This is a genomic window from Pantoea sp. SGAir0175 (genome assembly GCF_043547855.1).
This window is the reverse complement of record NZ_CP028081.1, coordinates 2,863,794-2,976,883: the sequence shown is the minus strand read 5'-3', so window position 1 is coordinate 2,976,883 and position 113,090 is coordinate 2,863,794. Positions and strand designations below refer to the sequence as shown.

The 113,090-nt window shown below is 57.7% G+C and carries 109 protein-coding genes and 10 tRNA genes (2 of these 119 cut by a window edge); 58 read left to right on the top strand and 61 right to left on the bottom strand.

What is annotated here, in order from left to right:
* The 4 genes from C1N56_RS13950 to C1N56_RS13935 all read right to left on the bottom strand — a co-directional run.
* Nucleotides 1-145 carry the 5' portion of a hypothetical protein gene (locus C1N56_RS13950; RefSeq protein WP_058769420.1) on the bottom strand. 116 nt of this gene lie to the left of the window's left edge, so the window shows 145 of its 261 coding nt (coding positions 1-145); its start codon is at nt 143-145; its stop codon lies beyond the left edge, outside the window.
* 180 nt (nt 146-325) lie between these two features.
* Nucleotides 326-607: a hypothetical protein gene (locus tag C1N56_RS13945; protein WP_021508608.1), complete on the bottom strand. Its 282-nt coding sequence runs from the start codon at nt 605-607 to the stop codon at nt 326-328.
* A 66-nt stretch (nt 608-673) separates the two neighbouring features.
* The gene (locus C1N56_RS13940) at nt 674-1,834 is read right to left on the bottom strand and encodes a diguanylate phosphodiesterase (protein WP_394516772.1); all 1,161 of its coding nucleotides are present in this window, start codon (nt 1,832-1,834) and stop codon (nt 674-676) included.
* A 270-nt stretch (nt 1,835-2,104) separates the two neighbouring features.
* Nucleotides 2,105-3,208, bottom strand: coding sequence for an AI-2E family transporter (locus C1N56_RS13935; protein WP_058769423.1), 1,104 nt, complete (start codon nt 3,206-3,208; stop codon nt 2,105-2,107).
* Between the two features lie 192 nt (nt 3,209-3,400).
* On the opposite strand from C1N56_RS13935, the gene C1N56_RS13930 reads away from it, so the two are divergent.
* The 3 genes from C1N56_RS13930 (at nt 3,401) to C1N56_RS13920 (ending at nt 5,818) form a co-directional block, all read left to right on the top strand.
* Nucleotides 3,401-3,640 (top strand): DUF1272 domain-containing protein, encoded by a 240-nt coding sequence (locus tag C1N56_RS13930; protein ID WP_010615634.1) that lies wholly within the window; start codon nt 3,401-3,403, stop codon nt 3,638-3,640.
* Between the two features lie 779 nt (nt 3,641-4,419).
* Nucleotides 4,420-4,881, top strand: a complete 462-nt coding sequence (locus tag C1N56_RS13925; RefSeq protein ID WP_211726317.1) for an RcnB family protein — start codon at nt 4,420-4,422, stop codon at nt 4,879-4,881.
* A gap of 109 nt (nt 4,882-4,990) precedes the next feature.
* Nucleotides 4,991-5,818, top strand: coding sequence for a Cof-type HAD-IIB family hydrolase (locus C1N56_RS13920; protein ID WP_211726401.1), 828 nt, complete (start codon nt 4,991-4,993; stop codon nt 5,816-5,818).
* 34 nt (nt 5,819-5,852) lie between these two features.
* Here the strand turns inward: C1N56_RS13920 and C1N56_RS13915 are convergent, their stop codons facing one another.
* On the bottom strand, nt 5,853-6,998 hold the full coding sequence (locus C1N56_RS13915; protein WP_346345267.1) for an iron-containing alcohol dehydrogenase: 1,146 nt from the start codon (nt 6,996-6,998) through the stop codon (nt 5,853-5,855).
* Between the two features lie 277 nt (nt 6,999-7,275).
* On the opposite strand from C1N56_RS13915, the gene gntT reads away from it, so the two are divergent.
* Nucleotides 7,276-8,592 (top strand): gluconate transporter, encoded by a 1,317-nt coding sequence (gene gntT / locus C1N56_RS13910; protein ID WP_021508602.1) that lies wholly within the window; start codon nt 7,276-7,278, stop codon nt 8,590-8,592.
* 33 nt (nt 8,593-8,625) lie between these two features.
* On the opposite strand, the gene C1N56_RS13905 is transcribed toward gntT, so the two are convergent.
* From C1N56_RS13905 to C1N56_RS13895, 3 genes are all read right to left on the bottom strand, one after another.
* A complete protein-coding gene (locus tag C1N56_RS13905) occupies nt 8,626-9,708 on the bottom strand; it encodes a malate/lactate/ureidoglycolate dehydrogenase (protein ID WP_394516771.1) in 1,083 nt (360 codons plus the stop codon).
* 101 nt (nt 9,709-9,809) lie between these two features.
* On the bottom strand, nt 9,810-10,055 hold the full coding sequence (locus tag C1N56_RS13900) for a hypothetical protein (protein ID WP_021508600.1): 246 nt from the start codon (nt 10,053-10,055) through the stop codon (nt 9,810-9,812).
* Nucleotides 10,056-10,428: 373 nt separating this feature from the next.
* The gene (locus C1N56_RS13895; RefSeq protein WP_058775268.1) at nt 10,429-10,614 is read right to left on the bottom strand and encodes a hypothetical protein; all 186 of its coding nucleotides are present in this window, start codon (nt 10,612-10,614) and stop codon (nt 10,429-10,431) included.
* Nucleotides 10,615-11,012: 398 nt separating this feature from the next.
* On the opposite strand from C1N56_RS13895, the gene pagP reads away from it, so the two are divergent.
* The 3 genes from pagP to C1N56_RS13880 all read left to right on the top strand — a co-directional run bounded on the left by pagP (nt 11,013) and on the right by C1N56_RS13880 (nt 12,729).
* Entirely contained in the window at nt 11,013-11,585 is a 573-nt protein-coding gene (gene pagP, locus C1N56_RS13890) for a lipid IV(A) palmitoyltransferase PagP (protein ID WP_141497093.1), read from the top strand.
* A 150-nt stretch (nt 11,586-11,735) separates the two neighbouring features.
* The gene (gene cspE, locus C1N56_RS13885) at nt 11,736-11,945 is read left to right on the top strand and encodes a transcription antiterminator/RNA stability regulator CspE (RefSeq protein WP_010615627.1); all 210 of its coding nucleotides are present in this window, start codon (nt 11,736-11,738) and stop codon (nt 11,943-11,945) included.
* 358 nt (nt 11,946-12,303) lie between these two features.
* Complete coding sequence (locus tag C1N56_RS13880; protein ID WP_021508597.1) at nt 12,304-12,729, top strand: GNAT family N-acetyltransferase; 426 nt, start codon at nt 12,304-12,306, stop codon at nt 12,727-12,729.
* Here the strand turns inward: C1N56_RS13880 and C1N56_RS13875 are convergent.
* Nucleotides 12,713-14,068, bottom strand: coding sequence for an aminotransferase class I/II-fold pyridoxal phosphate-dependent enzyme (locus C1N56_RS13875; RefSeq protein WP_394516770.1), 1,356 nt, complete (start codon nt 14,066-14,068; stop codon nt 12,713-12,715). The genes C1N56_RS13880 and C1N56_RS13875 overlap by 17 nt on opposite strands.
* A gap of 136 nt (nt 14,069-14,204) precedes the next feature.
* On the opposite strand from C1N56_RS13875, the gene C1N56_RS13870 reads away from it, so the two are divergent.
* The 6 genes from C1N56_RS13870 (at nt 14,205) to tatE (ending at nt 18,896) form a co-directional block, all read left to right on the top strand.
* The gene (locus C1N56_RS13870) at nt 14,205-15,164 is read left to right on the top strand and encodes a type 2 periplasmic-binding domain-containing protein (protein ID WP_150360913.1); all 960 of its coding nucleotides are present in this window, start codon (nt 14,205-14,207) and stop codon (nt 15,162-15,164) included.
* A 2-nt stretch (nt 15,165-15,166) separates the two neighbouring features.
* Complete coding sequence (locus C1N56_RS13865; RefSeq protein ID WP_058781249.1) at nt 15,167-15,961, top strand: deaminated glutathione amidase; 795 nt, start codon at nt 15,167-15,169, stop codon at nt 15,959-15,961.
* Nucleotides 15,962-15,983: 22 nt separating this feature from the next.
* Entirely contained in the window at nt 15,984-16,871 is an 888-nt protein-coding gene (locus tag C1N56_RS13860; protein WP_058769431.1) for an ABC transporter substrate-binding protein, read from the top strand.
* Nucleotides 16,868-17,827, top strand: a complete 960-nt coding sequence (locus C1N56_RS13855) for an amino acid ABC transporter permease (protein ID WP_262256318.1) — start codon at nt 16,868-16,870, stop codon at nt 17,825-17,827. The genes C1N56_RS13860 and C1N56_RS13855 overlap by 4 nt, the downstream gene beginning before the upstream one ends.
* The gene (locus C1N56_RS13850; RefSeq protein WP_058757904.1) at nt 17,824-18,594 is read left to right on the top strand and encodes an amino acid ABC transporter ATP-binding protein; all 771 of its coding nucleotides are present in this window, start codon (nt 17,824-17,826) and stop codon (nt 18,592-18,594) included. The genes C1N56_RS13855 and C1N56_RS13850 overlap by 4 nt, the downstream gene beginning before the upstream one ends.
* A gap of 98 nt (nt 18,595-18,692) precedes the next feature.
* Nucleotides 18,693-18,896, top strand: coding sequence for a twin-arginine translocase subunit TatE (tatE, locus tag C1N56_RS13845; protein WP_010618871.1), 204 nt, complete (start codon nt 18,693-18,695; stop codon nt 18,894-18,896).
* Between the two features lie 77 nt (nt 18,897-18,973).
* Here tatE and C1N56_RS13840 read toward each other — a convergent pair whose 3' ends face one another.
* The 14 genes from C1N56_RS13840 to leuS form a co-directional block, all read right to left on the bottom strand.
* Nucleotides 18,974-20,017, bottom strand: coding sequence for a hypothetical protein (locus C1N56_RS13840; RefSeq protein ID WP_394516769.1), 1,044 nt, complete (start codon nt 20,015-20,017; stop codon nt 18,974-18,976).
* Between the two features lie 157 nt (nt 20,018-20,174).
* Nucleotides 20,175-21,140 carry a lipoyl synthase gene (gene lipA / locus C1N56_RS13835; RefSeq protein ID WP_394516768.1) on the bottom strand — a complete coding sequence of 322 codons (966 nt, stop codon included), beginning with the start codon at nt 21,138-21,140 and terminating at the stop codon, nt 20,175-20,177.
* Nucleotides 21,141-21,316: 176 nt separating this feature from the next.
* Nucleotides 21,317-21,967: a lipoyl(octanoyl) transferase LipB gene (lipB, locus tag C1N56_RS13830; protein ID WP_394516767.1), complete on the bottom strand. Its 651-nt coding sequence runs from the start codon at nt 21,965-21,967 to the stop codon at nt 21,317-21,319.
* A 69-nt stretch (nt 21,968-22,036) separates the two neighbouring features.
* Nucleotides 22,037-22,300, bottom strand: coding sequence for a DUF493 family protein YbeD (gene ybeD, locus C1N56_RS13825; protein WP_010618866.1), 264 nt, complete (start codon nt 22,298-22,300; stop codon nt 22,037-22,039).
* 93 nt (nt 22,301-22,393) lie between these two features.
* Nucleotides 22,394-23,605 (bottom strand): D-alanyl-D-alanine carboxypeptidase DacA, encoded by a 1,212-nt coding sequence (gene dacA, locus C1N56_RS13820; RefSeq protein WP_021508587.1) that lies wholly within the window; start codon nt 23,603-23,605, stop codon nt 22,394-22,396.
* Nucleotides 23,606-23,723: 118 nt separating this feature from the next.
* The gene (rlpA, locus tag C1N56_RS13815) at nt 23,724-24,824 is read right to left on the bottom strand and encodes an endolytic peptidoglycan transglycosylase RlpA (protein WP_211725129.1); all 1,101 of its coding nucleotides are present in this window, start codon (nt 24,822-24,824) and stop codon (nt 23,724-23,726) included.
* 10 nt (nt 24,825-24,834) lie between these two features.
* Nucleotides 24,835-25,947, bottom strand: coding sequence for a peptidoglycan glycosyltransferase MrdB (gene mrdB, locus C1N56_RS13810; RefSeq protein ID WP_031279886.1), 1,113 nt, complete (start codon nt 25,945-25,947; stop codon nt 24,835-24,837).
* A gap of 8 nt (nt 25,948-25,955) precedes the next feature.
* A complete protein-coding gene (gene mrdA / locus C1N56_RS13805) occupies nt 25,956-27,860 on the bottom strand; it encodes a peptidoglycan DD-transpeptidase MrdA (protein WP_021508584.1) in 1,905 nt (634 codons plus the stop codon).
* Between the two features lie 34 nt (nt 27,861-27,894).
* Nucleotides 27,895-28,365, bottom strand: a complete 471-nt coding sequence (gene rlmH / locus C1N56_RS13800; protein WP_058757899.1) for a 23S rRNA (pseudouridine(1915)-N(3))-methyltransferase RlmH — start codon at nt 28,363-28,365, stop codon at nt 27,895-27,897.
* A 3-nt stretch (nt 28,366-28,368) separates the two neighbouring features.
* The gene (gene rsfS / locus C1N56_RS13795) at nt 28,369-28,686 is read right to left on the bottom strand and encodes a ribosome silencing factor (protein ID WP_021508582.1); all 318 of its coding nucleotides are present in this window, start codon (nt 28,684-28,686) and stop codon (nt 28,369-28,371) included.
* Between the two features lie 92 nt (nt 28,687-28,778).
* Nucleotides 28,779-29,423: a nicotinate-nucleotide adenylyltransferase gene (nadD, locus tag C1N56_RS13790; protein ID WP_058769435.1), complete on the bottom strand. Its 645-nt coding sequence runs from the start codon at nt 29,421-29,423 to the stop codon at nt 28,779-28,781.
* Nucleotides 29,416-30,447, bottom strand: a complete 1,032-nt coding sequence (gene holA, locus C1N56_RS13785; RefSeq protein ID WP_394516766.1) for a DNA polymerase III subunit delta — start codon at nt 30,445-30,447, stop codon at nt 29,416-29,418. The genes nadD and holA overlap by 8 nt, the downstream gene beginning before the upstream one ends.
* The gene (gene lptE / locus C1N56_RS13780; protein WP_021508579.1) at nt 30,444-31,043 is read right to left on the bottom strand and encodes an LPS assembly lipoprotein LptE; all 600 of its coding nucleotides are present in this window, start codon (nt 31,041-31,043) and stop codon (nt 30,444-30,446) included. Before lptE ends, holA begins: the two co-directional genes overlap by 4 nt.
* Nucleotides 31,044-31,057: 14 nt before the next feature.
* Complete coding sequence (gene leuS / locus C1N56_RS13775) at nt 31,058-33,640, bottom strand: leucine--tRNA ligase (RefSeq protein WP_058769436.1); 2,583 nt, start codon at nt 33,638-33,640, stop codon at nt 31,058-31,060.
* A 221-nt stretch (nt 33,641-33,861) separates the two neighbouring features.
* Between leuS and C1N56_RS13770 the strand changes: the two genes are divergently transcribed.
* Nucleotides 33,862-34,344 (top strand): zinc ribbon-containing protein, encoded by a 483-nt coding sequence (locus C1N56_RS13770; RefSeq protein ID WP_021508577.1) that lies wholly within the window; start codon nt 33,862-33,864, stop codon nt 34,342-34,344.
* Between the two features lie 435 nt (nt 34,345-34,779).
* On the opposite strand, the gene C1N56_RS13765 is transcribed toward C1N56_RS13770, so the two are convergent.
* From C1N56_RS13765 to miaB, 9 genes are all read right to left on the bottom strand, one after another.
* Nucleotides 34,780-35,505, bottom strand: a complete 726-nt coding sequence (locus tag C1N56_RS13765) for an amino acid ABC transporter ATP-binding protein (RefSeq protein ID WP_058757895.1) — start codon at nt 35,503-35,505, stop codon at nt 34,780-34,782.
* Complete coding sequence (gene gltK / locus C1N56_RS13760; protein ID WP_152391251.1) at nt 35,506-36,183, bottom strand: glutamate/aspartate ABC transporter permease GltK; 678 nt, start codon at nt 36,181-36,183, stop codon at nt 35,506-35,508.
* On the bottom strand, nt 36,183-36,923 hold the full coding sequence (locus C1N56_RS13755) for an amino acid ABC transporter permease (RefSeq protein WP_021508574.1): 741 nt from the start codon (nt 36,921-36,923) through the stop codon (nt 36,183-36,185). The genes gltK and C1N56_RS13755 overlap by 1 nt, the downstream gene beginning before the upstream one ends.
* Nucleotides 36,924-37,084: 161 nt before the next feature.
* A complete protein-coding gene (locus C1N56_RS13750; protein WP_104092691.1) occupies nt 37,085-37,978 on the bottom strand; it encodes an amino acid ABC transporter substrate-binding protein in 894 nt (297 codons plus the stop codon).
* Between the two features lie 436 nt (nt 37,979-38,414).
* Nucleotides 38,415-39,941: an apolipoprotein N-acyltransferase gene (lnt, locus tag C1N56_RS13745; RefSeq protein ID WP_152391250.1), complete on the bottom strand. Its 1,527-nt coding sequence runs from the start codon at nt 39,939-39,941 to the stop codon at nt 38,415-38,417.
* Nucleotides 39,942-39,945: 4 nt separating this feature from the next.
* Nucleotides 39,946-40,827: a CNNM family magnesium/cobalt transport protein CorC gene (corC, locus tag C1N56_RS13740; RefSeq protein WP_021508571.1), complete on the bottom strand. Its 882-nt coding sequence runs from the start codon at nt 40,825-40,827 to the stop codon at nt 39,946-39,948.
* A gap of 82 nt (nt 40,828-40,909) precedes the next feature.
* Entirely contained in the window at nt 40,910-41,383 is a 474-nt protein-coding gene (ybeY, locus tag C1N56_RS13735; RefSeq protein ID WP_010616134.1) for an rRNA maturation RNase YbeY, read from the bottom strand.
* The gene (locus C1N56_RS13730) at nt 41,380-42,453 is read right to left on the bottom strand and encodes a PhoH family protein (protein WP_058769440.1); all 1,074 of its coding nucleotides are present in this window, start codon (nt 42,451-42,453) and stop codon (nt 41,380-41,382) included. Before C1N56_RS13730 ends, ybeY begins: the two co-directional genes overlap by 4 nt.
* Nucleotides 42,454-42,658: 205 nt before the next feature.
* On the bottom strand, nt 42,659-44,083 hold the full coding sequence (gene miaB, locus C1N56_RS13725; protein WP_394516765.1) for a tRNA (N6-isopentenyl adenosine(37)-C2)-methylthiotransferase MiaB: 1,425 nt from the start codon (nt 44,081-44,083) through the stop codon (nt 42,659-42,661).
* A 609-nt stretch (nt 44,084-44,692) separates the two neighbouring features.
* On the opposite strand from miaB, the gene ubiF reads away from it, so the two are divergent.
* Nucleotides 44,693-45,865, top strand: coding sequence for a 3-demethoxyubiquinol 3-hydroxylase (gene ubiF, locus C1N56_RS13720; RefSeq protein WP_136545583.1), 1,173 nt, complete (start codon nt 44,693-44,695; stop codon nt 45,863-45,865).
* Nucleotides 45,866-45,971: 106 nt separating this feature from the next.
* Here the strand turns inward: ubiF and C1N56_RS13715 are convergent.
* The 12 genes from C1N56_RS13715 to nagB all read right to left on the bottom strand — a co-directional run bounded on the left by C1N56_RS13715 (nt 45,972) and on the right by nagB (nt 52,889).
* Nucleotides 45,972-46,046, bottom strand: a tRNA-Gln gene (locus C1N56_RS13715).
* 28 nt (nt 46,047-46,074) lie between these two features.
* Nucleotides 46,075-46,149: transfer RNA gene (locus tag C1N56_RS13710), tRNA-Gln, on the bottom strand.
* 7 nt (nt 46,150-46,156) lie between these two features.
* Nucleotides 46,157-46,233: transfer RNA gene (locus C1N56_RS13705), tRNA-Met, on the bottom strand.
* A gap of 29 nt (nt 46,234-46,262) precedes the next feature.
* Nucleotides 46,263-46,337, bottom strand: a tRNA-Gln gene (locus C1N56_RS13700).
* Nucleotides 46,338-46,371: 34 nt separating this feature from the next.
* A tRNA-Gln gene (locus tag C1N56_RS13695) sits at nt 46,372-46,446 on the bottom strand.
* A 21-nt stretch (nt 46,447-46,467) separates the two neighbouring features.
* Nucleotides 46,468-46,552, bottom strand: a tRNA-Leu gene (locus C1N56_RS13690).
* A gap of 7 nt (nt 46,553-46,559) precedes the next feature.
* Nucleotides 46,560-46,636: transfer RNA gene (locus C1N56_RS13685), tRNA-Met, on the bottom strand.
* 216 nt (nt 46,637-46,852) lie between these two features.
* Nucleotides 46,853-48,520: an asparagine synthase B gene (asnB, locus tag C1N56_RS13680; protein ID WP_021508566.1), complete on the bottom strand. Its 1,668-nt coding sequence runs from the start codon at nt 48,518-48,520 to the stop codon at nt 46,853-46,855.
* 339 nt (nt 48,521-48,859) lie between these two features.
* Nucleotides 48,860-49,612 carry an HAD-IIA family hydrolase gene (locus C1N56_RS13675; protein WP_021508565.1) on the bottom strand — a complete coding sequence of 251 codons (753 nt, stop codon included), beginning with the start codon at nt 49,610-49,612 and terminating at the stop codon, nt 48,860-48,862.
* A gap of 41 nt (nt 49,613-49,653) precedes the next feature.
* On the bottom strand, nt 49,654-50,874 hold the full coding sequence (locus tag C1N56_RS13670; protein WP_058757890.1) for a DNA-binding transcriptional regulator NagC: 1,221 nt from the start codon (nt 50,872-50,874) through the stop codon (nt 49,654-49,656).
* Nucleotides 50,875-50,881: 7 nt separating this feature from the next.
* Entirely contained in the window at nt 50,882-52,030 is a 1,149-nt protein-coding gene (gene nagA, locus C1N56_RS13665; RefSeq protein ID WP_394517477.1) for an N-acetylglucosamine-6-phosphate deacetylase, read from the bottom strand.
* A 58-nt stretch (nt 52,031-52,088) separates the two neighbouring features.
* Nucleotides 52,089-52,889: a glucosamine-6-phosphate deaminase gene (gene nagB, locus C1N56_RS13660; RefSeq protein ID WP_394516764.1), complete on the bottom strand. Its 801-nt coding sequence runs from the start codon at nt 52,887-52,889 to the stop codon at nt 52,089-52,091.
* 343 nt (nt 52,890-53,232) lie between these two features.
* Between nagB and nagE the strand changes: the two genes are divergently transcribed.
* From nagE to C1N56_RS13645, 3 genes are all read left to right on the top strand, one after another.
* A complete protein-coding gene (gene nagE, locus C1N56_RS13655; protein WP_058758041.1) occupies nt 53,233-55,266 on the top strand; it encodes an N-acetylglucosamine-specific PTS transporter subunit IIBC in 2,034 nt (677 codons plus the stop codon).
* A 151-nt stretch (nt 55,267-55,417) separates the two neighbouring features.
* Nucleotides 55,418-57,085, top strand: a complete 1,668-nt coding sequence (gene glnS, locus C1N56_RS13650) for a glutamine--tRNA ligase (RefSeq protein ID WP_058757889.1) — start codon at nt 55,418-55,420, stop codon at nt 57,083-57,085.
* 236 nt (nt 57,086-57,321) lie between these two features.
* Nucleotides 57,322-57,717 carry a hypothetical protein gene (locus C1N56_RS13645; protein ID WP_021508559.1) on the top strand — a complete coding sequence of 132 codons (396 nt, stop codon included), beginning with the start codon at nt 57,322-57,324 and terminating at the stop codon, nt 57,715-57,717.
* A 61-nt stretch (nt 57,718-57,778) separates the two neighbouring features.
* Here the strand turns inward: C1N56_RS13645 and fur are convergent, their stop codons facing one another.
* From fur to ybfF, 4 genes are all read right to left on the bottom strand, one after another.
* Nucleotides 57,779-58,228: a ferric iron uptake transcriptional regulator gene (fur, locus tag C1N56_RS13640; RefSeq protein ID WP_021508558.1), complete on the bottom strand. Its 450-nt coding sequence runs from the start codon at nt 58,226-58,228 to the stop codon at nt 57,779-57,781.
* Nucleotides 58,229-58,580: 352 nt separating this feature from the next.
* Nucleotides 58,581-59,111 (bottom strand): flavodoxin FldA, encoded by a 531-nt coding sequence (gene fldA / locus C1N56_RS13635; RefSeq protein WP_021508557.1) that lies wholly within the window; start codon nt 59,109-59,111, stop codon nt 58,581-58,583.
* 137 nt (nt 59,112-59,248) lie between these two features.
* On the bottom strand, nt 59,249-59,524 hold the full coding sequence (gene ybfE / locus C1N56_RS13630) for a LexA regulated protein (protein WP_010616122.1): 276 nt from the start codon (nt 59,522-59,524) through the stop codon (nt 59,249-59,251).
* Between the two features lie 169 nt (nt 59,525-59,693).
* Nucleotides 59,694-60,458 (bottom strand): esterase, encoded by a 765-nt coding sequence (gene ybfF / locus C1N56_RS13625; protein ID WP_059010775.1) that lies wholly within the window; start codon nt 60,456-60,458, stop codon nt 59,694-59,696.
* Nucleotides 60,459-60,706: 248 nt separating this feature from the next.
* On the opposite strand from ybfF, the gene seqA reads away from it, so the two are divergent.
* Both seqA and pgm read left to right on the top strand, forming a co-directional pair.
* A complete protein-coding gene (gene seqA, locus C1N56_RS13620; RefSeq protein WP_059010772.1) occupies nt 60,707-61,246 on the top strand; it encodes a replication initiation negative regulator SeqA in 540 nt (179 codons plus the stop codon).
* 25 nt (nt 61,247-61,271) lie between these two features.
* A complete protein-coding gene (gene pgm, locus C1N56_RS13615) occupies nt 61,272-62,912 on the top strand; it encodes a phosphoglucomutase (alpha-D-glucose-1,6-bisphosphate-dependent) (protein WP_021508555.1) in 1,641 nt (546 codons plus the stop codon).
* Between the two features lie 44 nt (nt 62,913-62,956).
* Here pgm and kdpE read toward each other — a convergent pair whose 3' ends face one another.
* The gene (kdpE, locus tag C1N56_RS13610; RefSeq protein ID WP_058775281.1) at nt 62,957-63,631 is read right to left on the bottom strand and encodes a two-component system response regulator KdpE; all 675 of its coding nucleotides are present in this window, start codon (nt 63,629-63,631) and stop codon (nt 62,957-62,959) included.
* A gap of 246 nt (nt 63,632-63,877) precedes the next feature.
* Between kdpE and C1N56_RS13605 the strand changes: the two genes are divergently transcribed.
* From C1N56_RS13605 to nei, 11 genes are all read left to right on the top strand, one after another.
* Entirely contained in the window at nt 63,878-64,078 is a 201-nt protein-coding gene (locus C1N56_RS13605) for a YbfA family protein (protein ID WP_031279882.1), read from the top strand.
* A 151-nt stretch (nt 64,079-64,229) separates the two neighbouring features.
* Nucleotides 64,230-65,186 carry a YbgA family protein gene (locus tag C1N56_RS13600; protein ID WP_058775282.1) on the top strand — a complete coding sequence of 319 codons (957 nt, stop codon included), beginning with the start codon at nt 64,230-64,232 and terminating at the stop codon, nt 65,184-65,186.
* 12 nt (nt 65,187-65,198) lie between these two features.
* Entirely contained in the window at nt 65,199-66,626 is a 1,428-nt protein-coding gene (gene phrB, locus C1N56_RS13595) for a deoxyribodipyrimidine photo-lyase (RefSeq protein WP_394516763.1), read from the top strand.
* A gap of 18 nt (nt 66,627-66,644) precedes the next feature.
* Nucleotides 66,645-67,388 (top strand): type 2 GTP cyclohydrolase I, encoded by a 744-nt coding sequence (locus tag C1N56_RS13590; RefSeq protein ID WP_394516762.1) that lies wholly within the window; start codon nt 66,645-66,647, stop codon nt 67,386-67,388.
* A 161-nt stretch (nt 67,389-67,549) separates the two neighbouring features.
* Nucleotides 67,550-68,206 (top strand): 5-oxoprolinase subunit PxpB, encoded by a 657-nt coding sequence (gene pxpB, locus C1N56_RS13585; RefSeq protein ID WP_021508549.1) that lies wholly within the window; start codon nt 67,550-67,552, stop codon nt 68,204-68,206.
* Nucleotides 68,200-69,138: a 5-oxoprolinase subunit PxpC gene (pxpC, locus tag C1N56_RS13580; protein WP_394516761.1), complete on the top strand. Its 939-nt coding sequence runs from the start codon at nt 68,200-68,202 to the stop codon at nt 69,136-69,138. Before pxpB ends, pxpC begins: the two co-directional genes overlap by 7 nt.
* Complete coding sequence (gene pxpA, locus C1N56_RS13575; protein ID WP_058769446.1) at nt 69,122-69,859, top strand: 5-oxoprolinase subunit PxpA; 738 nt, start codon at nt 69,122-69,124, stop codon at nt 69,857-69,859. Before pxpC ends, pxpA begins: the two co-directional genes overlap by 17 nt.
* Nucleotides 69,860-69,916: 57 nt before the next feature.
* Nucleotides 69,917-70,645 carry a DUF969 domain-containing protein gene (locus C1N56_RS13570; protein WP_021508546.1) on the top strand — a complete coding sequence of 243 codons (729 nt, stop codon included), beginning with the start codon at nt 69,917-69,919 and terminating at the stop codon, nt 70,643-70,645.
* Nucleotides 70,645-71,661, top strand: coding sequence for a DUF979 domain-containing protein (locus tag C1N56_RS13565; RefSeq protein WP_021508545.1), 1,017 nt, complete (start codon nt 70,645-70,647; stop codon nt 71,659-71,661). The genes C1N56_RS13570 and C1N56_RS13565 overlap by 1 nt, the downstream gene beginning before the upstream one ends.
* A gap of 7 nt (nt 71,662-71,668) precedes the next feature.
* Nucleotides 71,669-72,316 (top strand): pyroglutamyl-peptidase I, encoded by a 648-nt coding sequence (gene pcp, locus C1N56_RS13560; protein ID WP_394516760.1) that lies wholly within the window; start codon nt 71,669-71,671, stop codon nt 72,314-72,316.
* 12 nt (nt 72,317-72,328) lie between these two features.
* Nucleotides 72,329-73,117: an endonuclease VIII gene (gene nei, locus C1N56_RS13555; RefSeq protein WP_394516759.1), complete on the top strand. Its 789-nt coding sequence runs from the start codon at nt 72,329-72,331 to the stop codon at nt 73,115-73,117.
* 345 nt (nt 73,118-73,462) lie between these two features.
* On the opposite strand, the gene C1N56_RS13550 is transcribed toward nei, so the two are convergent.
* Entirely contained in the window at nt 73,463-74,746 is a 1,284-nt protein-coding gene (locus tag C1N56_RS13550; RefSeq protein ID WP_021508542.1) for a citrate synthase, read from the bottom strand.
* 755 nt (nt 74,747-75,501) lie between these two features.
* On the opposite strand from C1N56_RS13550, the gene sdhC reads away from it, so the two are divergent.
* The 22 genes from sdhC to C1N56_RS13440 all read left to right on the top strand — a co-directional run bounded on the left by sdhC (nt 75,502) and on the right by C1N56_RS13440 (nt 95,189).
* The gene (sdhC, locus tag C1N56_RS13545) at nt 75,502-75,891 is read left to right on the top strand and encodes a succinate dehydrogenase cytochrome b556 subunit (protein ID WP_021508541.1); all 390 of its coding nucleotides are present in this window, start codon (nt 75,502-75,504) and stop codon (nt 75,889-75,891) included.
* On the top strand, nt 75,885-76,232 hold the full coding sequence (sdhD, locus tag C1N56_RS13540) for a succinate dehydrogenase membrane anchor subunit (RefSeq protein WP_021508540.1): 348 nt from the start codon (nt 75,885-75,887) through the stop codon (nt 76,230-76,232). Before sdhC ends, sdhD begins: the two co-directional genes overlap by 7 nt.
* Nucleotides 76,233-77,999 (top strand): succinate dehydrogenase flavoprotein subunit, encoded by a 1,767-nt coding sequence (sdhA, locus tag C1N56_RS13535; protein WP_021508539.1) that lies wholly within the window; start codon nt 76,233-76,235, stop codon nt 77,997-77,999.
* 14 nt (nt 78,000-78,013) lie between these two features.
* Nucleotides 78,014-78,730 (top strand): succinate dehydrogenase iron-sulfur subunit, encoded by a 717-nt coding sequence (locus tag C1N56_RS13530; protein ID WP_021508538.1) that lies wholly within the window; start codon nt 78,014-78,016, stop codon nt 78,728-78,730.
* Nucleotides 78,731-78,936: 206 nt separating this feature from the next.
* Complete coding sequence (gene sucA / locus C1N56_RS13525) at nt 78,937-81,744, top strand: 2-oxoglutarate dehydrogenase E1 component (RefSeq protein ID WP_394516758.1); 2,808 nt, start codon at nt 78,937-78,939, stop codon at nt 81,742-81,744.
* A gap of 15 nt (nt 81,745-81,759) precedes the next feature.
* Nucleotides 81,760-82,974 (top strand): 2-oxoglutarate dehydrogenase complex dihydrolipoyllysine-residue succinyltransferase, encoded by a 1,215-nt coding sequence (gene odhB, locus C1N56_RS13520; RefSeq protein WP_021508536.1) that lies wholly within the window; start codon nt 81,760-81,762, stop codon nt 82,972-82,974.
* 70 nt (nt 82,975-83,044) lie between these two features.
* Nucleotides 83,045-84,211 carry an ADP-forming succinate--CoA ligase subunit beta gene (gene sucC / locus C1N56_RS13515; protein ID WP_006118458.1) on the top strand — a complete coding sequence of 389 codons (1,167 nt, stop codon included), beginning with the start codon at nt 83,045-83,047 and terminating at the stop codon, nt 84,209-84,211.
* Nucleotides 84,211-85,086 (top strand): succinate--CoA ligase subunit alpha, encoded by an 876-nt coding sequence (gene sucD, locus C1N56_RS13510; RefSeq protein WP_021508535.1) that lies wholly within the window; start codon nt 84,211-84,213, stop codon nt 85,084-85,086. Before sucC ends, sucD begins: the two co-directional genes overlap by 1 nt.
* A gap of 676 nt (nt 85,087-85,762) precedes the next feature.
* Nucleotides 85,763-87,334, top strand: a complete 1,572-nt coding sequence (gene cydA / locus C1N56_RS13505; RefSeq protein WP_058757874.1) for a cytochrome ubiquinol oxidase subunit I — start codon at nt 85,763-85,765, stop codon at nt 87,332-87,334.
* 11 nt (nt 87,335-87,345) lie between these two features.
* On the top strand, nt 87,346-88,485 hold the full coding sequence (gene cydB / locus C1N56_RS13500) for a cytochrome d ubiquinol oxidase subunit II (protein ID WP_021508533.1): 1,140 nt from the start codon (nt 87,346-87,348) through the stop codon (nt 88,483-88,485).
* Between the two features lie 15 nt (nt 88,486-88,500).
* A complete protein-coding gene (cydX, locus tag C1N56_RS13495; protein WP_010615998.1) occupies nt 88,501-88,614 on the top strand; it encodes a cytochrome bd-I oxidase subunit CydX in 114 nt (37 codons plus the stop codon).
* Nucleotides 88,614-88,907: a cyd operon protein YbgE gene (ybgE, locus tag C1N56_RS13490; RefSeq protein WP_058775290.1), complete on the top strand. Its 294-nt coding sequence runs from the start codon at nt 88,614-88,616 to the stop codon at nt 88,905-88,907. The genes cydX and ybgE overlap by 1 nt, the downstream gene beginning before the upstream one ends.
* 177 nt (nt 88,908-89,084) lie before the next feature.
* On the top strand, nt 89,085-89,507 hold the full coding sequence (ybgC, locus tag C1N56_RS13485; RefSeq protein WP_168714917.1) for a tol-pal system-associated acyl-CoA thioesterase: 423 nt from the start codon (nt 89,085-89,087) through the stop codon (nt 89,505-89,507).
* Entirely contained in the window at nt 89,504-90,190 is a 687-nt protein-coding gene (tolQ, locus tag C1N56_RS13480) for a Tol-Pal system protein TolQ (protein ID WP_010616001.1), read from the top strand. The genes ybgC and tolQ overlap by 4 nt, the downstream gene beginning before the upstream one ends.
* A 13-nt stretch (nt 90,191-90,203) precedes the next feature.
* Nucleotides 90,204-90,632, top strand: coding sequence for a colicin uptake protein TolR (gene tolR / locus C1N56_RS13475; protein WP_021508530.1), 429 nt, complete (start codon nt 90,204-90,206; stop codon nt 90,630-90,632).
* A 25-nt stretch (nt 90,633-90,657) separates the two neighbouring features.
* Nucleotides 90,658-91,917 (top strand): cell envelope integrity protein TolA, encoded by a 1,260-nt coding sequence (tolA, locus tag C1N56_RS13470; RefSeq protein WP_021508529.1) that lies wholly within the window; start codon nt 90,658-90,660, stop codon nt 91,915-91,917.
* 116 nt (nt 91,918-92,033) lie between these two features.
* Nucleotides 92,034-93,329 carry a Tol-Pal system beta propeller repeat protein TolB gene (gene tolB, locus C1N56_RS13465; RefSeq protein WP_021508528.1) on the top strand — a complete coding sequence of 432 codons (1,296 nt, stop codon included), beginning with the start codon at nt 92,034-92,036 and terminating at the stop codon, nt 93,327-93,329.
* 64 nt (nt 93,330-93,393) lie between these two features.
* Nucleotides 93,394-93,912 carry a peptidoglycan-associated lipoprotein Pal gene (pal, locus tag C1N56_RS13460; protein ID WP_021508527.1) on the top strand — a complete coding sequence of 173 codons (519 nt, stop codon included), beginning with the start codon at nt 93,394-93,396 and terminating at the stop codon, nt 93,910-93,912.
* 9 nt (nt 93,913-93,921) lie between these two features.
* Nucleotides 93,922-94,713 carry a cell division protein CpoB gene (gene cpoB, locus C1N56_RS13455; protein ID WP_058757869.1) on the top strand — a complete coding sequence of 264 codons (792 nt, stop codon included), beginning with the start codon at nt 93,922-93,924 and terminating at the stop codon, nt 94,711-94,713.
* Between the two features lie 166 nt (nt 94,714-94,879).
* Nucleotides 94,880-94,955, top strand: a tRNA-Lys gene (locus C1N56_RS13450).
* Between the two features lie 50 nt (nt 94,956-95,005).
* Nucleotides 95,006-95,081 (top strand) — tRNA-Lys (locus C1N56_RS13445).
* A gap of 32 nt (nt 95,082-95,113) precedes the next feature.
* Nucleotides 95,114-95,189: transfer RNA gene (locus C1N56_RS13440), tRNA-Lys, on the top strand.
* Between the two features lie 486 nt (nt 95,190-95,675).
* Here C1N56_RS13440 and C1N56_RS13435 read toward each other — a convergent pair.
* A complete protein-coding gene (locus tag C1N56_RS13435; RefSeq protein ID WP_394517476.1) occupies nt 95,676-97,136 on the bottom strand; it encodes an AlkA N-terminal domain-containing protein in 1,461 nt (486 codons plus the stop codon).
* A 158-nt stretch (nt 97,137-97,294) separates the two neighbouring features.
* On the opposite strand from C1N56_RS13435, the gene C1N56_RS13430 reads away from it, so the two are divergent.
* From C1N56_RS13430 to pnuC, 3 genes are all read left to right on the top strand, one after another.
* Nucleotides 97,295-97,810 (top strand): methylated-DNA--[protein]-cysteine S-methyltransferase, encoded by a 516-nt coding sequence (locus tag C1N56_RS13430; protein ID WP_021508524.1) that lies wholly within the window; start codon nt 97,295-97,297, stop codon nt 97,808-97,810.
* A 126-nt stretch (nt 97,811-97,936) separates the two neighbouring features.
* On the top strand, nt 97,937-98,998 hold the full coding sequence (gene nadA, locus C1N56_RS13425) for a quinolinate synthase NadA (RefSeq protein WP_394516757.1): 1,062 nt from the start codon (nt 97,937-97,939) through the stop codon (nt 98,996-98,998).
* 25 nt (nt 98,999-99,023) lie between these two features.
* Entirely contained in the window at nt 99,024-99,743 is a 720-nt protein-coding gene (pnuC, locus tag C1N56_RS13420; protein WP_021508522.1) for a nicotinamide riboside transporter PnuC, read from the top strand.
* Here pnuC and zitB read toward each other — a convergent pair.
* The 4 genes from zitB to C1N56_RS13400 all read right to left on the bottom strand — a co-directional run bounded on the left by zitB (nt 99,740) and on the right by C1N56_RS13400 (nt 104,777).
* On the bottom strand, nt 99,740-100,696 hold the full coding sequence (zitB, locus tag C1N56_RS13415) for a CDF family zinc transporter ZitB (RefSeq protein WP_394516756.1): 957 nt from the start codon (nt 100,694-100,696) through the stop codon (nt 99,740-99,742). The two genes, pnuC and zitB, sit on opposite strands and share 4 nt — an antisense overlap.
* The gene (locus C1N56_RS13410; protein ID WP_394516755.1) at nt 100,671-103,751 is read right to left on the bottom strand and encodes an ATP-binding protein; all 3,081 of its coding nucleotides are present in this window, start codon (nt 103,749-103,751) and stop codon (nt 100,671-100,673) included. The genes zitB and C1N56_RS13410 overlap by 26 nt, the downstream gene beginning before the upstream one ends.
* A complete protein-coding gene (locus tag C1N56_RS13405) occupies nt 103,733-104,317 on the bottom strand; it encodes a response regulator (RefSeq protein ID WP_394516754.1) in 585 nt (194 codons plus the stop codon). Before C1N56_RS13405 ends, C1N56_RS13410 begins: the two co-directional genes overlap by 19 nt.
* 103 nt (nt 104,318-104,420) lie before the next feature.
* Nucleotides 104,421-104,777: a YbgS-like family protein gene (locus tag C1N56_RS13400; RefSeq protein WP_088516301.1), complete on the bottom strand. Its 357-nt coding sequence runs from the start codon at nt 104,775-104,777 to the stop codon at nt 104,421-104,423.
* A 297-nt stretch (nt 104,778-105,074) separates the two neighbouring features.
* Here C1N56_RS13400 and aroG point away from each other — a divergent pair, with 297 nt between their 5' ends.
* Complete coding sequence (aroG, locus tag C1N56_RS13395; protein WP_021508517.1) at nt 105,075-106,127, top strand: 3-deoxy-7-phosphoheptulonate synthase AroG; 1,053 nt, start codon at nt 105,075-105,077, stop codon at nt 106,125-106,127.
* Nucleotides 106,128-106,189: 62 nt separating this feature from the next.
* Here aroG and gpmA read toward each other — a convergent pair whose 3' ends face one another.
* From gpmA to modE, 6 genes are all read right to left on the bottom strand, one after another.
* Nucleotides 106,190-106,942 (bottom strand): 2,3-diphosphoglycerate-dependent phosphoglycerate mutase, encoded by a 753-nt coding sequence (gene gpmA / locus C1N56_RS13390; protein WP_010616013.1) that lies wholly within the window; start codon nt 106,940-106,942, stop codon nt 106,190-106,192.
* 152 nt (nt 106,943-107,094) lie between these two features.
* Complete coding sequence (gene galM, locus C1N56_RS13385) at nt 107,095-108,129, bottom strand: galactose-1-epimerase (RefSeq protein ID WP_058757860.1); 1,035 nt, start codon at nt 108,127-108,129, stop codon at nt 107,095-107,097.
* A complete protein-coding gene (gene galK, locus C1N56_RS13380) occupies nt 108,123-109,271 on the bottom strand; it encodes a galactokinase (protein ID WP_058775295.1) in 1,149 nt (382 codons plus the stop codon). The genes galM and galK overlap by 7 nt, the downstream gene beginning before the upstream one ends.
* Nucleotides 109,272-110,315: a galactose-1-phosphate uridylyltransferase gene (galT, locus tag C1N56_RS13375; protein ID WP_021508514.1), complete on the bottom strand. Its 1,044-nt coding sequence runs from the start codon at nt 110,313-110,315 to the stop codon at nt 109,272-109,274. It lies immediately after the preceding gene.
* Between the two features lie 262 nt (nt 110,316-110,577).
* Nucleotides 110,578-112,050, bottom strand: a complete 1,473-nt coding sequence (gene modF, locus C1N56_RS13370) for a molybdate ABC transporter ATP-binding protein ModF (RefSeq protein WP_031279876.1) — start codon at nt 112,048-112,050, stop codon at nt 110,578-110,580.
* A gap of 76 nt (nt 112,051-112,126) precedes the next feature.
* Nucleotides 112,127-112,909 (bottom strand): molybdenum-dependent transcriptional regulator, encoded by a 783-nt coding sequence (modE, locus tag C1N56_RS13365; RefSeq protein ID WP_394516753.1) that lies wholly within the window; start codon nt 112,907-112,909, stop codon nt 112,127-112,129.
* A 117-nt stretch (nt 112,910-113,026) separates the two neighbouring features.
* Between modE and C1N56_RS13360 the strand changes: the two genes are divergently transcribed.
* Nucleotides 113,027-113,090, top strand: the start of a protein-coding gene (locus C1N56_RS13360) for an AcrZ family multidrug efflux pump-associated protein (protein WP_021508511.1). Its footprint extends 95 nt past the window's final position; only the first 64 of its 159 coding nucleotides appear in the window; the start codon lies at nt 113,027-113,029; the stop codon falls past the right edge of the window.

Sequence of the window (113,090 nt, the reverse complement as noted above, 5' to 3'; positions counted from 1 at the left end):
GGTCACTGTCTGTTTCGCGGTCAAGCATCGCCTGCAGCCTGTCGTTGAGGGCCGCCCAGCTTATGGCGACGTTATCATCGAGTAACGCCGTTACGGCTTCTCCGATGATGATATCCGCCATTTTATCGTCAAAATTGTTTTTCATCAGTCTGTCCGGCTGCGGTTAGGGCAACGAGCTTACCACAGGAATCTCACCCGGACACATTGAGCACATCAAACTCCGCTAAAAGATGCCGGACGCGGGTTATCGGCGCAATGATCAGCATATTGCGTTGCCGGCGTTGCAAAGAGGATGACATTTGCGTTCGCACCGGCCATCACGGCGCTACTTTCTGACGGGTTCCGCGGCTTCAGCGCGCCCGCTGACCTCTGAAGCCGCCTGATCCAGACGATAAAGTAAGGTGTCGCCGCGTTCGCAGTAACGCGCCGGCCAGATCATCGCCCCGTTACCGTCCTCCACGTACTTCACACCCAGTCCCTCCACCACAGCCCATGGCTGCGCCAGCGCACTGCGGTACCGAAGTAACTCGCGCGCCATGGATACCGCCTCCGGTTCGTTCTCCTCCGGATGGCTGGATATAAACTGCAGTCGGGCATCGCTCAGCATTGTCTTCTCCTGTGAGCCTGACGTTTTATCTCTTCAGAGGTTCTGCGTCGTCAGGCTTAACCGCTTTCAGATCGCCTCGCGGCTCTCAGGCCATGCCACGGCACCGCCCTCAGGCGTAAACAGGCTGCCCTGGAAATCGATGATCCCGGCCGCCTCCAGCCACATCCACTCTTCGGGACGCTCAATGCCGGCCGCAATGACGTTGATTTCCAGCGCCGAACAACAGCGGATGACCGCCTGCATCACCGCCTGCTTCGGGCCGCTACGGTGAATATCACGAACAATATTCGCGCCGATACGTACCCGGTCAGGCTGGACGTGCGCCAGTAAAGAGAGACCGGCCGAGCCGTCGCCGAAGTTATCAATGGAAAGGCTGATGCCAGCCTCTTTCAGCTGTCTGACCGCCGTGGAAAAGTCTTCGAGCCGGGAGATGACTTCCGTTTCGCTCACGCCAAGAATGATTTGCTGCGGCACCAGCTCCGCCTGCGCGATGGCGCTGACCAGCTGACTTACCGCATTGGGAAGACAAACCAGCGTCATCGGCAGGATACTGATATACAGCGTCATGCCATCGGGACAGGCCTGGCCGGCTTTATGCAGTGCGTCTGTCACCACGTTGAGGTCATGAGTGTAACGCTCATGTTCCCCGAGTCCGGCGGGTTGCGCGTGCGGAATTGCCTCAATGGCCGTCACTTCACGGCCAAGGGGATCAACCACTGGGCGGAAAGTGACGCCACTGGCCGGCGCGGGAGATTGCCCTTCCGCGGGGATGAACTCCCAGCAATCAGCCGGCGGCACTTCAAAGTAGTTCTCTTTTTCACGCGCTTCGACAAAGGTTCTGAGGAACTGTAGCCCGCGATCGTCATAGGTCAGCTGATATTTCGACGTGCCGCGATCAAGCACCGCCTGCAGCACACTGCCGCTGTGGTGATTACGCAAATCGAACAGCTCCATGCCGGCATTACCGAAACGCCGCGAAGGCGAGTAGTCGCGCATCAGCTCGACTACATTGTGATGACGCCGGTCGGCACAGATGCGGGCGTAGATTGCCAGAACGCCTTGCTCCGGCCCTTCCAGGATTTGAAAAAAGTGCGTGCCGTTAAACAGCAGGATGCCGGTAACATGATGCTCTGCATTGAGCAGACTCGCTTTTGCCACCACCTCCGGCAGGATATTGACGGGAACATCTTCAGAGATGTGGCTGCGATAAATTATTGTTGTAAGCATTATACGCTCCAGATTGTCGCGATTGTCCTCTGACACCTTAGCAGCATGGGTTTAATTGTGAAACGTCCGGGCTGAGTGCTGACTGAGCCCGGTAAAAGGGTGAAGGCAGGAGGGAAAGGTCAGTAAAGGCGCAGACAGCGTTGCGTGCGAGACAGCCTGGCGGCTGCGCTGAAAAGACAAGCGGCGCTTAAAGCGCCGCTTCGGATGAGCCTGCCTATGAGTGATAGTAGCCCGACAGCAGGTTTTTAACTGTTGTAGCGCTGCTTATCGTTACTCGCGGGTTTTACCCTCTTCGATAAACTCTTCGTCGATCTCTTCGACGTTTTCCCGGTTGTCGCGGCCGGAGAGCAGATTCCAGCAGGCGATGAACAGTGCAGCGATCAAGGGACCAATCACGAAGCCGTTGATGCCGTACACTTCCATGCCGCCCAGCGTGGCAATCAGGATCAGGTAATCCGGCATTTTGGTATCTTTGCCGACCAGCAGCGGGCGCAGGATGTTATCCACCAGCCCGACCACGATGACGAAGAAGCCCACCAGGAACAGGCCTTTCCACAGCGCACCGGTGGCGAAGAAGAAGATGGCCGCTGGCACCCAGACGATGGCCGAGCCGACCGCCGGAATCAGCGACAGGAACGCCATCAGCGCGCCCCACAGCAGGCTGCCGTCGATGTCGGTGATCCAGAAGGCAAATCCACCAAGCACCCCCTGAACCACGGCTACCACCACGGTGCCTTTGACCGTCGCGCGCGATACGGCGGCAAATTTCATCAGCAGATGGTGCTTAACATAGGTGGAGAGCGGCAGCGCTTCGAGAATCAGCCCGACCAGCCAGGCGCCGTCTTTCAACAGGAAAAACAGCAGATAAAGCATCACGCCAAAGCCCACGGTGAAGGTGAAGGTCCCTTTACCGATCAGGAACACGCTGCCCGCCATATATTGTCCGCCCTTCAGCGCAAAGCCGGAGAGTTTTTGCTGAATCTGTGCGGCATTGTTCAGATCGTGATCCGCCAGCCAGGTTTGTGCCCACTCCGGCAGATGCTGCAGCAGCGAGGCAAACACCGTCGGAAACTGCGCGGAATTGGTTTGCAGCTTGGTGTACACCGTATTGATCTCAACCACCAGCGACGAGGTGATGATCGCCAGCGGCGTGAACACGATCAGGCAGATAATCAGTAAGGTCACAAAAGAGGCCAGCCCGTTGCGGTCGCCCATTTTGCGCCGCAGCAGTGACTTCAGTGGCGCAAAGATCACCGCCAGAATCGCCGCCCACAAAATGGCGGAGAAATAGGGCGCCAGCACATCAAAAAAGGCGATCGTGACAATCGCCAGAATCACTATAAAGAAACCGATATTTAACCCTTTAACACGCATGCAAAAGCCTCGCAGATAAACGTAGCGAATGAACTATAGAACGGCTTTTGCGGAATGTAATGTTTTTAGCGCGCAAGGCAAGGCGTGCAGGATGAAAAGCTGTCCCGATCTGTCCGCGCGATGTCCGCTCACAGGCTGGCGCGCCGGGGCGGCGGCGGCGATGATAGCCCTGAACCCTGACAGGAGAGTGCCATGCTGGAATTACGTCCTAACTGTGAATGCTGCGATAAAGATCTGCCGCCGGCCTCGCCTGATGCGCGCATCTGCTCGTTTGAGTGCACGTTTTGCGTTGACTGTGCGGAAGGCGTGCTGGCGCAGCGTTGCCCGAACTGCGCGGGTGAGCTGGTACGGCGACCAATACGTCCGGCGCAGGCGCTGCTGCGCCATCCGGCTGCAACTCAGCGATATCCTGTTTCTGCGCCACCCCGCTAAATTCGCCAGTGCAATTGGATTAACAGCCGGCGCATAATTATTGTGCGCCCGCTTGCTGGTTATTTAACCTTACGCTTCAGCGCAGTGAAAAATTAGCGTTATATTAATCACGCACATCGATTAATTGCCAGGACAGCAATAGGGCTCTCGTGATCAATGAAATGTGCCGGCCAGATAGTTTGCCGGTCGGCTTAAATAGCGGCATAACTAAAAAATAGTATGGATTGATTTTTATCTTTTAAATTCAATTTATTATGATTTTGTGGTGATGTTTTATACGGGCTGACTATATTTCCTGGCGACAGCTGGTCAGAGCACGGACCTTATTTCCTTTCACGTTATGTACCTTTGGCGGTTATTTTCTCTGCCATGAACATTTTTACGGTTTTTTCTGAAAATAGAAGTTTTCTGAAAGTATTTTGCCCTGATGAATGTTATTCTTTCCGGGCAATGCTAGTGATGTGGCGTTGTGTGCTTCAGTTTTACCCTCTTTTTAGCAGGGTTTCCCCGCTTTATGCTTTTTATGGAAATAGCATTGTCCGCCCGATCCCCGCGATCGGGTTTTCTTTATTCCCGCTGAATTAACTGCTTATTTCCCTGCCAGCCTTATCGTGCCACGCCACCATAAATTCTCCACAATCGTTAAGAAAGCGCTAACCTGGCGTAATGTATTGTAAGTCTACGATTTTTAAGACTTTTGGAAATGCTGTTTTAGCTTTGTTTAGGCAATAGTAAGCCTCAACGGCGTGCAGACTGCCGTTATCCCTGGAGGTAACACCATGAAAAAAACAACACTTACGATTATTGCGTCATTTATTGCATGCAGCACACTGTTTTCCAGTGTCTCCTGGGCCGACGGTCCCGGTGACCCTCGCTGGGACCCGCACGGCGGCGACCGCCATCAGGATCGCGGCCCGGGTCCCGATCATCATGACCGTCGTGATTTTGGCCACGACCGTGGACCGCGCCCGGATCGTCACGATCACTATGCCGATCATCGTATGCCGGGGGGACATCGCGGCGGCGATCGCTTTGCCTGGCGCGGTCATGATTTTCGCCGTGGTTATCCGGCACCGCCGGAGTTCCGTGGTCCACACTATCGCGTCGACGACTGGCGGGCTCGCGGTCTGTATGAGCCGCCGCGCGGCGAGCACTGGGCCTTTATCGACGGAAATTATGTGTTAGTGGCGGCCGCGACCGGCATTATCACCGCCATTTTGCTGAATAACGCATTTAACTAATCCTGCCGCACGGATGGCGACGGCCATCCGTGTTTCTCTCCGCTTTCACCGCTCACCAGGTTATTCTCTGGACAACCCGTTTTTCCTTTCAACGCGTTAAGGAGTCATGATGACCATGGTAAAAATGGTGGCGGTGGATATGGACGGCACCTTTCTCGACGATAAAAAACAGTACAACCGGGCACGTTTTCAGGCCTGCTATGAGGAGATGAAGCGGCGCGGCATCAAATTTGTGGTCGCCAGCGGTAATCAGTATTACCAGCTCAAATCCTTCTTTCCCGACATCGCCAGTGAGATCGCCTTTGTCGCCGAAAATGGCGCGTGGATCCTCGATAGGGATGAGGAGCTGTTCTGCGGCGCGTTCTCGCGCGAGGATGTTAATGCCGTGCTCGATACCCTGCAGCGCGGTAACTATCCCAACCTGAAATACATCCTCTGCGGCCGTAACAGCGCTTATCACTTCAACACCATGGATGAGCAGTGGCTGGTCAAAATGCGTCACTACTGCCATCGCCTCAAGGCGATCGATAGCCTCGCGGACGTGGGCGATGACCGGCTGTTCAAGTTTGCGCTGAATCTGTCCGATGATTATGTCGATATTCTGATGGCTGATATTGAGCGTCTGCATCAGGGCGCGGCGGCGGCGACTTCCAGCGGGCACGGCTCGGTGGATTTGATTGTGCCCGGCTTGCACAAAGCCAACGGTCTGCGCCTGCTGCAGCAGCGCTGGGACATCAGCAACGATGAGGTGCTGGCGTTTGGCGACGGCGGCAACGATCTGGAGATGCTGGTGCAGTCGCGCTTCAGCTTTGCCATGCAGAATGCGCCGCAGCGGGTCAAAGACGCTGCGCGCTACGGCGCACCGTCCAATAACCAGGAAGGCGTGCTGCAGGTGATTGAGCAGATGCTGGCGGGGGAAGGGCCGTTTGCTGGCTGAATAAGCAACGGGCAGCCTGCGCTGCCCGAAAGGCTCAGGCGACGCGCCACGCGGCGGTAATCATCTCCGTGAGCGTGGCGGGATCATAATTGACCCAGCCGTTTTTGCTGTTGGCGCGCGCCACAATCCAGTCGACCTCTTCCGCCGCGAGGGTGGGTCCTTCCAGCCAGAACGGCACGATAGCCTGCTGCTGCAGCCAGGCTTTCAGCGCCAGCGCCGGCGGTGCCGTTTCATCGGGCAGCAGGCGTTCAGTCAGCGCCGCCATCAGCCGCTGCTGTTCGGGGTGCGCGCTCTCAGCCAGTACATCCAGGAACGGGAACAGCAAACGACCGCAGACTTCGCCGTGATGGAACGGTTTAATCGCCCCCAGCTCGCCGGCAATACCGTGGATCACCCCCAAACCGGCGCTGCTCAGGCTGACGCCGCCGAGCCATGATGCCATCATCATCGCTTCACGTGCCGCATCGCCGCGGCTGTCGTCCTGATTGAGGTACGGCCACGCCTGCATGAACAGTTGCAGCCCGTTGAGCGCGTTTTGCTGACTGAACAGGTTGCCCTTGCGTGACAGATAAGCCTCGAACAGGTGGGTAAAGGCATCAATGGCGCAGGTGGCCAGCACGCGATCCGGCGCCCCTTTGAGCAGATCGGGATCGAGAATCGCCACCTGCGGCACAAACACCGGATGGCGCAGTGAGGCCTTCACCTTAATGTGCTGCTGATCGGTTACCACCGCATTTTGCGTGACCTCGCTGCCGGTGCCGGCGGTGGTAGGAATGGCGATCAGCGGCAGCGTGACCGCCTGTACCGGCGTATCGCCCACTTTCTCGAGGTAGCGCGCGATATTCAGCGGATGCTGCATCATGGCGCCAAAGGCTTTGGCCGCATCCAGCACGCTGCCGCCGCCGATGGCGACAACGCGATCGACGTGGCCACGCCAGCGCGTCACCCAGCCATCGATCTCGTCTGGCGAGGCTTCATGGCTGACAATTTCATAGCCCAGAATGTGATCGTTCAGCGTCGCGCCCAGGCGTGCCCACGCCGGACTGTTGAGAAATGAGCGGCCGCAGAACAGCAGCGTGGGCTGCGGATTCGCCGCCAGCAGCGGGACCAGGCGGTCGATGCTGCCACGGCCAAACAGGGTTTGTTGATTACTGTACAGCTCAATCAGATTCTCACTCACCTGCAGATCCTTATCGGTTGGCATAAAACAGCTAGTGTAACCAAAAGCCACGCCGCTGCCGGGGCAAACATTCTGATAACCCTCCGACAAAAAGTTGATCACCTTCGCAAAACAGAAATTCACCCGCTGCACCAGGTGCTTTCCCGTCAATGTTACCCTTAACATGATACCGGTAACAGGATGTCGCATTCTGAAACATCTGGCACTGATAACCCCTTTGTCCCATTACAACAAACCGCTGCCGGTAATACGCCGAGCGCAAAAGTGGAGAAAAATTATGCCATTACTCTATGTGGCAATTGGCGTGGCGTTACTGCTGCTGCTGATGATTCGCTTCAAACTTAACGGCTTCATCGCGCTGATTCTGGTGGCACTGGCGGTGGGCATGATGCAGGGCATGCCGGTCAATAAAGTGATTGGATCGATCAAAACCGGCGTCGGCGGTACCCTGGGCAGCCTGGCGCTGATCATGGGCTTTGGCGCGATGCTGGGGAAACTGCTGGCCGACTGCGGCGGTGCGCAGCGTATCGCCACCACGCTGATCGAAAAATTCGGCCAGAAGCACATTCAGTGGGCGCTGGTGCTCACCGGCTTCACCGTGGGCTTTGCGCTGTTTTATGAAGTCGGGTTCGTGCTGATGCTGCCACTGGTGTTCAGCATTGCCGCATCGGCGCGCGTGCCGCTGCTGTATGTCGGCGTGCCAATGGCGGCCGCCTTATCCGTCACGCACGGCTTTCTGCCACCGCATCCGGGCCCGACCGCGATCGCCACGTTATTTAATGCCGACATGGGTAAAACCCTGCTGTACGGTACGCTGCTGGGTATTCCGACGGTGATTCTGGCCGGGCCGGTGTATGCGCGTTTTCTGAAAGGCATTGATAAGCCGATTCCGGAAGGGCTGTGGAACCCGAAAACTTTCAGCGAAGCGGAGATGCCGGGTTTTGGCGTTAGCGTGTGGACGGCGCTGGTGCCGGTGATCCTGATGGCGCTGCGTGCCGTGGCAGAAATGCTGCTGCCGAAAGGCCATGTGCTGCTGCCGTACGCGGAATTTTTTGGCGATCCGATCATGGCGACGCTGATTGCGGTGCTGATTGCCATCTTCACCTTTGGCCTTAACCGTGGCCGCAGCATGGATGAGGTGATGGGCACCATCACTGACTCGATCAAAATCATTGCCATGATGCTGTTGATCATCGGCGGCGGTGGCGCCTTCAAACAGGTGCTGGTGGACAGTGGCGTGGACAAATACATCGCCGGCATGATGCATGAAACCAACGTCTCGCCAATCTTTATGGCGTGGTCAATTGCGGCAGTGCTGCGTATTGCGCTGGGATCTGCCACCGTCGCGGCGATTACCGCCGGCGGCATTGTAGCACCGCTGATTGCCACCAGCGGCGCCAGCCCGGAGCTGATGGTCATTGCCGTCGGTTCCGGCAGTGTCATCTTCTCGCACGTTAACGATCCGGGCTTCTGGCTGTTCAAGGAGTACTTCAACCTGACCATCGGTGAAACTATTCGCTCGTGGTCGGCGCTGGAAACCATCATCTCGGTGTGCGGTCTGCTGGGCTGTTTGCTGCTGTCCGCTGCGCTGTAACCGGCTGAGGCACTGTGCCTCAGCCCCGGCGGCTTACTGCGCTAAGGCGCGGAAGGCCGCCAGTTCGTCCTCCGGCATGCCAGCCTGGCGTGCCGCTGCGCAAATCTGCTGCCAGCTGTTGCTGTCCAGCGGAATGCCCTCGCTTTCACGTGCTGTACTGTTGCGCGTTTCCCATTCGCCCGGCACCAGAATCTCCGCCTCACCACTTTGCGGTGAACGCCTGACCCACGCGAGAAACTCTTCGGCTTCCTGCTGCATCGCCGGTGCGTCAAACGCGTCAGGGTTCAGGATAATGGTGGTCATGCCGTTAAAGATGGCTTCAGTGCCGGTGAGCAGCGTGGCGTCATGCGTAGTGCGACCGCCGGACAGCGCGCCGCCAAGGATTTCGCACATCGTCGCAAGCGCATAGCCTTTGTGCAGGCCGAAGGCGGTCAGCGCGCCATACGGCGACTGATGCATAACGCCCGGATCGGTGGTCGGCTGGCCCTGCGCATCAAGCAAATAGCCCGGCGCGACCGGCTGACCTTTGTTATACGCCACCCGCGTTTTACCATAGGCGATGCCGCTGGTGGCAAAGTCCAGCAGCAGCGGTTCGCCGTCGCGACGCGGAAACACCGCGCAGAACGGATTGGTGCCGAAGCGGCGATCGCTGCCGTTAAACGGCGCCACCATCGGATCGCCCATCACATTAACGAAGTGAAAGGAGACAAAGCCCGCTGCGGCACACTGCTCCGCCCAGTGACCGATACGGCCAATGTGATGCGAATGATGCAGGCCGACCGCCGCGAGTCCAAACCTGTTCGCCCGCTCAATGCCGTGCTGCATGGCCTCGTACGCGGCCACCTGACCAAAGCCTTTCTGGCCATTAAGGGTGAGGACCGCGCCAGCGTCTTTTTCGATGCTGACGTGCTGATTGAGCTGGAGAAAGCCCTGCGTCAGCGAGGCCATATAGCTCGGTATCATACCGACGCCGTGGGAGTCATGGCCCGCGAGGTTAGCAGCAACAAGATGGTCAGCCACCAGGCGCGCTTCTTCGGCACTGCTACCGGCATGCAGCCAGATAGCCTGAACAAACTGATGTAAGCGGGAAGGGGAAACACGATGCAGTTCAGTCACGCGGTTAATCTCCTTATGGGGGGAGAGAGCATCCTGCGCTGAAATGGATAATAACCGCAAGTAAGGGCTGATAAAGGGCCACAACACGTGGCCCAACAAACTCAGTGCGGCTGTTCGAAGCCGGCTTTAACCATCTGTTCACGCAGTGCGCGTGCAATTTCACGGTTCCCACCCGTGATTGGATAAATAACGTTGTTGACGACATCGTCAAGATAATGCTCATCAAACTCTTGCAGGGTGAGCTGCGTACCGCCTTCGTCATTAATCGCAATGCTGCCACGAATGTGACTGCCATGATCCTTTGCCTTGAGGCTGTAACGACCCATGCTGGTATTAATCGTGCTCATATCATCTCCTTGTTACGTAGACATAGCGAACAATTGAGGCCTGCTACAGGCGCTGTAATTTTAGACAATCAGCGCGCTACGCGTGCGGCGGGATAGCAACTTAAGCGATAAGCTGCGACCGGGCTCGCAGAAAAAAAGAGCAGGTAACAGTCTCTGAGGCAAGTGACTGGGATCGCGCTCGCAGCGCCCAGCGAAGCCGGAATAATCATCTATACTGAATGCACGATGCGTTATTTTTCATCCTGAAGGAGCGAACAATGAAAATAATACTGTGGATTATTGCCATCATCTTTATTGTCGGGTTACTGACGATAACTGGCGTGTTTAAACTGATTTTCTGACGCGTTCAGGCACCCGGCGGGTGCCTGAAACATTATTCAACGTGACGGGCGGCAGAAGCCGGGTGCAGGGATGACAGCGGGATCACATCGCGCAGGCTGATCGGCTTGCCGCACGCGGCGCAACAGGCGCCGTGATGATCGGGATCGTCGACCTTTTCCTTGCCGGGTACTGTATAAAAAAATTTGGCGCAACCGCAGCGGCTGCAACGAATTGTCATCTCAGTTCCTCCTCTCTCCGTCCTGGAGTGATGAGATTTATCTCAATCATCGGGTGAGTTCAATTGATAAATTTTATTAATTTATTCATGAAATCAATTTGCATGGATAAGTTGCTGAATATTAAGTAATCACCCTAAGTAATCATCAACTGAGCAGTGCATTTTCTGCACCTTTTACCCTCTGCGTTTTGTTTATTTGCCGTTTCGACTCCGTTCGCGCAGTGAGGTAAAATTAACCAGCTGATTGCCAGCAGAGCCGGGTGCGACTGGCGCCACTGTGGCGCGCGCGCTGTACACGCTCGTGGCATCAGCCATTAACCCACGGCAGCACGGTGCGGCGCGATGTGGCGCTACGCGGTGCCTGCCGGATACAGGATGATTTAACAGGAAGCATTGTTGTGAACTGGCGTATTTCTGCAGCCTTTTGTGGCTGTATTTTGACTTCATCGGTCTCTTTTTCGACACCAGCGGCAACCACAGGCGAAGCGATTAAATCGGGCTGGAATACCTTCTCCGATAACGTGGCGCAAACCTGGACACAACCGCAAAATTACGATCTTTACGTCCCGGCTATCACCTGGCACAACCGCTTTACTTACGATGATGAACACATCAAAAAGTACAACGAGCGGCCGTGGGGCGTGGGCGGTGGCGTTTCGCGCTGGGATGAAAAGGGCAACTGGCACGGGCTGTATGCCATGGCGTTTAAAGACTCGTTTAACAAGTGGGAGCCCATCGCCGGCTACGGCTGGGAAGCGACCTGGCGACCGCTGAACGATCAGAATTTCCATCTGGGCGCCGGTTACACCGCGGGTGTGACGGCCAGAGATAACTGGCGATATATCCCGGTTCCGCTGGTATTGCCGCTGGCTTCGATAGGGTATGGCCCGGCAACCTTCCAAATGACTTACATTCCAGGTACTTATAACAACGGCAACGTCTATTTTGCCTGGTTAAGATTTCAGTTTTAATCGCTGAAGATGCGCAGAAAGTGTGAAGGGCATGGAAAAAATCAATATTTATCACTTTTTCATCAATTCGCGCTGGACAAATGTCACTGCAATTGCTGTACTAGATGCCGACACAGTTTAGTGTCCATTTTTCATGTAAAGGTAATATAGATGTCCAAGATCAAAGGTAACGTTAAGTGGTTTAATGAGTCCAAAGGATTCGGTTTCATTACTCCAGAAGATGGCAGCAAAGATGTATTCGTACACTTCTCTGCTATCCAGAGCAACGGCTTCAAAACTCTGGCTGAAGGTCAGCGTGTAGAGTTTGAAATCACCGACGGCGCTAAAGGCCCATCTGCTGCTAACGTTACCGCTCTGTAAGTTAACAGTCAGAATTTTAAAAACCCGCCTGATGGCGGGTTTTTTTTGTGCTTTTTTCAGCCCTGCCACCAGCTAATGGCCCAGGCGACAATCACCAGCGTACTGAGCGACAGCGCCAGCCATTCATTTAAACAGTGCGGTACCAGATTCTTCATGTGCCATGCCTCGCAACTTCATTTATGCCAGCATGGCAAAGCAAGATTAAGCCAGCCTTAAGCCAGCGTGACAGCGGCATGACAAGGCACATTCTGCGGCGTCGCTCACAGATAATTCCCGTAACATACTCATAACAAAGCTTACTTGCAGATTTTTCAGCGGCAACGCTATATAACAGCAGTCAGGGAACGGAGGAGGCAGGATGAACATACGTGAAGCACAGGCCAAAGACAGCTTTGCCCTGAGTGCACTGTTAACCGAGCTGGGTTATCGCGGCACGGAAAAATTTATCAGCGATCGGCTGGCGCAATTGTGCGCCCATCCCGACGAGACGCTGCTGGTGGCGGAACACGGTAACCAGGTGCTGGGATTTCTTTCGCTGCACTTTATTCCGCAGCTGGCATTAGCGGGCGATTTCGCGCGCATCAGCTATTTCTGTATCGCCGAGGGCGAGCGCAGTAAAGGCAGCGGCCAGCAGTTGCTGAACCACGCCGAGCAACTGGCGCGCGCCCGCGGCTGCGACCGCATGGAAGTGCATTGTCACGCCTCGCGCCTGAAAGCCAACCAGTTTTATGCGCGTGAAGGCTACGTTGAGTCGCCACGCTATCACATCAAAGATCTGGGCTGATATTAAGCTCGCGTCCGCAGGCAATCACTAACGCATCGGCAATGCTGTCGAGCTGATCGGCCGGCAGCCGCGCAATGCTGACGCGAATGAACTGCCCGCTGTTGATGCTGCAGCGTTCGCCTGGCAGCACGGTGATGCCCCGGGCGGCGAGGGTGATCATGGCATACTGCTCTGACGCCACCGGCAGCATCACGCTCAGGCCGTCGCGATCTTCCTGTACCAGCCCGCGCCGCGCCAGTGCGGCCAGCAACTGCTGACGGCGCGCGGCATACGTGGCTTTGGCCTGCTGTATGCGCTGCTGGGTGGGCGCATCGCTCAGCATCCAGGCCACCGCATCCTGCAAAATACGGCTGGTCCAGCTGACCCCGAAGTTACGCCACGACTGCAGCCGTTTCACCAGTTCTGCCGTGCCGGATACCACCGCCAGCCGCAGATCCGGGCCGTAGGCTTTGGAAAAGGAGTGCACATGCAGCGTGCGCTGCGGATAGTGGCGGCCGAGACTCCATACCGGCCAGCGCGACAAATCGCCGATGCCATCATCCTCGACAATCAGGGTGGCACTCTGCGCCAGCACCTGCGCCAGCGCTTCGCTGCGCTGCTGGCTGACGCTGTAGCCGGTCGCTGAGTGGGTGCGTGGCTGATAAATGAACATCGCTGGCGCTTTCTGTAAGTGTGTCGCCAGCACCGCGGGCAGCGGTCCCTGCTCATCACCGGGCAGCGGCAGGATCTCGGCACCGATGTTGTCGAGCATATCCAGCAGACGCGTCGCGGTCGGATCTTCAATCACCACCCGATCGCCGGGTGACAGCAGCGTCTGCACAATCAGGTTCATGGCATCAAAGCCGCCATCGGTCGCCAGCCACGCCTCCGCCGGACAGGGCCAGCGCGGCGCAATGGCCGCCTGCAACTGTGGCGAAATCGCCTCACGCTGATAGCTATTCAGCTGCGGTGACGCCAGCCCGGCCAGCATCGCCGGGCGCAGGTCTGGCAGCAGTGCCGGATCGGGTGCAGCCATCGCCAGCGCGGCTTTGACGTTTTCACCATAGTTGCCAATTTTCTCAAAGCGGACCGGTCGCGGCATCACACTGTTGCCGCACACCCAGATTCCGCTTCGCCCTTTACCCGCCAGCACTTTCTGCTTCTTCAGCTGCGCCCAGGCCGCGGATACCGTGGCCGGACTCACGGCCAGCCGCTCCGCCAAATCGCGCACCGCCGGCATCTGCATGCCTACGGCAATCTGTCCATCGCGTATCAATGTTGACGCGGCGAGGGTAATGCCTTTTACCGAGGCGTCGTTAATCTGCTGGCTGAGCCACTCTGCATCCACAATTTGCGTCATAAGAAAAAGCTTTGTTCAGTAACAAAGAAATGATTGTTCAGATTAGTATTCGCGTTTTAGACTCAAATTCAAGCACAATTTGCAGAAAAAATGCACAGCGCCAGCGTGGCGGCTGAACAAACGGAGAAGCACAACGATGATCACTATCAGACTGGCGGTGCGCGACTGGGATTACTTCACGCCGCTGGCGCTGGGCGATATTCAGCCACAGGGCTTCAGGCTGGTCATTGACCGCGTAGGCACGCTGGTGGATAACCTGGCCAGCAGTGAACACTACGAAGGCGGTGAGGTGTCGTTCAGCCGCTATGCGCAGGCACGGGCGCGCGGCGACGATTCACTGCTCGGCCTGCCGCACTTTCTGATGCGTGGCTTTCGCCAGCGCTGCATCATCACCACCACAACCAGCCCGCTTACCACCCCAGCCCAGCTGAAAGGCAAAAGAATCGGCGTTACCGGCTGGCAGGACTCCGGTAATACCTGGACGCGCACCGTGCTGCGTGAAGCGGGCGTCGATATCAACGACGCCTTCTGGTTTGCCGGACGCCTGACCGCTGATCATCCGATTGTTGACCGGCTGGCGGGATTTGGTCGCCCGGGCCGCATCGAACCGGCGCCGGACGAGCGTCCGCTGATTGAACTGTTGAAAGCCGGCGAGCTGGATGCGGTGTTCACGCCGTTTATGCCTGAGGGTTTTTTCCTGAAAGATTCCGGTCTGCGCCAGCTGCAGGCGGATTTCGTCAGTGCTGAGCGCGACTACTTCAACCGCGTCGGCTATGTGCCCGGTATTCATCTGCTGGCGCTGAAGCCGGCGCTGGCGGCGGCGCATCCGTGGCTGCCGCAGGCGCTGAGCGAGGTGATCGATCGCGCGTATCAGCTGTGGATGCGCAAACGCGAGAAGTACGCGGATACCACGCCGTGGCTGCTGGATGATTTGCGACGCACCGCGCAGGAATTGCCTGCCGACTGGAATCAAAACGGATTTACCGCTAACAAAAGGATGATTGCCGACTTCGCCCGTGAGCTGTTCCAGCAGGGCTTAACCACAACGTTGCTCTCGCCGGAGGAGATTTTCCCGGCGGCGGCCAGAGGGGAGTGAAGATGAAAGTAGCCATGGGGCAGTTCGCCGTTAGCCGCGAATGGCAGGAGAACACCGCCATTTGTCGCGGTCTGATGCAGGATGCGCTGGCGGCGGGCGCCGATCTGCTGGTGCTGCCGGAAGGCGTGCTGGCGCGCGATATCGCCGATCCCGATCTGGTGTTAAAAGCCGCACAGCCGCTGGACGGGCCGTTTGTCAGTCAGCTGCTGGAAACCAGCAAAGGTAACGCGCTGACCACCATGATGAGCGTGCACGTGCCGACGCAGGATAACAAAGCGCACAACGTACTGATTGCCGTGCGTAATGGCGAAATCATCGCGCAGTACGTCAAGCTGCATCTGTACGATGCCTTCGCCATGCAGGAGTCGCAGCGGGTCAATCCGGGTGATGCCGTGCCGCCGCTGGTTGAGGTGGCTGGCATGAAAGTCGGGCTGATGACCTGCTACGACGTGCGTTTTCCCGAACTGGCGCGCCGGCTGGTGCTGGACGGTGCCGACGTGCTGGTGCTGCCTTCCGCCTGGGTAAAAGGACCGTTGAAGGAGATGCACTGGGAACTGCTGACCAGTGCGCGCGCGCTGGAAAACACCTGCTACATGGTGGCGGTAGGCGAGTGCGGGCCGCGCAACATTGGTAACAGTCTGGTGATCGATCCGCTTGGCGTGGTGATTGCTAAGGCACCGGAGTGCGCCGCACTGGTGTTTGCCGAACTGGATCCGGCCCGCATCGCCTACGCCCGCAGCGTGCTGCCGGTACTGGAAAATCGCCGCTTTGCCCGTCCGGAATTGCAATCACTTTGACCTGCCTGGGGGAAACTGACTGATGAAAATGCTTTTAACCGCCATCGCGCTGGCGACCGGCCTGACGGCGAGCGTCGCCCAGGCAGCGGACGCCATTCCGACGCAAAAAATGGATCAGGCGCTGCACGATCGACTGCCCGCGCAGATCAAGCAGGCTGGCAAAATGATCTCGGTAAACAACGGCTCCTTTCCGCCGTATGAGATCGTTAACGGGCCGCACTCAATGGATGGCGCCTCGGCCGATCTTACCGTGGCGCTCGGCCAGCTGTTGGGCGTGAAAATTGAACACGCGACGGTGAGCGGTCTGTCCGGCGTACTGGCCGGCATTAATTCCGGACGCTATCAGATGGCCATCGGGCCGATAGGTGATTATCCGGATCGCCAGCAGAAGGTGGACTTCATCGACTACGTGCAGGAGTTTGTGGTGTTTGGCGTGCAGAAGGGCAATCCGGCGCACATCAACGGTCTGGCAGATACCTGCGGCAAGCGCATTGCGGTGATGGCGGCCGGTTCGGCGGAGCAGGTGATCCGCAAACAGTCAGCCGCCTGTGAGGCTGCGGGCAAACCTGCAGTCGTAGTGCAGTCCTTTACCGATCAGCCTTCGTCGATACTGGCGGTGCGCTCGAAGCGTTCGGATGCCTTCTTCTCCTCGCAGGCGCCGCTGACCTATTTCATTGAGCAGGCGCAGGGGCAGCTTGAACTGTCTGGTCAGGGGCAGAAAAACGGCTTTGGCGATATCTTTCAGGGCACGGTCGTTCCCAAAGGCTCGCCGCTGGGCGAGGTGGTGCTGGATGCCTACAAAGAGCTGTTTGCCAACGGCACCTACGCGGCCATCATGAAAAAGTGGCAGCTGGACGGCAACATGCTGCCGCAGCCGGGACGTAACCTTGCGCAGGAGACGGCAAAATGAGTGCCGTCGGCCCCAACGCGCGCCCCACGGATCAGGCTGACATGCCGCAGCGCGACGTCGCTTTTGCCCGTAGCGCGCCCGCGTATGGACGCTGGGTTAGCTGGATCGTGGTCCTGACGTTGGCAGCGAATGGTCTGTGGCTGGTGGCGACCAATCCCAATTTTGAGTGGCACGTGGTGCTGCAGTGGTTTACCGAAGGCTCGGTGCTGAAAGGGCTGCAGGTGACGCTCGGGCTGACGGTGGTGTCGATGGTGCTGGGCACCCTGCTGGGGCTGCTGCTGGCGGTCTGGCGGCTGTCAGAGAATAAACTGCTGAGCGGCGTGTCGGCGCTCTACATCTGGTTCTTTCGCGGTACGCCGCTGCTGGTGCAGCTGATATTCTGGTACAACCTGTCGACACTGTTTCCCACGCTATCGATCACCGTGCCGTGGACGGACATCACCTTTGCCAGCTGGAATACTAACGATCTGATCACGCCGCTGACTGCCGCCATCGCCGGTCTGGCGCTTAACGAGGCCGCCTATATGGCGGAGATTATCCGTGCCGGCCTGCTGTCGGTCGATCACGGTCAGGTTGAAACCACTCAGGCGTTTGGCATGAGCCGCAGCCGCGCGCTGCGGCGTATCATCATTCCACAGGCGATGCGCGCCATTATTCCCCCGACCGGCAACCAGCTGATTAGCATGATCAAAGCCACGTCGCTGGTGAGCGTCATCGCGATGGGCGATCTGCTCTATTCAGTGCAGGCCGTTTACAACCGTACCTTTGAAATCATTCCGATGCTGATGGTGGCGGTGATCTGGTATCTGCTGATTACCTCGATCCTCAACGTCGGCCAGTCAGCCATTGAGCGCTACTACGCGCGCGGCAGCAAACGTACCGTGGTGGTGAACAAACGACGCGCCAGCAGTGACACGGCGCTAGCCGCGGCCCCGCGTTTAAAGGAGGACGTATGAGCGAGATTCAGCCGCTGGTGCGCGCGCGTAATGTGCAAAAGAGCTTCGGTGATAACGCGGTGCTGAAAGGCATCGACCTTGATGTGTTTCCGGGCGAAGTGGTGGTGATTCTCGGGCCTTCGGGCTCAGGCAAGTCGACCTTTCTGCGCTGCATTAATCATCTGGAAGAGATGAATGCCGGCTCGATTATGGTGGGTGACGAGCAGATTGGTTATGCGCTAAAGCGCGGCCTGCTGCATCGCTTGTCGGCGCGGAAAATTGCCCATCAGCGGCAGAAAATCGGCATGGTGTTTCAGCAGTTCAATCTCTATCCCCATATGACGGTACTGCAAAACATCATGGAAGCGCCGATTGGCGTGCACAAATTCCCACGTGATGAGGTGCTGCAACACGCGCGTGAGCTGCTGGCAACGGTCGGATTGAGCGATAAAGCCGACGCCTGGCCGCGACATTTGTCGGGGGGACAACAGCAGCGCGTGGCGATTGCCCGTGCGCTGGCGATCAAACCGCTGCTGATGCTGTTCGATGAACCGACCTCAGCGCTGGATCCGGAGCTGGTGGGGGAAGTGCTGGCTACCATGCGTACCTTAGCCAATCGCGGCCTGACCATGATTGTGGTAACGCATGAGATTGGCTTTGCGCGTGAAGCCGCCGATCGCGTGGTGTTCATGGATGGTGGCGTGGTGGTGGAACAGGGACCGCCAGAGCAGGTGATTGGCAATCCGCAGCATCCGCGTACCCAGGCGTTTCTCAGCCGCTTTATCTGACGCTGAGATCTCACTCTGTTACAGATTGCAGTTGAGCGTGGTGAATAACTGCGCGTTAATAGTGCTGTCCGTTTTTCGCGAAGGTTGAAAGGTAAAATATGGAAGGTATCAGTATTGCCAAACTGCTGATCATCGGTGCGCTTATCGTACTGCTTTTTGGCACCAACAAGTTACGTTCACTGGGTGGCGATCTGGGTTCCGCAATCAAGGGCTTTAAAAAAGCCATGAAAGATGATGAATCCACCGCAACCAAAAGCAGTGCCGAAGAAACGCCTGCTGAACGCGTCGGCCACAAAGAGTAATCTCTGCGCTGAACGTCAATAAGTGTAAATATTTATTACGTTAAAAAACCAGACTGCCACAGTCTGGTTTTCGTTTTTTAGTGCCAGACAATGTGATGTTCCAGCGGTTCATCCCAGCCTGGCAGGTTGCCACCGTGATCGCCGCTGGCGGTTAGCGTGCTGTCAGCGCTGTGCCACTCATCCAGCCATGCTTCGCTGAAGGTCAGCGGCAGAAGAGCGGGCGCAATATCATCCTGCTGCATCGCCAGTTCCATCAGCGCGCAATCAATCGCGCTGAGATCGCTGTCATCAATCGGTGTAATAATGGCGGCAGGCTGCGGCAGTACGGTAATCAACTTAGTGTAACGGCTGCTGACATGCCCCTGTTCATTGACGAACTCCGCACTGAAAACATGCTGTGCCGCGCTTAAATCGGCGGGCTGAGCGAACTGCCAGTGACCCTGTTCGTCGCCGGTTACCACCTCGATCAGCACATTATCAATATAAATATGCACCTGAGCGCCCGCCGCCAGCGTGCCGCTAAACATTTTCGGCTCACCGCTGTCATCGTAATCCACCGCATAGTCGTGTTGCTGCATGTCGCGCAGCACAGCCACCTCAGGCAGGCTCAACGGCTGCCGGGCTGTGGGCGTGGGGACAGCCGACTGGTGGGGCGTCTGATGTTCAGCGGCATACCATGCCGCAGGCAGCGCGCTGACCAGCGACAGCGCCGGGCTGAGCGCCGGAACCTCAGGCAGGCTATGCCAGACGCTCTCGCCGGCGGCATGCTGCGCTGACTCCAGCGGCGGCAGCGCTGGCAGTAACGGCGTTTCATCCGGCGTTACGCTGCGCAGTTCGGTGAACGGCAGTGCGGGCGCAGACGCAGGCTGCGCGCTTTGCGGCAGGTGCAGATGAATTTCGTCGTAGCGGTGGTCGATGCTGATGGCGGTTGCAAGAAACGCCAGTTCGCACGACGCATGGGGCGTCACGAACGGATTAGTGATATCCATGGGCGTGGTGCGCGCTTTTAGCGCATCCAGGCTTTCGCCCGACGCGCCGCTTCGCGGTCTACCAGAGGATGGACCTGACACATCCGCCGCCCGCATAAAATCGAGCTCATCGATATGAAAGGATGATTGCATAATCTGACCTTTATGAAAAAAACACTGAGAAAATAAAAAATAATAAACAGGCTCTTATGGCCTCAGCGGTTAAAGCGACAGATTTGCGACAGGAATTAAGCGGTTTAAGCAGAATTTTTGCGATTGCGCCGCAGCAGGGCGCAATCGCGGCAGGAGATTACTTCACTTCCAGGCCTTTCGCCTGCATATCAGCGTGATAAGACGAGCGGACGAACGGACCGCAGGCGGCGTGGGTAAAGCCCATCGCCAGCGCTTCTTCTTTAATCTCATCAAATTCAGCCGGGCTGACGTAACGCTGTACCGGCAGGTGGTGACGGCTTGGCTGCAGGTACTGGCCGAGGGTCAGCATGGTGACACCGTGGCGACGCAAATCGCGCATCACCTCGATGATTTCCGCATTGGTTTCCCCGAGACCGACCATCAGACCGGATTTGGTTGGCACGTCCGGATGCGCCTCTTTAAAACGCTCCAGCAGCTTCAGCGACCACTCATAGTTAGCGCCCGGACGCACCTGACGATAGACGCGCGGTACGTTTTCCAGGTTGTGGTTGAACACATCCGGCGGGGTCGCCGTGAGGATCTCCAGCGCGCGATCCATACGGCCGCGGAAGTCCGGCACCAGCGTTTCAATTTTGATGGTCGGGCTTTTCTCGCGGATGGCGCTGATGCAGTCAGCAAAGTGCTGTGCACCGCCGTCACGCAGATCGTCGCGGTCCACTGAGGTGATCACCACATAGCGCAGCGCCATGTCGGCGATGGTTTGTGCCAGCTTCAGCGGCTCGTTGGCGTCCGGCGCGTTTGGCCGACCGTGTGCCACATCGCAGAACGGACAGCGGCGGGTACAGATGGCACCGAGGATCATAAAGGTGGCGGTGCCGTGGTTAAAGCATTCGGCAAGGTTAGGGCAGGAAGCCTCTTCACACACCGAGTGCAGGCCGTTTTTACGCATCGCCGCTTTGATGCCCTGAATGCGGCTGGAATCCGCAGGCAGCTTGATCTTCATCCACTCCGGCTTACGCAGGATTTCCTGGCGTTCGGTGACCACGGTTTTTACCGGAATCAGCGCCATTTTGTCGGCATCGCGATACTTGACGCCACGTTCCATCTGAATTGGTTTACTCATAAATCTGCAGGTTCCGGTCGGGATTGCGATTTGAAAGCTTCCTCACTCAAACTGAGAACCAGGCTTTCAACTTTATTTGAAAAAATTGCAAAAATTATATCATCTCGCCGGGGCAGAAGCAGCCGATAAGCCGTGGCGAAAGTTACAATTTTGTAAATGCGCACGTACGGTCAAGGTCAGCACGCGACCTCATCATGCCATTCCGTATCGCTAAAGCCGGTCAGGCGCGCGAAATGCTGCACCAGGCGCGGCTGCACGTCCGCCGGCGTGACGCCGGGCTGGAAAGCGCTGATCTGCGTCATCTGCATACCGGCATAGCCGCAGGGATTGATGCGCAGGAAGGGCGCCAGATCCATCGCAACATTGAGCGCCAGACCGTGAAACGAGCAGCCTTTACGGATGCGCAGGCCGAGCGAACAGATTTTCGCATCGTCAACGTATACGCCGGGCGCATCCGCACGTGCTCGCGCACTGATGTCGTAATCAGCCAGCGTAGCGATGACCGTCTCTTCCAGTGCGGTGACCAGATCGCGCACGCCCAGCTTGCGGCGTTTAACGTCAATCAGTACATACATCACCTGCTGGCCCGGGCCGTGATAGGTTACCTGGCCGCCACGATCGCTCTGTACCACCGGAATATCGCCCGGCACCAGCACATGTTCGGCTTTGCCCGCCTGGCCCTGAGTAAACACCGCGGGGTGTTCCACCAGCCAGATTTCATCGGCGGTGGCGCTGTCGCGCCGATCGGTAAAGTGATGCATGGCATCGGAGACGGGCTGCCAGTCGCGCTGGCCAAGCTGACGAACAAGAAGCGTATTAGCAGACAAAGCAGAAGTCCGGTAGCGAGTGGAGGGCAGAGTATAACGCTGGCAAAGCGGCCTTTACCAGCGTCAGCATTACAGCACCATGCGCACAATTTCGATGTTGCCCAGCTCTTCGTACAGGGTTTCCACCTGTTCGATGTGGGTGGCGTTAATGGTGATCGACACCGAGTGATAATTGCCTTTGCTGCTGGGCTTCACGTCAGGGCTGTAGTCGCCGGGCGCATGACGCTGCACCACTTCAACCACTTGATCAACCAGCTCCGGTTGCGCCAGGCCCATCACTTTGTAGGTAAAAGGCGTCGGGAATTCGAGCAGTTCATTCAGTTTGGTTTTCATATTAACTCCGGTGCATAAAAAACAGGCTCCCGCCGAAGCGGGAGCAATATAGTAGCTTATCTGGGGACGGATTGGCGATTTTTCAAGCGCGCCTTAGCCGAACCAGTGATGGAACATCAGTTTGATGTAATCGATGATGCGGCTGAAGAAACCGCCTTCCTGCACTTCGTTCAGCACCACCAGTGGACGCTGTTCGATGGTTTTACCATCCAGCTGGAAGTTGATGCTGCCCACGACCTGGTTTTTCTGCAGCGGCGCGTGCAGTTCGGTGTTGTTCAGCACGTAACTGGCCTTGAGGTCTTTCATGCGGCCGCGCGGGATGGTCAGGTAGGCATCTTTTTCCACGCCGAGCTGCACGCGATCGCTGTTGCCAAACCATACCGGCTCAGACGCAAACTCTTTGCCCGCCTTCAGCGGTGCCACGGTTTCGAAGAAGCGGAAGCCCCAGGTCAGCAGCTTTTTACTTTCGGTTTCACGGCCTTTGAAGGTGTGACCGCCCATCACTGCCGAGATCAGACGCATCTGGCCTTCGGTCGCTGACGCCACCAGGTTATAACCGGCAGCTTCGGTGTGGCCGGTTTTGATGCCGTCGACGTTCAGGCTGGTATCCCACAGCAGGCCGTTACGGTTCATCTGGCGGATGTTATTAAAGGTGAACTCTTTCTCTCTGTAGACCGCGTACTCATCCGGCACATCGCGAATCAGCGCCTGGCCAATCAGCGCCATGTCACGCGCCGTACTGTACTGACCATCAGCATCAAGACCGTGCACGGTCTGGAAATGGGTATTTTTCAGGCCCAGCGCGCCCACGTAGTTGTTCATCAGGTTAACGAACGCGTCCTGGCTGCCGGCGACGTAATCGGCCATCGCCACGCAGGCGTCGTTACCGGACTGCAGCACGATACCACGCGTCAGCTGAGAGACCGGTACGCGATCGCCCGGCTTGAGGAACATCAGCGAGGAGCCTTTGAACACCGGATTGCCGGTTGCCCAGGCATCTTTACCGACGGTAACAATGTCATCCTGATGGATTTTGCCCGCTTTGACCGCCTGGCCGATGACGTAGCTGGTCATCATTTTGGTCAGACTGGCCGGGTCGCGGCGCGCGTCCGCGTTCTTTTCCGCCAGCACTTTGCCGGAGTTATAGTCGATCAGCACGTAAGCTTCGGCATCGATGTCCGGCACGCCCGGAATCATGGTTTTCAGATTAACATCATCTGCAAAGGCAACGTGGCTGAGGGAGAGAGCGACCAGTGATCCCACTGTCAGGCGTTTCAGAAAACGAGAAGGTTTCAGCGTATTCATGTTCAGGACTACAGCATCCGTGGGGTTAAGAGTGAAAAAAGTGCCTTACTATAGCAAAGCTGCCATCGTGCGACATCTGGCTTTACGCATCAGTATCAGCAGGTAAGGGCACGGCCCGTCACATTGACGGGCGGGCCGTGGTAATAAAGGAGCTGATCTGCGCTTCATTGCTCAGACGCTGCTGCAGCGCCGCGGCCTGAGCCCGGCTGCTGAAACCGCCAAGCTGCACGCGGTAGACGTTGCCATTGGCTTCCACCGCGCCGGGTACACCAAAGCGCTGGCCAAGGCTGTCCGCCATCTGCCGGGCGCGTGCGGCGTCATTAAGGGCGCCAACCTGTACCACAAAACCGCTGCCGGCATGGGCGCTGGCGTTGTGGCTGGCCGGAGCCGGACTCGCTGCCGCAGCCGCAGCCGGTGCGGCAGGGCTGGTGGCAACCGGTGTGGCCGGCGCGCTGCCTTCCAGTACGCCGCTGGCTAACGGCTGCGGTGCGCCGAGAAAGCCGCTGCTCTGCACCGGTGCACCGATGTTGCCGTTGCTCTGCAGTGAACTGTTATCCACCGCGCGGACATCCTGTGCGGCAGGCGCTGGCGCGCTGCTGGCGCCGGTCATCACCATGCCGCCGCTCAGGTCAGGCCGTGCCGGCAGCGCATAGCTCTGTTTGGCCACGGTGGTGCCGATGGTGCCCGGGCCGGATACTGAACCGTCCGGCGCTACCTTGATGTAATCCACCCGTACGCGGGTGTTATTGGAAATATTCAGGCGATCGCCCGCGGCGCGCGACAGGTCGATAATCCGGCCCGGCGTATAAGGGCCGCGATCGTTGACGCGCACCACAATCTGCCGGCCGTTAGCCAGGTTGGTGACGCGCACGTAGCTTGGCAGCGGCAGGGTAGGGTGTGCGGCGCTTAACGCGTCCGGATCGTAGGTTTCACCCAGCGCGGTGCGGTTGCCCTGTGCTTCTTCACCGTACCACGTTGCCAGACCAACTTCGCTGTAGTTGGACGGATCTTTAATCACCCGGTAGGTTTTGCCGTTGACGCTGTAGTCCTGGCTGGTAGAGGGATTGATCGGCTCATAGCGCGGCTCCACGCCGGGAATCTCCACCACCGGGCCATTGTAGGCCGGCTGCGGCGGGGCCGTGTTCGTCTGCTGTTCCGGTGTGGAACAGGCAGCCAGTACCAGTGATGCCAGAGCAACCCCAAGCCAGTCCTTACGCATGTGCAGCCTCTTAAACGCTTTTAGATAACATTTTTCGATGAGTGTGGATCGACATCACGATGCCAAATCCGGCCATTAACACAATCAGCGCCGATCCGCCGTAGCTCACCAGCGGCAGCGGCACGCCAACCACCGGTAAGATACCACTAACCATGCCAATGTTAACGAAAACATACACAAACAGAATCAGCATCAGGCCGCCGGACATTACGCGACCAAAGGTGGTTTGCGCGCGTGCGGCAATCACCAGCCCGCGCATGATCAGCAGCAGATAAAGTACCAGCAGCAGCAGGACGCCCACCAGGCCGAGCTCTTCCGCCAGCACCGCGAAGATAAAGTCGGTGTGACGTTCGGGCAGAAACTCCAGCTGCGACTGGGTGCCATGCAGCCAGCCTTTGCCGCGCAGGCCGCCGGAGCCGATAGCAATCTTGGACTGAATAATGTGGTAGCCGGCACCGAGCGGATCGCTCTCCGGATCGAGCAGCATCATCACGCGGTCGCGCTGATAATCGTGCATCAGGAAGAACCACAGAATCGGGATGAACGCCGCCACCAGCAGCACGGCCACGCCAATCAGCTTCCAGCTCATGCCCGAGAGGAACAGCACGAACAGGCCGGAGGCGGCGATCAGAATGGAGGTACCGAGGTCCGGCTGCGCCGCTACCAGCAGCGTCGGCATGAAAATCAGCACCAGCGCGATGCCGGTGTTTTTCAGCGTTGGCGGGCAGACATCGCGGTTGATGAAGCGAGCCACCATCAGCGGCACGGCGATTTTAGCGATTTCCGACGGCTGGAAGCGCACAAAACCGAGATCGAGCCAGCGCTGCGCCCCTTTACTGATGTGGCCGAAGGCATCGACCGCCACCAGCAAAATCACGCAGACAATATAGAGGTAGGGCGCCCAGCTTTCATACACGCGCGGCGGCACCTGCGCCATCACCAGCATGATGATGGTGCCCATGGCAATCTGACCAAGCTTGCGCTCCATCATGCCCGGATCCTGGCCGCTGGCGCTCCAGATAACAATGGCGCTGTAGGCCAGCAGGCTGATGATGATCAGCATAAACAGCGGGTCGATATGGATACGCGTCCAGATCGTTCTTTTCTGGGGACTATCGTTCATCGACATCGTTATTCACCTTCGTAGCCGGGCGGCATGGGTGCGGCTTCTGGCAGCACGGTATTGTTGTCGCCCAGCATTATGTGGTCGAGAATCTGGCGCATCACGGTGCCCACCGCCGGGCCGGCACCGCCGTTTTCCAGAATCATGGTGACGGCGACGCGCGGCTTGTCGTACGGCGCGAAGGCGGTCATCAGCTTATGGTCACGCAGTCGTTCGGCAATTTTATGCGCGTTGTAAGTCTCATTCTCTTTCAGGCCAAACACCTGTGCGGTACCGGATTTCGCCGCAATCTTGTACGGTGCATCGGCAAAGCTTTTGTGCGCAGTACCGTTGGCGCGGTTGGCCACGCCATACATGCCGTCTTTGGCGATCTCCCAGTAGCCGGAATGAATGTCGCCAATCGGTGCATCCGGCGGCTGGCGATACGGCACCATGCTGTTGCCTTCACGGGTGGCGCGCAGCAGGTGCGGCACTTTAATCACGCCGTCGTTAATCAGGATCATCAGCGCTTTGTTCATCTGCACCGGCGTCGCCGTCCAGTAGCCCTGGCCGATACCGACCGGAATGGTATCGCCCTGATACCACGGCTTTTTAAAGCGTTTCATCTTCCATTCGCGCGTCGGCATGTTACCGGGGCTCTCCTGCGGCAGGTCGATACCGGTACGGTGGCCGTAGCCGAATTTGGTCATCCACTCCGACAGGCGGTCGATGCCCATGTCATAGGCCACCTGATAGAAGAAGGTATCCGCCGACTCTTCCAGCGATTTGGTGACGTTGAGGCGACCGTGGCCCCACTTTTTCCAGTCGCGGTAGCGTTTTTCCGAGCCCGGCAGCTGCCACCAGCCCGGATCGAACAGGCTGGTATTGCGGTTGATCACGCCGGCGCTGAGCGCTGAGACCGCCACATAAGGTTTAACCGTGGAAGCTGGCGGATACGATGCCTGCAGCGCACGGTTATACAGCGGGCGGTTCTCATCGCCGAGCAGCGCCTTATAATCTTTACTCGAAATACCATCGACAAACAGATTCGGATCGTAACTGGGTGTGGAGACCAGCGCGAGAATCTCACCGGTGCGCGGATCGCTCACCACCACGGCGGCGCGGCTGCCGGTCAGCAGGGTTTCGATGTACTGCTGTAGCTTGAGATCGATGGTTAACCAGATATCGCGTCCGGCCTGCGGTGACTGCTCATGCAGCTGACGGATCACGCGACCGCGGTTGTTGACTTCAACCTCTTCGTAACCGGTTTTGCCGTGCAGCACATCTTCGTAATAGTTTTCGATGCCGAGCTTACCGATGTCGTGGGTGGCGGCGTAGTTCGGCCATTTGCCTTCTTCATCAAGGCGCTTGACGTCACGATCGTTGATTTTCGAGACGTAGCCCACCACGTGCGTCAGCGTCTGGCCGTAAGGGTAGTAGCGGCGCTGGTAGCCTTTTACTTCCACGCCCGGGAAGCGGTACTGGTTCACTGCGAAGCGCGCGACCTGCACTTCATTCAGGCCGGTTTTGACCGGAATGGAGGTAAAGCGGCGCGAGCGCTTGCGCTCTTTTTCAAACGCATCGATGTCATCGTCGGTCAAATCCAGCACCGGCCGCAGATCCTGCAGCGTCTGCTTCAGGTCATCGACTTTTTCCGGCACCAGCTCGGCCTGGTAAATGGTGCGATTGAGCGCCAGCGGCACACCGTTGCGGTCATAGATGATGCCGCGGCTGGGGGCGACCGGCACCAGTTTGATGCGGTTTTCGTTTGAACGGGTGCTGTAGTCGTCGAAGCGCAGGATCTGCAGATGATACAGATTGACCACCAGCACGCTGGAGAGCAGCAGGATGCCGACAAAGGCCACCAGGGCGCGGCGGACAAACAGTTTCTGTTCGGCAGTGTAATCGCGAAAAGCGTTGCTCTGTAATTTCATCCGCTGCGTTTATTGTCTGGAGGTTGTCAGGCGTTTATTCACGGTGATAAGGGTGATTAGTGGTAATACTCCAGGCACGATACAGGCTTTCCGCCACCAGCACACGCACCAGCGGGTGCGGCAGCGTTAACGCGGACAGTGACCAGCTCTGCTCGGCTGCCGCTTTACACGCCGGCGCCAGGCCTTCCGGCCCACCAATCAGCAGGCTGACATCACGCCCGTCCAGCTTCCAGCGCTCTAACTGCTGCGCCAGCTGCGGCGTTTCCCACGGCTGTCCGGGAATATCCAGCGTCACAATGCGGTTGCCTTTGCCCACCGCCGCCAGCATCGCTTCACCCTCTTTTTCCAGAATGCGTTTGATGTCGGCGTTTTTGCCGCGTTTACCGGCCGGCACTTCAGTCAGCTCAAACGGCATATCTTTGGGAAAGCGACGCAGGTACTCCATGAAACCGGTCTGAACCCAGTCGGGCATTTTGGTGCCGACGGCGACAAGCTGCAGTTTCAACGTTTAGCTCCAGAGCTTTTCCAGCTCGTACAGCTGGCGGCTCTCTTCCTGCATCACGTGCACGATCACTTCACCGAGATCGACCACAACCCAGTCAGCAGCCGCTTTGCCGTCGACGCCGAGCGGTTTCAGGCCAGCCGCGCGCGATTCCTGCATCACATGGTCAGCGATGGAGGAGACGTGACGGTTGGAGGTCCCGGTACAGATAATCATGCAATCGGTGATACTGGATTTGCCCTGCACATCAATCGCAACGATGTCCTGGCCTTTGAGATCATCAATCTTATCAATAACGAACTCTTGGAGTGCTTTGCCTTGCAAAAGGTTCCCCTTAAAAACAGGTGATTATGGGCAGGCTGAATGCCCCGGAAAACGCAGCCAAAAATGAAGCGGCGCAGTATAGCACGCGGCGATCAATCGCGATATAAGCCCGCGCGATCGATGTAGTCGATCACCGCCGCCGGCAGCAGATCGGCGCAGTCCTGGCCATGATGGCGGCGCTGGCGAATCTCAGTGGCAGAAATGTCGAACAGCGGCGTATCGGCCAGCCAGATGTGGCCTGCCGGCGCGCGATGCAGCTGCTGCACCTCATGCGCGCGGTGCGCATCCAGCCACTGCTGCATCTCTGGCGTAGCCATCTGCGCGGCGTAGCCTGGACGCTGACAGACCAGCAGGTGACACAGCGACAGCAACTCCTGCCAGCGATGCCATTTTCCTAACGTTAGCAGAGAATCCTGACCGATGATAAACCCGAGGGGCTGTTGTGCGCCGCGCTCGGCGCGCAGGGTTTCCAGCGTGTCCACCGTCCATGACGGCGTGGTGCGCGTCAGCTCGCGCGTGTCGATATCAAACAGCGGACGATCGGCAATGGCGCAGCGCAGCATCGCCACGCGCTGTTGTGCGCTGGCTTCCGGCTGTGGCCGGTGCGGCGGCACGTTGTTTGGCAGCAGCGTCACTTTTTGCAGGCCAACCTGCTGCGCCAGCGCGGTGACCGGACGCAGATGGCCGTAATGAATGGGATCGAAGGTGCCGCCAAACAGCGCGTAAAGGTCAGACATCAGTTAAACCCAGCGGAAAATCACGATGGCACAGCAGCAACGACAGCGTCTCCAGCTGCGGCCACAGATTCTGACCGTAGTCCTGCTTCATGGTCAGTTCGAGTTGAGCCAGCAGATGCACCGCTTGCTGCAGCCGTTGCGCATCCAGTCGCTGCAGCGCTTCAGTGAACAGGGCACGGCGGTTCTGCCAGATACGCTGTTGATCCATCAGCGTGCGCAGCGGCTGCTTCGACTGCTGGCGTTGTAGCTGCAGTAGCGTCAGCAGATCGCGCTGCAGCGTGCGCAGCAGAATCACCACTTCGCTGTCCTCTTTTTGCAGCTGACGCAAAATGTGCAGCGCGCGTTTGCTCTTGCCGGCCAGCAGCGCATCAACCCAGTGAAACGGCGTGAAATGCGCGGCATCGTTCACCGCTTCTTCCACGCGGGGCAGCGTCAGTTTGCCGTCCGGCCACAGCAGCGACAGCCGCTCCAGCGCCTGGGCCAGCGCCAGCAGATTACCTTCATAACAGTAGCAGAGCAGCTGAATCGCCGCGTCATCAATACTCAGCTGCAGGGCTTTCGCGCGGGCGGCCACCCAGCGCGGCAGCTGCGCCTGTTCCGGCGTCTGGCACGGCACCAGCACCGCACTGGCGCTGAGCGCTTTAAACCAGGCGCTGTTTTCCTGCGCTTTAGTCAGCTTCGCCATCCGCAGCACCAGCATGATGTCGCTGTGCAGCAGCGCCGCCAGTTTCACCAGCTGTTCGGCGATGGCGGCGTTGGGGCCGTTTTCCGGCAGCTGCAGCGTCAGCGTCTGGCGCTGTGTGAACAGGCTCAGCGACTGACAGCTGGCGAAAATCGCCTCCCAGTCAGTTTGCGCATCAACGCTGACGGAAAAATGTTCGTCGAAGCCCTGCTGAGCGGCGGCGGCGCGGATGGCATCTGCGCTCTCCTGAATCAGCAGGGGTTCATTACCGGTGAGAAAATAACAGGCGCGCAGCCCCTCTCGAAGCTGCGCGCGCAGTTGCTCAGGATAGATCCTGATCATTGCAGACTGGTGGCTGACGAGGAGGGCACTTCCGGTGAGTCCGCGCCTGGCGCAATCACTTCAGGTTGCGGCAGCGTCTCTTTGTTGCTCTCCTGCGCGGCGTGTACCGTCAGCAGCTTACGCACCAGCTGCTCGGCGGCGCGCTGACGCATCTCCTGCACGATCATATCCTGCTCGGCATCCTTCGCCAGCGCGGCGTTCGGGTTGTCGAAGAACGAACGGTACACCGTGGTGCTGATCGGATAAATGCCTTTACCCGGCAGCAACACCTGCGCGCTGACGGTCATCACCAGCGAGTATTCGGCGGTGGTGCCGCTGATGAATACCGACGCGGTGTCGCGTCCCTGACTCTCCGCGCCGAGACGCAGCGTCGGGTATTGCGCACTGGCCGCTTTGCTGTCTTCAACGATTTTGACATCGTTGATGCGCAGCTGCTGACGCACGGTGCGCGCCAGCGGGCCATACGGATCGCCGCTCTGGACGATCAGCGTTTTCATTTCCGGTGGCACCTGCGTGGTGCCGCGCGGATGAAAACCACAGCCGGCAGTGACCAGCACTGCCAGCAGGACAAACAGCCTGATAACGAGTTGTCGCACAGTTCCTCCTGAACTTAACCTACGACCAGGTTAAGCAGTTTGCCAGGGACATAAATCACTTTACGAAGGGTGACGCCATCGAGATATTTCGCCACCAGATGCTCCTGTGCCGCACGCGCCTGCACCTGTTCCTGCGTCGCATCCGGCGCCACGGTAATTTTACCACGCACTTTACCGTTAACCTGTACCACCACCAGCAGCGAATCCTCTACCATTGCCGCTTCATCGGCAACCGGCCAGCTGGCGTCGTCGATGCTGCCTTCGCCACCCAGTGCCTGCCACAGCACGTAGCTGGCGTGCGGGGTGAAGGGATAGAGCAGGCGCGTTACGGCGACCAGCGCTTCCTGCATCAGGGCGCGATCCTGTTCGCTCTCCTGCGGTGCGCGCAGCAGTTTGTTCATCAGCTCCATGATCGCCGCAATCGCGGTGTTGAAGGTCTGACGACGGCCGATGTCATCCGCCACTTTGGCGATGGTTTTGTGCAGATCGCGACGCAGCGCTTTCTGCTCATCGTTGAGCGCGTTGACATCCAGCGCCACGGTCGCGCCTTTAGCCACGTGATCGTACGCCAGCTTCCATACGCGTTTCAGGAAGCGGTTAGCGCCTTCCACGCCTGACTCCTGCCACTCCAGCGTCATTTCCGCCGGGGAGGCAAACATCATGAACAGACGCACGGTATCTGCGCCGTAGCGCTCAACCATCAGCTGCGGGTCGATGCCGTTGTTTTTGGACTTCGACATTTTGCTCATGCCCGCGTAGATCACTTCGCGGCCCTGATTGTCGATGGCTTTGGTGATGCGGCCTTTTTCGTCGCGCTCGACGTTAACGTCAACCGGAGAAACCCAGTTGCGCTCGCCGTTGGCGCCGACGTAATAGAAGGCGTCTGCCAGTACCATGCCCTGGCACAGCAGGCGTTTGGCCGGCTCGTCAGAGTTGACCAGGCCCGCGTCGCGCAGCAGCTTGTGGTAGAAGCGGAAATACATCAGGTGCATGATGGCGTGTTCGATACCGCCCACATACTGATCGACCGGCAGCCAGTAGTTCGCTGCCGCCGGATCCAGCATGCCTTCGTTGTAGTTCGCACAGGTGTAACGCGCGTAGTACCACGATGATTCCATAAATGTGTCGAAGGTGTCGGTTTCACGCAGCGCCGGCTGACCGTTGACGGTGGTTTTCGCCCACTCCGGATCGGCTTTGATTGGGCTGGTGATACCGTCCATGACCACGTCTTCCGGCAGAATTACCGGCAGCTGATCTTCTGGGGTTGGCATCACGGTGCCATCTTCCAGCGTCACCATCGGAATTGGCGCACCCCAGTAGCGCTGGCGTGACACACCCCAGTCGCGCAGGCGATAGTTCACTTTACGCACGCCGACGCCTTTGGCCGCCAGCGCATCGGCGATGGCATTGAAGCCGGCGTCGTGGTCCAGACCGTCAAACTCGCCGGAGTTGAACAGCGTGCCTTTTTCGGTCATCGCTGCGGCGCTGATATCCGGCGCGGTACCGTCGAGGTTGAGTACCACCGGCTTGATGTTGAGATCGTATTTGGTGGCGAATTCCCAGTCGCGCTGGTCATGACCCGGTACGGCCATCACGGCACCGGTGCCGTACTCCATCAGCACGAAGTTAGCGACCCAGACCGGAATCTCTTCGCCCGTCAGCGGATGGATAGCGTGCAGGCCGGTGGCCATGCCTTTCTTCTCCATCGTGGCCATGTCCGCTTCGGCGACTTTGGTGTTGCTGCATTCAGCAATGAAGTCAGCCAGCGCCGGGTTGTTGACGGCAGCCTGACGCGCCAGCGGATGACCGGCGGCCACGGCGACATAGGTTGCCCCCATGAAGGTGTCCGGACGGGTGGTGTAAACCGTGACTTTTTCCGCGCTGTTGGCCACGTCAAAGGTGATTTCGACACCTTCAGAACGGCCAATCCAGTTGCGCTGCATGGTCTTGACCTGCTCCGGCCAGTCTTCCAGCTTATCGAGGTCGTTGAGCAGCTCTTCGGCGTAATCGGTGATTTTCACGAACCACTGCGGGATCTCTTTGCGTTCGACTTTGGTGTCGCAGCGCCAGCAGCAGCCATCGATCACCTGTTCGTTCGCCAGTACGGTCTGGTCGTTCGGGCACCAGTTGACTGCGGAGGTTTTTTTGTAGACCAGACCTTTTTCGTACAGTTTGGTGAAGAACCACTGTTCCCAGCGGTAATACTCAGGCTGACAGGTCGCCAGTTCGCGACTCCAGTCATAGCCGAAGCCCAGCAGTTTCAGCTGGTTTTTCATGTATTCGATGTTGTCGTAGGTCCAGGGCGCCGGCGCGGTGTTGTTTTTCACCGCCGCCCCTTCGGCGGGCAGGCCAAAGGCATCCCAGCCAATCGGCTGCAGGACGTTTTTGCCCAGCATGCGCTGGTAGCGCGCAATCACATCGCCAATGGTGTAGTTACGCACGTGGCCCATGTGCAGGCGGCCAGAAGGATAGGGCAGCATAGACAGGCAGTAGTATTTCTCTTTGCCTTCCTGCTCGGTCACTTTGAAGGTTTCGTTTTCGTCCCAGTGCTGCTGGACGCGGGATTCTATCTCTTCCGGGCGGTATTGCTCTTGCATGGCTGCCTGTGGTCCTTGTGAAATCGTTTTTTAAACACTTTTGATCCGCATAGCATACCCATAAGGCCGCCCCTCAACAACAATTGACGCCCTCCGGCGGCGTGATTTGTGCGGAATGCGCCAGCGCTTTCACCCTTTTGCGATTTCCTCTGCGCTAAGCGCAGCAAATATGGCAAAGCGGCTAAACTTAACTCAGCATCCGCAGCGGAAAGGAGAACAAAATGAATAATGTGGCGCAGGAGTATCGTGCAACGGTAGCAGCATTAACCCAGCGGCTGGAGCGTGGCGAGCGTGATGTCGACGCACTGGTCGCCGAGGCGCGCAGCGCGCTGCTGCAGAAACAGACGCTGACCACCGCCGAAGTCGACGAGGTCATGCGCGCGGTGCGGCGCGATTTGCACGAGTTCGCGCTCAGCTATCAGGAGTCCAGCGAAGCGCTCGGCGATTCAGTGTTTCTGCGGGTGATTCGTGAAAGCCTGTGGAAAGAGCTGGCCGATATCACCGATAAGAGCCAGCTGGAGTGGCGCGAAGTGTTTCAGGATCTGCGGCATCACGGCGTGTATCAGAGCGGCGAAGTGGTGGGACTAGGCAATCTGGTGTGTGAAAAGTGCGGTTTTACCCGGGCGATTTACACCCCGGAGAGCCTGACGCGCTGCCCGGAGTGCGGCCACGATCAGTTCCAGCGTCAGCCGTTTGAGCCCTGAATTATCACCGTGCTCTGAAGCAAAAAAAGTATTGCTGCTTAAGGCGTGCGGACTGTCAGAAGGGAACCTGAACACGCTCGGATCGGCAAAACCCGCATCCCTGCGTGCCTCGACACGCGGCATCCCTGCCGCGTGACGTCCTGCTTAGTTCAGGATCCCTTCTACCGTAAAAAAGCAGGTGCGGCGGTATGAGTGCATTTGTCACCGCGATGATGAAGCTTAATGATGCGCAAGGCATAGCGCCTTGCGGCAGCCTCCGCGCCAGGGAAGGCGCGGCGGCAGGCTCCAGGAGGATTCATGCCGGTGCGGCAAGACGCTATGCCTTGCGCAGTCGGGTACCGCATCACAGCAGCAATATATCGATTTTGGTGAAGTGCAGGAGGGGCAAGATAAGCCCTGACGCTGGCGGTCCGTGGACCGCCAGCATTGTGAGTATTAGTGCAGGATTTTCGCCAGGAAGTCTTTGGCACGGTCGGACTGCGGATTGCTGAAGAAGTCATCCTTGTTGGTGTCTTCAACGATCTTTCCTTCGTCCATAAAGATGACGCGATTCGCCACTTTGCGTGCAAAGCCCATCTCGTGCGTCACCACCATCATCGTCATGCCTTCGTTGGCTAACTCCACCATGACGTCCAGCACTTCGTTGATCATCTCCGGATCCAGTGCGGAAGTCGGTTCATCGAACAGCATAGCGATAGGATCCATGCACAGCGCACGGGCGATGGCGACGCGCTGCTGCTGACCGCCAGACAGCTGACCAGGGAATTTCTCCGCATGCGCCGCCAGACCCACGCGCTTCAGCAGGGCAAGGCCCTTATCGCGCGCGGCAGTTTTGTCGCGCTTCAGCACTTTCACCTGCGCCAGCACCAGGTTATCAATGATGCTGAGATGCGGGAACAGTTCGAAGTGCTGAAACACCATGCCCACTTTGCTGCGCAGTTGGGCGAGATTGGTTTTTTTGTTGTTCACCTCGGTACCGTTCACCTGAATGCTGCCCTGCTGCACAGGCTCCAGCCCGTTCACCGTTTTAATCAGCGTCGATTTACCGGAGCCAGACGGTCCGCAGACCACCACTACCTCACCTTTCTTCACTTCGGTGGAGCAGTCGGTCAGCACCTGAAAGTGCCCATACCACTTAGAAACATTTTTCAGGCTAATCATTTAAACCGTCCTTTTTCTTTTCAGATAACTGACCAACAGCGAAGCGCTCAGGCTGATCACGAAGTAGACCAGACCGGCAAACAGAACCATTTCTACCTGGGTACCGTCACGTTCACCGATAGTGGACGCGGTGCGGAAGAAGTCCGCCAGGCTCAACACATACACCAGCGAGGTGTCCTGGAACAGCACGATGCCCTGCGTCAGCAGCAGCGGCACCATGGCGCGGAACGCCTGTGGCAGGATGATCAGCTTCATCGACTGCCACTGCGTCATACCCAGCGCCAGCGCCGCGTTGGACTGGCCGCGCGAGATGCTCTGGATACCGGCGCGGATAATCTCCGAGTAGTAAGCGGCTTCAAACAGCGCAAACGCCACCATGGCGGAGATCAGCCGGATATCGGTTTTTGGCGACAGCCCAAGCACCTGCTGCAGGAAGCTGGGAACCACCAGATAGAACCACAGCAGCACCATCACCAGCGGCACCGAGCGGAACAGGTTCACGTACAGTTTGGCGAACCAGCGGACCGGGGCGAACGCGGACAAGCGCATCACCGCCAGAATGGTGCCCCAGATAATGCCAAACACTACCGCCACCGCCGTGATTTTCAGCGTAATGATCATGCCGTTCAGCAGATAGGGCAGGCTGGGCGGAATCGAACTCCAGTCAAAATCGTACATTATTTGCCTCCCAGGTTGCCGGGCAGGCGGATTTTGCGTTCTACCAGACTCATAATCAGCATGATCACCAGGTTAATACCGACGTAGGCCAGGGTGATAGCGGTGAAAGATTCATAGGCATGCGCCGAGTAATCCAGCAGCTTGCCCGCCTGCGCCGCCAGGTCGACCAGACCGATGGTAGAGGCGATGGCGGAGTTCTTCACCAGGTTAAGCATTTCCGAGGTCATCGGCGGCACAATCACGCGGTAAGCGTTAGGCAGCAGCACGTAGCGGTAGGTCTGTGGCAGCGTCAGGCCCATCGCCAGACCGGCGTTTTTCTGGCCGCGCGGCAGCGACTGAATCGCGGCGCGCACCTGCTCACACACGCGTGCGGCGGTGAACAGACCGAGACAGATGGTTGAAGAGAGGAAAAACTGGATGTTCGGGTCCAGTTCAGCCTTAAACCACATGCCGAGCTTCTCCCCGACCAGTTCTGGCGCCACCAGATACCAGAAGAAGAACTGCACGATCAGCGGGATATTACGAAAAAGCTCCACGTAGCAGGTGCCAATGGTGGACAACCAGCGATTAGGCACGGTACGCAGAATGCCAAAGAAGGAACCTACCAGGAAGGCGATAATCCAGGCGCAGCAGGAGACCGCGACGGTCACCTGAAATCCGGACCACAGCCAGCCGAGGTAAGTCGTATTGCCGAACGGAGCCTGCTGTAAAAAGATGCCCCAGTTCCAATCGATACCCATAACGAGCTCCGGTAAAAAAAGGGTAGCGAGGCTACCCATAAGATTGTTGAGCGGTGTCTTGTGTCCTGCTTCAGGGGAACGGCCTGTTACAGTCTGTCTGTCCGCACCGCGTGTTCAGCAATCGAGAGGGCAGCAGTGCCGCCCTTGTTTTCATTGTTAATTCAGAGTGCTTTGTCGTTCGGTGCTTTAAACAGCGCCTGCATGTCAGAAGACAGCTCGAAGTTCAGGTTCAGGTTCTTCGGCGGAATTGGCTGTTTGAACCAGGTATCGAACCATTTGGTGGCTTCACCCGACGTCTGTGCTTTGGCGATGGTGTCATCCATCAGCTGTTTAAACGGCGCATCGTCTTTACGCAGCATGCAGCCGTAGGCTTCTTTGGACTGCGGCGTACCCGTGATTTCCCAGTTATCTGGTTTCTTCGCCTTGGCACGTTCACCGGCCAGCAGCGCGTCATCCATCATGAAAGCCACTGCGCGACCGGTTTCCAGCGTGCGGAACGAGTCACCGTGATCTTTCGCGCTGATGATGCGCATATCCATTTTCTTCTCGTCATTCAGCTTGCGCAGCAGAATCTCAGAGGTGGTGCCCGAGGTGACGACCACGGTTTTGCCTTTCAGATCGGCGAAGTCTTTGATGTCGCCACCTTTCTTCACCAGCAGACGCGTACCGATGATGAAGATGGTGTCAGAGAACGCCGCCTGCTGCTGACGCTCTACGTTGTTGGTGGTCGAGCCACACTCGAAATCGTAGGTGCCGTTTTGCAGCAGTGGAATACGGTTTTGCGAGGTGATCGGCAGCATTTTGACCTGCAGATCCGGCTTATTCAGTTTCGCTTTGATGGCGGCAACAATGGCGTTGGAGTAGTCCTGCGAATAGCCCACCACTTTCTGCTGGTTGTCGTAGTAAGAAAAGGGAACGGATGACTCACGGTGCCCCACGACAATCACGCCACTATCATTGATTTTTTTCAGGGTGCCGGTGAGATCTTCCGCCTGGGCCGCGCCCGCTGCTGTGCCCAACAGCAGAAGCGATAATGCCACTTTGCGAATCTGCATGTTCCTACTCCTTCGTGTGAATGTTGCGCAGAACATAAACTGCGCAGATTGTGATGTTGTGTGTATTTCCTGCTGCTTTTTTAATTATCCCTTAGCGCAACTGCGCGCAGGATAGTGATTAACATAGCGAATTGTTAACGTAATGAAACAAAAAAGTTCGTTTTTTGCGAGCCGCTCCGCACCAATAAGAGGCAAAAAACAGCCTCTGCGCCAATTAAGTGCGCTTCGGTGCCAGATAATAGTGCGCAAACGTGGCATTACGCTGACAAATCACCGATGTTGCTAAAACCACTGAAATAATTAGCAATGATCGTGCCAGTACGCGGAGAGCGGGCAAAAAGGCAGCAGAAAGTGGCGGTGACTAAGGATAAAGGGAGCGGAAAACTGCGCAGAAAAAAGGCGAAGCCAGCGCTTCGCCTGGTGAGAGGGCGGGATATCAGGCGCGGCGGCGTAAAATCGCCAGCACGATGCCCGCCAGCGTCAGCAGCCATACCGGCCAGATACCGACGCGTGCATACGGCGTTTCTCCGCTGGCAGGCGTGACTGTTGCGCTCAGCACTTCGCGGGTGAACTGCGGGATGATGTTCTCCACGTCTCCCTGCGCATTCACCACTGCGGTAACACCGTTGTTGGTTGAGCGCAGCAGCGGGCGACCCAGCTCCAGCGCGCGCATGCGTGCCATCTGGAAATGCTGCCACGGACCAATCGAATGACCGAACCAGGCATCGTTCGATACCGTCAGCAGGAAGTTGGTGTCCGGACGGAAGTTAGCGCGCACCTGTTCGCCCAGCACGATCTCATAGCAAATGGCGCTGGTGAGGTTGTAACCCGCCACTTTCAGCTGCGGCTGCAGGTAGGCGCCACGGCTGAACGAGGACATCGGCAGGTCGAAGAACGGCGCCAGCGGACGCAGCAGACCTTCCAGCGGCACAAACTCGCCAAACGGCACCAGATGGTTTTTCTGGTAGCGGTTGCGGCTCTGATAGCTGTAAGGCTGCGCGCCACCCAGCACAATTACCGAGTTGTAATCGTGATAGCGGTTGTCGCTCTCAACGCGCGAATCAACAATGCCGGTGATCAGCGTGCTGCCACGCGCGCGCAGTTCGTCATCCAGCGCATGCAGAAACGGCTGCTGATTACTCTCCAGATCGGTAATTGCCGACTCCGGCCAGATGATGATTGGCGCTTTGCCGATAAACGGCTGGCTATAAGCGGTGTAGACGCGCAGCGTGGTCAGCAGCTGCTGCGGATCCCACTTCATTGACTGCGGAATATTGCCCTGCACCATCGCCACATTGACGCTGCGCTGCGGCAGCGGCTGATACCACTGCAGCATCCGCAGTGGCCACGGCAGCAGCAGCAGCGCGACGGCGATAATCAGGTTTTTCACGCTGCGGTGATAGCAGGCTGAGGCCAGCATGCCGGCAATCACCATCAGCAGGAAGGTGATGGTTTCCACGCCAGCCAGCGGCGCCAGGCCTTTCAGCGGCCCATCGATCTGGCTGTAGCCAAACTGCAGCCACGGAAAGCCGGTCAGCACCCAGCCGCGCAGAAACTCGGTGATCTGCCACAGCGCCGGTGCCGCCAGCGCCATGCGCCACAGCGTGGCCCGTGGCCAGAAGCGGTTCAGCAGCAGGGCAAACAGCAGCGGGTAGAGCGCCAGATAGGCGGCGAGCAGCACCACGAGGAACACATTGACCGGGCCGGGCATGCCGCCAAACGTCGCAATGCTGACGTACACCCAGTTGATGCCGCTGCCGAACAGGCCAAAGCCCCAGGCAAAACCGATGCCTGCCGCCTGCGCGCTGCGGCGATCCAGCAACAGCAGCTGCAAACCAGCCAGAGAGAGCAGGGCGGCGGGCCAGAAATCATATGGGGAAAAGGAAAGGGTGCCCGCGGCACCCAGAATTAACGCCAGCAGCAGGCGAACCCGCTGCTGCGAGTAGAGAGAGGCTAATGCCATAAAATTATTCGTCTTCCAGTTGCGGTTGCGGAGAGTCTTCCGGAATTTTCACATGCACCTGGATGATACGGCGGCTGTCAGCCATCGCAACTTTGAATTGGTAACCCTCAATGTCGATGCTTTCACCGCGCGCCGGCAGATGGCCGAATCCCTGCATCACCAGACCGCCAATGGTATCGACTTCGTCATCGCTGAAATCGCTACCAAATACCTCATTGAAATCCTCAATCGGCGTCAGCGCACGCACCGTATAGGTGTGGCGATTGAGCTGGCGGATATCGCGATCTTCTTCGTCGTCATATTCGTCTTCAATTTCGCCGACGATCAGCTCCAGGATATCTTCGATGGTCACCAGTCCGGAGACACCACCGAACTCATCAATGACGATCGCCATATGATAGCGCTGCGAGCGGAACTCTTTGAGCATGCGATCGACGCGCTTGCTCTCAGGCACCACCACGACCGGGCGCAGCACTTTTTCCATGCTGAATGGCTCTGCGCTGCTGCTCATAAACGGCAGCAGATCTTTCGCCATCAGAATGCCTTCAACATGGTCTTTATCTTCGCTGATTACCGGGAAGCGCGAGTGGGCAGATTCAATAATCACTGCCAGGCACTCTTCAAGGCTCTGGTTGCGCTTCAGGGTTATCATCTGCGAGCGCGGGATCATAATGTCGCGCACGCGCTGTTCGGCAATATCCAGCACCCCTTCCAGCATGTCGCGGGTGTCCTGGTCGATCAGCTCTTTTTGCTCAGAATCGCGGATCAGCCCCAGCAGTTCGTCACGGTTTTTGGGTTCGCCGTGGAAAAGCTGATTGATTAGCAGGGAGAAAAAACCCTTTTTACTACTGGGTGCGTCGTTGTTTTGAGAATGGTCGTCGCTCATGGCGTTTTTATTTAGTTCTCTCGAATGAGGGAAAGGAACTGCCGGCATCCTCGCCAGCAGCGCAATGTCCTGAACCGGCGGTTCAGGCGTCTTCTTTTTCCGAAATGTACGGATCGGGATAGCCAAGAGCAAGCATTATCTCGGTCTCGAGCGCTTCCATCTCTTCAGCTTCCTCGTCTTCAATATGGTCATAACCCAGCAGATGCAGCGTGCCGTGAACCACCATGTGTGCCCAGTGCGCTTCAGGGCTTTTGCCCTGTTCGGCCGCTTCCTGCTCGACAACCTGACGACAAATAATCAGGTCGCCCAGCAGCGGCAGCTCAATGCCCGGTGGTGCTTCAAACGGAAACGACAGCACGTTAGTCGGCTTATCTTTGCCGCGATAAGTCAGATTAAGCTCATGACTCTCCGCTTCATCGACCAGCCGTATCGTGACTTCGCTCTCAGGCTGAAACGGCGTGACCGCCGCCTCCAGCCAGCGCTGAAACGCCGCTTCTGCGGGCAGGCCGTTTTCATCGGCACACGCCAGCTGCAAATCTAAAATCACCGTGCTCATGAAGGCTCCTGCGGCGTCGGCTGGCTGGCAGGTTGTGCCGCCTGTGCTTCACGCTTACGCTCTTCCGCCAGTTTATCACGGCGTTTCTGGTCCGCTTCTTCCCAGGCTTCATAAGCATTAACAATGCGTGCGACCACCGGATGACGCACCACGTCTTCGCTGTGGAAAAAGTTGAAGCTGATCTCTTCCACATTGGCCAGCACTTCGATGGCGTGGCGCAGACCGGATTTGGTGCTGCGCGGCAGGTCAATCTGCGTCACGTCACCGGTAATCACCGCTTTGGAGTTGAAGCCGATACGCGTCAGGAACATCTTCATCTGCTCGATGGTGGTGTTCTGGCTCTCATCGAGAATCACGAACGCGTCGTTCAGCGTACGGCCGCGCATGTAGGCCAGCGGCGCGACTTCAATCACGTTGCGCTCCATCAGCTTCTCGACGCGCTCGAAGCCCAGCATTTCAAACAGGGCGTCATACAGCGGACGCAGGTAAGGATCGACTTTCTGACTGAGATCGCCGGGCAGGAAGCCGAGCTTTTCGCCGGCTTCGACCGCCGGACGCGTCAGCAGAATACGGCGAATCTCCTGCCGCTCCAGCGCATCCACTGCAGCGGCTACCGCCAGATAGGTTTTCCCGGTCCCGGCCGGCCCAATGCCGAAGGTGATGTCATGATCGAGAATATTGGCGATGTACTGCGCCTGGTTTGGCGTACGCGGTTTAATCACGCCGCGCTTAGTCTTGATGTTTACCGCTTTACCGTACTCCGGCACGCTGTCAGCCGTCTGCTCCAGCACGCGACTCTCTTTGATCGCCAGATGGATCTGATCCGGTTCAATGTCGGGGATCTGGCCGCGCACCGGCGCGGTATCAACGTACAGCGAACGCAGAATATTGGCGGCCGCCTCGACACTCAGCGCACGGCCAACCAGCTTAAACAGGTTGTCGCGGCGATTGATCTCAATGCCCAGACGGCGCTCCAGCTGTTTTACGTTGTCATCAAACGGACCGCACAGGCTCATCAGTCGACGATTGTCTGCCGGTTCAAGGGCGATTTCACGAGTTTCGATATTCAAATGAATCCTTTGGGTCACTCAGGGCCAGTTGAAAGAAATAGCAGATACCGTACGCCAGGCGTCAGCATCTTTACGGAATTATTTATGGGGTCGCGCCCGGGCGCAAGCTTCAGGGGAGATATTTGGGCGGCAGCTGCGGAAAGCAAGGGCTGCGGGATGAAACAGGCGACAGCGCGTTGTGCGCTGTCGCTCAGTAATCGCGGTCTCAAGGTTGATGCAGGCCCACGCCGATCTCATCCTCTTTACGCGTACGCGCAATCACCGATGCCGGACTCTCCGCGACGCGCAGGCCCATCTCCTCTTCGGTGCGAACCACGACGCCACGCAGCGAATTGGTATAAACATCGACGATTTCGACATCAACAAATTTACCGATCATGCGCACGTCGCCTTCAAAGTTGACCACGCGGTTGTTTTCGGTACGGCCGGTCAGCTCCATCACATTCTTACGTGAGGTGCCTTCCACCAGAATACGCTGAACGGTACCAAGCATGCGGCGGCTCCATGCCATCGCCTGCTGATTGATGCGATCCTGCAAAATGTACAGACGCTGCTTCTTCTCCTCTTCCGGCACGTCGTCCGGCAGATCGGCCGCCGGCGTACCCGGACGCGCCGAGTAGATAAAGCTGAAGCTGGTGTCGAAATTAACCTCGCCGATCAGCTTCATGGTCTGCTCGAAATCCTGCTGGGTTTCGCCCGGGAAGCCAATGATGAAATCTGAACTGATCTGGATATCCGGGCGCGCGGCCACCAGCTTGCGAATAATCGCTTTGTACTCCAGCGCAGTGTGCGCTCGCTTCATCAGCGTCAGAATACGATCGGCACCGCTCTGCACTGGCAGGTGCAGGAAGCTGACCAGCTCCGGCGTATCACGATAAACGTCGATGATGTCGTCGGTGAACTCAATCGGATGGCTGGTGGTGAAACGAATCCGGTCAATTCCGTCAATCGCGGCCACCAGACGCAGCAGCTCGGCAAAGGTACAAATCTGGTCGTCAAAGGTCGCGCCGCGATAAGCGTTGACGTTCTGCCCCAGCAGATTCACTTCACGCACGCCCTGCGCCGCCAGCTGGGCAACTTCCAGCAGGATGTCATCGCAGGGACGGCTCACTTCCTCGCCGCGCGTATAAGGCACCACGCAGAAAGTGCAATATTTATTGCAGCCTTCCATGATCGAGACAAAAGCCGTAGGCCCTTCAGCGCGTGGCTCCGGCAGGCGATCAAACTTTTCGATTTCCGGGAACGAGACGTCAACAATCGGACTCTTGCTGCCGCGCACCTGATTAATCATCTCCGGCAGACGATGCAGCGTCTGCGGGCCAAAAACGATGTCCACGCACTGCGCGCGCTGGCGAATTTTATCGCCCTCCTGCGAAGCCACACAGCCGCCCACGCCAATAATCAGCTCAGGATTCTTCGCCTTCAGCTTCTTCCAGCGTCCCAGCAAGTGAAACACTTTTTCCTGCGCCTTCTCACGGATGGAGCAGGTATTCAGCAGCAGTACGTCTGCGTCTTCGGCTTCCTCCGTCAGGGTATAGCCGTGCGTGCTGTTCAGTAGGTCAGCCATCTTCGATGAATCATATTCGTTCATCTGACAGCCCCAGGTTTTGATATGCAGTTTTTTGGTCATTGAACTAGCCATTGATTCTGAGCAGAGAAGTGCAGGGCGCGTATTGTAATGCTTTGGCGCGGGTGTGACCAGCATGCCCGTCATACTTCGCACGCCAGGTGCGTTGGCTGCGCGCGGCTCCCCCGGTCACTTACTGATGTAAGCTCCCGGGATGATCCTTGCTTGCCGCCTTCCCGGCGCACGAATTATTTAGGGCATGATGCCCGGTTATATTTCACGCGACAGGTGCGTTGGCTGCGCGCAGCTCCCCCGGTCACTTACTGATGTAAGCTCCCGGGGAGATCCTTGCTTGCCGCCTTCCTGGCGCACGAATTATTTAGGGCATGATGCCCGGTTATATTTCACACGCCAGGTGCGTTGGCTGCGCGCGGCTCTCCCGGTCACTTACTGATGTAAGCTCCCGGGATGATCCTTGCTTGCCGCCTTCCCGGCGCACGAATTATTTTGGGCATGATGCCCGGTTATATTTCACGCGACAGGTGCGTTAAACATGCACGGCTGAAGCACAAGATTAGCAGGGCTTTTCTGCTGGTGCGGTAAATTTCCGGTACACTTTGCCACATAGAGTGCTGCCGCAAGGCGTCACGGCAATCAGAAGGATAAGAGTCGATGCAGGATTCACAGTTTGATGTGGTGGTAGTGGGCGGCGGCATGGTCGGTGCCGCGCTGGCCTGTGGTCTGGCGCAGCAGCAGTTTCGCGTGGCGGTGATTGAGCGTGCCGAACCGGCCGCGTTTGACGCCAGCCTGGCGCCGGATATACGTATCTCCGCCATTGGTGCGTCATCGGTGGCGCTGCTGCGCCAGCTCAATGTCTGGCCGCGTGTCCAGGCGATGCGCAGCGCGCCCTACCGCAAGCTGGAAACCTGGGAATGGCAAAGCGCACACGTCACCTTCGACGCGGCTGCACTGGGCATTCCGGAGCTGGGCTATATGGTGGAAAACAGCGTGCTGCAGCGCGCGCTGTGGGAGCAGATGCAGCAGGATGGCGTAACGCTGCTGTGCCCGGCCTCACTGCAGGCGTTACAGGCGCACAGCGGCGGCTGGCAGCTGCAGCTGGATGACGGGAGCACGCTGGATAGCCAGCTGGTGGTGGGGGCCGATGGCGCTAATTCGCGCGTGCGACAGCTGGCGGGTATCGGCGTGCGCGGCTGGAACTATGCACAATCCTGCATGCTAATCAGCGTTGAGTGTGAACACGAGGCCGGCGATGCCACCTGGCAGCAATTTACGCCGGATGGACCGCGCGCGTTTCTGCCGCTGTTCGATCGTCACGCTTCGCTGGTGTGGTACGACGCGCCGGCGCGGATCCGTCAGCTGCAAAATCTGCCGCTCAGCCAGCTGGCCAAAGAAGTACAGGCCAACTTCCCGGCGCGTGTCGGCCGCTTCCAGGTAAAGAACGCGGCGTCGTTTCCGCTGGTGCGCCGCCATGCCACGCGCTACGTGCTGCCGGGCCTTGCGCTGGTCGGTGATGCTGCACACACCATCAATCCGCTGGCCGGGCAGGGGGTTAATCTCGGCTACCGCGATGTGGATGCGCTGATTGATACGCTGGTGGACGCGCGCAGCCAGGCGCAGCGCTGGGCATCACTGCCGGTATTGCAGCGTTATCACCGTCAGCGCTACAAAGATAATTTGCTGATGCAGGGCGGTATGGATCTGTTCTACTTCGCCTTTAGCAACGCGCTGCCGCCGCTGCGTGTGGTGCGTAACCTTGGACTGATTGCGGCAGAGAATGCTGGCGTGCTCAAGCGTCAGGTGCTGCGTTACGCGCTGGGGTTGTAAACTCACCGGGCGCCGCAATCGTGGCGGCGCCATCTGTTGTATAAAGCGTGAAATTCAGGAATGACAAAAACAACAAAGCCCGCAAAAGCGGGCCTGTTGTGCAATTTGGCTGGGGTGCAGGGATTCGAACCCCGGAATGCCGGAATCAGAATCCGGTGCCTTACCGCTTGGCGACACCCCAATAGGTGTTTGGTCAAATTGTCTTTGTATGGCTGGGGTGCAGGGATTCGAACCCCGGAATGGTGGAATCAGAATCCACTGCCTTACCGCTTGGCGACACCCCAATTTGTTTGGTGGCTACGACGGGAATCGAACCTGTGACCCCATCATTATGAGTGATGTGCTCTAACCGACTGAGCTACGTAGCCAGATTGTACTGCTTTACTGCACCCGATGATGGCTGGGATACCTGGATTCGAACCAGGGAATGCCGGTATCAAAAACCGGTGCCTTACCGCTTGGCGATATCCCATTCGTCGACTCGTATCCACGAGAGTGCATCGGATTGGCTGGGGTACCTGGATTCGAACCAGGGAATGCCGGTATCAAAAACCGGTGCCTTACCGCTTGGCGATACCCCATCCGGCTGCCGAAGACTGAAATGGTGCGGGAGGCGAGACTTGAACTCGCACACCTTGCGGCGCCAGAACCTAAATCTGGTGCGTCTACCAATTTCGCCACTCCCGCAAAAAGATGGTGGCTACGACGGGAATCGAACCTGTGACCCCATCATTATGAGTGATGTGCTCTAACCAACTGAGCTACGTAGCCATCTTTTTTCGCGTTACCTTCATCGGCGTTGCGGGGCGCATTATGCGTATTGAGCTTTGTAGCGTCAACAAATTTTTTGCCGTTTTTTGCCTTAACGCGCCTGTTTGTCTGGCTTGTAACCAGGCTGATGATTTATTCGGCAATTTTCGATCGTATCCGCGTCAGATGCAAGAAAAAGGGGCCACAATGGGCCCCTTATACGCATAAAGAAAATGCTTATTTGTACGCTGACTGGTGCACGCCTACCGCACGTCCGGACGGATCGTCCATCGATTTAAATGCTTCATCCCACTCAATGGCTTTCGCCGACGAACAGGCCACGGAGGGACCGCCCGGAACGCACTCTGCCGCGCTTGGCAGTGGGAACAGCTCCTCAAAGATTTCGCGGTACAGATACGCTTCTTTCGAGGTTGGCGTGTTGTGCGGGAAGCGGAAATGCGCGGTCGCCAGCTGCTGCTCGCTAATCTGCTTCGCCGCCACTTCTTTCAGCGTGTCAATCCAGCTGTAGCCTACGCCATCAGAGAACTGCTCTTTCTGACGCCACGCCACGCTCTCCGGCAGGTAAGAGGAGAAACATTCACGCAGAATGTGTTTTTCCATCTTACCGTTGCTGCCGCACATTTTGTCTTCCGGGTTGATGCGCATCGCCACATCAAGGAATTTCTTGTCGAGGAACGGCACACGCGCTTCCACGCCCCATGCCGACATCGCTTTGTTAGCGCGCGCGCAGTCAAACATGTGCAGCGCCAGCAGCTTACGCACGTTTTCTTCGTGGAACTCCTGGGCGTTCGGTGCTTTATGGAAGTAGAGGTAACCACCAAACACTTCATCCGCGCCTTCACCGGACAGCACCATTTTGATGCCCATCGCTTTGATTTTACGCGACATCAGATACATCGGTGTCGACGCGCGAATGGTGGTCACATCGTAGGTTTCGATGTGGTAAATCACATCGCGGATCGCATCCAGACCTTCCTGCACGGTGAAGTGAATTTCATGATGCACGGTACCGAGGTGATCGGCCACCGCCTGCGCCGCTTTCAGATCCGGCGATCCTTCCAGACCGACGGCAAACGAGTGCAGCTGCGGCCACCACGCATCGCTCTTGTCCTGATCTTCCACACGTTTGGCGGCAAAGCGCTTGGTCACCGCAGAGATGATGGAAGAGTCGAGGCCGCCGGACAGCAGTACGCCGTACGGTACGTCTGACATCAGGTGACTCTTCACTGACTCTTCCAGCGCGTGCTTCAGGCCAGCGGCATCGGTGGTGTTTTGCGCCACGGCGGCAAAATCCATCCAGTCACGCTGCCAGTAACGACGGATTTCGCCATCGGTGCTGGAGAGGTAGCTTCCCGGCGGGAACTCTTTGATGCTGCGGCACACCGGCACCAGCGCTTTCATTTCAGAAGCAACATACAGGTTGCCGTGCTCATCGTTGCCCATATAGAGCGGAATAATACCGATGTGATCGCGGCCAATCAGATACTGCTGTTTGACGCTGTCCCACAGAATGAAGGCGAACATGCCCTGCAGGTCATCGAGGAAGTCGAGGCCTTTTTCCTGATACAGCGCGAGGATGACTTCGCAGTCTGAACCGGTCTGGAAGGCGTAGCGATCGCTCAGTTCCGCGCGCAGCGCCTGGTGGTTATAAATTTCGCCGTTAACAGCCAGTACGTGGGTGTGATCCGCGTTGTACAGCGGCTGGGCGCCGTTGTTCACGTCAACGATGGACAGGCGCTCGTGTACCAGAATGGCTTTCTCATCAGCGAAGACACCTGACCAGTCCGGGCCGCGGTGACGCATCAGACGGGAACATTCCAGCGCTTTCTTGCGCAGTTCAACAGGATCGGTCTTCAGATCCAGCACACCAAAAATCGAACACATAACTGACTCCTGATCTCACCCTGTGGCGATGTTATTGACTTGTTTGTCCGGCAGCCTGCGCTGCGTGATGTATAAGAAAATGCGCTAATTGATGGTGGTAACGCAAGCGAAATCACCAAATACTGATAAAAAGATTGTTGGCGTGAAGTAATGTTGAATTTTATTCAAAAAATTAACGATTAAATTAGATGGTGTCTAATGAATTGTCAGAAGTGATGGTTTTGTGCGCAACCGATGAGATCGCGTCAGCGGCTGAATCACAGCGGTGTGCCAGACAGATAAAAAAGCCCTGCATACCGTAACGGCGAGCAGGGCCATAAGCAGACAGCATGACGCGAATCAGAACAGGTCGATATCAGCCACGGAAGGGTAGATCCAGTCCGGACGGAACGGCATGGCGTCGATATCGCTCAGCGTAGAGACGCCGGACAGCACCAGAATGGTTTCCAGACCGGCCTGGAAGCCAGCCAGAATATCGGTGCGCAGGTTATCGCCCACAATCACCGTCTCTTCTGAATGCGCATGCATTTTATTCAGTGCGGCGCGCATGATGTAAGGGCTGGGCTTACCGACATAAAACGGTTTGCGGCCGGAAATGGTTTCGATACCGGCACAGAGCGCGCCACAGGCCGGCACAAAGCCGCGTGCGTGGGTATCAGGATTGGTCGCGATAAAACGCGCACCGTTAGCCACAAAGAAGGCGGCTTTATGCATCATTTCCCAGTTAAACGATCGCGTCTCGCCGACGATGACGAAATCCGGGTTGACGTCAGTGATGGTAAAACCGGCCTTATACAATTCATGAATCAGCGCGCCTTCACCAATCACGTAGGCTTTTTTGCCCTCCTGACGACGCAGGAAATCCGCGGTGGCCATGGCGGAGGTGTAAAACACCGAATCCGGGATGTCGACGCCGGCGTTGGCAAAGCGGTTGGCCAGATCCTGCGCAGTTTGTGATGGATAGTTGGTCAGTACCACCAGCGGCATCTCTTTTTCCAGAATGCGCTGCAGGAATTCGTTTGCGCCTTTCACGGCGGTATTGTCGTGCATCAACACGCCGTCGATGTCACAGATTACGCTTTTGATGGTCATAGGTGGCTTCCGGTCGGGCCTGCCAGCCGGCAGGCTTTCTATTATTCTTCCAGCAGGTGCTGCAGCAGAATGCCATTCAGCATAGCGCGTTTTGCCAGCGCGAAAGCGCCAATTGCCGAGCGATGGTCCAGTTCAGACCGCACCACGGGCAGATTTTTGCGAAACGCGTTTAACGCCTGGGTGTTAATGCAGCCCTCAATCGCCGGGAACAGCACTTTGTCGGCATCGGTAATTTCGCCGGCCAGCACCACTTTTTGCGGGTTAAACAGGTTAATGGCGATAGCGATCGCTTTGCCGAGATAGCGGCCAACGTACTCGATCACTTCGCAGGCCAGCGCGTCGCCCTGATTGGCGGCGCGGCAGATTTGCGGCATCTGGCAATCATCCAGCGTCAGGCTGCTGGGATAACCCTGATTGAGCAGGTGGCGCACGCGGTTCTCAATCGCGCCGTTGGCGGCGATGGTTTCGAGGCAGCCAAAGTTGCCACAGTGGCAGCGTTCGCCGAGCGGATCGACCTGAATATGGCCAATCTCACCCACGTTGCCATTGCTGCCGAGAAAAATGTGGCCGTTAGCGATGATGCCGGCACCGGTTCCGCGGTGTAAACGCACCAGAATGGAGTCCGCACAGTCGCGACTTGCACCGAAATAGTGCTCAGCCAGCGCCAGGCTGCGGATATCGTGCCCGACAAAACTGGTGACGTTAAAGCGTTTTTTCAGGCTCGCCACCAGCGGCCAGTGGCTGACGGCGATATGCGGCATGTAGCGAATGATGCCGTTAATCGGGTCGACCAGCCCCGGCAGGATCACCGCGATAGCGATCAGCTCATGAATTTTACGCTGGTGCGTGCTCATAAAGGCACTGATGGCGTTGAACAGCGCGTTCTCCAGCGTCTCCTGGGTGCGCTCCGGCAGCGGATAATCTTCCTGCGCCAGCGATTTTCCGCTGAGATCGAACAGCGTCAGCGTGGCATCGTTGCGCCCCAGGCGCACGCCGATGGTATGAAAATGGCGGGTTTCGGTGATGATGGAGATGGCGCGGCGCCCACCGGTGGAGGCCTGTTGCTCCACCTCTTTGATGAGGCCGCGTTCGATAAGCTGACGGGTAATTTTGGTGACGCTGGCGGGCGCAAGCTGGCTGAGTTCGGCAATCTGAATACGCGAAATCGGCCCCTGTTGATCAATCAGCCGGTAAACAGCTGCACTGTTAAGTTGTTTGACAAGATCGACATTTCCTATTTGAGTCTGGCCGCCAGTGGTCATTCAGTACTTACTCGCTGAGGACGTTGTCTCCGTTGACGAACGTCTTAGTGATTTGATAATCGCGGGTAAAGACAGTGAGGTTGGCGACTTTTCCTGCTTCCACCGTACCAAACTGCTTTTCCACACCCATTGCCCTTGCCGGATACAGGGTCGCCATGCGCAGCGCTTCGTCCAGCGCGATACCACAATGTTCCACGCTATTCTGCACCGCTTCAATCATCGTCAGCGCAGATCCGCTCAGGGTACCGTTCTCATCTACGCACAGGCCGTCGCGATAGTATATTGTTTTACCTGCAAAAATGAATTGATCAATCGACGCACCGGCCGGCGCGGTGGCATCGGTCACCAGCACCAGTTTGTCGCCTTTGATTCGTTTTGCATTGCGCACGTTAGCGTAATTGACATGTAAACCGTCTGCAATAATGCCGCAGTATACATCAGGCGAATCAAACAGCGCACCGATAAGACCTGGCTCACGCCCGCTAAAGGCGCTCATGGCGTTATACAGGTGGGTGGCAAAGGTGACGCCCGCGCTGATGCCCGCTTTGGCTTCGGCATAGGTAGCATTGGAGTGACCGGACGACACAATAATCCCAGCGTCACGCAGCTGGCGAATCACCGCGCTGCCCGCATTTTCCGGCGCCAGCGTAACTTTGGTGATGACGTCAGCGTTGGCGCACAGGAAATCTACCAGCTCCGCATCCGGCAGACGAATCAGCTGCGGATTGTGAGTGCCTTTCTTCTCTTTATTCAGCCACGGACCTTCCAGATGCAGGCCCAGCGCCTGATTCTGATGCTTCGCCAGGTAAGCGCGCATGGTTTCAATCGCGCGCTTCATCAGTTCATCACTGCTGGTAATCAGCGTCGGTAAATAGCTGGTGCAGCCGGATTTTTCATTGGCACGCTGCATGATCTCCAGCGTTTCCACGCTCAGGGCATTGATGTCATCGTTGAACTGCACGCCGCCGCAGCCGTTGAGCTGCAGGTCGATAAATCCGGGAGCGATGAACGCACCAGCCACATCCTGTTGTGGAATCGCGGCGTCCAGCGCATCGCGCGGGCAGACACGCTCAATCAGGCCATTGGCAATCACCACGGCGTGATTGTCCAGAACTTCATGACCGGTAAAAATCCGGCCGTTAACTAATGCGCACATCATCTCTTCTCCCGGCTGAACCTGCTGCGCTTAACAGCAGGCTTTCTACAACGTGTTGTTACACACCCTTCATATTTTCCGCTTCCATTTCGCGGAAATATTTCACGGTTTTCACTTTCAGTTCCATGGTGGCTGGCTCATCACACACCACCACCGCTTTCGGGTGCAGCTGCAGGCAGCTGATGGTCCACATGTGGTTGACGTTACCTTCTACCGCCGCCTGCAGCGCCTGGGCTTTGACGTGGCCGGTCACCAGAATCATCACTTCTTCCGCATCCAGCAGCGTGCCGACGCCCACGGTCAGGGCATATTTAGGCACCTGATCAACATCGCCGTCGAAGAAACGCGAGTTCGCCACACGGGTGTCGTGCGTCAGGGTTTTAATGCGGGTGCGGGAAGAGAGCGAAGAAGCCGGCTCGTTGAACGCAATGTGGCCATCGTTGCCGACGCCGCCCATAAACAGGTGGATTTTACCCAGTGCGCGGATCTTCTCTTCGTATTGGCGACATTCTGCGTCAATATCTTCGGCATTGCCATTCAGAAGATTGATATTTTCTGGTTGAATATCAACGTGATCGAAAAAGTTACGGTACATAAAGCTGTGATAGCTTTCCGGATGCTCTTTCGGCAGACCGACATACTCATCCATATTGAAGGTGATCACGTGTTTGAAACTAACCTGGCCCGCTTTATGCATCTCGATCAGGTGCTTGTAGGCTTCCAGCGGCGTACCGCCGGTTGGCAGTCCCAGCACAAAGGGACGGTCTGCGCTGGGTTTAAAGGCATTGATGCGATTAACGATATGGCGTGCAGCCCATTTACCCACCTGGGACGGTGTGGCCAAAGGGATCAGTCTCATGTCTTCACCTCAGTTAAGATTGGAAAGTTAGGGTCGCGTTTACTGCTGCAGCTGGCTGCTTATAGGGTAACCCGTTTGCACGCTCGCGGCGTTGGAAAAGTGCGACCTGATATTTTTCATCATAAAATAAGTTTGTGGTGGTGGCTAGCATTTCGCAGTGAAAAACGTCCATTTTGGTGATTAAAGTCACAGTTACACTGGTTTTAATTTGCGAGGCGAATTAATTTATCTTTACACTGCGCCTCGTGGTGAAGTGTGTCATCAAGGTACCGGGTGCCGGGATAATAAAATCAACCCGCATCACGGCAAAACGCCAGTCTCATAGGGGGAGAATAAGGTGAGTATTTTAGGATATCTGCAAAAGGTCGGCCGCGCGCTTATGGTGCCGGTAGCGACCCTGCCGGCAGCGGCAATCCTGATGGGGGTAGGTTACTGGATCGATCCGGACAGCTGGGGCGCAGGCAATGCGCTGGCAGCACTGCTGATCAAATCGGGTTCTGCCATCATCGACAACATGTCCGTGCTGTTCGCCATCGGTGTGGCTTACGGCATGTCAAAAGATAAAGACGGTGCAGCGGCATTAACCGGCTTTGTAGGTTTCCTCGTGGTTACTACCCTGTGTTCACCCGCCGCGGTGGCCATGATTCAGAAAATGCCGGTGGAGCAGGTTCCTGCCGCCTTCGGTAAAATCAACAACCAGTTTGTCGGCATCCTGGTGGGTATTCTCTCGGCGGAAGTGTACAACCGCTTCAGCCACGTTGAGCTGCCCAAGGCGCTGTCGTTCTTCAGCGGTCGCCGTCTGGTGCCGATCCTGGTCTCCTTCCTGATGATTGTGGTCGCCTTTATCCTGATGTACGTCTGGCCGATTATTTTCGGCGGTCTGGTGAGCTTTGGTGAGCACATCCAGAAACTGGGCTCGGTCGGTGCGGGCGTGTACGCCTTCTTTAACCGTCTGCTGATTCCTGTTGGCCTGCACCACGCGCTGAACTCGGTGTTCTGGTTCGACGTGGCGGGTATCAACGACATTCCGAAATTCCTTGGCGGCGCGCAGTCTATCGCCAACGGTACCGGCATCCCGGGTATCACCGGTCGCTATCAGGCGGGCTTCTTCCCGATCATGATGTTCGGTCTGCCGGGTGCGGCGCTGGCAATCTATCACTGCTCACGTCCGGAAAACCGCGCGAAAGTCGGTGGTATCATGCTGGCAGCGGCATTCGCCGCCTTCTTCACCGGCATCACCGAGCCACTGGAATTCTCCTTCATGTTCGTGGCACCGGTGCTGTATGTCATCCACGCCGTGCTGACCGGTATTTCGGTCTTCATTGCTGCCAGCATGCACTGGATTGCCGGTTTCGGTTTCAGTGCCGGTCTGGTGGACATGGTGCTGTCGACGCGTAACCCGCTGGCGGTGCACTGGTGGATGCTGATCCCGCAGGGTCTGGTGTTCTTCGTCATCTACTATGTGGTGTTCCGCTTCACCATTCAGAAATTCAACCTGCTGACGCCGGGTCGCGAGCTGGCTGCCGGTGATGAGACAGACGGCTATGACGTCAACGTTGATCACAGCAGCAACGGTGAGAGCGAAACCGAATCTCTGGCACGTCGCTACATCGGCGCGGTGGGCGGTTCTGACAACCTGACCAACATCGACGCCTGCATTACCCGTCTGCGTCTGAATGTGAAAGACTCGGCGCAGGTGAATGAGAGTGTGGCCAAACGCCTCGGTGCTTCTGGCGTGATCCGCCTTAACAAGCAGAGCGTGCAGATCATTGTTGGTACGCAGGCCGAAAGCATTGCGACCGCGATGAAAACCGTACTGAGCAAAGGCCCGGTGGCCGGCGCAGCGGCACCTGCTGCGGCAACCACCGCTGCGCCTGCGGCTGCTCAGCCCCAGGCCGTGCGCAACAGCGAGAAAAAGGTGATTGCAACACTGCTGGCACCGGTCAGTGGCGAAGTGGTCGCGCTGGAAAACGTGCCGGATGAAGCTTTCGCCAGCAAAGCTGTAGGCGATGGCCTGGCGATCAAACCGAGCGATAAAACTGTCGTCGCGCCGGTGGCGGGCACCGTGGTGAAAATCTTCAACACCAACCATGCATTCTGCCTTGAAGCCGAAAATGGCGTCGAGATTGTCGTGCATATGGGTCTCGATACCGTCGCGCTGGAAGGTAAAGGGTTTACCCGTCTGGTGGAAGAGGGCGCAACCGTCACAGCGGGCCAGCCGATCCTCGAAATGGATCTGGACTTCCTCAATGCCAATGCGCGTTCGATGATCAGCCCGGTGGTGGTCAGCAACAGCGATGATTTTGCTGGTCTGAATCTGCTGGCAGGCGGTACCGTGGTAGCAGGCGTTACGCCGCTGTACGAAGTCAAAAATTAACACGTTTTGATCGTCACTGAAGGCAGGAAGCAATTCCTGCCTTTTTTGTTTTAAAACGACCAACAAACGGTTGTTTCCCTTCAGCGCTTTGTGGATCATACTCCGTTACTTCGTGGTACAAATCACCCGCTATTGTTTTGAGGATTTTGAGATGAGTGAGGCTGAAGCCCGCCCAACGAACTTTATTCGTCAGATCATCGACGAAGATTTGGCGAGCGGTAAGCACAACAGTGTGCATACCCGTTTCCCGCCTGAGCCCAATGGTTACCTGCATATTGGCCATGCAAAATCGATCTGCCTGAACTTTGGTATCGCACAAGATTATCAGGGGCAGTGCAACCTGCGTTTCGACGACACCAATCCGGTCAAAGAGGATATGGAGTTCGTTGAATCGATCAAGAATGATGTGCAATGGCTGGGCTTTGAGTGGAGCGGCAACATTCGTTACTCCTCTGACTACTTTGACCAACTGTTCAACTACGCGGTTGAGCTGATCAACAAAGGCCTGGCCTACGTTGATGAGCTGTCGCCAGAGCAGATCCGTGAATACCGCGGCACGCTAACCGCGCCGGGCAAAAACAGCCCGTATCGCGATCGCAGCGTGGAAGAGAACCTGGCGCTGTTCCAGAAGATGCGTGATGGCGGCTTCGAAGAGGGCAAAGCCTGCCTGCGTGCCAAAATCGACATGGCATCCAGCTTTATTGTGATGCGCGATCCGGTGCTGTACCGCATTAAATTTGCCGAACACCACCAGACTGGCAACAAGTGGTGCATCTATCCGATGTACGACTTTACCCACTGCATCTCCGATGCGCTGGAAGGCATCACCCATTCCCTGTGTACGCTGGAGTTCCAGGATAACCGTCGTCTCTACGACTGGGTGCTGGATAACATCACCATTCCGGTGCATCCGCGTCAGTATGAGTTCTCGCGCCTGAATCTGGAATATGCGGTGATGTCGAAGCGTAAGCTGACGCAGCTGGTGAGCGAGAAGATTGTTGAAGGCTGGGACGATCCGCGCATGCTGACCGTATCCGGTCTGCGCCGTCGTGGCTATAGCGCGGCGTCAATCCGCGAATTCTGCCGCCGTATCGGTGTGACCAAGCAGGACAACATTGTTGAGATGGCGTCGCTGGAGTCGTGCATTCGTGACGACCTCAACGAGAACGCGCCGCGCGCTATGGCGGTGCTGGATCCGCTGAAAGTGGTGATCGAGAACCTGCCGGCCGGGCATGAAGAAATCATCAGCATGCCGAACCATCCGAACAAGCCGGAGATGGGCACGCGTGAGGTGCCGTTCAGCCGTGAGGTGTGGATCGATCGCGCCGACTTCCGTGAAGAGGCCAACAAGCAGTACAAACGTCTGGTGCTGGGTAAAGAAGTTCGTCTGCGCAACGCTTATGTCATTCGTGCCGAGCGCGTGGCGAAAGATGAAGCCGGCAACATTACCTGCATCTACGCTACCTGCGATGTCGACACCCTGAGCAAAGATCCGGCCGATGGCCGCAAGGTGAAAGGCGTTATCCATTGGGTGTCGGCGATTCACGCGCTGCCTGCCGAATTCCGCCTGTACGATCGTCTGTTCAGCGTGCCAAACCCGGGCGCGGCCGAGGATTTCCTCACCACCATTAACCCGAACTCGCTGGAGATCAAACAGGGCTTCGTTGAGCCGGGTCTGCGTGCCGCCAGTGCGCTGGCACCGTATCAGTTTGAGCGCGAAGGTTACTTCTGCGCTGACAGCGTGTACTCGCAGCCGTCGAAACTGGTGTTCAACCGCACCGTGGGTCTGCGTGATACCTGGGCAAAAATCGGCGAATAATTTTACTGCTTGATAGCACGATATGATCAGCAAAGGGCGAGCAATCGCCCTTTTTTATTGCCCGTTATCTGCAAACGGGAATCGATTATGCTGAACCAGACAAAAAACAGTAATTGCGCGCGATTACGACTAATCTGACTTTAATAAAATTAACTAATTTACCCGTGTGAAATCGTTATTTTCAGGTAGGCTATGCGCTCTTAAATGTTGCTGTGCGGGTTAGCGAAGGAAGAAAAATGACAAGTCTCGCTCTGGAAGCCAAACATAGCGTGGTGGTTTTACATCAGCTTATCGAACGTATTTTTAATCAGGCCGAAGGCAGCGATGACAGTATGGACCTGCTGCTGTCGCACTTTCATCCCGACTTCAAAATGGTGACGCCGCAAGGCAAACAGCTCGATCTCAATGACACTGAAACCCTGTTTCGCAAACTGCACGGGCAGCGGGAAGGGATGCGAATCGCCACCAGTGAGCATGCCATCATTTCCCAGCAGCAGCAGGAAGTGACCATTCAGTATCACGAACTGCAAATGCTTAACGGCAACAACCAGACCCGCATTTCGCTGGCGGTGCTGGACTGCAGCACGCCGGTTCCGCGCTGGCGCTATTTGCAGGAAACGCTGGTCGCCTGAACGCAGCCATAAAAAAACCGGTGCCTGGCACCGGTTTTTTTATACTGCATAGCATATTCAATTACTGATCGTGGAGCGTCTCGTCTTCGCGGCAGTCTCCCAGCGCACAGTGGCCGTACAGATACAGGCTGTGGTTGCTGAGTTTGATACCGTGGCGTGTTGCAATCTCACGCTGACGCGTTTCGATAGATTCATCGCTAAACTCGATCACTTTGCCGCAGTCGAGGCAAATCAGGTGATCATGATGATGCTGCTGGGTCAGTTCGAACACGGATTTCCCGCCTTCGAAGTTATGACGCGTCACGATGCCGGCGTCGTCAAACTGGTTCAGAACACGGTATACCGTCGCCAGACCAATCTCTTCGCCCATGTCGATCAGGCGTTTGTACAAATCTTCCGCACTGACATGATGGGACTCGGGTCCGGGTCCCTGAAGCACTTCCAGAATCTTCAGTCTGGGCAGCGTGACTTTCAGGCCAGCCTTTTTCAATGCGGAGTTGTTGTCAGTCATGCGGATATTGTCCTGTTACTTTGCTAGTCACTTACGGCGCAAAGGCCTTGAATGTGTGGTCAACGCGCATTCTCATTTGCGTCTCATTATAGAGCTCAGCCTGCGAAATGAAAACCGGCTGCGGCGGACAATTCCCCGGATGCTGTAAGGAGAAATGTCGTGAACCTCAGCGGGATCGTGCAGATCGATGTTCCTTTTCGCGCAGTCTCAGTCTGATGCCCGAGGAATAAGCAGATGACCGTTGCGGGTATTCTACAGAATTGAGGGAAAAAGTTAAAAAACCATAGCTATTATTTTTATAGGTAATTCCATTGCCCGATGTGAGCCAGCGCCCACATCGGACAGGAAAGCATCAGGCTTCGATGATCGCCTGCAGCTGCAGCTCGTCAAAGATCTGCTTAACCCATTTGTCGACGCGCTCGTTAGTCAGTTCAGGCTGACGATCTTCATCGATGGCGAGGCCGAGGAAGTGTTTGTCGTCTGCCAGACCTTTAGAGGCTTCGAAGTGGTAACCTTCGGTTGGCCAGTGGCCCACAATCACTGCGCCGTTTGGCTCAATGATGTCGCGAATGGTGCCCATCGCGTCACAGAAGTACTCGGCATAATCTTCCTGATCGCCGCAGCCAAACAGCGCTACCAGCTTACCGTTGAAATCAATCTCTTCCAGCGTCGGGAAGAAGTCATCCCAGTCGCACTGGGCTTCACCGTAGTACCAGGTCGGAATACCCAGCAGCAGAATATCGAATGCTTCGAGATCTTCTTTGGTGCTCTTAGCAATGTCATGCACTTCGGCGACATCTTTACCCAGTTGTTTCTGGATCATTTTTGCAATGTTTTCAGTGTTGCCGGTATCGCTGCCGAAGAAAATGCCTACGATTGCCATGGAGTGAGTAACCTCTTAAATCCTGATTGTGAAAGTAAGTCAGAAGACGACACAGTTATGCGAATGATAGCAGACCGGCGAAAAGCGCGGAATGTGTAAAGCGCTGAGTTTGTGTTCCAGCGTGCGGTCTGTGCACGTTACGCCAGTTTGAGCTGCGCCAGCAGCATTTGTTCAATCAGTTCACTGCGGCTGATGTTCTGCTGCTCGGCCAGCGTATTAAGCGCGTCGACCGCTTCGCTGGACATTTTCAGCTCAACGCGGCGCAGGCCGCGCACCCGGTCGCGCTTCAGCTGGTTGCGCTTATTAATGCGCAGCTGCTCATCACGCGACAGCGGACTGGTTTTAGGGCGACCGGGACGCCGCTCGTCTGCGAAGAGATCGAGCGTGGTACGATCTGTCTGTTCTTTTGCCATGGTTTGTGAAACTGCGTGGGCGCGAACGGCGGAAAGGCGCTGCGCGATTTAAACATTTATCGGCCCGACCGCGGCGAAAAAAGCATCCGCGGCAAATTTTTAGCGCGACATCATACTCCAGCGCCCGGCGCGACGCCAACCCTAAACCGCCCGTAGCAAGCTTTTGCTTTTACAGGTTAAAAAAGCGGCGCACCGCGCGCAGTACGGCATCGGGTTTTTCGGCATGCACCCAGTGGCCGGCACCGCTGATAATGTGCGCCTGCGCCTGCGGGAACTGGCGCAGCAGCGCATCACGGTGCTGATTGTCCAGATAGGGTGAATCACCGCCGCGAATAAACAGCGCCGGATGAGGCCACGCGGGCACCTCCTGCCAGCCGGAGAGCACCGGATAATTGTCCCACAACACCGGCACGTTAAAGCGCCATTCGCCTTCATGGAAAGATTTCAGAATGAACTGAATCACGCCTTCTTCGCGCACGTGTTCACGCATCACGTCGGCCGCAGCGCTGCGGCGCGTGACGCCAGCTGCGCTGACCGCGCGGATTGCCGCGAAGATCTCATCGTGACGTCGCGTCTGGTAATCCACCGGCGCGATATCGATCAGCACCATTTTGCCAATCCGTTCGGGCGCAACGGCGCTCAGCGCCATGGCAATTTTGCCGCCCATTGAGTGGCCGATAACATCGACCCGTTCGATGTGGTGCGCATCCAGCGTGTCAACCATATCCTGCGCCAGCGCAGCGTAGTGCATCTCTACGCTGCGCGGTGACAGGCCGTGGTTACGGACATCCACCTGCAGCGTGGGCCGTGCATCGCGCACGCCGCGCGCCAGTACGCCGAGGTTATCCAGGCTACCAAACAGGCCATGAATTAACAGAATGGGCTGGCCATCAGGGGCAGATTGTTCAGTTTGCAGACGGGCGTTCAAAATCATGGCTAAAGTTCTTTCGGTTGAGACCTGGGCTTAGGGTATCATGGATTCACCTGTCCCGGCGCCAGGCGGTCAGGCATTAGGGCATATTCCGACTTTTGCCCGGAAACGATGCCAGCGCTACCGGCTGTCGCGGATTTAACTTTATAATCCTTATGTTAGAGCCCGCTCACATTTTGCACGACCGGATTTTGCTAAGGCCGTTGCAGAATAGCGTGGTTCTGCCATTTGCCAGAATCGTACGGAAAAAGATGAAAACGATTGAAGTTGACGAAGAACTCTACCGTTATATTGCCAGCCACACCCAGCACATTGGTGAAAGCGCGTCGGACATTTTGCGCCGCATGCTGAAATTCACCGCCGGCCAGAGCGCACCTGCTGCGTCAGCGACCAGTGCTGCGGTAAAAGAAGCGCCAGCTGTACGCAGCGAAGCGCGTCCTCAGGATCGCGTGCGCGCCGTGCGTGAGCTGCTGCTGTCTGACGAGTATGCGGAGCAGAAGAAGGCGGTTAATCGCTTTATGCTGATCCTGTCAACGCTCTATCGTCTTGATCCGGCGGCGTTTGCTGATGCTACTGCTTCGCTGCAGGGCCGCACCCGCGTTTACTTTGCGGGCGATGAGCACACGTTGTTGCAAAATGGCACCCATACTAAGCCGAAGCACGTACCCGGCACGCCGTACTGGGTGATCACCAATACCAATACAGGTCGTAAATGCAGCATGGTGGAACACATCATGCTTGCCATGCAGTTCCCGCAGGAACTGGCAGAGAAAGTTTGCGGCACCATTTAAACCGAAGCGTCAGGGAGAAGCGCCAATGGCCAATCACCCCCGTGCCGGGCAACCTGCCCAGCAGAGCGATTTGATTAACGTTGCACAATTAACCTCGCAGTACTATGTCCTGAAGCCGGATGCGGCGAACCCGGACCATGCGGTGAAATTTGGCACCTCCGGCCACCGCGGCAGCGCGGGACGTCATAGCTTCAACGAAGTACACATTCTGGCGATTGCGCAGGCGATCGCTGAAGAGCGTAAAAAGAACGGCATCACCGGCCCGTGCTACGTAGGTAAAGACACCCATGCGCTGTCTGAGCCGGCGATCCTGTCAGTGCTGGAAGTGCTGGCCGCTAACGGCGTTGATGTGATTGTGCAGCAGGACAACGGCTATACGCCGACGCCGGCGATCTCCAACGCCATTCTGGAGCATAACAAGCGCGGCGGCGCGCAGGCGGACGGCATCGTCATTACCCCGTCGCACAACCCGCCGGAAGACGGTGGCATCAAGTACAATCCGCCGAACGGTGGACCGGCTGACACCAACGTCACCAAAGTGGTGGAAGATCGCGCGAATCAGCTGATCAAAGGTGAGCTGAAAGAGGTTAAGCGTCTGGCGCTGGATCAGGCGTGGGCCAGTGGCCACATCGTTGAGCAGGATCTGATCCAGCCATACGTTGAAGGTCTGGCGCAGGTGATTGACTTCCCGGCGATCCAGAAAGCCGGCCTGAAAATCGGTGTCGATCCGCTCGGCGGTTCCGGCATGGCCTACTGGCAGCGCATTGCTGAGCACTACCAGCTGGATCTGACCATCGTCAATGATGCCATCGACCAGACGTTCCGCTTCATGCATCTGGATAAAGATGGCGTGGTGCGCATGGACTGTTCGTCCGAGTGCGCGATGGCCGGTCTGCTGGCGTATAAAGATAAGTTCGATCTGGCCTTCGGTAACGATCCGGATTACGACCGTCACGGCATCGTCACGCCCGCCGGTCTGATGAACCCGAACCACTATCTGGCGGTAGCGATCAACTACCTGTTCCAGCACCGTCCGCAGTGGGGCAAAGAGGTGGCCGTTGGTAAAACGCTGGTTTCCAGCGCGATGATTGACCGCGTGGTGAACGACATTGGTCGCAAGCTGGTGGAAGTCCCGGTCGGCTTCAAATGGTTCGTGGATGGTCTTTTCGACGGCAGCTTTGGCTTTGGCGGGGAAGAGAGCGCCGGCGCCTCGTTCCTGCGTTTCGACGGCTCCGCCTGGTCAACAGACAAAGACGGCATCATCCTGTGTCTGCTGGCGGCGGAAATCACTGCGGTTACCGGTAAGAACCCGCAGCAGCACTATGATGAGCTGGCCGCGCGTTTTGGTGCGCCAAGCTACAACCGTCTGCAGGCACCTGCCACTTCTGCGCAGAAAGCGGCGCTGTCGAAGCTGTCACCTGAAATGGTCAGCGCCGATACGCTGGCGGGCGACCCGATCACCGCACGTCTGACCGCGGCACCGGGCAACGGCGCCTCGATTGGTGGTCTGAAAGTGATGACTGAAAACGGCTGGTTTGCCGCGCGTCCGTCCGGTACCGAAGACGCCTACAAAATCTATTGTGAAAGCTTCCTCGGCGCTGAGCATCGCCAGCAGATCGAGAAAGAAGCGGTAGAAATTGTCAGCGAAGTGCTGAAAAACGCCTGACAGGGCGGCACGCATGACATGAAGGCCGCGCTCGCGGCCTTTTTTTATGGCATAAAGCGATAGCCGATGCCGGTTTCCGTCAGCAGATGACTGGGCTGGGTGGGATTGGCTTCCAGCTTTTGCCGCAGGTGTCCCATATAGATGCGCAGATAATGGCTGTGTTCGACGGCGTTAGGGCCCCAAACCTGGTTAAGCAACTGGCGCTGGGTCAGCACCTTACCGGCGTTATTCAGCAGCAGGCTGAGCAGACGAAACTCGGTCGGCGTCAGATGCACTTCCTCACCGCTGCGCAGCACGCGTCGCGCGGCGAGATCGACACTCACCTCGCCAAACTGCACCAGCGGCTCCGGCTGGCTGCGCTGATGACGACGCAGCGCCACGCGCACGCGCGCCAGCAGTTCGCCGATGCCAAACGGCTTAGTGAGATAGTCGTCAGCGCCGGCATCCAGCGCCTCTATTTTATCCTGCTCGTCACTGCGTGCTGACAGCACAATTACCGGCATGCTGCTCCACTGCCGCACTTCGCGGATGAAGGCATTGCCATCGCCGTCCGGTAAACCGAGATCGAGAATCACCAAATCCGGTTTGCGCGTAGCCGCTTCAATCAGGCCGCGCTGCAACTGCTCCGCTTCCACAATCTTCAGGCCTTCGCTCTCCAGCGCCAGGCGCACGAAACGGCGAATCTCCTTTTCATCTTCGACAATCAAGATGGTCGTCACGCTGACTCCTGCGGCAAATAAGGTTAACGCATTACTTTAACAATAAACCGCGACGGCGTCCGTCACGATCTCAGTAACTCGCTGTGATCCAAAATTTTACAAAAATGTAACTTCCTTTCATCCCGGCCAGGAAATGACTGAAAAAAGATCAAAATAGTGGTCGGATGAGTAGTAAAATTACACAACCAGGCGTAATATCTGAGGCAGATCACATTTCATAGCAAAATTTACCACGAGGAGGCATTGATGTATCAGGCATATCCACTCGCCAAAATTGTGCTGCGCCGTGTGCTGGTGGTATTGATTGGCGTACTGGCGCTGCCAGTGATGCTGTTCCGCCAGGATCGCGCGCGCTTCTACAGTTATCTGCACCGCATGTGGTGCAAAACCAGCACCAAACCAGTCTGGCTGGCGCAATCGGAAGCGGCAGGCGGTATCTACTGGTAACCTCCGGCTTCGCGGTGATAACCCGGTGACCTCGCTCGAGGCACCGGGTTTTTTTATCTTAAAGTGGTGCGACAAACGCATTGTCCCGCTGTTATCTCGCGGCATTTCAGCTACACTTAAACCTCTACAAGATTTTGGAGGTTGTACAAGTATGAGCGAGAAAATTCCTGTAGGTATCAGTGCCTGCCTGCTCGGGGATAGCGTCCGATTCGATGGCGGCCACAAGCGTTTTGCCTTTGCGACTGACGAGCTCGCGCCATTTGTGCGCTTCGAACCTGTCTGCCCGGAAATGGCCATCGGTCTGCCGACGCCGCGCCCGGCGCTGCGGCTGGTCAAACAGAGCGACGATCAGATCCACCTGTGTTTCAGTAAAGACGGCGGGGAAGAGCTGACCGACGAAATGGCCCGCTGGTCTGCGGAGCGCGTCAAATCGCTGCACCACCTGTGCGGCTACATCCTGTGTGCCAAATCGCCGAGCTGCGGACTGGAGCGCGTGCGCGTCTACGAGCCTGACACTAACAACAATCGCAAAGCTGGCACCGGTGTGTTCACCTCGTTCCTGCAAAAAGAGCTGCCGTGGCTGCCGCTGGAAGAGGATGGACGCCTGCACGATGATGCGATCCGCGAAAACTTTATGGGGCGCGTCTATGCGCTGCATGAGTTCAACGAAATGTGGCGCAGCGGGCTGACGCGTCACAAGCTGATTGCCTTCCACAGTCGCTACAAACTACTGCTGCTGTCGCATGCGCAGGATGAGTACCGCGAGATGGGACGGTTTGTCGCGGCAATGGAACAGTGGGAGTCACTGGATGCGTACGCCTTCGAATACCGTAACCGTCTGATGCACCTGATGTCGCACCAGGCGTCGCGCCGTAATCACACCAATGTGCTGATGCATGTACAGGGCTATTTCCGGCCGAAGCTGAGTTCACCGCAGCGTCAGGAGCTGGCGCAGCTTATTGACCGCTACCGTCGCGGTGTGCAGCCGTTGCTGGCCCCCATCACCATGCTGAAACATTACATGGCAGAGTTCCCGCACCCGTGGCTGGCGCAGCAGCGTTATTTCGATCCCTACCCGGAAGCGCTGCGTCTGCGCTACGGCCAGTAAACACGGAGCGTTATGAGCACTCATTTAGTCTGGCTGCGTAACGATTTGCGCATGAATGATAACAGCGCACTGGCCGCGGCCTGCCGCGACAGTCAGGCCGAGGTGCTGGCGCTGTTCATCGCCACGCCCGGCCAGTGGCAGCAACACAGCATGGCCCCCAAACAGGCGGCTTTTATCCATCAAAACCTGTGCCTGCTGCAGCAGTCGCTGGCAGAACGCGGTATTAAGCTGCACTTTCATCAGTGCGATGACTTCGCCGCGTCGGTCGACTATCTGGCGACCTTCTGCCAGCAGCACAAGGTGGATGCGCTGTTTTACAACTATCAGTATGAATTCAATGAGCGCCAGCGCGATGCTGCGGTTGAAAAGCAGCTCGATCAGCAGGGCGTGGTGTGCCAGGGATTCGATGACAGCCTGCTGTTACCACCGGGCAGCGTTCAGACCGGCAGCAACAGCATGTTCAAAGTGTTCACGCCGTTCAGCAAAGCGTTTATCCGGCGTCTGCAACAGGGGCTGCCAGAGTGCCACCACGCACCGAAAGCGCGCGCCGGGGCACCCGTGGCCGCCGGCAAAAAAATAGCGGCATTCGATTATCCTGTGGAAAAATTCGACGAAACCTGGTTTCCCGCCGGAGAAGAGGCGGCGCTGAAGCAGCTGCGCCAGTTTGCCCAGCAGCGGGTGGAAAAATATGACCAGCAGCGCGACATACCGGCGATTGACGGCACCAGCCGCCTGTCGCCGTATCTGGCGATTGGTGTGCTGTCACCGCGTCAGTGCCTGCATCGCATTCTGAAGGAGCACCCGCAGGCGCTGAACAACGGCAGCGCGCTGGTGTGGCTGAATGAACTGGTCTGGCGCGAATTTTATCGTCACCTGATGGTGGCTTTTCCGGCGCTGTGTAAGCATCAGCCGTTTGTCGACTGGACGCGCAACGTCAGCTGGCAACAGAATGAGCAACACCTTACCGCCTGGCAGCAGGGCAAAACCGGTTATCCAATTGTCGACGCAGCGATGCGCCAGCTCAATACGCTGGGCTGGATGCACAATCGGTTACGCATGATCACCGCCAGCTTTCTGGTGAAAGACCTGCTGATTGACTGGCGCGAGGGTGAACGCTATTTCATGCAGCAACTGATTGACGGCGATCTGGCGGCTAACAACGGTGGCTGGCAGTGGGCCGCGTCGACCGGCACCGACGCCGCGCCTTACTTCCGCATCTTCAACCCGACGACCCAGGGCGAGCGCTTTGATAAGCAGGGCGAGTTTATCCGCCGGTGGCTGCCGGAGCTGCAAGACGTACCGGACAGCGCCATTCATCAGCCGCACGCCTGGGCGGAGAAAAATAACAAGAAACTCGATTATCCGGCGCCAATCGTGGAACATAAGGCGGCACGTAAAAAGACATTAGACGCCTTCGAGCGCGCGCGCAGCGCAGCCTGAGGCGGTCACGGAGCCGTTATGAACAATTTCGAGTTAGAACAGATCGTCAATCAGCAACTCAACACCAGTGCCTTCAGCGACTATGCGCCCAACGGTTTGCAGGTTGAGGGGCGTGAGCAGGTGCGCCGTGTAATCACCGGCGTGACGGCCTGTCAGGCGCTGCTTGATGAGGCGGTAAAACGCCAGGCCGATGCGATACTGGTGCATCATGGCTACTTCTGGAAGAGCGAAGCGCCGGTGATTAAAGGAATGAAACGCCAGCGTCTGCGCACGCTGCTGGCCAATGACATCAACCTGTACGGCTGGCACCTGCCGCTCGATGCTCACCCACAGTTGGGCAACAACGCCCAGCTGGCCATGCTGTTTGATATCGATGTGAAAGGTGAAATCCAGCCGCTGGTGCCCTGGGGCGAGCTGGCTGAGCCGCTAAGCGGTCCGGCGCTGGCGGAAAAAATCGCGGCGCGCCTTGGACGCCAGCCGCTGCACTGCGGTGATAATGCTCCGGCGCTGATTCGCCGGGTGGCATGGTGCAGCGGTGGCGGCCAGGGCTTTATCGATGCGGCCGCCGCCTTTGGCGTCGACGCCTTTATCAGCGGTGAAGTCTCTGAGCAGACCATTCACAGCGCCCGTGAACAGGGGCTGCATTTCTTTGCTGCCGGCCATCACGCCACCGAACGCGGCGGCATTAAAGCGCTCGGTGAGTGGCTAGCCAGCCAGCATGGTCTGGATGTGACCTTTATCGATATCGACAACCCCGCCTGACCGCTTCGCTTATGCGCCCGGAAAACACGTGCCGGGCGCAAATCAGTTGACACATCTCCTTCACTTTCGCATAACTTATTGACTTTTCGCATAAGCGAATGCCCTCAGGCGCGCCGTCACTGCGGTCACGGCGCGTTTTATTAATGACCGGGAGGTGGGTTTTGCAACGAGCACGTTGTTATCTGCTGGGTGAGCGGGCGGTGGTACTGGAGCTGGAACCGCCGGTTTCGCTCGTCAGCCAGCAGCGCATCTGGGGATTGTGCCAGCGGCTGCAGCAGAATGAGCAGATCGCGGAAGTGATTCCGGGCATGAATAACCTGACGCTGCTGCTGCGCGATCCGCAGCTGAAAGCGCTGGATGCAATTGAGCGTTTGCAGCGCTGGTGGGAAGAGAGCGAGGTGCTGCTGGCCGAGCCGCGTCAGGTTGAGATTCCGGTGGTGTATGGCGGCGCGGGCGGTCCGGATCTGGCGGAGGTCGCCCGTGCGGCGGATCTGACCTCGCAACAGGTGGTGGAGCTGCACAGCAGCGCGGATTACGTGGTCTATTTCATTGGCTTTCAGCCGGGTTTCCCTTATCTCGGTGGGCTGGATGAGCGGCTGCACACGCCGCGTCGCGCCGAGCCCCGGCTGGTGGTGCCTGGCGGTTCGGTGGGCATTGGCGGCAGCCAGACCGGTATCTATCCGCTGGCTGCGCCCGGTGGCTGGCAGTTGATTGGTCACACGCCGCTTAGCCTGTTCGATCCACAACAGCAGCCGCCGACGCTACTGCGTCCCGGCGACAGCGTCCGCTTCGTGCCACAACGGGAGGGCGTATGTTAAAAATTTTGCGTGCCGGATTAATGACCTCGGTGCAGGATCGCGGCCGCCACGGCTGGCGGCAATACGGCATCAGCCTGAGCGGCGCACTGGATGAGCCTTCAATGCGCACGGCCAATATGCTGGTCGGCAACGCGGAAAACAGCGCGGTGCTGGAGATTGTGCTCGGTCAGTTCAAAGCGGAGTTTCGTCGCGACGGCTGGTTTGCGCTGACCGGTGCCAGCTGCAGCGCCGAACTGGATGGCCAGCCGGTGTGGACTGGCTGGCGTCTGCCGGTGAAAAAAGGCCAGGTGCTGAGTCTGTCCATGCCTACGCGCGGTATGCGCAGCTATCTGGCGGTGAACGGCGGTTTTGCCATCGACGCCATGCTGGGCTCGCACTGCACCGATCTCAAAGCGGCCTTTGGTGGCTGGCAGGGACGTAAACTGCAGGATGGCGATCAGCTGCCGCTGGGCAAGCCGACGCGCCGCTTCAGCCATCAGGCTGGCGTACGGCAGCTACTGTGGGGCAACCGCATCCGCGCACTGCCGGGGCCGGAGTACAACGAATTTACCCACGACGCGCAGGACGCATTCTGGCGTAACCCGTGGCAGCTCAGCCCGCAAAGTAACCGTATGGGCTATCGGCTGCAGGGCAGTCCGCTGCAGCGCAGTGTCGCACGTGAACTGCTGTCGCACGGCCTGGTGCCGGGTGTGGTGCAGGTGCCGCCGAACGGCCAGCCGATTGTGCTGATGGCCGATGCGCAAACCACCGGCGGCTATCCGCGTATTGCCTGCGTCATCGAAGCCGATCTCTATCAGCTGGCGCAGATTCGTCTGGGAGAACCGATTCACTTCATCCGCTGCACGCTGGAGGAGGCGCTGCTGGCCAAACAGCAGCAGCAACGTTCGCTTGATCAGATAGCCTGGGGGCTTGCTCATGAAGATCGATCTTAACGCCGACCTCGGTGAAGGCAGTGCCAGCGATCGGGCCCTGCTGGAACTGGTGAGCTCGGCCAACATCGCCTGCGGTTTCCATGCCGGCGATGCCGAAACCATGCTGCAGTCGGTGCGCTGGGCCAGCGCCAATGGCGTGGCGATCGGTGCGCATCCGAGCTTTCCCGACCGGGAAAATTTTGGCCGGACCGCCATGCAGCTGCCACCGGAAACCGTCTACGCGCAGGTGATCTACCAGATTGGTGCCCTGAAAAGCCTCGCTGAAAGTGAAGGGGCGAAGCTGGTGCACGTGAAACCGCACGGCATGCTGTATAACCAGGCGGCGGCGGATGCGGCGCTGGCGGATGCGATTGCGCGCGCGGTGAAAGCCGTCGATCCGGCGCTGATTCTGGTTGGCCTGGCGGGCAGCGCTTCAATTGCCGCCGCCGCGCATCATGGTCTGCGCACGCGCGAAGAAGTGTTTGCTGACCGCGGCTATCTGGCCAGTGGCGCGCTGGTGCCGCGCAGCCAGCCGGGGGCGTTAATCGAAGAGGCTGAGCAGGCGCTGGCGCAGACGCTCACCATGGTGCAGCAGCGTCAGGTGCGCAGCGTCAGCGGCGAATGGGTGGCGGTGAATGCGCAGACGGTCTGTCTGCACGGCGATGGCGCCCATGCGCTGGAATTCGCCCGCACGCTGCGCGCCGCTTTTGCGACAAATCAGATTGCTGTCACCAGCGCCTGATCATTGACTGTTAGCCCGGCCTGTTGCCGGGCTTTTTATTTCTGACGAGGGGAAAACATGGATAACGTGGTCAATCTCTGGCCGTTACTTGGCATTGCCGCGATTGTGCTCGGCTTTGTGCTGCGCTTCAACCCGGTGCTGGTGGTGATTGTTGCCGGTTTTGTCACCGGGCTGGCGGCGCATATGCCGCTCGGCGATATTCTGGAGAAGCTCGGTTCCGGCTTTCTCAATACCCGTAATCTGCCGCTGATCCTGCTGTTACCGCTGGCGGTCATCGGATTGCTGGAGCGCCACGGTTTAAAAGAGCGTGCGCAGACGTGGATCGCCCGGATCAAAACCGCCACCGCCGGCCGTTTACTGATCGTCTATCTGTTCGTGCGTGAGCTGACTGCGGCGCTGGGGCTGACCAGCCTGGGCGGGCATCCGCAGATGGTGCGTCCGCTGCTGGCGCCGATGGCCGAAGGTGCTACTGAAAACCGTTACGGCAGCGTATCACCGGAGATTCGTCAGCGGCTGCGCGCCATGTCGGCGGCTACCGATAACGTCGGGCTGTTCTTCGGTGAAGATATTTTCGTGGCCTTCGGCGCGATCATTTTTATGCACAACTTTATGCAGGAGTCAGCGGGCATCAGCACCGAACCGTTGCACATCGCGCTGTGGGGCATTCCGACCGCACTGTGTGCGTTCCTGATTCATGCTGCGCGACTGGTGCGGCTCGACCGTCAGCTGTCGCGTGAGCTGGGCGCGCTCAACCAGCAGGCGCTGCGCGCAAAAGGAGGTGAGTGATGTTTCAGCAACAGTATCTGATGTGGCTGGCCGGGGCGATCCTGCTGATTGTCGCGCTGCTGTCATGGCGCGATAGCGCCAACCCACGCCGTTTTACCACCGGTTTATTCTGGGCGCTGTACGGTGTGATTTTCCTGATTGGCGACGGTGCTTATCAACTGATGGGGCAGTGGGCCGGTGATGCGGAGCTGGGACGTCGCTGGTTGCATATTGCCGTGGGCGCGGCGGTGGTGGTCATGGCGCTGATTGCCGGGTTCGGCGGCGTGCGCCTCGGTCGCTATCATCAGCGCAGCGATGAACAGAAGCAGCAGAGCGCGCAGCGTCTCGGCAATAAGCTGTTCCTGCCGGCGCTGGCAATTCCGCTGGTGACGGTGATTGGCGTGCTGGCGTTCAATCATATTCCCGGTCTGCAGGAGCGGGTGTTTGGCCCGGGCAATCATTCGACGCTGGTCACGCTGTTTTCGATGATGATTGGCTGCGTGCTGGGCTGGCTGATTGCGCTGAAGTTTACCCACGAGAAGCCGCTGCAGTCGATGCAGGAGACGCGGCGTTTGCTGGATGCGGTTGGCTGGGCATTTATTTTGCCGCAGATTCTCGCCACGCTCGGCCTGCTGTTTACCAGCGCTGGCGTTGGGACAGCGATTTCACATCTTACCGAACACTATCTGGCGGTGGATAACCGGCTGATTGCGGTGGCGGTGTATGCACTGGGCATGGCGCTGCTGACCATGGTGATGGGCAACGCGTTTGCGGCGTTTCCGATTGTCACCGCCGGCATCGGTATTCCGATTCTGGTGCTGCAGCACGGTGGCAATCCGGCGGTGATGGCGGCGATCGGCATGTTCTGCGGTTACTGCGGCACGCTGATGACGCCGATGGCTGCCAACTTCAATATCGTTCCGGCGCGTTTACTGGAGCTGCCGGACCGTAACGCGGTGATCAAGGCTCAGGTGCCAACCGGTGTGCTACTGTTATTAGTAAATATTTTCCTGCTTTATTTCCTGATGTTCCTGTGAGGTTGCGATGAAAACGGTGTTAATGACGGCGTTCGAGCCGTTTGGCGGCGAGCGCATTAATCCGTCGTGGGAAGCGGTACGCAGCTTTGATGGTCGGGAGTTTGGCGGCGCGCGAATTGTGGTGCGCCAGCTGCCGGTGGTATTCGCCCGCTGCGGCCAGGTGCTGACCGCTGCGCTGGAAGAGCTGCAGCCGCACCGCGTGCTGTGCGTCGGCCAGGCTGGCGGGCGCAGCGATATCAGCGTAGAGCGCGTGGCGATTAATGTGAACGATGCGCGCATTCCGGATAATGACCAGCAGCAGCCGGTCGATCAGCCGATTGTCGCCGGGGGACCGGCGGCCTATTTTTCCACGCTGCCGATCAAAGCGATGGTCGCGGCACTGCGCGAAGTGGGGATTCCGGCTTCGGTGTCGCAAACCGCCGGGACATTTACCTGCAATAACGTCATGTATCACCTGCTGCACTGGCTGCAGACCACTGGCAGCGTAGCACGCGGCGGTTTCGTGCATATTCCTTATATGCCGCAGCAGGCGGCGCAGCATCCTGGCGCACCGAGTATGTCGACCGCCAGTGTCATCCAGGCGCTGGAAACGTCGCTGCAGGTGATTCTCAGCACAGAGAAAGACATTCGCGAAGTGGGCGGCGCAACCCATTAATCAGGAGCGGTTATGCCAGAGGGACCGGAGATCCGCCGCGCGGCGGATCAACTTGCAGCGGCAATGGTGGGCAAGCCTCTGACCGAGGTGTGGTTTGCTTTTCCGGCGCTGAAGACCTACGAACCGGCGCTGATGGGGGAAACCATCGACGCCTTTGAAACGCGCGGCAAGGCACTGCTGACACACTTCTCCAACGGGCTGACGCTGTACAGCCATAATCAGCTGTACGGTGTATGGCGTGTGGTGCCGAGCGGGATTGAGCCCAATACTTCGCGCCAGCTGCGCGTGCGGCTGGGTAATGCTGACCGGGCAATTTTGCTGTATAGCGCTTCGGATATTGAGCTGCTGAACGCAGATACGCTCGGCGCGCATCCGTTTTTGCAACGCGTCGGACCGGACGTGCTGGACAACACGCTGACGGTGGAAGAGGTGCGCGAGCGGCTGCTGTCGCCGCGTTTTCGTCGCCGCCAGTTCAGCGGTTTGCTGCTGGATCAGGCATTTCTCGCCGGGCTCGGCAACTATCTGCGCGTCGAGATTTTGTGGCACGCCGGTTTGCTGGCGCAGCATCGTGCACAGGATTTGAGCGATCAGCAGCTGGATGCGTTGAGCCACGCCATGCTGGCGGTGCCGCGTTTGTCTTATCAGATGCGTGGCAGCATGAAGAAGTATCACGAAGAGGCGGCGTTTCGTTTCGAGGTGTTTCACCGCCAGGGCAAAAAGTGCCGGCGCTGCGGTACCGTCATTGAGAAGGGCGTACTGTCATCACGACCGTTTTACTGGTGTCCGGGCTGTCAGCATTGAGTTTTGGTCACTAATAGACGAGGCGTGGGACAGGCCATCATCGTCTTGCGGCAAACTGCACCAGAGCTAATGCACTGACTGGCTGAGCGCCGGGGCAGGCAATCCGCAGCGCTGAACAGCATGAGGAAGTCAGGATGAGACCGCATGGATGCGGGCGAAAGCCGGAGCCGGGACAGGATGTCCCGTCGACGGCGGTCCGTCAGACTGACGAAGGGTGTGAAGGTACCGCGTCAGCGGCGCGAGGACGCCTGAAACGGGGCTCAGCCAGGCAGGGCTCTGCACGATGCGCCCCAAACTTTCGCCGTATACTAAAAAAGAAAAGGGCGGGATAACCCGCCCTGATTGTTATTTTTTCAGCGCCGAGCTGAATTCGCGCTCGGTGTAACCGGTGTAGAGCTGACGTGGGCGGGCAATCTTCATACCTTCGTCGTGCATCTCTTTCCAGTGCGCAATCCAGCCAACGGTACGCGCCATCGCGAAGATCACGGTAAACATTGATGACGGAATGCCCATCGCTTTCAGAATGATGCCGGAATAGAAATCGACGTTCGGATAGAGTTTGCGCTCGATAAAGTACGGGTCGTTCAGCGCGATGTGCTCCAGCTCCATCGCCACTTCCAGCAGGTCGTCCTTCATGCCCAGCTCGTTCAGCACTTCATGACAGGTTTCACGCATCACGGTCGCGCGCGGGTCATAGTTCTTATACACACGGTGACCGAAGCCCATCAGACGGAACGAATCGTTCTTATCTTTGGCGCGACGCACGAATTCCGGGATGTGATCCACGGTGCTGATCTCTTCCAGCATACGCAGCGTGGCTTCGTTGGCACCACCGTGCGCAGGTCCCCACAGCGAGGCGATACCGGCGGCGATACAGGCAAACGGGTTGGCACCGGAAGAACCGGCGGTACGCACGGTAGAGGTTGATGCGTTCTGTTCGTGGTCAGCGTGCAGGATCAGGATACGGTCCATGGCGCGTTCCAGCACCGGGTTCACTTTGTACTCTTCACACGGCGTAGCAAACATCATGTGCAGGAAGTTACCGGCATAGGAGAGGTCGTTACGCGGATACACAAACGGCTGGCCGATGGAGTATTTGTAACACATCGCGGCCATGGTCGGCATTTTTGACAGCAGGCGGAAGGCGGCGATTTCACGGTGACGTTCAATATTCACGTCTAATGAATCGTGATAAAAGGCAGCCAGCGCGCCGGTCACGCCGCACATCACTGCCATCGGGTGTGAATCACGACGGAAGCCGTGGAACAGGCGGGTGATCTGCTCGTGAATCATGGTGTGACGGGTTACGGTAGTGCGGAACTCGTCGTACTGCGCCTGAGTAGGGGCTTCGCCGTTCAGCAGGATGTAGCACACTTCCAGATAGTTGGAGTGGGTAGCCAGCTGATCGATAGGGAAACCGCGATGTAACAAAATCCCTTCATCACCATCAATAAAGGTAATTTTTGATTCGCAGGACGCCGTAGAGGTAAAACCGGGGTCGAAGGTGAACAGGCCTTTTGAGCCAAGGGCGCGGACATCAACAACATCCTGTCCCAGCGTGCCTTGCATCACATCCAGTTCCACGGAGTTGTTATCTTGTAGGGTTAGCGTCACTTTTTTATCTGTCATTTTTCGTCTCCATAGCGCCTTAGTAGGTAAGGATCTTAGACACCAGAACAGTCATCATGTTGCGTTTACCCGCCGTATTTTCGGGCCGCCGCTACACTGGCTGCGCGCGCGCAGTGCGGTCATTTACTTGCGTAAACGCCCATCATTTGCACGCTTACTGCCTTGTTGCAACCCGCACGACGTAGGCTAAAACAGAATCTTCACAGCATCACTCAGCGGTAACGTTCATGCTGCAAGGTTACGGAGCGAAATGTGTAAAGCCAATCGGTGGTGTCCGGGCATGACGCGCTGCACATCGTGGATGTTAAAGATCCTGTCACGACATAACTTCTTGGTAACCAATAACCTGACGGTTTGTGTTGCTCGTAAAGGCAATGTTACATAACTTGAGCTTAGGGGAAAGTGTATCCCCATAACTTTTATGCATCATAGGGTTTTAGTGCGTTCGTTTGTAACTGAAATGTTGATCTATTGTCAAATCAGATAATTAAAAATGTATAAATTGTGAAATACGTGAGGCGGATCACTGTTCAGCTTAAATGTGACCAAAGAGATTGTAGGGGAATTGTAATCAGAATGTGATCCTCCTATACTGCCGCCAGGTCTCCGGAATACCCTGACACCAGGAGCCACCCAGCGTTTTACCCGCTTCACTTAACACTGGATGTTGCTATTTTGGTGGCGGTTGCAGTCCGAACACGCACTGTGCTCTTCTGTAACTCAGGACCGGAGGAAGCAAAATAAAAAAGAGCTGTGTGGGCAAAACCGTGAAAAAACAAAGACCTGTTAACTTGGATCTCTCGACGATCCGGTTTCCCGTTACTGCAATATCGTCCATTCTCCACCGCGTCTCCGGCGTGATTACCTTTGTCGCTCTCGGAATTCTGCTCTGGTTACTGGGTCTCTCCCTCTCTTCTCCGGAAGGTTTCCAGCAAGCGGCATCCATCATGGATAGCTTCTTCGCCAAATTCATCATGTGGGGCATTCTGACCGCGCTGGCATATCACGCAGCAAGCGGCATTCGTCACATGCTGGCCGACTTCGGTTTTACGGCAGAAACCCTGCAGGTGGGAACCCGTACCGCGCAAGCGGTTTTTGTTATCACTGTCGTGCTCTCAATTCTGGCTGGAGTCCTCGTATGGTAAGCAATGCTTCTGCATTAGGACGCAACGGTATCCATGACTGGCTGTTACTGCGTGCTGCTGCAATCTTAATTACGCTCTACATTCTCTACATCCTCGGTTTTGTCGTGATGACCGGCACGCTGACGTATGACGTCTGGCGCGGCTTTTTCGCTTCCTCCTTTACCAAAGTGTTCACGTTGCTGACGCTGTTCTCGATTCTGGTCCACGGCTGGATTGGCATGTGGCAGGTCCTGACCGACTACGTGAAACCGCTGGCAACGCGTCTGGTGTTGCAACTGGTGATTGTGGTCGCGCTGTTGTCGTATGCAATTTATGGAACTGTTGTGGTGTGGGGTGTGTAAATGAGTTTGCCAGTCAGAGAATTTGATGCCGTGGTGATCGGCGCAGGTGGTGCGGGTATGCGCGCCGCGCTGCAAATCTCCCAATCGGGCCAGAGCTGTGCTCTGTTATCCAAAGTGTTCCCAACCCGTTCCCACACCGTATCGGCGCAGGGCGGGATTACCGTGGCGCTGGGTAACTCCCACGAAGATAACTGGGAATGGCACATGTACGATACCGTCAAAGGCTCCGATTACATCGGTGACCAGGACGCGATCGAATATATGTGTAAAACCGGTCCGGAAGCGATTCTGGAGCTGGAGCATATGGGCCTGCCATTCTCCCGTCTTGATGACGGCCGCGTTTATCAGCGTCCGTTTGGTGGTCAGTCGAAAAACTTCGGTGGTGAGCAGGCGGCGCGTACCGCTGCTGCTGCCGACCGTACCGGCCACGCCCTGCTGCATACGCTGTATCAGCAGAACCTGAAAAACAAAACCACCATCTTCTCCGAGTGGTATGCACTGGATCTGGTGAAAAACGCTGACGGTGCGATCGTCGGCTGTACCGCCATCTGCATCGAAACCGGTGAAACAGTCTACTTCAAAGCCAAAGCCACTATCCTCGCGACCGGCGGTGCTGGCCGTATCTATCAGTCCACCACCAACGCCCACATCAACACCGGCGACGGCGTCGGCATGGCGCTGCGTGCCGGCGTGCCAATGCAGGATATGGAGATGTGGCAGTTCCACCCAACCGGCATCGCCGGGGCGGGTGTGCTGGTGACCGAAGGCTGCCGTGGTGAAGGTGGCTATCTGCTGAACAAGCATGGCGAACGTTTCATGGAGCGCTACGCACCAAACGCTAAAGACCTGGCGGGCCGTGATGTGGTGGCGCGTTCAATGATGGTGGAAATTCGTGAAGGTCGCGGCTGCGACGGCCCATGGGGTCCACACATCAAACTGAAACTCGACCATCTGGGCGCTGAAGTGCTGGAATCCCGTCTGCCGGGCATCCTCGAACTGTCGCGCACCTTTGCTCACGTTGACCCGATTAAAGAACCGATTCCGGTTATCCCGACCTGCCACTACATGATGGGCGGCGTGCCGACCCGCGTGACCGGTCAGGCGCTGCGCGTTAACGAGCAGGGCGAAGATGAAGTGATTCCGGGCCTGTTCGCGGTAGGCGAAATTGCCTGCGTATCGGTACACGGCGCAAACCGTCTTGGCGGCAACTCGCTGCTCGACCTGGTGGTATTTGGCCGCGCGGCCGGTGTTCACCTGATGGAGTGCATCGCTGAGCAGGGCGAACTGCGCGACGCCACCGAAGATGAAATCGACGCGGCGATGGCCCGCTTCAACCGCTGGGAAAACAACACCACCGGTGAAGATCCGGTTGAAATCCGCAAGGCGCTGCAGCGCTGCATGCAGAACAACTTCTCGGTATTCCGCGAAGGGGATGCGATGCGTGAAGGCCTGGCCGAGCTGAAAGAGATTCGTGAGCGCCTGAAAAACGCGCGTCTCGATGACCGTTCACCGGACTTCAATACCCAGCGTATCGAATGCCTGGAGCTTGATAACCTGATGGAAACCGCTTACGCCACCGCGGTAGCGGCTAACTTCCGCACCGAAAGCCGTGGCGCTCACAGCCGCTTCGACTATCCGGAGCGTGATGATGCCAACTGGCTGTGCCACAGCCTCTATGTTCCGCAAACGGAAAGCATGACGCGCCGTGAGGTGAACATGCAACCGAAACTGCGTGCGGCCTTCCCGCCGAAAGCGCGTACTTACTAATTGCGGAGATCATCATGAGACTCGAATTTTCTATCTATCGTTACAACCCGGAAGTCGATGACAAACCGCGCATGCAGGATTACACCCTCGAAGCGGAAGATGGTCGCGACATGATGCTGCTGGACGCGCTGATCCGTCTGAAAGAAAAGGATCCTACGCTGGCCTTCCGTCGCTCCTGCCGTGAAGGCGTGTGCGGCTCCGATGGCCTCAACATGAACGGTAAAAATGGCCTGGCGTGTATCACGCCGGTCTCCGCACTGGGCAATGGCAGCAAGAAGATTGTTATCCGTCCGCTGCCCGGTCTGCCGGTAATCCGCGACCTCGTGGTGGACATGGGACAATTCTATGCTCAGTATGAGAAGATTAAGCCTTTCCTGTTGAATAATGGGGAAAATCCGCCAGCGCGCGAGCATCTGCAAACGCCTGCGCAGCGTGAGCACCTGGACGGCCTGTACGAGTGTATTCTCTGTGCCTGCTGCTCCACATCGTGCCCGTCGTTCTGGTGGAATCCGGACAAGTTCATCGGTCCGGCCGGCCTGCTGGCGGCGTACCGCTTCCTGATTGACAGCCGCGACACCGAAACCGATGCGCGCCTCGACAATCTGAATGATGCTTTCAGTGTTTTCCGCTGTCACAGCATCATGAACTGTGTGAGCGTGTGCCCGAAAGGCTTAAACCCAACGCGCGCCATCGGCCACATTAAGTCGATGCTGCTGCAGCGCGGGGCGTAACAAACGGAAGTCACGATCGGGAACCCAGGTTCCCGATCGTTTACGGAAGCCTCTATAAGCGCGGTACTGACCACGCTTATAAAGGTTCCCTTACGGGCCAGGCGCCGGTTGCGCACAGGTTCGTATCGCTGAACTCACTACGGCAAGCCGCGTAAGCGGCAACAAATGAAACCTCAAAAAAGCAGATTAATGCTTAAGGGATCACAATGCAGAACAGCGCGATGAAACCCTGGCTGGACTCCTCCTGGCTGGCCGGCGCGAACCAGTCCTACATAGAGCAACTCTATGAGGATTTCCTGACCGATCCTGACTCTGTTGATGAAGTGTGGCGCTCGATGTTCCAGCAGCTGCCGGGCACCGGCGTGAAATCTGAGCAGTTTCACTCCACGACGCGTGAATATTTCCGCCGCCTGGCGAAAGACGCCACCCGCTACACCTCCACAGTCACCGATCCGGCCGCTAATTCCAAACAGGTTAAAGTGCTGCAGCTGATTAATGCGTTCCGCTTCCGCGGCCATCAGCACGCTAACCTCGATCCGCTCGGCCTGTGGAAGCAGGAGCGCGTGGCGGATCTCGATCCGGCCTTCCACGATCTGACCGACGCCGATTTTCAGGAAAGCTTTAACGTAGGCTCTTTCGCCATTGGCAAAGAGACCATGAAGCTGGCCGATCTTTATGCCGCACTGCAGCAGACCTACTGTGGTTCGATTGGTGCAGAGTACATGCACATCAATAACACCGAAGAGAAGCGCTGGATTCAGCAGCGTCTGGAATCGGTAGTGGGCCATGCGTCATTCAGCGCGGACGAGAAAAAAGGTTTCCTGAAAGAGCTGACGGCGGCAGAGGGCCTGGAAAAATACCTCGGCGCGAAATTCCCGGGTGCCAAACGCTTCTCGCTGGAAGGCGGTGATGCGCTGGTACCGATGCTGCGCGAAATGATTCGCCACGCCGGCAAGAGCGGCACGCGTGAAGTGGTGCTGGGTATGGCACACCGCGGTCGTCTCAACGTGCTGATCAACGTGCTGGGTAAAAAACCGCAGGATCTGTTCGACGAGTTCTCCGGCAAGCACAAAGAGCACCTCGGTACCGGTGACGTGAAGTACCACATGGGCTTCTCGTCAGACGTGGAAACCGAAGGCGGCCTGGTGCACCTGGCGCTGGCGTTCAACCCGTCGCATCTGGAAATTGTAAGCCCGGTCGTCATGGGCTCGGTGCGTGCGCGTCTGGATCGTCTGGCGGAGCCGGGCAGCAACAAAGTACTGCCGATCACCATTCACGGTGACGCCGCGGTTATTGGCCAGGGCGTGGTGCAGGAAACCCTGAACATGTCGCAGGCTCGCGGTTACGAAGTGGGCGGCACCGTACGCATCGTGATTAACAACCAGGTGGGCTTCACCACCTCGAATCCGAAAGATGCGCGTTCTACCCCTTACTGCACCGACATCGGCAAAATGGTGCTGGCGCCGATCTTCCACGTCAACGCGGACGATCCGGAAGCGGTAGCGTTTGTTACCCGTCTGGCGCTGGATTATCGCAACACCTTCAAACGCGATGTGTTCATCGACCTGGTGTGCTACCGCCGTCACGGCCATAACGAAGCCGACGAGCCTAGCGCCACCCAGCCGCTGATGTATCAGAAAATCAAAAAGCATCCGACGCCGCGCAAAATCTACGCCGATCAGCTGGAGAGCGAAGGCGTGGCCACGCAGGAAGATGCCACCGAGCTGGTAAACCTGTACCGCGACGCGCTGGATGAAGGCGAGTGCGTGGTGCCGGAATGGCGTCCGATGAGCCTGCACTCGTTCACCTGGTCTCCGTACCTCAACCACGAGTGGGATGAGAGCTACCCGGAAACCGTGGACATGAAACGTCTGCAGGAGCTGGCGCGCCGCATCAGCAGCATTCCGGAAGCGGTGGAAGTGCAGTCGCGCGTTGCCAAGATTTACAACGACCGCAAAGAGATGGCGGAAGGCAACAAGCTGTTCGACTGGGGCGGGGCGGAAAACCTCGCTTACGCCACGCTGGTGGACGAAGGCATTCCGGTGCGCCTGTCGGGTGAAGACTCCGGCCGCGGCACCTTCTTCCACCGTCACGCGGTGATTCACAACCAGCAGAACGGTTCGACTTACACCCCGCTCCACCACATCCATAACGGTCAGGGTCAGTTCAAGGTGTGGGATTCGGTGCTGTCGGAAGAAGCGGTACTGGCGTTCGAATACGGTTACGCCACCGCCGAGCCGCGCGTGCTGACCATCTGGGAAGCGCAGTTCGGTGACTTCGCCAACGGCGCTCAGGTGGTGATCGATCAGTTCATCAGCTCCGGCGAGCAGAAATGGGGCCGCATGTGTGGTCTGGTGATGCTGCTGCCACACGGCTATGAAGGGCAGGGTCCGGAGCACTCCTCCGCGCGCCTCGAGCGCTATCTGCAGCTGTGTGCTGAGCAGAACATGCAGGTCTGCGTGCCATCAACGCCAGCGCAGGTGTACCACATGCTGCGTCGTCAGGCGTTGCGCGGTATGCGCCGTCCGCTGATCGTGATGTCGCCGAAGTCGCTGCTGCGTCATCCGCTGGCGGTGTCCAGCCTTGATGAGCTGGCCAACGGCAGCTTCCAGCCGGCGATTGGTGAGATCGACGACCTCGATCCGCAGCAGGTGAAACGCGTGGTGCTGTGCTCCGGTAAAGTTTATTACGATCTGCTGGAGCAGCGTCGTAAGAACGAGCAGACCGATGTCGCCATCGTGCGTATCGAACAGCTCTATCCGTTCCCGCACAAAGCGGTGCAGGAAGCGCTGAAGAATTACGCCCATGTTCAGGATTTCGTCTGGTGTCAGGAAGAGCCACTGAACCAGGGCGCATGGTATTGCAGTCAGCATCATTTCCGCGAAGTGGTTCCATTTGGTGCGTCACTGCGTTACGCAGGCCGTCCGGCTTCTGCTTCACCGGCCGTGGGCTATATGTCCGTACATCAACAACAGCAGCAAGACCTGGTCAATGACGCGCTGAACCTTGGTTAATTAAAAGGAAAGAAAATGAGTAGCGTAGAAATTCTCGTTCCCGATTTGCCTGAATCCGTAGCGGACGCCACGGTAGCCACCTGGCATAAAAAACCCGGCGACTCTGTGACCCGCGACGAAGTGCTGGTCGAGATCGAAACTGACAAAGTGGTACTGGAAGTGCCTGCCGCCGCTGACGGTGTGCTGGAAGCGGTGCTGGAAGACGAAGGCGCCACCGTAACATCGCGCCAGATTCTGGGCCGTCTGAAGGAAGGCAACAGCGGCGGGAAAGAGACCACGGCGAAAGTGGAAAGCAAGGAGTCTACGCCTGCACAGCGTCAGACTGCATCTCTGGAAGAAGAGAGCAATGACGCGCTCAGCCCGGCCGTGCGCCGCCTGATTGCGGAAAACAACCTCGACGCCAGCCAGATTAAAGGCACCGGTGTCGGCGGCCGTCTGACGCGCGAAGATGTGGAAAAACATCTGGCGAAGAAAGCCGACGGCGCGAAAGCGGCACCGGCAGCCGATGCGGCTCCGCAGGCAGTCGCCAACCGCAGCGAGAAGCGCGTGCCGATGACCCGTCTGCGCAAGCGCGTGGCCGAGCGTCTGCTGGAAGCGAAAAACAGCACCGCAATGCTGACCACCTTCAATGAAGTCAACATGAAGCCGATCATGGATCTGCGCAAGCAGTACGGCGATGCCTTCGAGAAGCGTCACGGCGTGCGTCTGGGCTTTATGTCCTTCTACATCAAAGCGGTGGTCGAAGCGCTGAAACGCTTCCCGGAAGTCAACGCGTCGATCGACGGCGACGATGTTGTGTACCACAACTATTTCGATGTCAGCATCGCGGTCTCAACGCCGCGTGGTCTGGTGACGCCAGTGCTGAAAGATGTTGATGCGCTGAGCATGGCCGATATCGAGAAGAAAATTAAAGAGCTGGCGGTGAAAGGCCGTGACGGCAAGCTGACGGTGGAAGAACTGACCGGCGGTAACTTCACCATCACCAACGGTGGTGTGTTCGGTTCGCTGATGTCTACGCCGATCATCAACCCGCCGCAGAGCGCGATTCTGGGGATGCACGCCATTAAAGATCGCCCAATGGCGGTGAATGGTCAGGTGGTGGTGCTGCCAATGATGTATCTGGCGCTCTCCTACGATCACCGTCTGATCGATGGTCGTGAATCTGTCGGCTATCTGGTCGCGGTGAAAGAGCTGCTGGAAGATCCGGCGCGTCTGCTGCTGGATGTCTGATTTTCGCCGGGCGCGCTGGCACGAGGCGCGCCCAAATTAACCCTGTTTAGATCTGAATGGATAGAACATCATGAACTTACACGAATACCAGGCGAAGCAGCTGTTTGCACGGTATGGTATGCCAGCACCGACTGGCTACGCCTGCACCACGCCACGTGAAGCCGAAGAAGCCGCCTCGAAAATTGGCGCGGGTCCGTGGGTGGTGAAATGTCAGGTTCATGCCGGTGGCCGCGGTAAAGCGGGCGGTGTGAAGGTGGTTAACAGTAAAGAAGACATTCGTGCTTTCGCTGAAAACTGGCTGGGCAAACGTCTGGTGACCTACCAGACTGACGCCAATGGCCAGCCGGTAAACCAGATCCTGGTTGAAGCGGCGACCGACATCGATCAGGAGCTGTATCTGGGTGCGGTGGTTGACCGTGCCACCCGTCGCGTGATCTTCATGGCGTCAACCGAAGGCGGCGTGGAAATCGAGAAAGTGGCGGAAGAAACCCCGCACCTGATCCACAAAATGGCGCTGGATCCGCTGACCGGACCGCAGCCATACCAGGGCCGCGAGCTGGCATTCAAACTGGGTCTGACCGGTAAGCAGGTCAGCCAGTTCACCAAAATCTTCATGGGTCTGGCGACCATGTTCCTGGAGCGCGACCTGGCGATGGTTGAGATCAACCCGCTGGTGATCACCAAACAGGGCGACCTGATCTGTCTGGATGGCAAACTGGGTGCCGATGGCAATGCCCTGTTCCGTCAGCCAGAGCTGCGTGAAATGCGCGACCCAAGCCAGGAAGATCCCCGTGAAGCCCACGCGACGCAGTGGGAACTGAACTACGTCGCGCTGGAAGGCAACATTGGCTGTATGGTCAACGGCGCTGGTCTGGCGATGGGCACCATGGACATCGTGAAACACCACGGTGGTCAGCCTGCAAACTTCCTTGATGTTGGCGGCGGCGCAACCAAAGAGCGCGTTACCGAAGCCTTCAAAATCATCCTGTCTGACGATGCTGTGAAAGCGGTATTCGTTAACATCTTCGGCGGCATCGTGCGCTGCGACCTGATCGCAGACGGCATCATCGGTGCTGTGGCTGAAGTGGGTGTCAACGTACCGGTCGTGGTACGTCTGGAAGGTAACAACGCCGAGCTGGGCGCGAAGAAACTGGCGGACAGCGGTCTTAACATCATTGCAGCAACCAGCCTGACAGACGCAGCACAGCGTGTTGTCGCTGCTGCGGAGGGTAAATAATGTCCATTCTGATCGACAAAAACACCAAAGTCATTTGCCAGGGTTTCACCGGTGGCCAGGGAACGTTCCACTCTGAGCAGGCGCTGGCCTATGGTACGCAGCTGGTTGGCGGTGTGACGCCAGGTAAAGGCGGCACCACCCATCTCGGTCTGCCGGTGTTTAACACCGTGCGTGAAGCAGTAGAAGCGACAGGCGCCACCGCTACCGTGATCTACGTGCCGGCACCGTTCTGCAAAGACGGTATCCTGGAAGCGATCGACGCGGGCATCAAACTGATCATCACCATCACCGAAGGTATCCCGACGCTGGATATGCTGACGGTAAAAGTGAAGCTGGACGAAGCAGGCGTGCGCATGATTGGCCCGAACTGCCCGGGTGTGATCACCCCAGGCGAATGTAAGATCGGTATCATGCCGGGCCACATTCACCAGCCAGGCCGCGTCGGTATCGTGTCACGTTCCGGTACGCTGACCTATGAAGCGGTTAAGCAGACCACCGACATCGGCTACGGCCAGTCCACCTGTGTGGGCATCGGCGGTGACCCGATCCCTGGCTCCAACTTCATCGACATCCTGAAAATGTTCCAGGACGATCCGCAGACCGAAGCGATCGTGATGATCGGTGAGATCGGCGGCAGCGCTGAAGAAGAGGCCGCGGCGTTCATCAAAGAGCACGTGACCAAGCCTGTCGTCGGCTATATCGCCGGCGTAACGGCGCCGAAAGGCAAGCGTATGGGCCACGCCGGCGCCATCATTGCCGGTGGTAAAGGCACCGCCGATGAGAAATTTGCTGCGCTGGAAGCGGCCGGTGTGAAAACCGTTCGCAGCCTGGCCGATATCGGCGACGCGGTGAAAGCGGTACTGCCAGCGAAATAACATTTTGCTGCCGAAAGAACAAAGCCACCTGCGGGTGGCTTTTTTTATGGCTGTCATGCACGGCCATTAGCCGTCCTCACACATTTGGAGTAAAAACGTAACGGCAACATTTTCTGCGGCTATGCTTACTTTGTCGTTGAGTAAAGAAGGGCAAAGAGGCGTGCTTTTTCCTGTCAGCGTCCAGGCATCTGGCTGGCACAGAGGTTAAATAATTACGGGAAAGGTAATTGTTTTCTTAATTGCGCTATCGATTTATGACAACTAATTAACAACAACTCTAACACTACATATCTGGAAAATTATTGTCTTAATCCAGATCAATAAAAGGCGATATATAGCAAACTTTACCGCTGGCTAAAAGCAACCCAACCGGTATAAATTGCGCTGCATCAATTCAGTCTTTTTCATCATTTTTCAGGAGTTTGTGCCAGGCGTTGTCATATCAATTCTGTCGCCTCCTCATCTTACTCCTGCTCGAAACAGGCTGAAGCGATCGGTTTTTCGGGGAATTTTCACCACTGTTACTCGCTCACTTCGGGCCGCAGTACGCATTGTGCTGTCGGTAACAAAACTGGAATCAATAATCAGTCGTTCCTGACCTTATTCTGCATCGCACTGCCCGCTGTTTGTGGTTGTTATTCGCAGGATGAGTTCATGCGAGGAGCAAGGAGTCATCATGTTAGATATTGTCGAGCTGTCGCGTTTACAGTTTGCCCTGACGGCGATGTACCATTTCCTGTTCGTGCCCTTAACGCTCGGTATGGCGTTTTTACTGGCGATCATGGAAACGGTCTATGTCCTGTCGGGAAAACAGATTTATAAAGATATGACCAAATTCTGGGGCAAGTTGTTTGGTATCAACTTTGCGCTGGGTGTGGCCACCGGCCTGACCATGGAATTTCAGTTCGGTACCAACTGGTCTTATTACTCCCACTACGTCGGCGATATCTTCGGTGCGCCGCTGGCCATCGAAGGCCTGATGGCGTTCTTCCTTGAATCCACCTTTGTCGGCCTGTTCTTCTTCGGCTGGGATCGCCTCGGTAAAGTGCAGCACCTGGCGGTGACCTGGCTGGTGGCACTCGGCTCGAACATGTCCGCGCTGTGGATCCTGGTGGCGAACGGCTGGATGCAGAACCCGATCGCCTCCGAATTCAATTTCGAAACCATGCGTATGGAGATGGTGAGCTTCTCCGAGCTGGTGCTGAACCCGGTGGCGCAGGTGAAATTTGTGCATACCGTGGCCGCGGGTTACACCACCGGTGCGATGTTCATTCTGGGCATCAGCGCCTGGTATCTGCTGAAAGGGCGCGACATCGCGTTTGCTAAACGTTCCTTTGCGATCGCTGCCAGCTTCGGTATGGCTGCCGTGCTGTCGGTCATCGTGCTGGGTGACGAATCCGGTTATGAAATGGGCGATGTGCAGAAAACCAAGCTGGCCGCCATCGAAGCCGAATGGGAAACCCAGCCGGCGCCGGCGGCCTTTACGCTGTTTGGCGTGCCGGATCAGGCGACGCAGGAGAACAAGTACGCCATCCAGATCCCGTATCTGCTCGGCCTGATCGCCACCCGTTCTGTCGATACGCCGGTCACCGGCCTGAAAGATCTGCTGGCGCAGCATGAAGTGCGCATCCGTAACGGTATGAAAGCCTATGCGCTGCTGAACGAGCTGCGTGCCGGCAGTAAAGATCCGGCGGTGCGCAGTGAGTTTGAGACGCATAAACAGGATCTCGGCTACGGTCTGCTGCTCAAGCGTTATACCCCGGACGTGGCGAACGCCACGGAAGCGCAAATCCAGCAGGCAACGCAGGATTCCATTCCGCGCGTGGCACCGCTCTATTTTGCCTTCCGCATCATGGTGCTGTGTGGCGTGCTACTGCTGGGCATCATTGCGCTGTCGTTCTGGAGCGTGATTCGTAACCGCATCGGTAAGAATCGCTGGCTGCTGAAAGCGGCGCTGTACGGTATTCCACTGCCGTGGATTGCCGTCGAAGCTGGCTGGTTTGTCGCTGAATATGGCCGTCAGCCGTGGGCGATTGGTGAGGTGCTGCCAACCGCAGTGGCTAACTCGTCGCTGACCGTCGGCGATCTGCTGTTCTCGATGATCCTGATCTGCGGCCTGTATACCGTGTTCCTGGTGGCGGAGATGTATCTGATGTTCAAATTTGCCCGCCTTGGTCCAAGCAGCCTGAAAACCGGCCGCTATCACCATGAAACAGTACAAGCTGTGACTCAACCGGCGCGCGGATAAGGAGAGCGACCATGTTTGACTATGAAGTGTTGCGTTTTGTCTGGTGGCTGCTGATTGGCATTCTGCTGATCGGTTTTGCCGTCACCGACGGCTTCGATATGGGCGTGGGAATGCTGACCCGCATCCTCGGTCGCACCGATACCGAGCGTCGCATCATGATTAACAGCATCGCGCCGCACTGGGACGGTAACCAGGTCTGGCTGATCACTGCCGGCGGGGCGCTGTTCGCCGCCTGGCCAATGGTGTATGCCGCCGCGTTCTCCGGTTTTTACGTGGCGATGATTCTGGTGCTGGCCTCGCTGTTCTTCCGTCCGGTCGGCTTTGATTACCGGTCGAAGATTGAAGATATGCGCTGGCGCGGTGCCTGGGACTGGGGCATCTTCATCGGTAGCTTTGTGCCGCCGCTGGTGATTGGCGTGGCGTTCGGTAACCTGCTGCAGGGTGTGCCGTTCCATGCTGATGAGTACCTGCGCCTGTTCTACACCGGTAATTTTTTCCAGCTGCTTAATCCGTTTGGCCTGCTGGCTGGGGTGATCAGCGTCGCGATGATTCTGGCCCAGGGCGCGACTTACCTGCAGATGCGCACCAGCGGCGAACTGCACCTGCGTTCCCGCACCGCGGCGCAAATCAGCGCGCTGGTGATGCTGGTGGGCTTTGTACTGGCTGGCGTGTGGGTGAAGTACGGCATTGATGGCTATGTGCTGAAAAGCGCAATCGATCATCACGCGGCGTCTAACCCGCTGGGTAAAGATGTGGTGCGTGAAGCTGGTGCCTGGCTGGTCAATTTTGAACAGATGCCGGTGCTGTGGTTGTTCCCGCTGCTCGGCGCGCTGCTGCCGCTGCTGACCATCCTGTGTTCGCGCATGGAGAAGGGCGCATGGGCGTTTATCTTCTCTTCGCTGACGCTGGCGTGCGTCATTATGACGGCGGGCATTGCGCTGTTCCCGTTCATCATGCCATCCAGCACCGTGCCAGGCACCAGCCTGACCATGTGGGACGCGACCTCCAGCCTGCTGACGCTGCAGATCATGACCGTGGCTGCCATCATCTTTGTGCCGATTATTCTGGCTTACACCAGCTGGTGTTACTACAAGATGTATGGCCGCATCACCAAAGAACACATTGAGCGCAATACGCACTCCCTGTACTGATTGAGGAGATTAAGCATGTGGTATTTTGCCTGGATTCTTGGCACCTTGCTGGCCTGTGCGTTTGGCGTGGTCACGGCACTGGCGATCGAGCATGTGGAAGAGGGCGGTGCGCAGGACGACAAGCTCTGATGCGCAGCCTGATACAGACGCTGTATCGTCTGATGGATAAGGGCCCGCTGCGGGCCCTTTCACTGATTCTGGCGCTGTGGCTGGCCGGATGCGTCATCTGGCAACCGGCGCGCTTTGCCGCACGCACCAGTGAGCTCGCTATCTGGCACGGATTATTGTTAATCTGGGCGGTGTGCAGCGGCGTGATCCACGGCACCGGTTTCCGGCCACAGCGTGCCCGCTGGCAGGCGCTGTTTGCCCCGCTGCCGGCGTTGATCGTGCTGGCGCTGGGAATTTACTGGTTCTACCATTAAGTTCTGTCTCAGCCCGCAAGGGCTGTTTTACCGCTGCTGACGTGAGTTTTTGTCAGCGGTTGGTCAGGAAATCTCCCAAAAATCCTTCCAGTTGTTAACGTCTGATAATTATTTTCTCCTGGCTCTGGCGGACCATTCCCAAGCCGATCTCACTTGCGTATAGTAGCAACGTTTAAAATGAGACCGGGATGTAGAGTGAGTACAACGCTGTTTCGCTGGCCGGTTCGGGTCTATTACGAAGACACTGACGCCGGTGGTGTGGTTTACCACGCCAGCTATCTTGCTTTTTATGAACGAGCACGTACCGAGATGTTGCGCCAGCACCATTTCAATCAACAGGCCCTGTTGGAAGAGCAGGTGGCTTTTGTGGTACGGCGCATGACGGTGGACTTTATTGCCGCGGCACGTCTCGACGACCTTCTGGAGATCCAGAGCGAAGTGACAGCAATGACGCGCGCAACCATGACGTTCTCGCAGCGTATCGTGAATGCTGAAGGCAAAGTGCTCAATGAAGCAGACGTCCTGATTGCCTGCATCAACCCACATCTAATGAAGCCGATTGCGCTTCCCAAGTCTATTGTCGCGGAGTTCAAGCAGTGACTGACATGAACGTTCTTGATTTGTTCCTGAAGGCAAGCCTTCTGGTCAAACTTATCATGTTGATTTTGATCGGCTTTTCTATTGCCTCCTGGGCAATCATCATTCAGCGCACCCGCATTCTTAACGCGGCGGGGCGTGAGGCCGAGGCGTTCGAGGACAAGTTCTGGTCCGGTATCGAGCTGTCGCGTCTCTATCAGGAGAGCCAGGCTCGCCGTGACGAGCTGAGCGGGTCCGAACAGATTTTCTACTCTGGCTTCAAAGAGTTTGCCCGCCTGCACCGCGCCAACAGCCATGCGCCGGAAGCGGTGGTCGAAGGGGCCGGTCGCGCCATGCGCATCTCGATGAACCGTGAACTGGAAGCGCTGGAAAATCATATCCCATTCCTTGGCACCGTCGGTTCCATCAGCCCGTATATCGGTCTGTTTGGTACGGTGTGGGGGATCATGCATGCCTTTATCGCACTGGGTGCGGTGAAACAGGCCACGCTGCAAATGGTTGCGCCCGGTATCGCCGAAGCGCTGATCGCCACCGCAATCGGTCTGTTCGCGGCCATTCCTGCCGTTATGGCGTATAACCGTCTGAACCAGCGCGTGAACAAGCTGGAGCAGGGCTACGACAACTTTATGGAAGAGTTCACGGCCATCCTGCATCGTCAGGCTTTCTCTACCGACAACAGCAAGTAAGTCGAGGTTAACGATGGCCAGAACCCGTGGTCGCGGGCGTCGCGATCTTAAGTCGGAAATCAACATTGTTCCGCTGCTGGACGTGCTGCTGGTGTTGCTGCTCATCTTTATGGCAACCGCGCCGATTATTACGCAGAGCGTGGAAGTGGACCTGCCGGACGCAACCGATTCGAAAACCGTTTCCAGCGACGATAATCCGCCGGTGATCGTGGAAGTGGCCGGGGTAGGGCAGTACAGCCTGGTGGTGGATCACGATCGTATGACGCAGCTGCCGCCGGAGCAGGTGGTGAGCGAAGCGCAGCGCCGTATTGAAGCCAATCCGAAGACGGTCTTCCTGATTGGTGGGGCGAAAGATGTGCCTTACGACGAAATCATCAAGGCGCTGAACCTGTTGCATCAGGCTGGCGTGAAATCCGTCGGTTTGATGACGCAGCCGATTTAACGCGAACCGTTTTTGGGAACCGAGAGTGTCGAAGGCAACCGAGCAGAACGAGAAGTTAAAACGCGCGATAATCATTTCGGTGATTCTGCACATCGTGCTGATCGCCCTGCTGATTTGGAGCTCGTTTAACGAACATATCGAAGCCAGCGGCGGCGGTGGCGGCAGTGATATCGACGCGGTGATGGTCGATCCTGGCGCGGTGGTTGAGCAGTATAACCGTCAGCAGAATCAGCAGAGTGACAGTCAGCGCGCCGAGCAGCAGCGCCAGAAGCAGGCACAGCAGCAGGCGGAAGAGTTGCAGCAGAAGCAGGCCGCTGAACAGCAGCGGCTGAAAGAGCTGGAAAAAGAGCGTCTGCAGGCGCAGCAGGAAGCCAAAGAGCAGGCGAAGCAGCAGGCTGAGCAGCAGAAGGCGGCTGAAGCAGCAGCGAAGCAGGCGCAGGAGCAGCAGAAAGCCGCAGAAGCGGCCGCAGCGAAAGCCAAAGCCGATGCCAAAGCGCAGGCCGATGCTCAGGCGAAGGCTGCAGCGGACGCGAAAGCCAAAGCGGAAGAGCAGGCGAAGCAGGCCGCAGCCGACGCGAAGAAGAAAGCGGAAGAGCAGGCTAAAGCCGCCGCAGCCGAAGCGGCGAAAGAGAAAGCCGCGCAGCAGGCGAAAGCCGCAGCTGAAGCGAAAGCCAAAGCGGAGGCAGAAGCCAAAGCTCAGGCCGCTGCAGATGCGAAAGCCAAAGCTGCACAGGAAGCCAAAGAGAAAGCTGCGGAAGCCGCGAAAGAGAAAGCGGCCGCCGAAGCCAAAGCGAAAGCTGAGGCAGCAGCCAAAGCCAAAGCGGATGCGGCGGCGAAAGCTAAAGCGGCCGCCGATGCGAAGAAGAAAGCGGCTGCCGAAGCGGCGAAGAACGAGAGCGATGTGGATGATCTGTTAGGCGGTCTCTCTTCCGGTAAGAATGCGCCGAAAAGCGGCGCCGCTTCCGGTGGTGGCGCGGCGGCAGGTCAGGGCAATCAGAAGAAGGCGGGTGCCTCAGGTGCTGAAGTGAATGCGTATCTGGGACAGATCACCAGTGCGATTCAGAGCCGCTTCTACGATGCCGATCTGTATCGCGGTAAAAGCTGCGATCTGCGGATTAAACTGGCACCGGATGGTTTGCTGATTGACGTGAAAGCTGAAGGCGGCGATCCGGCGCTGTGTCAGGCGGCGATTACCGCAGCGAAGCAGGCACGCATTCCGAAGCCGCCTTCGCAGGCAGTATATGAAGTGTTTAAGAACGCACCGATGCGTTTCAAACCAGAATAATGCAGTAACGTACGGCAGGTTGAACTAAGGTTAGCTTGCCGTACTCTATGAGTACTCGTGTTTTTTCAGGAACTGTGCGAATTATCATGAACTCAGGTTCAGATAAGGGAGATAAGATGAAGCAGGCACTTCGTGTAACCTTAGGTTTTTTTGTACTGCTGTGGGCAGCGATGCTGCACGCGGAAGTACGCATTGAAATTACGCAGGGCGTGAACACCGCGCGCCCAATTGGTGTGGTGCCGTTCCAGTGGGCCGGTCCGGGCGCTGCACCTGAAGATATTGGTGGCATCGTCGCAGCAGACTTACGTAACAGCGGTAAATTCAACCCGCTGGATCGTTCTCGTCTGCCACAGCAGCCGACCAGCGCACAGGAAGTACAGCCTGCCGCGTGGAGCGCACTGGGTATTGATGCCGTGGTAGTCGGGCAGGTTACGCCGAACGCCGATGGCAGCTACCAGGTGGCTTATCAGCTGGTGGATACCGGTGGCGCACCGGGCACCGTGCTGGCGCAGAACTCCTACAAAGTCACCAAACAGTGGCTGCGCTATGCAGCGCATACCGCCAGCGATGAAGTGTTTGAGAAGCTGACCGGTATCAAAGGTGCGTTCCGTACCCGTATCGCCTATGTGGTGCAGACCAACGGCGGTCAGTTCCCGTACGAGCTGCGCGTGTCTGACTACGATGGTTACAACCAGTTTGTGGTACACCGTTCGCCGCAGCCGCTGATGTCACCGGCCTGGTCGCCAGACGGCAGCAAAGTGGCTTACGTGACCTTTGAAAGCGGTAAATCGGCGCTGGTGGTGCAGACGCTGGCCAACGGTGCTATCCGTCAGGTGGCTTCTTATCCGCGTCATAACGGTGCGCCGGCCTTCTCGCCGGACGGCTCTAAGCTGGCCTTCGCCCTGTCGAAAACCGGTAGCCTGAACCTGTACGTGATGGATCTGGCCTCTGGTCAGACGCGTCAGGTGACCGATGGCCGCTACAACAGCACCGAACCTACCTGGTTCCCGGACAGCCAGACGCTGGCTTACACTTCGGATCAGGCCGGTGCGCCACAGATTTACAAAGTTAACGTTAACGGCGGAACGCCACAGCGCATTACCTGGGAAGGGGCTCAGAACCAGGATGCGGATGTGTCATCTGACGGTAAAACGATGGTGATGATCAGCAGCGCCGGTGGCGCGCAGCACGTCGCCAAACAGGATCTGGAAACGGGAGCCGTTCAGACAATAACGGACACGTTCCTGGATGAGACGCCAAGTCTGGCTCCTAACGGCACGATGGTAATCTATAGCTCTACTCAGGGGATGGGTTCCGTGTTGCAGTTGGTTTCAACCGATGGGCGTTTCAAAGCGCGTCTTCCGGCAACTGATGGACAGGTCAAATTCCCTGCCTGGTCGCCGTATCTGTGATGCATCGCTCCCTCGCCTGGCGGGGGAGTAAAATGTATGGCAAACAAAATAATAGGATAAAGAAATGCAACTGAACAAAGTGCTGAAGGGTTTGATGCTGGCTCTGCCGGTTATCGCGGTAGCTGCATGTAGCTCTCACAAAAACAACAACAACGATCAGACCGGTATGGGTGCTGACGGTGCATACGGCGCTGGCGCTGGCCAGAACGGCAACATGTCTTCTGACGAGCAGGCGCGTCTGCAGATGCAGCAGCTGCAGCAGAACAACATCGTTTACTTCGGTCTGGACAAGTATGACGTGCAGTCTGAATACGCTCAGATGCTGGATCAGCACGCTGCTTTCCTGCGCAGCAACCCATCTTACAAAGTGACCATCGAAGGTCACGCGGATGAGCGCGGCACCCCAGAGTACAACATCGCCCTGGGCGAACGTCGTGCTAACGCCGTTAAAATGTACCTGCAGGGTAAAGGTGTGTCTGCTGACCAGATGTCTATCGTATCTTACGGTAAAGAGAAACCTGCTGTACTGGGCCACGACGAAGCGGCTTACGCTAAAAACCGTCGTGCCGTACTGGTTTACTAAGAGAATCACATGATTAGTAACTTCAGACTTCATCTGTTGAGTCTGTCGTTACTGGTTGGCGTAGCGGCCCCCTGGGCCGCTAATGCCCAGGCGTCAATCAGTAGCGTTGGCTCAGGCTCGGTCGAAGACCGTGTCACCACTCTTGAACGTATCTCCAATGCCCAGGCTCAGCTTCTGCAGCAGTTGCAGCAGCAGATGAGTGATAACCAAAGCGATATCGATTCGCTGCGCGGGCAGATCCAGCAGAACAGTTATCAGCTTAATCAGGTGATTGAGCGGCAGAAGCAGCTTTATCAGCAGATCGACAGTCTGAGCAGCAGTAATGGTGCGCAGGCCAGCGGTGGTGCGGATGCAGCAGCTGGTGCTGCAGCGGGAAACGCTGATGCGGGAAGCAGCAATACGGCTGCCGCTGCACCCGCACAAACCGGCGATGCCAACACCGATTACAACGCTGCCGTCGCGCTGATTCTTGAGAAGAAACAGTACGACCAGGCGATTACTGCGCTGCAGGCGTGGGTGAAGAAGTATCCGGACTCCACCTATCAGCCGAATGCCAATTACTGGCTGGGTCAGTTGTTTTACAACAAAGGCAAAAAGGACGATGCGGCCTACTATTTTGCCACTGTAGTTAAAAACTACCCGAAATCGCCAAAAGCGGCGGAAGCGCTGTTTAAGGTTGGGGTGATCATGCAGGAGAAGAACGATACAGCGAAAGCGAAAGCGGTCTATCAGCAGGTGATCAAACAATTCCCTAACTCTGAGTCTGCTAAGCAGGCACAAAAACGGCTCGCTGCGATGTAATTGCTGCAGTTAAGACCGGATTTCGTCTGATTTCTGGTCTTGCCGCATGAAAGGTAAGCAGTTGAGACATTTAGCGGAAAATAAGGGTTGCGCCCTCCCGCTAAATCAGTAATATATGCCGCCGTTGCCGGGACATATCTTAACAAGTATCGGCAGCACTGAAGATGGGTCGTTAGCTCAGTTGGTAGAGCAGTTGACTTTTAATCAATTGGTCGCAGGTTCGAATCCTGCACGACCCACCATCTCAAGCATTCAGTTTTGATGTCACTTCAGTTTGCTTCACAACCTTGATGGGTCGTTAGCTCAGTTGGTAGAGCAGTTGACTTTTAATCAATTGGTCGCAGGTTCGAATCCTGCACGACCCACCATCAAGTCGAAAGTTGTAAGCCACTTCCCGAGCGGGTCGTTAGCTCAGTTGGTAGAGCAGTTGACTTTTAATCAATTGGTCGCAGGTTCGAATCCTGCACGACCCACCAGTTATGTAGAAAGGCGCCCTAAAGGCGCCTTTTTGCTTTTTTACGAAGTTCGGTATGTTGCTTTGAGATCGTACTCAGGCCAGATAAGGCGGGGCGGATCGCAAAGGAACCTCACATCCCTGTGGATCGGCCTCGCCATCCATGGCTCGGACGCTTCGCTCCTCCGCACCTGCCTTTTCTGGCTGTCAGGCATTTCAGCTGCTTTAGTTTTGCAGCGCTTTCAGCAAGGCGCAGAGAGTTAATATGAAGCCGAAGGGTACGGAGCGGTGGAGTAAAGCTTCCGGCGCATGGACAAAAATGCCGGGAGCATTTTTGAACAACGCGTAGCGTTGGCCCACAAAGTGGGCGAGCCTCAGGGATGAGGCGAGTAAACCGCCGGCAGAGCCTACAGGGATGTATTTACGGCGACTTTACGCAACCGCTCCGTACCTTTTGGCTGAAAGCACTATTACAGTTATTCTGGCAACCACATCATGCCAAATCTCACTACCGCTTTTCCGGCGTCAGGCTCTTCCAGATATGCTGCACCGCGTAACTGCGCCATGGGCGCCACACCTGCGACATCTGCTCTGCGACCTTTGCGCTCACGCCGCCGAGATTATTGCGGATCGCAATGTCCTCTTTCGGGAAGGCATCCGGCCAGCGCAGGGCGCGCATGGCGATATAACTCGCTGTCCATGGCCCGACACCCTTCAGCGCCAGCAACTGCTGCTGCACCACGTCCGGATTAACCGCGCCATTGAAGCGCAGCGCTCCTGAGGCGCAGGCCCCGGCCAGTGCCTGGATCGCCTGCGCGCGGGCGCTCACAATGCCGAGGCTGGCGATATCATCCAGGGTGGCAGCAGCCAGTGATTCGGCCTCTGGCGGTAAGCGGGAGAGCGCAGGCCACGGTGTGGTGAGGGGCGCGCCAAAACGCTCCGCCACGCGACTGCTCAGCGTCGTCGCGGCTTTCACCGTCACCTGCTGGCCGAGGATGGCGCGGACCGCCAGCTCGAAGCCGTCAAAGGCACCAGGAACGCGCAAACCTGGATAGCGTGCCAGACTCGCAGCTAATAGCGGATCCTGGCTGAGCTGCTCGCTGATGCGCTGTGGCTGGGCATCCAGATCAAACAGATCGCGCAAGCGGCGCAGCAGGGCAGGCAGCACCGGCGTCAGCGTGGTAGTAAATTGCACCTTCAGCGCCTGCTTTTCCGGCAAATGGCTAATGCGCACCCAGCCACGACACTGACCGAGCGCCACAGTACGATGATAAACGCCCTCGCTGACCCACTCGACTTGCTTCATCACGCGCTGTTGCAGGAAATCGAGGATGGCGTCCCAGTCACAAGGAGGCCGGTAGCTGAGGCGCAGTTCGGCGCTCTCCTGCTCACCATTCAGGGTTTCCGTCTGAATCTGCTTACGCAGACGCGATGGCGTCATGCGATAGCGAGCCTGAAACACGTCGTTAAAACGGCGCAGACTGCGAAAACCGCTGGCATAGGCAATTTCGGTCACCGGCAATGCGGTTTCAGTCAGTAGCTGCTTCGCCAGCAGCATGCGCCGGGTTTGCCGCAATTCAAGCGGCGACACGCCCAGCTCCTGCTGAATCACCCGTCTTAGCTGGCGTTCACTCAGGTCAAACTCGCTGGCGATCTCAGCCAGTGTCTCCTGTTCTTCCAGTAAGCCTTCTTCGATACGGCGAATCAGCCGGTCGGCGATGCGATGATGGCTATCGACCGGTGCCGAACCAGGTGCCAGCTCGGGACGACAGCGCAGGCAGGGGCGAAAGTGCGCCTTTTCAGCTGCTTCGGCACTGGTGAAAAACAGGCAGTTCTTCTGCATCGGCGCTTTCACCGGACAGATCGGACGGCAGTAAATACCGGTGGAGGTCACGCCGACAAAAAACACCCCGTCGAAACGGCTGTCGCGCGCCGTCAGCGCCTGATAGGCAATTTCAGGATCAAACATCATCGTCTCCGGCAAATAAACACCATCGTCGCCCAGGTGCGGATGGAAAACTGGCTGCTTTCGGACAGCTAACCAGTTTATGCTCATGGCCGAAAACAGCCAGTTTCGCCGCGCAAAAGTGCGATAATCATCCGCATAGCCCATGCCGGAGGTGCAACATGTATCACGCTAAAATCATTACCACGCCCGTCGGAGAACTGACGCTCATTGCCACGGATCGCGGTCTGTCAGCCATTTTATGGGAAAACGAAGGTGCGCAGCGCGTGCCGCTGAAACCGATCGCGCGCAACGACCAGCATCCGATTCTTTGTGAGGCCGAACGGCAGCTGCGTCAGTACTTTGCTGGCGAGCGCCAGCAGTTTGACATGCCGTACGACACCGTTGGCACTGCGTTTCAGAAAAAGGTCTGGCAGGCGCTGCTCACCATTCCGTTTGGTGAAACCCGCAGCTATCTGCAAATCGCGGAGCAGATCGGCAACCCGAAAGCGGTACGTGCCGTCGGGGCTGCCAACGGTAAAAATCCATTGTCGATCATGGCGCCCTGTCATCGGGTTATCGGCAGCAACGGTAAGCTCACCGGCTTTGCTGGCGGCCTGGCGGTAAAAGCGTTTCTGCTTGAGCTGGAAAGCCCACAACAGGCGCAGGCCGGCGCGCAGCTGGTACTTCCCGCATAAAAATCACACGACAGGCTCGGTGTAATCCGCTATTGTGTTTAGCATATAAAACACGATGGCGGATTTAATGCCGCATCATCGTCCTGATGGGCGATTTTGTTAAATCGATAAAACGAGAGCCGTGTCATGAGTGCAATGTTAGATGCTGAAAGCGCCATTTATCCCTTCCCGCCGAAACCGGCGCGCCTCAGCCCGCAGGAAAAAGCCGGTTACATCGAAGAAATTAAACGTCTGCTCAAAGCACGCGATGCGGTGATGGTGGCGCATTACTACACCGATCCGGAAATCCAGGCGCTGGCCGAAGAGACCGGCGGCTGCGTGGCGGATTCTCTCGAGATGGCGCGCTTTGGCAGCCAGCATCCGGCGCAAACGCTGCTGGTGGCCGGCGTCCGTTTCATGGGCGAAACCGCCAAAATCCTTAGCCCGGAAAAAACCGTGCTGATGCCCACGCTGCAGGCGGAGTGCTCGCTTGACCTTGGTTGCCCGATTGACGAATTTAACCGCTTCTGCGATGCGCATCCGGATCGGACTGTGGTGGTGTATGCCAACACGTCGGCGGCGGTAAAAGCACGCGCCGATTGGGTGGTGACGTCCAGCATTGCGGTTGAGCTGATTGAACACCTCGACAGTCGCGGTGAGAAAATCATCTGGGCACCGGACCGCCACCTGGGCCGCTACGTCACGCAGCAAACCGGCGCTGATGTGCTGTGCTGGCAGGGGGCCTGCATCGTGCATGATGAGTTTAAAACCCAGGCGCTGCAGCGCATGAAAGCGCTCTATCCTGACGCGGCGGTGCTGGTGCATCCGGAGTCACCGCAGGCGATTGTCGAACTGGCCGATGCGGTCGGTTCCACCAGCCAGTTGATTCAGGCCGCCAAAACGCTGCCGCATCCGCAGATGATTGTGGCGACCGATCGCGGCATCTTTTACAAAATGCAGCAGGCGGTACCGGATAAAGAGTTACTGGAAGCGCCTACCGCAGGCGAAGGGGCGACCTGCCGCAGCTGCGCGCACTGCCCGTGGATGGCGATGAATGGCCTGCAGGCTATCGCTGAAGGACTGGCACACGGCGGCGAGCAGCATGAAATTCACGTCGATGCGGCACTGCGCAAGGCAGCGTTGCTGCCGCTCAACCGCATGCTAGACTTTGCAGCACAACTCAAACTTACGCTGAAAGGGAACGCCTGAGGCGGTTTTCATACAGGTGCAGATGATGGACTTCTTTAGCACACACAATATCCTGGTTCACATTCCGATTGGCGTCGGCGGCTACGATCTGTCATGGATTGAGGCGATCGGTACGCTGGCCGGCCTGCTGTGTATCTGGCTCGCCAGCCAGGAAAAAATTATCAACTATCTGTTTGGGCTGATTAACGTCACGCTGTTTGCGGTGATTTTCTTTCAGATTCAGCTGTATGCCAGCCTGCTGCTGCAGCTGTTCTTCTTTGTTGCCAATGTGTACGGCTGGTACGCGTGGAGCCGGCAGACCAGCAGCCATGAAGCGGCGCTGAAAATCCGCTGGCTGCCGCTGCCGAAAGCCATCGGCTGGGGCGCCGCCTGCGTGATCGCCATTGCGCTGATGACGCGCTATATCGACCCGGTATTCGCTTTCCTCACGCGCACCGCGGTGGGCCTGATGCAGTCGCTCGGTCTTAACGTGGTGATGCCGCAGCTGCAGCCGGATGCCTTCCCGTTCTGGGATTCCTGCATGATGGTGCTGTCGATTGTGGCGATGATCCTGATGACGCGCAAATACGTCGAGAACTGGCTGCTGTGGGTGGTGATCAACGTTATCAGCGTGATGATCTTTGCGCGTCAGGGCGTGTATGCCATGGCGCTGGAGTACGCCATCCTGACGCTGATCGCGCTGAACGGCACGCGCCTGTGGATGCAGAGCGCACGGGAACAGGGTTCGCGCGCGCTGTCCCATTAGTAGTGGTGATGCGCGTGGCCTTCCAGCGCTGCGTGCTCGTGCTGCATGCCGCTCTCCTCGCATAACTCGCAGTCCGGGCCGACGCAGGGCTGATACTCCATCTGCACCGTGGCATGGGCGATCTGATAATGCTGGTGCAGATACTGATGAATACGTCGCAGCAGGCCGTCGTGATCGTACGGCGGAATCACCTGCACGTGCAGCGTCAGTACCGGCTTTTCGCCCACCTGCCACACATGCACATGATGCACATTGCGCACTTCATCAATGTGACGCGTCAGCGCCCGCGCCAGCTTATCCACGTCGATATGCGTCGGTGCGCCTTCCAGCAGCTCGTGCAGGCTTTCGCGCAGCAGCGCCCAGCCGCTGCGCACCACCAGCAGCGCCACCAGCAGCGACAGAATCGGATCGATCGGCGTCCAGCCGGTCAGCATGATGATCACCGCTGCCACGATTGCGCCCACCGAACCCAGCAGGTCGCCCAGCACGTGCAGCGCGGCGGCACGCACGTTGAGATTCTTCTCTTCGCTGCCGCGGTGCAGCAGCCAGAACGACAGCAGATTCGCCAGCAGGCCGGCAATGGCGATGCCGAGCATCAGGCCGCCTTCGATCGGCTCAGGCTGATAAAAACGGCGCAGCGCTTCCCATATGATCAGGACGGTAATCACCAGCAGCGCGATGGCGTTCACAAACGCTGCCAGCGTGGTAAGACGCAGCAAGCCAAAGGTGTGACGCGCATTCGGTTTGCGCCGGGCGAACTGCACGGCCAGCAGCGCCATCAGCAGCGCGGCAGCGTCGGTGAGCATATGTCCGGCATCGGCCAGCAGCGCCAGCGATCCGGACACCAGTCCGCCGATGACCTCGGCAACCATAAACAGCGCGGTGACGCCAAACGCGGCGGCGAGACGCGTGCGGTTGCCGCCGTGCTCACTGTGAGAATGAGTGTGTGCCATAACGTTCCAGTTGGTTAAGTAGCCTGTTCGTTAATGATATCAGTAAATTGAGATTATCACGGTCAGGCTGATGCTGTTTTGCCGCGTCGGCCAGCTGCTGGCAGCGGGCGGCTACGTCGTCAATGCCGAGCATCAGCCAGCTGCCTTTCAGGCGGTGCGCCGCGCGCGCCAGCTGGGGCCAGTCTGCGGCCGCGCTGGCCTGCAGCAGCGCATCACGATCCTGCTGCAGCGTACGCTGCAGGGTGTGGCAAATACGCGGGATGAAAGCCGGATTGTGCTGCGCCAGAATCTGCAGGCTGTCCGGCAACACCTGCAACGGATCGCGCACCGCCTGCGCCAGCAGCGGGGCAATATCCCGCAGAGTCACCGGCTTGACCAGCTGCGCTTCGTGCGCCTGCAGCGGCAGTTTCAGCAGCTGTACGTCGGCAGAGCACAGTATGCGCAGCGCAGGCTGCTCGCGCTGGCGCTGACGGCGGCGCAGGATGCGCAGCAGCGTCAGGCCATCCGGGCGCGGCATCATCTGGTCAATAAACAGCACATCAAACGGCTGCTGCGCATCGGCCCGCAGCAGTTCGCGACCATCCTCAAACACCGCCGCAGTAATGCCAAAGCTCGCCAGCTGCTGCTGCATCACCAGCAGATTGGTCGGGTGATCGTCGACAATCGCCACGCGTAGCTGCGGATAGTGCGGCCAGTGCGTGGCGTCATCCGCCGCCGTCGCCGCACAGGGTTCCAGCGGCAGGCGCACGCTTACCGTGGTGCCCTGCTGCGGTGCGGAGTGCAGCGACAGCGTGCCGCCCATGCGCTGTACAATCTCGCGACAGATAAACAGCCCGAGGCCGCTGCCCTGCACCGCATGGCGCTTGCCCGACGGCGCCTGATACCACGGTTCAAACAGCTGCGCCTGCTCGCTGAGCGGAATGCCGCTGCCGCTGTCGCTCACCGTCAGCGCGATATCCCCGGTGACCGCCAGCGTCAGGCGGATTTCGCCGTGGCGGGTAAATTTCAGCGCATTGGCCACCAGATTGTTCACCACCTGCTGCAGGCGATCGCTGTCGAGCATCACGCTGGCCGGCAGCGGGGTCAGCGCCGCTACGTGCAGCTGTGGCCCGCCATCGCGCATCAGCGGGTGGTAAAACTGCTGTTGCTGCTGTAGCCACAACCTGAGATCGAGCGGGCGCGGCGTCAGGCGGAAGCTGTGATTCTCGATGCGCGCATGATCCTGCAGGTCGTTCAGCAGCGTCATCAGCGACCGTGCGCTGCTGTGCATCAGATCGAGCCGCGCGCTCGGATGCTGCTGCTGCTCCAGCTCCAGCAGACCCAGAATCGCCTGCATCGGCGTGCGCAGCTCGTGGCTGGCGGTGGCGAGAAACTGGCTTTTAGCGGCGTTGGCACGCTCCGCCTGCTCGCGCTGTAACCGCTCACGCCGCTGCTGCAGATAACGGCGCAGCAGCAATACCAGCAACAACAGGATGATCACGGCGGCCGCAATCAAAATCAGCAGCGGCACATTGCGCATCGTCATGGTGGTGCCGGGCTGCGGCGGCTGCGACCAGCTGACGCGCATCTGGTTCAGCGTATCCGCCGGAATCTGCTGCAGCGCATGGTCGAGCAGGGCGCTCAGCTGTGGCTGCTGTGCGCTCACCTGCGGCGCCAGCGGCCAGGCGATATCGCTGGCCACAAACGCGAGATGCACGCGGTTGCCCTCATGGCTGGCCATGCGCCAGCGCGCCGACAGCACGTTATCCACCACTGCATCAATCTGGCCAGTGTTGAGGGCCTGCCACAGCTGGGCGCGATCGTCGAACAGCTGGGGCGCGATCTCAGCCGGAAGCAGACGCTGCGCCAGATCGCCACGCAGCACGCCGACGCGCTGAGCGTGCAGCGCGGACCAGTCCATCGGCTGCCTGTCGGACAGCGTGTAAATGCCCCAGATGGCGCGCCACACCGGCAGCGCGGTGCGGTTAGCATCGTCCCCGTACAGCGGCTGTAACAGGTTGAGCATCACCTGCTGCTGCTGCAACAGACTGGCGGCCTGCTGCGGATTATTGACCCAGCGCGGCGTGAAACGCAGACCGGTGCTCTGGCTCAGCGCGTTAAGCAGGTCAATCCCGAAGCCGCGCGCGTTGCCGCTGGCATCGCGATAGCTCCACGGCGCGTTATCGCTCTCGGCGGCATAAGGAATGGCATCCTGCTGCGCCAGCCACTGTTTCTCTTCGCCCGTCAGCATCAGGGTCTGCGTATCCTGATAGCGCAGCAGCGGTGGACTCCAGCGCTGCTGCACGCGGTTGCTGAACTCCGCTGGCAGCAAACGCAGCTGGCGGTTGAGCCAGGCAATCAGCGCCGGATCGCGCGTCAGTGCGCGCAGCGACAGCTCGCCGGCACCGGGATCGGCGGTGATTTGATAAATCTGTCCCTGCTGCAGCTGGCTGAGCAGGAAACCGGCGCTGGCTTCATCGGCCACCAGATAGTCACTTTGCTGGTTCAGCAGCGCATACAGCGCCTGTAAATTGCCGGGCAGCGTCTGCCAGCGGTGGCGATGTGCAAAGGTTTGCGGCAGCTGCGCCAGCGTGTCGGCGGCGATGGTCAGCTGAGCGTTATCACTGTTGAACATCACCGCGCGCTGATTGTCGCGATTGCGGTAGATGCGCATCGGGCTGGTGAACCAGCTCTCGCTGGTCAGTACGTCGGCGGGCAGATCGCGCTGGCGGGTGCTCAGCACCATATCCACGTCGCCACGCTGCAGCGCCGCCAGCTGGGCGGCAAAGTCAGGGTAACCGTGCAGGCTGAATGTGCTGCCGCTCAGCTGGCTGAGGGCGCTGAGATAGTCGGCATCAATGCCCCAGATGCGATCGCCGATGCGCATCGCCCAGGGCGCGCTGTTTTGCGCCGGCACCGCCACGCGCAGCACCGATCCCGGCCACGGCTCGGCGTGCGGTGCGGGCATCATGGCGGGCAGCATTACGCTGCTGGCGGGCTGCAATCCGGCGCGCGCCAGCAGACTGAAAAACAGCGCGAACAGCAGCAGCCAGCGTTTCACTGCTGCGCTTTCCACAGTTCTGCCAGCTCGACCACCGACTGCACGCCGGTCTTCTCGAGGATGTTTTTCTTGTGGGTACTGACGGTTTTGTTGCTGATGTGCAGCTGTTCGCCAATCTGAATATTCGACAGCCCGCGCACCAGCAGCGCCACAATCTGCTGCTCTTTCTCGGTGAGCGGTAGCGCAATGCGCTCCGGCAGCGGCGGAAACGCCTGCTGGCCGCCCAGCACCGCCAGAATCGCGCTCAGCAACTGCGCCATGCTTTGACTCTTCACCACATAGCCGGCCGCCCCGAGCGAGGCGGCGCTGAGCAGCGTGTGGCGGCTCTGCTGGGCCGAGTAGATCAGCACCGGACACTGCGGATGGCGCGCACGCAGACGGCGCAACAGCTCCAGACCATCGCTATCCGGCAGGCCGATATCCAGCACAATCAGGTCAATATGATGCTGTTGCAGTAGCTGGCGCGTCTGGGCTTCGTCACCGGCGGCGTAGAGCTGTAATGGAATAGGGGCGTTGAGGCAGGCCGCTTCCAGCGCGACTTCAACTAAAGGGTGATCATCGATAAGCAGCAGCGCGGCCATGAAACAGTTCCTGTGAATTTCATAGCGTTAGCATAGCGGAAATAGGGCAGGGGAAAAACAACAGGGCGAGCCGAAGCTCGCCCTGCATCACGCTCCGCGAGGATTACTGCGTGGTGCCGTCAGTTTTGTGTTTAACGTGACCACCGCCTTCCTTGGTTTCAACTTTCTTGTTCATATCTGGGCAGCGACCATCTTTACACATGGTATTTTTGTGTTCCTGGCTGGCCGACATATTGCCGGAGCTGGTACCGGAAGTCGCGGCACCGTTGGTGTTCATGCTGCCATTATTAATGTTGCTATTGTCGACATTATTTGGCGGCAGATTCTCTTTCGCGCCGCCTGCGGCTGCGCCGGCTTCTGCTGACGCATTCGCCTGGCCGTTGTTGTTATCCGCAGCCAGTGCTGCGCCGCTGCCCAAAGTCATCGCTGCCGTCAGAAAAATCAATGCAAACTTATTCATCATTATGCTCCTGTAATAAATGGATAGTTGCCGCGTGACACCCGCTGGTGCTGTTTGACGAAAAAAGCGTGCCGCGACGGAATTTAATTCCGTCATGAGTGTTCGGCATGAATATAAATAGCGAAAGCACCTCATTCCTCAGTGCTTACGTTTAAAAAGCTTAGTTCATAAACGAATAAATGCAAATCTGAGCGAGCCATTGGCGCACAGGACATAATTTACACCTGGTGCCTGAAGGGATACATTGGACGGGTTGCGCCCGGCGTACGCAGGGCCAGAAATTTGAATGGAATAAGTATGGATTACCAGAACGACGATTTACGTATCAGAGAGATCAAAGAGTTACTGCCCCCTGTTGCGCTGCTGGAAAAATTCCCCGCCACCGATAACGCTGCTCAAACCGTTGCCCAGGCCCGCCAGGCCATTCACCGCATTCTGCACGGTGAAGATGACCGCCTGCTGGTTGTGATTGGGCCATGCTCCATCCACGATACGCAGGCTGCCAAAGAGTATGCCGCTCGCCTGCTGACGTTGCGCGAGGAGCTGAAGGGTGAGCTGGAAGTGGTGATGCGCGTGTACTTTGAAAAACCGCGTACCACGGTGGGCTGGAAAGGGCTGATCAACGATCCTTACATGGACGGTAGCTTCCAGATTAACGACGGCCTGCGCCTGGCGCGTAAGCTGCTGGTGGATATCAACGACACCGGACTGCCGGCTGCCGGTGAGTTCCTCGACATGATCACGCCGCAATACATGGCGGATTTGATGAGCTGGGGCGCGATTGGTGCGCGTACTACCGAATCGCAGGTGCACCGCGAGCTCTCCTCCGGGCTCTCCTGTCCGGTCGGCTTCAAAAATGGCACTGACGGCACCATTAAAGTGGCGATCGATGCCATCGGTGCTGCCAGCGCGCCGCACTGCTTCCTGTCGGTCACCAAATATGGTCATTCGGCGATTGTCGAAACCAGCGGCAATGAAGATTGCCACATCATTCTGCGCGGCGGCAAAGAGCCGAACTACAGTGCGGAACACGTTGCGGCGGTGAAAACCGGGCTGGAAAAAGCGGGCCTGCGCCCACAGGTGATGATCGATTTCAGCCACGCCAACAGCAGCAAGCAGTTCCAGCGTCAGATGGTGGTGGCCGCAGACGTGGCGCAGCAGATTGCCGGCGGCGAGCAGGCGATTACCGGCGTGATGATTGAGAGCCACCTGGTGGAAGGCAACCAGAGCCTCGACAGCGGCAAACCGCTGGTGTACGGCCAGAGCGTCACCGACGCCTGTATTGGCTGGGACGACACGGAAAAAGCGCTGCGTCAGCTGGCGCAGGCGATCAAAACCCGTCGCGGCTAACGGCAGCGCACGGCATAAAAAAGGCCAGACTCGCGTCTGGCCTTTTGCGTTTCAGCGTGAACTTACTTCGCTTTACCCTGGTTAGCAACGGCGGCGGCTTTCGCTGCGATCTCGTCGGCATCACCCAGATAGTAATGTTTGATTGGCTTGAAGTTCTCGTCGAACTCATACACCAGCGGTACGCCGGTTGGGATGTTCAGTTCGAGGATCTCATCTTCGCTCATGTTATCGAGGTATTTCACCAGCGCGCGCAGTGAGTTACCGTGCGCGGCAACGATCACTTTCTCACCGCTCTTGATGCGCGGCAGAATGCTTTCGTTCCAGAATGGGATCACGCGATCGATGGTCAGTGCCAGGCTTTCGGTGGTCGGCAGCTGCGCGTCGGTCAGGGATTTGTAGCGCGGGTCGTGGCCCGGGAAACGCTCGTCGTTACGATCCAGCTCTGGCGGCGTAACGGCGAAGCCGCGGCGCCACTGTTTCACCTGATCGTCGCCGTATTTGGCGGCGGTTTCCGCTTTGTCCAGACCCTGCAGCGCACCGTAGTGACGCTCGTTCAGACGCCAGGTTTTCTCGACCGGCAGCCAGGCCTGATCCAGCTCATCCAGCACGTTCCACAGAGTGTGGATGGCACGCTTCAGCACTGAGGTGTAGGCAAAATCAAACACGAAACCTTCTTTTTTCAGCAGCTGACCGGCTGCTTTGGCTTCGGTGCGACCCTTGTCGGACAGATCCACGTCGTACCATCCGGTGAAGCGGTTTTCCTGATTCCACTGGCTTTCGCCGTGGCGCACCAGAACCAGCTTAGTTACGGCCATAGCTTTACTCCTTAATGCTTAATGTTTCGATGATGATAGAAACCGGCTGCGGCCGCTGATTTCAGCGGCACACTGATAGCGCCATACCATAGCGGAAAACAGCGCACGGCGTAAGCCTGTCGGCACCGCAGTGCGCGTTTTTCAACCGGCGCTTAGTGCGGGGTGAAGCGATAACGCGTCACGGAGTGCCATGTGTCGCCGGGCTGCAGCCAGCAATCAGGCTGCGGCCACTCGCTATGGTTGGGCGAATCCGGTAAAAACTCACTCTCCAGAGCGATGCCCTGGAAAGCAGTATAGCTGCCCTGTTCACGGGCGCGCGTTCCCTCCAGATAGTTGCCGGAGTAGAACTGCAGCGCCGGCGCGGCGGTGAACACGCTCACGCTAAGTTTGTCGTCCGCTGACCACAGCTGCGCAGCAGGCTGGCTGCTGTCACCGGCGGTGGTGAGCAGAAACGCGTGATCGTAACCTTTCACCGCGCGCTGATCGTCGTCGGCCAGGAACTCATCCGCCACGCGTTTCGGCTGGCGGAAATCAAAGCTGGTACCGTCTACCGCTTTCAGCGGCGCATTGGGAATGCCTGCGCTGTCCACCGGCAGATAACGATCGGCCTGCAGTTGTAAGCGATGCTGGCGCGCGTCGCCATGATGCGCATCAAGGTTGAAGTAAGCATGGTTGGTCAGGTTGACCGGACAGGCCTGATCGGTCTGAGCTTCATAGCGAATCGACAGGCAGTTATCGTCATCGAGCTGATAAATTACATCGGCAATCAGATTGCCGGGGTAGCCCTGGTCGCCGTCCGGCGAATCAAGACGATAGTGCACTTCGCTGTCGCTCTGGCTGAGGATCTGCCAGCGGCGCTTGTCGAAACCCTGCGGCCCGCCGTGCAGCTGGTGCGGACCCTGATTGGCCGCCAGCAGCCGGTTAAGTGGCTTTAGCTCAGCGAAGGCGATGCGGTTCGCGTAACGCCCGATGGTGGCACCGAGATAAGCATCCTGATGCAGATAGTCGGACGGCGTGGCGCAGCCGAGCAGCGCTTCGCGCACGCTGCCGTCCTGCATCGGCACGCGCGCCGACAGCCAGGTGGCGCCCCAGTCCATAAAGGTGGCGACCATGCCGTTGCGGTTGCGCAGCACGGTGATGCGCCACGGCTGGCCGTCCGGCGCATGAGAGTTGACGTCGCTTACCATTGGCCGGCTCCTGCTGAGGCTTTGCACACGTAAAAGGTCTCTTTAATGCCGGTCTGCGCTTCGTACTGCTGCGCCACCGCCGCTTTCACCTGATCGACCAGATCGGTTGGCATCAGGGCGACAATACAGCCACCGAAGCCGCCGCCGGTCATACGCACGCCGCCGCGCGGGCCGATCTCCGCTTTGACGATCTCCACCAGCTGGTCGATGGGCGCGACGGTAATCTCAAAATCGTCGCGCATTGAGGCGTGCGAGGCGGCCATCAGCTCACCCATGCGTTGCAGATCGCCGCTGCTCAGCGCGTCCGCCGCTTCCAGCGTCCGGGCATTTTCGGTGATCACGTGACGCACGCGTTTGGCCACCAGCGGATCGAGCTGCTGTTCTGCCGCCGCAAACTCCTCCAGCGTCACGTCGCGCAGCGCCTTTTTGTTAAAGAAGCGCGCACCGGTTTCGCACTGCTCGCGGCGGGTATTGTATTCGCTGCCCACCAGATTACGGCGGAAGTTCGAGTTGATGATCACCACCGCGACATCCTCCGGCATGGATACGGCGCGCGTGCCCAGCGTGCGGCAGTCCAGCAGCATGGCGTGATCCTGCTGGCCGAGCGCTGAAATCAGCTGATCCATGATGCCGCAGTTGCAGCCAACAAACTGGTTCTCCGCTTCCTGCCCGTTAACGGCAATCGCTGCGCCGTCGAGCTTCAGCTGATACAGCTGCTGGAACACGGTGCCCACCGCCACCTCCAGAGAGGCGGACGAGCTGAGACCGGCACCCTGCGGCACATTGCCGCTGATCACCATATCCACGCCGCCAAAGCTGGCGTCGCGCTGCTGCAGATGTTTCACCACGCCGCGCACGTAATTGGCCCACATCGGTTCGCTGAGCGGCTCAATCGGCGCATCCAGCGAGAAGCTATCCTGCTGATTGTCGTAATCCACCGCCACCACGCGCACCTGGCGATCGTCGCGGCGGGCGCAGGCAATCACGGTCTGATAATCGATAGCGCAGGGCAGCACGAAGCCGTCGTTGTAATCGGTATGCTCGCCGATCAGGTTCACCCGGCCCGGTGCCTGAATGCTGTGGCTCGGCGCGTAGCCGAAGGTGTCAGCGAAAACCTGTTGAGTGATCGATTTTAAAGACATTTATTGTTCCTCGCGGAAATGGATAGCGCTGACAGAGCGCAGACGTTCTGCTGCCTGTTCCGCCGTTAAATCACGTTGGGTCTCGGCCAGCATCTCGTAGCCAACCATAAATTTTCGTACCGTCGCGGAGCGCAGCAGCGGGGGATAGAAGTGCGCGTGCAGCTGCCAGTGATCGTTAGCTTCGCCGTTGAACGGCGCGCCGTGCCAGCCCATCGAATAGGGGAACGAGCACTGGAACAGATTGTCGTAACGGCTGGTGAGCTGCTTGAGCGCCAGCGCCAGATCGGTGCGCTGCGCCTCGCTGAGATCGGTAATGCGTTTCACGTGCGTTTTCGGCAGCAGCAGAGTTTCAAACGGCCAGGCCGCCCACCACGGCACTACCGCCAGCCAGTGATCGGTTTCAACCACGGTACGGCTGCCGTCCTGCAACTCGCGCGTTACGTAATCCACCAGCAGCGGCGTACCTTTATCAGCAAAGTAGCGGCGCTGGTTGTCATCCTCTTTTTGCGCTTCATTCGGCAGAAAACTGTTGGCCCACACCTGACCGTGCGGATGCGGATTCGAGCAGCCCATGGCTGCGCCTTTGTTTTCGAACACCTGCACCCACGGATAGTGCTGACCGAGTTCAGCGGTCTGCTCCTGCCAGGTACGCACGATGTCCTGCAAGTTGTGCAACGGCAGTTCGGGCAGGGTTTTGCTGTGATCCGGTGAGAAGCAGATCACCCGGCTGGTACCGCGCGCGCCTTCACAGCGCATCAGCACATCATCGCTCTGCGGCGCGTCCGGCGTATCGGTCATCAGCGCGGCAAAGTCATTGGTGAATACGTAAGTGCTTTTGTAATCGGGATTTTTGTCGCCGGTGATACGGGTGTTACCGGCGCACAGGAAGCAGTCCGGATCGTGTGCGGGCAGTTGCTCCAGCGCCGGCGTCTCCTGCGCACCCTGCCACGGACGTTTGGCGCGATGCGGTGACACCAGCACCCATTGATCGATCAACGGGTTATAGCGGCGATGCGGATGATCGACCGGGTTAAATTTTTGCATAACAAGTCCTGGTAATCGGCAAACAGAAGAAAATCACTGCCTTCAACGTAGCATAACGGTGGCGCTGAAAGCGTGATCCAGTCTGGATAAATGGTATCGTTTACACAAGGTGACGATTCTCATTTTGTGGGTTTATGCGCAGCGTTTGCTGAATAATGCGGCAGGCTAGTGGTAGCGGTTACATTTTTAGGGGAAGAAATCTTTCAGGTGCGTACTGTTGCTGCCGGGCCGCCATGGATGGCGACCCGCTCATCAATGAAAACTAACGCAACGCCTCCTGCTGATAAGCATAGCCCGCGCCCTGTTTTACAAAACTCAGGCGGTGGGTGATGCACTGCGGCGCGTCTTCGGCGTGGTGGGACACAAACATCAGCTGAGTACGGCCTTCGCCGATCAGCACATCAACAAAGCGGCGCACCAGCTGGCGGTTAATGGGATCGAGCCCCTGCAGTGGCTCATCCAGGATTAACAGCGTCGGGTGCTTCACCAGCGCGCGCGCAATCAGCACCAGCCGCTGCTGGCCCCACGACAGGCTATGAAACGGCGCATCGGCCAGCGCATTGTCCATGCCGAGCAGCGCCAGCCACTGGCGCGCCAGCGCTTTCTGCCGATCCGATACCGCCTGATACAGACCGATCGAATCAAAAAAGCCTGAGAGGATCACCGTACGCACGTTACAGCTGACGCGGTAATCCAGATGCAGGCTGCTGCTGACGTAACCGATATGCTGCTTGATGTCCCAGATGGTTTCACCGCTGCCGCGGCGAATACCAAACAACGTTAAATCATTGCTGTAGCCCTGCGGATGATCGCCGGTGACCAGGCTGAGCAGGGTCGATTTACCCGCGCCGTTGGGGCCGATGATCTGCCAGTGCTCGCCGGGATTGACCTGCCAGTTCAGGCCGTCGATCACCGCGTGATCGTTATACGACACCACGCCGTTGCGCAGAATAACGCGCGGCGCATCTGCCGCCAGCTGCGGCAGCTGATCCGGCTGGTCCGGCTCCGGCAGCGCCATGCCCTGCAGGCGTTCGCTGTGCGCCAGCTGCGCCACCAGCGCTTCGGCGAGAATCGCCTGGCGCGCGCCCACGTGCGTCAGCGTGCACTCCGCCAGCACGCCGACCTGCTGGACAAAATCCGGTATATCGTCAAAGCGGTTCAGCACCAGCACCACGGTGTAGCCGTCGCGATGCAGCTGATGCAGCGTATCGGCAAGACTGGCGCGCGATGCCACATCCAGACCATCAAAAGGTTCGTCGAGGATCAGCAAATCCGGCTGCGCCATCAGCGCCTGACACAGCAGCGTTTTGCGCGTTTCGCCGGTAGAAAGGTATTTGAAGCGGCGAGTCAGTAAAGCGCTGATGCCAAACTGCTGGGCCAGCACCTGCGCCCGCGCCTCATCCTTTACTTCATCCTGAATGATCTCCAGCGCGGTGCGGCCGGTGTCATCTTCGCCTTCACTCAGCAGATCGGTGTTGTTGCGCTCCCACTCCTGCGTCACCAGCTGTTGTAGCTGCTCCAGCGACAGACGGGTGCGGCGCTGAAAATCCTGCCGCAGTTCGCCCTTTGCCGCCGTCAGCTCGCCGGACAGCGCGCGCGCCAGCGAAGATTTACCGCTGCCGTTGGCACCGACAAAGGCCCAGCTTTCGCCGCTGTGCAGGGTCAAGTCCGGCAGGGTCAGGGTACGGCTATCGCTCAGGTGAAATATGCCTTGCGAAATTTGCAATGAGGCCATGATTTGTTCCGTTTTCTGCATCAAGTCGCTCAGTTGTAGCGAGCCAGCGAAATGAAGTCAAATCATGGCGGCCAGATCAGAGCAGTGTGGCGATGATGGCGTGTTCTGCATTAAAACAGGCGGTCACGGCGCTGCCGGGCTGCAGATTATGCTGGCGAAGTGCCTGGCTGGGGACGGTGGCGCACAACATTTCACCGCCCGTCAGCGCAATCAGCACTTCACTCTGCGTCTCGCCGGGTTCGATGGTGTGGACAACGCCCGGCAGCTGATTATCGCCCTCGGCGGCGTCAGGTGTCAGGCGGATCCACGGCGCTTTGATCAGCACCAGCACCTCTTTACCGCTGTCGAGCTGCAGCCGCTCCGCGCTGCGTTCGGTCAGGGCCACCTGCAGCCGCGTCACGCCGTCGTTCAGCAGTATCTCAACATGCTGCTGCACCTGCTGACGATCGCGCGCCTGCACCGTGCCAAATAGCTGGTTGCGCGCGCTGGTTTGCAGGGAAAAGCGGGCGATCGCCGCCAGCAGGCTGTCGAGCGGCAGGCTGTCGTTTTGCAGCACGTCAAAGGCTTTTTGCTGGATCTGCTCCATCAATTGAAACAGTTGAATCAATCGCTCGCCGTAGCGCGTCAGCCGCGCACCACCGCCGCCTTTGCCGCCGGTCGCGCGTTCGACCAGCGTCTGATCCGCCAGCTGATTCATCTCATTGATGGCGTCCCAGGCGCTTTTATAGCTGATGCCCGCCAGTCTGGCGCCCTGGCTGATGGAGCCGGTTTCCTGCACGCGCCTGAGCAGTTCGATACGGCGCGGATCGGCAAACAGTTTCTGCTGAAGACGGATGTGAAGAGAGAGTTCTGCCTGCATGTCAGCTCCTTAGGTGAATGCGCCAATTGTAAGGCCTAAAGTAAAAGCACGAAAAGGGCAGTGCCTTTTTTTCTCCAGCCGTTACAATCACTTTTTTACTCTTTGCGCGAGGTTTCCATGCTGGAACTGTTAAAAAGCCTGGCGGTCGCCATCATCATGGTGCCCATCGTGATGGCGATTA

Excerpts from the sequence above, each read along its gene's own strand:
- C1N56_RS13945 (WP_021508608.1), bottom strand. The coding sequence starts at position 607 with ATGCTGAGCGATGCCCGACTGCAGTTTATATCCAGCCATCCGGAGGAG.
- C1N56_RS13940 (WP_394516772.1), bottom strand. The coding sequence starts at position 1,834 with ATGCTTACAACAATAATTTATCGCAGCCACATCTCTGAAGATGTTCCC.
- C1N56_RS13935 (WP_058769423.1), bottom strand. The coding sequence starts at position 3,208 with ATGCGTGTTAAAGGGTTAAATATCGGTTTCTTTATAGTGATTCTGGCG.
- C1N56_RS13930 (WP_010615634.1), top strand. The coding sequence starts at position 3,401 with ATGCTGGAATTACGTCCTAACTGTGAATGCTGCGATAAAGATCTGCCG.
- C1N56_RS13925 (WP_211726317.1), top strand. The coding sequence starts at position 4,420 with ATGAAAAAAACAACACTTACGATTATTGCGTCATTTATTGCATGCAGC.
- C1N56_RS13920 (WP_211726401.1), top strand. The coding sequence starts at position 4,991 with ATGACCATGGTAAAAATGGTGGCGGTGGATATGGACGGCACCTTTCTC.
- gntT (WP_021508602.1), top strand. The coding sequence starts at position 7,276 with ATGCCATTACTCTATGTGGCAATTGGCGTGGCGTTACTGCTGCTGCTG.
- C1N56_RS13900 (WP_021508600.1), bottom strand. The coding sequence starts at position 10,055 with ATGAGCACGATTAATACCAGCATGGGTCGTTACAGCCTCAAGGCAAAG.
- C1N56_RS13895 (WP_058775268.1), bottom strand. The coding sequence starts at position 10,614 with ATGACAATTCGTTGCAGCCGCTGCGGTTGCGCCAAATTTTTTTATACA.
- cspE (WP_010615627.1), top strand. The coding sequence starts at position 11,736 with ATGTCCAAGATCAAAGGTAACGTTAAGTGGTTTAATGAGTCCAAAGGA.
- C1N56_RS13880 (WP_021508597.1), top strand. The coding sequence starts at position 12,304 with ATGAACATACGTGAAGCACAGGCCAAAGACAGCTTTGCCCTGAGTGCA.
- C1N56_RS13875 (WP_394516770.1), bottom strand. The coding sequence starts at position 14,068 with ATGACGCAAATTGTGGATGCAGAGTGGCTCAGCCAGCAGATTAACGAC.
- C1N56_RS13870 (WP_150360913.1), top strand. The coding sequence starts at position 14,205 with ATGATCACTATCAGACTGGCGGTGCGCGACTGGGATTACTTCACGCCG.
- C1N56_RS13865 (WP_058781249.1), top strand. The coding sequence starts at position 15,167 with ATGAAAGTAGCCATGGGGCAGTTCGCCGTTAGCCGCGAATGGCAGGAG.
- C1N56_RS13860 (WP_058769431.1), top strand. The coding sequence starts at position 15,984 with ATGAAAATGCTTTTAACCGCCATCGCGCTGGCGACCGGCCTGACGGCG.
- C1N56_RS13855 (WP_262256318.1), top strand. The coding sequence starts at position 16,868 with ATGAGTGCCGTCGGCCCCAACGCGCGCCCCACGGATCAGGCTGACATG.
- C1N56_RS13850 (WP_058757904.1), top strand. The coding sequence starts at position 17,824 with ATGAGCGAGATTCAGCCGCTGGTGCGCGCGCGTAATGTGCAAAAGAGC.
- tatE (WP_010618871.1), top strand. The coding sequence starts at position 18,693 with ATGGAAGGTATCAGTATTGCCAAACTGCTGATCATCGGTGCGCTTATC.
- C1N56_RS13840 (WP_394516769.1), bottom strand. The coding sequence starts at position 20,017 with ATGCAATCATCCTTTCATATCGATGAGCTCGATTTTATGCGGGCGGCG.
- lipA (WP_394516768.1), bottom strand. The coding sequence starts at position 21,140 with ATGAGTAAACCAATTCAGATGGAACGTGGCGTCAAGTATCGCGATGCC.
- ybeD (WP_010618866.1), bottom strand. The coding sequence starts at position 22,300 with ATGAAAACCAAACTGAATGAACTGCTCGAATTCCCGACGCCTTTTACC.
- dacA (WP_021508587.1), bottom strand. The coding sequence starts at position 23,605 with ATGAATACGCTGAAACCTTCTCGTTTTCTGAAACGCCTGACAGTGGGA.
- rlpA (WP_211725129.1), bottom strand. The coding sequence starts at position 24,824 with ATGCGTAAGGACTGGCTTGGGGTTGCTCTGGCATCACTGGTACTGGCT.
- mrdB (WP_031279886.1), bottom strand. The coding sequence starts at position 25,947 with ATGAACGATAGTCCCCAGAAAAGAACGATCTGGACGCGTATCCATATC.
- mrdA (WP_021508584.1), bottom strand. The coding sequence starts at position 27,860 with ATGAAATTACAGAGCAACGCTTTTCGCGATTACACTGCCGAACAGAAA.
- nadD (WP_058769435.1), bottom strand. The coding sequence starts at position 29,423 with ATGTCTGACCTTTACGCGCTGTTTGGCGGCACCTTCGATCCCATTCAT.
- holA (WP_394516766.1), bottom strand. The coding sequence starts at position 30,447 with ATGATCAGGATCTATCCTGAGCAACTGCGCGCGCAGCTTCGAGAGGGG.
- leuS (WP_058769436.1), bottom strand. The coding sequence starts at position 33,640 with ATGCAAGAGCAATACCGCCCGGAAGAGATAGAATCCCGCGTCCAGCAG.
- C1N56_RS13770 (WP_021508577.1), top strand. The coding sequence starts at position 33,862 with ATGAATAATGTGGCGCAGGAGTATCGTGCAACGGTAGCAGCATTAACC.
- C1N56_RS13765 (WP_058757895.1), bottom strand. The coding sequence starts at position 35,505 with ATGATTAGCCTGAAAAATGTTTCTAAGTGGTATGGGCACTTTCAGGTG.
- gltK (WP_152391251.1), bottom strand. The coding sequence starts at position 36,183 with ATGTACGATTTTGACTGGAGTTCGATTCCGCCCAGCCTGCCCTATCTG.
- C1N56_RS13755 (WP_021508574.1), bottom strand. The coding sequence starts at position 36,923 with ATGGGTATCGATTGGAACTGGGGCATCTTTTTACAGCAGGCTCCGTTC.
- C1N56_RS13750 (WP_104092691.1), bottom strand. The coding sequence starts at position 37,978 with ATGCAGATTCGCAAAGTGGCATTATCGCTTCTGCTGTTGGGCACAGCA.
- lnt (WP_152391250.1), bottom strand. The coding sequence starts at position 39,941 with ATGGCATTAGCCTCTCTCTACTCGCAGCAGCGGGTTCGCCTGCTGCTG.
- corC (WP_021508571.1), bottom strand. The coding sequence starts at position 40,827 with ATGAGCGACGACCATTCTCAAAACAACGACGCACCCAGTAGTAAAAAG.
- ybeY (WP_010616134.1), bottom strand. The coding sequence starts at position 41,383 with ATGAGCACGGTGATTTTAGATTTGCAGCTGGCGTGTGCCGATGAAAAC.
- miaB (WP_394516765.1), bottom strand. The coding sequence starts at position 44,083 with ATGACCAAAAAACTGCATATCAAAACCTGGGGCTGTCAGATGAACGAA.
- ubiF (WP_136545583.1), top strand. The coding sequence starts at position 44,693 with ATGCAGGATTCACAGTTTGATGTGGTGGTAGTGGGCGGCGGCATGGTC.
- asnB (WP_021508566.1), bottom strand. The coding sequence starts at position 48,520 with ATGTGTTCGATTTTTGGTGTGCTGGATCTGAAGACCGATCCTGTTGAA.
- C1N56_RS13675 (WP_021508565.1), bottom strand. The coding sequence starts at position 49,612 with ATGACCATCAAAAGCGTAATCTGTGACATCGACGGCGTGTTGATGCAC.
- C1N56_RS13670 (WP_058757890.1), bottom strand. The coding sequence starts at position 50,874 with ATGACCACTGGCGGCCAGACTCAAATAGGAAATGTCGATCTTGTCAAA.
- nagA (WP_394517477.1), bottom strand. The coding sequence starts at position 52,030 with ATGTGCGCATTAGTTAACGGCCGGATTTTTACCGGTCATGAAGTTCTG.
- nagB (WP_394516764.1), bottom strand. The coding sequence starts at position 52,889 with ATGAGACTGATCCCTTTGGCCACACCGTCCCAGGTGGGTAAATGGGCT.
- glnS (WP_058757889.1), top strand. The coding sequence starts at position 55,418 with ATGAGTGAGGCTGAAGCCCGCCCAACGAACTTTATTCGTCAGATCATC.
- C1N56_RS13645 (WP_021508559.1), top strand. The coding sequence starts at position 57,322 with ATGACAAGTCTCGCTCTGGAAGCCAAACATAGCGTGGTGGTTTTACAT.
- fur (WP_021508558.1), bottom strand. The coding sequence starts at position 58,228 with ATGACTGACAACAACTCCGCATTGAAAAAGGCTGGCCTGAAAGTCACG.
- fldA (WP_021508557.1), bottom strand. The coding sequence starts at position 59,111 with ATGGCAATCGTAGGCATTTTCTTCGGCAGCGATACCGGCAACACTGAA.
- ybfE (WP_010616122.1), bottom strand. The coding sequence starts at position 59,524 with ATGGCAAAAGAACAGACAGATCGTACCACGCTCGATCTCTTCGCAGAC.
- ybfF (WP_059010775.1), bottom strand. The coding sequence starts at position 60,458 with ATGATTTTGAACGCCCGTCTGCAAACTGAACAATCTGCCCCTGATGGC.
- seqA (WP_059010772.1), top strand. The coding sequence starts at position 60,707 with ATGAAAACGATTGAAGTTGACGAAGAACTCTACCGTTATATTGCCAGC.
- pgm (WP_021508555.1), top strand. The coding sequence starts at position 61,272 with ATGGCCAATCACCCCCGTGCCGGGCAACCTGCCCAGCAGAGCGATTTG.
- C1N56_RS13605 (WP_031279882.1), top strand. The coding sequence starts at position 63,878 with ATGTATCAGGCATATCCACTCGCCAAAATTGTGCTGCGCCGTGTGCTG.
- C1N56_RS13600 (WP_058775282.1), top strand. The coding sequence starts at position 64,230 with ATGAGCGAGAAAATTCCTGTAGGTATCAGTGCCTGCCTGCTCGGGGAT.
- phrB (WP_394516763.1), top strand. The coding sequence starts at position 65,199 with ATGAGCACTCATTTAGTCTGGCTGCGTAACGATTTGCGCATGAATGAT.
- C1N56_RS13590 (WP_394516762.1), top strand. The coding sequence starts at position 66,645 with ATGAACAATTTCGAGTTAGAACAGATCGTCAATCAGCAACTCAACACC.
- pxpC (WP_394516761.1), top strand. The coding sequence starts at position 68,200 with ATGTTAAAAATTTTGCGTGCCGGATTAATGACCTCGGTGCAGGATCGC.
- pxpA (WP_058769446.1), top strand. The coding sequence starts at position 69,122 with ATGAAGATCGATCTTAACGCCGACCTCGGTGAAGGCAGTGCCAGCGAT.
- C1N56_RS13570 (WP_021508546.1), top strand. The coding sequence starts at position 69,917 with ATGGATAACGTGGTCAATCTCTGGCCGTTACTTGGCATTGCCGCGATT.
- C1N56_RS13565 (WP_021508545.1), top strand. The coding sequence starts at position 70,645 with ATGTTTCAGCAACAGTATCTGATGTGGCTGGCCGGGGCGATCCTGCTG.
- pcp (WP_394516760.1), top strand. The coding sequence starts at position 71,669 with ATGAAAACGGTGTTAATGACGGCGTTCGAGCCGTTTGGCGGCGAGCGC.
- nei (WP_394516759.1), top strand. The coding sequence starts at position 72,329 with ATGCCAGAGGGACCGGAGATCCGCCGCGCGGCGGATCAACTTGCAGCG.
- C1N56_RS13550 (WP_021508542.1), bottom strand. The coding sequence starts at position 74,746 with ATGACAGATAAAAAAGTGACGCTAACCCTACAAGATAACAACTCCGTG.
- sdhD (WP_021508540.1), top strand. The coding sequence starts at position 75,885 with ATGGTAAGCAATGCTTCTGCATTAGGACGCAACGGTATCCATGACTGG.
- sdhA (WP_021508539.1), top strand. The coding sequence starts at position 76,233 with ATGAGTTTGCCAGTCAGAGAATTTGATGCCGTGGTGATCGGCGCAGGT.
- C1N56_RS13530 (WP_021508538.1), top strand. The coding sequence starts at position 78,014 with ATGAGACTCGAATTTTCTATCTATCGTTACAACCCGGAAGTCGATGAC.
- sucA (WP_394516758.1), top strand. The coding sequence starts at position 78,937 with ATGCAGAACAGCGCGATGAAACCCTGGCTGGACTCCTCCTGGCTGGCC.
- odhB (WP_021508536.1), top strand. The coding sequence starts at position 81,760 with ATGAGTAGCGTAGAAATTCTCGTTCCCGATTTGCCTGAATCCGTAGCG.
- sucC (WP_006118458.1), top strand. The coding sequence starts at position 83,045 with ATGAACTTACACGAATACCAGGCGAAGCAGCTGTTTGCACGGTATGGT.
- sucD (WP_021508535.1), top strand. The coding sequence starts at position 84,211 with ATGTCCATTCTGATCGACAAAAACACCAAAGTCATTTGCCAGGGTTTC.
- cydA (WP_058757874.1), top strand. The coding sequence starts at position 85,763 with ATGTTAGATATTGTCGAGCTGTCGCGTTTACAGTTTGCCCTGACGGCG.
- cydB (WP_021508533.1), top strand. The coding sequence starts at position 87,346 with ATGTTTGACTATGAAGTGTTGCGTTTTGTCTGGTGGCTGCTGATTGGC.
- cydX (WP_010615998.1), top strand. The coding sequence starts at position 88,501 with ATGTGGTATTTTGCCTGGATTCTTGGCACCTTGCTGGCCTGTGCGTTT.
- ybgE (WP_058775290.1), top strand. The coding sequence starts at position 88,614 with ATGCGCAGCCTGATACAGACGCTGTATCGTCTGATGGATAAGGGCCCG.
- ybgC (WP_168714917.1), top strand. The coding sequence starts at position 89,085 with ATGAGACCGGGATGTAGAGTGAGTACAACGCTGTTTCGCTGGCCGGTT.
- tolR (WP_021508530.1), top strand. The coding sequence starts at position 90,204 with ATGGCCAGAACCCGTGGTCGCGGGCGTCGCGATCTTAAGTCGGAAATC.
- tolB (WP_021508528.1), top strand. The coding sequence starts at position 92,034 with ATGAAGCAGGCACTTCGTGTAACCTTAGGTTTTTTTGTACTGCTGTGG.
- pal (WP_021508527.1), top strand. The coding sequence starts at position 93,394 with ATGCAACTGAACAAAGTGCTGAAGGGTTTGATGCTGGCTCTGCCGGTT.
- cpoB (WP_058757869.1), top strand. The coding sequence starts at position 93,922 with ATGATTAGTAACTTCAGACTTCATCTGTTGAGTCTGTCGTTACTGGTT.
- C1N56_RS13435 (WP_394517476.1), bottom strand. The coding sequence starts at position 97,136 with ATGTTTGATCCTGAAATTGCCTATCAGGCGCTGACGGCGCGCGACAGC.
- C1N56_RS13430 (WP_021508524.1), top strand. The coding sequence starts at position 97,295 with ATGTATCACGCTAAAATCATTACCACGCCCGTCGGAGAACTGACGCTC.
- nadA (WP_394516757.1), top strand. The coding sequence starts at position 97,937 with ATGAGTGCAATGTTAGATGCTGAAAGCGCCATTTATCCCTTCCCGCCG.
- pnuC (WP_021508522.1), top strand. The coding sequence starts at position 99,024 with ATGGACTTCTTTAGCACACACAATATCCTGGTTCACATTCCGATTGGC.
- zitB (WP_394516756.1), bottom strand. The coding sequence starts at position 100,696 with ATGGCACACACTCATTCTCACAGTGAGCACGGCGGCAACCGCACGCGT.
- C1N56_RS13405 (WP_394516754.1), bottom strand. The coding sequence starts at position 104,317 with ATGGCCGCGCTGCTGCTTATCGATGATCACCCTTTAGTTGAAGTCGCG.
- C1N56_RS13400 (WP_088516301.1), bottom strand. The coding sequence starts at position 104,777 with ATGAATAAGTTTGCATTGATTTTTCTGACGGCAGCGATGACTTTGGGC.
- aroG (WP_021508517.1), top strand. The coding sequence starts at position 105,075 with ATGGATTACCAGAACGACGATTTACGTATCAGAGAGATCAAAGAGTTA.
- gpmA (WP_010616013.1), bottom strand. The coding sequence starts at position 106,942 with ATGGCCGTAACTAAGCTGGTTCTGGTGCGCCACGGCGAAAGCCAGTGG.
- galM (WP_058757860.1), bottom strand. The coding sequence starts at position 108,129 with ATGGTAAGCGACGTCAACTCTCATGCGCCGGACGGCCAGCCGTGGCGC.
- galK (WP_058775295.1), bottom strand. The coding sequence starts at position 109,271 with ATGTCTTTAAAATCGATCACTCAACAGGTTTTCGCTGACACCTTCGGC.
- galT (WP_021508514.1), bottom strand. The coding sequence starts at position 110,315 with ATGCAAAAATTTAACCCGGTCGATCATCCGCATCGCCGCTATAACCCG.
- modF (WP_031279876.1), bottom strand. The coding sequence starts at position 112,050 with ATGGCCTCATTGCAAATTTCGCAAGGCATATTTCACCTGAGCGATAGC.
- modE (WP_394516753.1), bottom strand. The coding sequence starts at position 112,909 with ATGCAGGCAGAACTCTCTCTTCACATCCGTCTTCAGCAGAAACTGTTT.